The 111,016-nt window shown below is 64.7% G+C and carries 112 protein-coding genes, 1 tRNA gene and 1 riboswitch (1 of these 114 cut by a window edge); of the genes, 51 read left to right on the top strand and 62 right to left on the bottom strand.

The window, feature by feature from the left end:
• Positions 1-256 precede the first annotated feature (256 nt).
• Positions 257-781 carry a DUF6101 family protein gene (locus tag ACVW1C_RS13815; protein WP_456758891.1) on the bottom strand — a complete coding sequence of 175 codons (525 nt, stop codon included), beginning with the start codon at positions 779-781 and terminating at the stop codon, positions 257-259.
• 276 nt (positions 782-1,057) lie between these two features.
• Between ACVW1C_RS13815 and ACVW1C_RS13810 the strand changes: the two genes are divergently transcribed.
• The 6 genes from ACVW1C_RS13810 to lpxK all read left to right on the top strand — a co-directional run bounded on the left by ACVW1C_RS13810 (position 1,058) and on the right by lpxK (position 6,702).
• The gene (locus tag ACVW1C_RS13810) at positions 1,058-2,446 is read left to right on the top strand and encodes a TldD/PmbA family protein (RefSeq protein ID WP_456758890.1); all 1,389 of its coding nucleotides are present in this window, start codon (positions 1,058-1,060) and stop codon (positions 2,444-2,446) included.
• A complete protein-coding gene (locus tag ACVW1C_RS13805; RefSeq protein WP_456758889.1) occupies positions 2,433-3,242 on the top strand; it encodes an inositol monophosphatase family protein in 810 nt (269 codons plus the stop codon). The genes ACVW1C_RS13810 and ACVW1C_RS13805 overlap by 14 nt, the downstream gene beginning before the upstream one ends.
• A 189-nt stretch (positions 3,243-3,431) precedes the next feature.
• Positions 3,432-3,680, top strand: coding sequence for a DUF4170 domain-containing protein (locus ACVW1C_RS13800; protein ID WP_456758888.1), 249 nt, complete (start codon positions 3,432-3,434; stop codon positions 3,678-3,680).
• Positions 3,677-4,390, top strand: a complete 714-nt coding sequence (locus tag ACVW1C_RS13795; protein WP_456758887.1) for a lysophospholipid acyltransferase family protein — start codon at positions 3,677-3,679, stop codon at positions 4,388-4,390. The genes ACVW1C_RS13800 and ACVW1C_RS13795 overlap by 4 nt, the downstream gene beginning before the upstream one ends.
• A complete protein-coding gene (locus ACVW1C_RS13790) occupies positions 4,353-5,687 on the top strand; it encodes a 3-deoxy-D-manno-octulosonic acid transferase (RefSeq protein WP_456758886.1) in 1,335 nt (444 codons plus the stop codon). The genes ACVW1C_RS13795 and ACVW1C_RS13790 overlap by 38 nt, the downstream gene beginning before the upstream one ends.
• On the top strand, positions 5,680-6,702 hold the full coding sequence (gene lpxK, locus ACVW1C_RS13785; protein WP_456758885.1) for a tetraacyldisaccharide 4'-kinase: 1,023 nt from the start codon (positions 5,680-5,682) through the stop codon (positions 6,700-6,702). The genes ACVW1C_RS13790 and lpxK overlap by 8 nt, the downstream gene beginning before the upstream one ends.
• Before the next feature lie 14 nt (positions 6,703-6,716).
• Here lpxK and ACVW1C_RS13780 read toward each other — a convergent pair whose 3' ends face one another.
• Positions 6,717-6,944 (bottom strand): DUF2093 domain-containing protein, encoded by a 228-nt coding sequence (locus ACVW1C_RS13780; protein WP_016848019.1) that lies wholly within the window; start codon positions 6,942-6,944, stop codon positions 6,717-6,719.
• Positions 6,945-7,131: 187 nt separating this feature from the next.
• Between ACVW1C_RS13780 and ACVW1C_RS13775 the strand changes: the two genes are divergently transcribed.
• Positions 7,132-7,965 (top strand): dienelactone hydrolase family protein, encoded by an 834-nt coding sequence (locus tag ACVW1C_RS13775; protein ID WP_456758884.1) that lies wholly within the window; start codon positions 7,132-7,134, stop codon positions 7,963-7,965.
• A 208-nt stretch (positions 7,966-8,173) separates the two neighbouring features.
• Here the strand turns inward: ACVW1C_RS13775 and xseA are convergent, their stop codons facing one another.
• Positions 8,174-9,796 (bottom strand): exodeoxyribonuclease VII large subunit, encoded by a 1,623-nt coding sequence (gene xseA, locus ACVW1C_RS13770; protein WP_456758883.1) that lies wholly within the window; start codon positions 9,794-9,796, stop codon positions 8,174-8,176.
• A 164-nt stretch (positions 9,797-9,960) separates the two neighbouring features.
• On the opposite strand from xseA, the gene purD reads away from it, so the two are divergent.
• Positions 9,961-11,244, top strand: coding sequence for a phosphoribosylamine--glycine ligase (purD, locus tag ACVW1C_RS13765; RefSeq protein ID WP_456758882.1), 1,284 nt, complete (start codon positions 9,961-9,963; stop codon positions 11,242-11,244).
• A gap of 123 nt (positions 11,245-11,367) precedes the next feature.
• Here purD and ACVW1C_RS13760 read toward each other — a convergent pair whose 3' ends face one another.
• A complete protein-coding gene (locus ACVW1C_RS13760; RefSeq protein WP_038388024.1) occupies positions 11,368-12,600 on the bottom strand; it encodes an acyl-CoA dehydrogenase family protein in 1,233 nt (410 codons plus the stop codon).
• 121 nt (positions 12,601-12,721) lie between these two features.
• On the opposite strand from ACVW1C_RS13760, the gene ACVW1C_RS13755 reads away from it, so the two are divergent.
• On the top strand, positions 12,722-13,627 hold the full coding sequence (locus tag ACVW1C_RS13755; protein WP_456758881.1) for an alpha/beta fold hydrolase: 906 nt from the start codon (positions 12,722-12,724) through the stop codon (positions 13,625-13,627).
• A 135-nt stretch (positions 13,628-13,762) separates the two neighbouring features.
• Here the strand turns inward: ACVW1C_RS13755 and ACVW1C_RS13750 are convergent, their stop codons facing one another.
• On the bottom strand, positions 13,763-14,209 hold the full coding sequence (locus ACVW1C_RS13750; protein WP_224943568.1) for a nucleoside deaminase: 447 nt from the start codon (positions 14,207-14,209) through the stop codon (positions 13,763-13,765).
• Positions 14,210-14,350: 141 nt separating this feature from the next.
• Here ACVW1C_RS13750 and ACVW1C_RS13745 point away from each other — a divergent pair, with 141 nt between their 5' ends.
• From ACVW1C_RS13745 to ACVW1C_RS13735, 3 genes are all read left to right on the top strand, one after another.
• Entirely contained in the window at positions 14,351-16,498 is a 2,148-nt protein-coding gene (locus tag ACVW1C_RS13745; RefSeq protein WP_456758880.1) for a pseudouridine synthase, read from the top strand.
• 6 nt (positions 16,499-16,504) lie between these two features.
• Positions 16,505-17,062 (top strand): 16S rRNA (guanine(966)-N(2))-methyltransferase RsmD, encoded by a 558-nt coding sequence (rsmD, locus tag ACVW1C_RS13740; protein ID WP_456758879.1) that lies wholly within the window; start codon positions 16,505-16,507, stop codon positions 17,060-17,062.
• Positions 17,063-17,156: 94 nt separating this feature from the next.
• Positions 17,157-17,774 (top strand): hypothetical protein, encoded by a 618-nt coding sequence (locus ACVW1C_RS13735; protein WP_456758878.1) that lies wholly within the window; start codon positions 17,157-17,159, stop codon positions 17,772-17,774.
• 190 nt (positions 17,775-17,964) lie between these two features.
• Here the strand turns inward: ACVW1C_RS13735 and mutL are convergent, their stop codons facing one another.
• Positions 17,965-19,782 carry a DNA mismatch repair endonuclease MutL gene (gene mutL / locus ACVW1C_RS13730; protein WP_456758877.1) on the bottom strand — a complete coding sequence of 606 codons (1,818 nt, stop codon included), beginning with the start codon at positions 19,780-19,782 and terminating at the stop codon, positions 17,965-17,967.
• A gap of 232 nt (positions 19,783-20,014) precedes the next feature.
• Between mutL and ACVW1C_RS13725 the strand changes: the two genes are divergently transcribed.
• The gene (locus tag ACVW1C_RS13725) at positions 20,015-20,326 is read left to right on the top strand and encodes a ribbon-helix-helix domain-containing protein (RefSeq protein ID WP_279708148.1); all 312 of its coding nucleotides are present in this window, start codon (positions 20,015-20,017) and stop codon (positions 20,324-20,326) included.
• 122 nt (positions 20,327-20,448) lie between these two features.
• Here the strand turns inward: ACVW1C_RS13725 and ACVW1C_RS13720 are convergent, their stop codons facing one another.
• From ACVW1C_RS13720 to ACVW1C_RS13705, 4 genes are read right to left on the bottom strand one after another with little or no spacing between them, the layout of a single operon-like run.
• The gene (locus ACVW1C_RS13720; RefSeq protein ID WP_456758876.1) at positions 20,449-22,017 is read right to left on the bottom strand and encodes a GMC family oxidoreductase; all 1,569 of its coding nucleotides are present in this window, start codon (positions 22,015-22,017) and stop codon (positions 20,449-20,451) included.
• A 24-nt stretch (positions 22,018-22,041) separates the two neighbouring features.
• Complete coding sequence (locus tag ACVW1C_RS13715; RefSeq protein WP_456758875.1) at positions 22,042-22,590, bottom strand: gluconate 2-dehydrogenase subunit 3 family protein; 549 nt, start codon at positions 22,588-22,590, stop codon at positions 22,042-22,044.
• Positions 22,591-22,622: 32 nt separating this feature from the next.
• The gene (locus tag ACVW1C_RS13710) at positions 22,623-23,018 is read right to left on the bottom strand and encodes a VOC family protein (protein WP_456758874.1); all 396 of its coding nucleotides are present in this window, start codon (positions 23,016-23,018) and stop codon (positions 22,623-22,625) included.
• Positions 23,019-23,339, bottom strand: coding sequence for a c-type cytochrome (locus ACVW1C_RS13705; RefSeq protein ID WP_456763075.1), 321 nt, complete (start codon positions 23,337-23,339; stop codon positions 23,019-23,021).
• A gap of 402 nt (positions 23,340-23,741) precedes the next feature.
• Between ACVW1C_RS13705 and ACVW1C_RS13700 the strand changes: the two genes are divergently transcribed.
• Positions 23,742-24,047, top strand: a complete 306-nt coding sequence (locus tag ACVW1C_RS13700) for a hypothetical protein (RefSeq protein WP_456758873.1) — start codon at positions 23,742-23,744, stop codon at positions 24,045-24,047.
• A 158-nt stretch (positions 24,048-24,205) separates the two neighbouring features.
• Here ACVW1C_RS13700 and arfB read toward each other — a convergent pair whose 3' ends face one another.
• From arfB to ACVW1C_RS13660, 8 genes are all read right to left on the bottom strand, one after another.
• A complete protein-coding gene (gene arfB, locus ACVW1C_RS13695; protein ID WP_223967170.1) occupies positions 24,206-24,625 on the bottom strand; it encodes an alternative ribosome rescue aminoacyl-tRNA hydrolase ArfB in 420 nt (139 codons plus the stop codon).
• Positions 24,626-24,933: 308 nt separating this feature from the next.
• Entirely contained in the window at positions 24,934-26,298 is a 1,365-nt protein-coding gene (locus tag ACVW1C_RS13690) for a M16 family metallopeptidase (protein ID WP_456758872.1), read from the bottom strand.
• Positions 26,295-27,686: a M16 family metallopeptidase gene (locus tag ACVW1C_RS13685; protein WP_456758871.1), complete on the bottom strand. Its 1,392-nt coding sequence runs from the start codon at positions 27,684-27,686 to the stop codon at positions 26,295-26,297. The genes ACVW1C_RS13690 and ACVW1C_RS13685 overlap by 4 nt, the downstream gene beginning before the upstream one ends.
• Positions 27,687-27,834: 148 nt before the next feature.
• The gene (locus tag ACVW1C_RS13680) at positions 27,835-28,566 is read right to left on the bottom strand and encodes a hypothetical protein (RefSeq protein ID WP_456758870.1); all 732 of its coding nucleotides are present in this window, start codon (positions 28,564-28,566) and stop codon (positions 27,835-27,837) included.
• Between the two features lie 100 nt (positions 28,567-28,666).
• Entirely contained in the window at positions 28,667-29,188 is a 522-nt protein-coding gene (gene lspA, locus ACVW1C_RS13675; RefSeq protein WP_456758869.1) for a signal peptidase II, read from the bottom strand.
• Positions 29,161-32,205, bottom strand: coding sequence for an isoleucine--tRNA ligase (gene ileS, locus ACVW1C_RS13670; protein WP_456758868.1), 3,045 nt, complete (start codon positions 32,203-32,205; stop codon positions 29,161-29,163). The genes lspA and ileS overlap by 28 nt, the downstream gene beginning before the upstream one ends.
• A gap of 341 nt (positions 32,206-32,546) precedes the next feature.
• Positions 32,547-33,074 (bottom strand): sugar O-acetyltransferase, encoded by a 528-nt coding sequence (locus ACVW1C_RS13665; RefSeq protein ID WP_456763074.1) that lies wholly within the window; start codon positions 33,072-33,074, stop codon positions 32,547-32,549.
• A gap of 17 nt (positions 33,075-33,091) precedes the next feature.
• Positions 33,092-34,075, bottom strand: a complete 984-nt coding sequence (locus tag ACVW1C_RS13660; protein ID WP_456758867.1) for a bifunctional riboflavin kinase/FAD synthetase — start codon at positions 34,073-34,075, stop codon at positions 33,092-33,094.
• Between the two features lie 214 nt (positions 34,076-34,289).
• Between ACVW1C_RS13660 and ACVW1C_RS13655 the strand changes: the two genes are divergently transcribed.
• Positions 34,290-34,685, top strand: coding sequence for a response regulator (locus ACVW1C_RS13655; RefSeq protein ID WP_016844467.1), 396 nt, complete (start codon positions 34,290-34,292; stop codon positions 34,683-34,685).
• A gap of 236 nt (positions 34,686-34,921) precedes the next feature.
• On the opposite strand, the gene ACVW1C_RS13650 is transcribed toward ACVW1C_RS13655, so the two are convergent.
• The 7 genes from ACVW1C_RS13650 to uvrC form a co-directional block, all read right to left on the bottom strand.
• A complete protein-coding gene (locus ACVW1C_RS13650; protein WP_456758866.1) occupies positions 34,922-35,776 on the bottom strand; it encodes a TIGR01459 family HAD-type hydrolase in 855 nt (284 codons plus the stop codon).
• A 15-nt stretch (positions 35,777-35,791) separates the two neighbouring features.
• Positions 35,792-37,204 (bottom strand): EAL domain-containing protein, encoded by a 1,413-nt coding sequence (locus tag ACVW1C_RS13645; RefSeq protein ID WP_456758865.1) that lies wholly within the window; start codon positions 37,202-37,204, stop codon positions 35,792-35,794.
• A 176-nt stretch (positions 37,205-37,380) separates the two neighbouring features.
• Complete coding sequence (gene prmB / locus ACVW1C_RS13640) at positions 37,381-38,352, bottom strand: 50S ribosomal protein L3 N(5)-glutamine methyltransferase (RefSeq protein ID WP_456758864.1); 972 nt, start codon at positions 38,350-38,352, stop codon at positions 37,381-37,383.
• Entirely contained in the window at positions 38,352-38,819 is a 468-nt protein-coding gene (locus ACVW1C_RS13635) for a molybdenum cofactor biosynthesis protein MoaE (protein ID WP_456758863.1), read from the bottom strand. The genes prmB and ACVW1C_RS13635 overlap by 1 nt, the downstream gene beginning before the upstream one ends.
• Positions 38,820-38,827: 8 nt before the next feature.
• A complete protein-coding gene (gene moaD / locus ACVW1C_RS13630) occupies positions 38,828-39,079 on the bottom strand; it encodes a molybdopterin converting factor subunit 1 (RefSeq protein ID WP_173638532.1) in 252 nt (83 codons plus the stop codon).
• Complete coding sequence (pgsA, locus tag ACVW1C_RS13625) at positions 39,076-39,690, bottom strand: CDP-diacylglycerol--glycerol-3-phosphate 3-phosphatidyltransferase (protein WP_016844474.1); 615 nt, start codon at positions 39,688-39,690, stop codon at positions 39,076-39,078. The genes moaD and pgsA overlap by 4 nt, the downstream gene beginning before the upstream one ends.
• 191 nt (positions 39,691-39,881) lie before the next feature.
• Positions 39,882-42,008 (bottom strand): excinuclease ABC subunit UvrC, encoded by a 2,127-nt coding sequence (gene uvrC, locus ACVW1C_RS13620; protein WP_456758862.1) that lies wholly within the window; start codon positions 42,006-42,008, stop codon positions 39,882-39,884.
• Between the two features lie 264 nt (positions 42,009-42,272).
• Here uvrC and ACVW1C_RS13615 point away from each other — a divergent pair, with 264 nt between their 5' ends.
• Positions 42,273-42,896: an outer membrane protein gene (locus ACVW1C_RS13615; protein ID WP_456758861.1), complete on the top strand. Its 624-nt coding sequence runs from the start codon at positions 42,273-42,275 to the stop codon at positions 42,894-42,896.
• 273 nt (positions 42,897-43,169) lie between these two features.
• Here ACVW1C_RS13615 and ACVW1C_RS13610 read toward each other — a convergent pair whose 3' ends face one another.
• The 4 genes from ACVW1C_RS13610 to ACVW1C_RS13595 all read right to left on the bottom strand — a co-directional run bounded on the left by ACVW1C_RS13610 (position 43,170) and on the right by ACVW1C_RS13595 (position 45,941).
• The gene (locus ACVW1C_RS13610) at positions 43,170-43,382 is read right to left on the bottom strand and encodes a cold-shock protein (protein WP_016844477.1); all 213 of its coding nucleotides are present in this window, start codon (positions 43,380-43,382) and stop codon (positions 43,170-43,172) included.
• A gap of 259 nt (positions 43,383-43,641) precedes the next feature.
• Complete coding sequence (locus tag ACVW1C_RS13605; protein WP_456758860.1) at positions 43,642-44,502, bottom strand: 23S rRNA (adenine(2030)-N(6))-methyltransferase RlmJ; 861 nt, start codon at positions 44,500-44,502, stop codon at positions 43,642-43,644.
• Between the two features lie 160 nt (positions 44,503-44,662).
• Positions 44,663-45,286, bottom strand: coding sequence for a ribonuclease T2 (locus ACVW1C_RS13600; RefSeq protein WP_229170475.1), 624 nt, complete (start codon positions 45,284-45,286; stop codon positions 44,663-44,665).
• A gap of 178 nt (positions 45,287-45,464) precedes the next feature.
• Positions 45,465-45,941, bottom strand: coding sequence for a hypothetical protein (locus ACVW1C_RS13595; RefSeq protein WP_456758859.1), 477 nt, complete (start codon positions 45,939-45,941; stop codon positions 45,465-45,467).
• A 166-nt stretch (positions 45,942-46,107) separates the two neighbouring features.
• On the opposite strand from ACVW1C_RS13595, the gene ACVW1C_RS13590 reads away from it, so the two are divergent.
• The 3 genes from ACVW1C_RS13590 to ACVW1C_RS13580 all read left to right on the top strand — a co-directional run bounded on the left by ACVW1C_RS13590 (position 46,108) and on the right by ACVW1C_RS13580 (position 47,927).
• Positions 46,108-46,407, top strand: a complete 300-nt coding sequence (locus ACVW1C_RS13590; RefSeq protein WP_456758858.1) for a hypothetical protein — start codon at positions 46,108-46,110, stop codon at positions 46,405-46,407.
• Between the two features lie 43 nt (positions 46,408-46,450).
• Positions 46,451-46,981 (top strand): DUF3617 domain-containing protein, encoded by a 531-nt coding sequence (locus ACVW1C_RS13585; RefSeq protein WP_097671589.1) that lies wholly within the window; start codon positions 46,451-46,453, stop codon positions 46,979-46,981.
• Positions 46,982-47,063: 82 nt separating this feature from the next.
• The gene (locus tag ACVW1C_RS13580) at positions 47,064-47,927 is read left to right on the top strand and encodes a TonB-dependent receptor plug domain-containing protein (protein ID WP_456758857.1); all 864 of its coding nucleotides are present in this window, start codon (positions 47,064-47,066) and stop codon (positions 47,925-47,927) included.
• Here ACVW1C_RS13580 and ACVW1C_RS13575 read toward each other — a convergent pair.
• The 3 genes from ACVW1C_RS13575 to ACVW1C_RS13565 are packed head-to-tail and all read right to left on the bottom strand — an operon-like array spanning position 47,869 to position 50,537.
• Complete coding sequence (locus ACVW1C_RS13575; RefSeq protein WP_456758856.1) at positions 47,869-49,254, bottom strand: ATP-binding protein; 1,386 nt, start codon at positions 49,252-49,254, stop codon at positions 47,869-47,871. The two genes, ACVW1C_RS13580 and ACVW1C_RS13575, sit on opposite strands and share 59 nt — an antisense overlap.
• Before the next feature lie 9 nt (positions 49,255-49,263).
• Positions 49,264-49,965, bottom strand: coding sequence for a response regulator transcription factor (locus ACVW1C_RS13570; protein ID WP_371821805.1), 702 nt, complete (start codon positions 49,963-49,965; stop codon positions 49,264-49,266).
• Positions 49,966-49,988: 23 nt separating this feature from the next.
• Positions 49,989-50,537 carry a MarR family winged helix-turn-helix transcriptional regulator gene (locus ACVW1C_RS13565; protein WP_456758855.1) on the bottom strand — a complete coding sequence of 183 codons (549 nt, stop codon included), beginning with the start codon at positions 50,535-50,537 and terminating at the stop codon, positions 49,989-49,991.
• A 330-nt stretch (positions 50,538-50,867) separates the two neighbouring features.
• Between ACVW1C_RS13565 and ACVW1C_RS13560 the strand changes: the two genes are divergently transcribed.
• The 4 genes from ACVW1C_RS13560 (at position 50,868) to ACVW1C_RS13545 (ending at position 54,616) form a co-directional block, all read left to right on the top strand.
• A complete protein-coding gene (locus tag ACVW1C_RS13560) occupies positions 50,868-51,947 on the top strand; it encodes a branched-chain amino acid aminotransferase (protein ID WP_456758854.1) in 1,080 nt (359 codons plus the stop codon).
• A 260-nt stretch (positions 51,948-52,207) separates the two neighbouring features.
• Positions 52,208-53,722, top strand: coding sequence for a histidine--tRNA ligase (hisS, locus tag ACVW1C_RS13555; RefSeq protein ID WP_456758853.1), 1,515 nt, complete (start codon positions 52,208-52,210; stop codon positions 53,720-53,722).
• 114 nt (positions 53,723-53,836) lie between these two features.
• Positions 53,837-54,040: a tautomerase family protein gene (locus ACVW1C_RS13550; RefSeq protein ID WP_044538952.1), complete on the top strand. Its 204-nt coding sequence runs from the start codon at positions 53,837-53,839 to the stop codon at positions 54,038-54,040.
• 180 nt (positions 54,041-54,220) lie between these two features.
• Positions 54,221-54,616, top strand: a complete 396-nt coding sequence (locus tag ACVW1C_RS13545; protein WP_456758852.1) for a thioesterase family protein — start codon at positions 54,221-54,223, stop codon at positions 54,614-54,616.
• A 147-nt stretch (positions 54,617-54,763) separates the two neighbouring features.
• Here the strand turns inward: ACVW1C_RS13545 and proC are convergent, their stop codons facing one another.
• Positions 54,764-55,528 carry a pyrroline-5-carboxylate reductase gene (gene proC, locus ACVW1C_RS13540; protein WP_456763073.1) on the bottom strand — a complete coding sequence of 255 codons (765 nt, stop codon included), beginning with the start codon at positions 55,526-55,528 and terminating at the stop codon, positions 54,764-54,766.
• Positions 55,529-55,771: 243 nt separating this feature from the next.
• Positions 55,772-56,272 (bottom strand): type III secretion system chaperone family protein, encoded by a 501-nt coding sequence (locus ACVW1C_RS13535; protein WP_016844492.1) that lies wholly within the window; start codon positions 56,270-56,272, stop codon positions 55,772-55,774.
• Positions 56,273-56,716: 444 nt separating this feature from the next.
• Positions 56,717-56,871: riboswitch (FMN riboswitch) on the top strand.
• A gap of 78 nt (positions 56,872-56,949) precedes the next feature.
• Here ACVW1C_RS13535 and ACVW1C_RS13530 point away from each other — a divergent pair.
• Both ACVW1C_RS13530 and ACVW1C_RS13525 read left to right on the top strand, forming a co-directional pair.
• Positions 56,950-57,531 carry a 6,7-dimethyl-8-ribityllumazine synthase gene (locus ACVW1C_RS13530; RefSeq protein ID WP_456758851.1) on the top strand — a complete coding sequence of 194 codons (582 nt, stop codon included), beginning with the start codon at positions 56,950-56,952 and terminating at the stop codon, positions 57,529-57,531.
• A 108-nt stretch (positions 57,532-57,639) separates the two neighbouring features.
• Positions 57,640-58,446 carry an SDR family NAD(P)-dependent oxidoreductase gene (locus ACVW1C_RS13525; RefSeq protein WP_456758850.1) on the top strand — a complete coding sequence of 269 codons (807 nt, stop codon included), beginning with the start codon at positions 57,640-57,642 and terminating at the stop codon, positions 58,444-58,446.
• Between the two features lie 161 nt (positions 58,447-58,607).
• On the opposite strand, the gene ACVW1C_RS13520 is transcribed toward ACVW1C_RS13525, so the two are convergent.
• From ACVW1C_RS13520 to ACVW1C_RS13490, 7 genes are all read right to left on the bottom strand, one after another.
• Positions 58,608-59,561: a ribose-phosphate pyrophosphokinase gene (locus ACVW1C_RS13520; RefSeq protein WP_171948021.1), complete on the bottom strand. Its 954-nt coding sequence runs from the start codon at positions 59,559-59,561 to the stop codon at positions 58,608-58,610.
• Between the two features lie 177 nt (positions 59,562-59,738).
• Entirely contained in the window at positions 59,739-60,359 is a 621-nt protein-coding gene (locus ACVW1C_RS13515; protein ID WP_456758849.1) for a hypothetical protein, read from the bottom strand.
• 103 nt (positions 60,360-60,462) lie between these two features.
• Positions 60,463-61,395, bottom strand: a complete 933-nt coding sequence (locus ACVW1C_RS13510) for a MerR family transcriptional regulator (protein WP_456758848.1) — start codon at positions 61,393-61,395, stop codon at positions 60,463-60,465.
• A gap of 74 nt (positions 61,396-61,469) precedes the next feature.
• Positions 61,470-62,237, bottom strand: coding sequence for a peptidoglycan editing factor PgeF (gene pgeF, locus ACVW1C_RS13505; protein WP_456758847.1), 768 nt, complete (start codon positions 62,235-62,237; stop codon positions 61,470-61,472).
• Positions 62,234-63,292, bottom strand: a complete 1,059-nt coding sequence (locus tag ACVW1C_RS13500; protein ID WP_456763072.1) for a class I SAM-dependent methyltransferase — start codon at positions 63,290-63,292, stop codon at positions 62,234-62,236. The genes pgeF and ACVW1C_RS13500 overlap by 4 nt, the downstream gene beginning before the upstream one ends.
• A gap of 84 nt (positions 63,293-63,376) precedes the next feature.
• Complete coding sequence (gene lgt, locus ACVW1C_RS13495) at positions 63,377-64,219, bottom strand: prolipoprotein diacylglyceryl transferase (RefSeq protein WP_456758846.1); 843 nt, start codon at positions 64,217-64,219, stop codon at positions 63,377-63,379.
• A gap of 15 nt (positions 64,220-64,234) precedes the next feature.
• Complete coding sequence (locus ACVW1C_RS13490) at positions 64,235-64,969, bottom strand: dienelactone hydrolase family protein (RefSeq protein ID WP_456758845.1); 735 nt, start codon at positions 64,967-64,969, stop codon at positions 64,235-64,237.
• A 177-nt stretch (positions 64,970-65,146) separates the two neighbouring features.
• Here ACVW1C_RS13490 and ACVW1C_RS13485 point away from each other — a divergent pair, with 177 nt between their 5' ends.
• From ACVW1C_RS13485 to ACVW1C_RS13465, 5 genes are all read left to right on the top strand, one after another.
• A complete protein-coding gene (locus tag ACVW1C_RS13485) occupies positions 65,147-65,410 on the top strand; it encodes an accessory factor UbiK family protein (RefSeq protein WP_456763071.1) in 264 nt (87 codons plus the stop codon).
• Between the two features lie 341 nt (positions 65,411-65,751).
• A complete protein-coding gene (locus ACVW1C_RS13480) occupies positions 65,752-66,480 on the top strand; it encodes a 50S ribosomal protein L25/general stress protein Ctc (RefSeq protein WP_456758844.1) in 729 nt (242 codons plus the stop codon).
• A gap of 55 nt (positions 66,481-66,535) precedes the next feature.
• A complete protein-coding gene (gene pth / locus ACVW1C_RS13475) occupies positions 66,536-67,141 on the top strand; it encodes an aminoacyl-tRNA hydrolase (RefSeq protein WP_456758843.1) in 606 nt (201 codons plus the stop codon).
• Positions 67,142-67,273: 132 nt separating this feature from the next.
• Positions 67,274-68,371: a redox-regulated ATPase YchF gene (gene ychF, locus ACVW1C_RS13470; protein WP_456758842.1), complete on the top strand. Its 1,098-nt coding sequence runs from the start codon at positions 67,274-67,276 to the stop codon at positions 68,369-68,371.
• Positions 68,372-68,588: 217 nt separating this feature from the next.
• A complete protein-coding gene (locus ACVW1C_RS13465) occupies positions 68,589-69,593 on the top strand; it encodes an IS30 family transposase (protein WP_456758841.1) in 1,005 nt (334 codons plus the stop codon).
• 64 nt (positions 69,594-69,657) lie between these two features.
• On the opposite strand, the gene ACVW1C_RS13460 is transcribed toward ACVW1C_RS13465, so the two are convergent.
• Complete coding sequence (locus ACVW1C_RS13460) at positions 69,658-69,933, bottom strand: metal-sensitive transcriptional regulator (RefSeq protein ID WP_456763070.1); 276 nt, start codon at positions 69,931-69,933, stop codon at positions 69,658-69,660.
• A gap of 65 nt (positions 69,934-69,998) precedes the next feature.
• Between ACVW1C_RS13460 and ACVW1C_RS13455 the strand changes: the two genes are divergently transcribed.
• Positions 69,999-72,386, top strand: a complete 2,388-nt coding sequence (locus ACVW1C_RS13455; protein ID WP_456758840.1) for a heavy metal translocating P-type ATPase — start codon at positions 69,999-70,001, stop codon at positions 72,384-72,386.
• A 53-nt stretch (positions 72,387-72,439) separates the two neighbouring features.
• Here the strand turns inward: ACVW1C_RS13455 and ACVW1C_RS13450 are convergent, their stop codons facing one another.
• The 3 genes from ACVW1C_RS13450 to trxB form a co-directional block, all read right to left on the bottom strand.
• Positions 72,440-73,354: a 4-hydroxy-tetrahydrodipicolinate synthase family protein gene (locus tag ACVW1C_RS13450; protein WP_456758839.1), complete on the bottom strand. Its 915-nt coding sequence runs from the start codon at positions 73,352-73,354 to the stop codon at positions 72,440-72,442.
• A gap of 534 nt (positions 73,355-73,888) precedes the next feature.
• Positions 73,889-74,809, bottom strand: a complete 921-nt coding sequence (locus ACVW1C_RS13445) for a LysR family transcriptional regulator (RefSeq protein WP_029081982.1) — start codon at positions 74,807-74,809, stop codon at positions 73,889-73,891.
• Positions 74,810-74,811: 2 nt separating this feature from the next.
• Positions 74,812-75,777, bottom strand: coding sequence for a thioredoxin-disulfide reductase (trxB, locus tag ACVW1C_RS13440; protein ID WP_456758838.1), 966 nt, complete (start codon positions 75,775-75,777; stop codon positions 74,812-74,814).
• Positions 75,778-76,060: 283 nt separating this feature from the next.
• Between trxB and ACVW1C_RS13435 the strand changes: the two genes are divergently transcribed.
• Positions 76,061-76,540: an Lrp/AsnC family transcriptional regulator gene (locus ACVW1C_RS13435; protein ID WP_092124130.1), complete on the top strand. Its 480-nt coding sequence runs from the start codon at positions 76,061-76,063 to the stop codon at positions 76,538-76,540.
• A gap of 113 nt (positions 76,541-76,653) precedes the next feature.
• Here ACVW1C_RS13435 and ACVW1C_RS13430 read toward each other — a convergent pair whose 3' ends face one another.
• On the bottom strand, positions 76,654-77,859 hold the full coding sequence (locus ACVW1C_RS13430) for a hypothetical protein (RefSeq protein ID WP_456758837.1): 1,206 nt from the start codon (positions 77,857-77,859) through the stop codon (positions 76,654-76,656).
• Between the two features lie 403 nt (positions 77,860-78,262).
• Between ACVW1C_RS13430 and ACVW1C_RS13425 the strand changes: the two genes are divergently transcribed.
• The 6 genes from ACVW1C_RS13425 to ACVW1C_RS13400 all read left to right on the top strand — a co-directional run bounded on the left by ACVW1C_RS13425 (position 78,263) and on the right by ACVW1C_RS13400 (position 81,909).
• Positions 78,263-79,012: a thioesterase domain-containing protein gene (locus ACVW1C_RS13425; protein WP_456758836.1), complete on the top strand. Its 750-nt coding sequence runs from the start codon at positions 78,263-78,265 to the stop codon at positions 79,010-79,012.
• A gap of 85 nt (positions 79,013-79,097) precedes the next feature.
• Entirely contained in the window at positions 79,098-79,640 is a 543-nt protein-coding gene (locus tag ACVW1C_RS13420; RefSeq protein WP_456758835.1) for an SGNH/GDSL hydrolase family protein, read from the top strand.
• A 198-nt stretch (positions 79,641-79,838) separates the two neighbouring features.
• Entirely contained in the window at positions 79,839-80,423 is a 585-nt protein-coding gene (locus ACVW1C_RS13415) for a protein-S-isoprenylcysteine O-methyltransferase (RefSeq protein ID WP_456758834.1), read from the top strand.
• A gap of 180 nt (positions 80,424-80,603) precedes the next feature.
• Positions 80,604-80,798, top strand: a complete 195-nt coding sequence (locus ACVW1C_RS13410; protein WP_456758833.1) for a hypothetical protein — start codon at positions 80,604-80,606, stop codon at positions 80,796-80,798.
• A 91-nt stretch (positions 80,799-80,889) separates the two neighbouring features.
• Positions 80,890-81,594: a hypothetical protein gene (locus tag ACVW1C_RS13405; protein WP_456758832.1), complete on the top strand. Its 705-nt coding sequence runs from the start codon at positions 80,890-80,892 to the stop codon at positions 81,592-81,594.
• A 75-nt stretch (positions 81,595-81,669) separates the two neighbouring features.
• Entirely contained in the window at positions 81,670-81,909 is a 240-nt protein-coding gene (locus tag ACVW1C_RS13400) for a hypothetical protein (RefSeq protein WP_456758831.1), read from the top strand.
• Positions 81,910-82,137: 228 nt separating this feature from the next.
• Here the strand turns inward: ACVW1C_RS13400 and ACVW1C_RS13395 are convergent, their stop codons facing one another.
• From ACVW1C_RS13395 to ACVW1C_RS13375, 5 genes are all read right to left on the bottom strand, one after another.
• Entirely contained in the window at positions 82,138-82,533 is a 396-nt protein-coding gene (locus tag ACVW1C_RS13395) for a DoxX family protein (protein WP_456758830.1), read from the bottom strand.
• Between the two features lie 342 nt (positions 82,534-82,875).
• Positions 82,876-83,349: a transcription elongation factor GreA gene (gene greA, locus ACVW1C_RS13390; RefSeq protein ID WP_157113323.1), complete on the bottom strand. Its 474-nt coding sequence runs from the start codon at positions 83,347-83,349 to the stop codon at positions 82,876-82,878.
• 197 nt (positions 83,350-83,546) lie between these two features.
• A complete protein-coding gene (gene carB / locus ACVW1C_RS13385; protein WP_456758829.1) occupies positions 83,547-87,011 on the bottom strand; it encodes a carbamoyl-phosphate synthase large subunit in 3,465 nt (1,154 codons plus the stop codon).
• A gap of 353 nt (positions 87,012-87,364) precedes the next feature.
• Positions 87,365-87,440: transfer RNA gene (locus tag ACVW1C_RS13380), tRNA-OTHER, on the bottom strand.
• Positions 87,441-87,517: 77 nt separating this feature from the next.
• A complete protein-coding gene (locus tag ACVW1C_RS13375) occupies positions 87,518-88,207 on the bottom strand; it encodes a class I SAM-dependent methyltransferase (RefSeq protein ID WP_456758828.1) in 690 nt (229 codons plus the stop codon).
• An 86-nt stretch (positions 88,208-88,293) separates the two neighbouring features.
• Between ACVW1C_RS13375 and ACVW1C_RS13370 the strand changes: the two genes are divergently transcribed.
• Positions 88,294-88,872: a Dps family protein gene (locus ACVW1C_RS13370; RefSeq protein ID WP_456758827.1), complete on the top strand. Its 579-nt coding sequence runs from the start codon at positions 88,294-88,296 to the stop codon at positions 88,870-88,872.
• A 67-nt stretch (positions 88,873-88,939) separates the two neighbouring features.
• On the opposite strand, the gene ACVW1C_RS13365 is transcribed toward ACVW1C_RS13370, so the two are convergent.
• The 3 genes from ACVW1C_RS13365 to ACVW1C_RS13355 form a co-directional block, all read right to left on the bottom strand.
• Positions 88,940-92,164 (bottom strand): efflux RND transporter permease subunit, encoded by a 3,225-nt coding sequence (locus ACVW1C_RS13365; RefSeq protein ID WP_456758826.1) that lies wholly within the window; start codon positions 92,162-92,164, stop codon positions 88,940-88,942.
• Positions 92,161-93,150, bottom strand: a complete 990-nt coding sequence (locus tag ACVW1C_RS13360) for an efflux RND transporter periplasmic adaptor subunit (RefSeq protein ID WP_456758825.1) — start codon at positions 93,148-93,150, stop codon at positions 92,161-92,163. The genes ACVW1C_RS13365 and ACVW1C_RS13360 overlap by 4 nt, the downstream gene beginning before the upstream one ends.
• Before the next feature lie 121 nt (positions 93,151-93,271).
• Positions 93,272-93,592 (bottom strand): ArsR/SmtB family transcription factor, encoded by a 321-nt coding sequence (locus ACVW1C_RS13355; RefSeq protein ID WP_456758824.1) that lies wholly within the window; start codon positions 93,590-93,592, stop codon positions 93,272-93,274.
• A gap of 89 nt (positions 93,593-93,681) precedes the next feature.
• Between ACVW1C_RS13355 and ACVW1C_RS13350 the strand changes: the two genes are divergently transcribed.
• Genes ACVW1C_RS13350 through ACVW1C_RS13335 form a run of 4 tightly spaced genes read left to right on the top strand, consistent with a single transcriptional unit; the run spans position 93,682 to position 96,079 of the window.
• On the top strand, positions 93,682-94,968 hold the full coding sequence (locus tag ACVW1C_RS13350; protein WP_456758823.1) for an NAD(P)/FAD-dependent oxidoreductase: 1,287 nt from the start codon (positions 93,682-93,684) through the stop codon (positions 94,966-94,968).
• The gene (trxC, locus tag ACVW1C_RS13345) at positions 94,965-95,408 is read left to right on the top strand and encodes a thioredoxin TrxC (protein ID WP_456758822.1); all 444 of its coding nucleotides are present in this window, start codon (positions 94,965-94,967) and stop codon (positions 95,406-95,408) included. Before ACVW1C_RS13350 ends, trxC begins: the two co-directional genes overlap by 4 nt.
• Positions 95,409-95,436: 28 nt before the next feature.
• A complete protein-coding gene (locus tag ACVW1C_RS13340) occupies positions 95,437-95,640 on the top strand; it encodes a YgaP family membrane protein (protein WP_456758821.1) in 204 nt (67 codons plus the stop codon).
• Positions 95,641-95,689: 49 nt separating this feature from the next.
• Entirely contained in the window at positions 95,690-96,079 is a 390-nt protein-coding gene (locus ACVW1C_RS13335; RefSeq protein WP_456758820.1) for a DUF302 domain-containing protein, read from the top strand.
• Between the two features lie 191 nt (positions 96,080-96,270).
• Here ACVW1C_RS13335 and ACVW1C_RS13330 read toward each other — a convergent pair whose 3' ends face one another.
• Entirely contained in the window at positions 96,271-96,795 is a 525-nt protein-coding gene (locus ACVW1C_RS13330) for a cupin domain-containing protein (protein ID WP_456758819.1), read from the bottom strand.
• A 129-nt stretch (positions 96,796-96,924) separates the two neighbouring features.
• A complete protein-coding gene (gene carA / locus ACVW1C_RS13325) occupies positions 96,925-98,118 on the bottom strand; it encodes a glutamine-hydrolyzing carbamoyl-phosphate synthase small subunit (protein WP_456758818.1) in 1,194 nt (397 codons plus the stop codon).
• Positions 98,119-98,279: 161 nt separating this feature from the next.
• On the opposite strand from carA, the gene ACVW1C_RS13320 reads away from it, so the two are divergent.
• The 6 genes from ACVW1C_RS13320 to ACVW1C_RS13295 all read left to right on the top strand — a co-directional run bounded on the left by ACVW1C_RS13320 (position 98,280) and on the right by ACVW1C_RS13295 (position 104,121).
• Positions 98,280-98,981, top strand: coding sequence for an alpha/beta fold hydrolase (locus tag ACVW1C_RS13320; RefSeq protein WP_456758817.1), 702 nt, complete (start codon positions 98,280-98,282; stop codon positions 98,979-98,981).
• Positions 98,982-99,039: 58 nt separating this feature from the next.
• A complete protein-coding gene (locus tag ACVW1C_RS13315; protein WP_456758816.1) occupies positions 99,040-99,495 on the top strand; it encodes a GatB/YqeY domain-containing protein in 456 nt (151 codons plus the stop codon).
• A 15-nt stretch (positions 99,496-99,510) separates the two neighbouring features.
• Positions 99,511-99,978: a hypothetical protein gene (locus ACVW1C_RS13310; protein WP_456758815.1), complete on the top strand. Its 468-nt coding sequence runs from the start codon at positions 99,511-99,513 to the stop codon at positions 99,976-99,978.
• A 68-nt stretch (positions 99,979-100,046) separates the two neighbouring features.
• Positions 100,047-101,567 (top strand): FAD-dependent oxidoreductase, encoded by a 1,521-nt coding sequence (locus ACVW1C_RS13305; RefSeq protein ID WP_456758814.1) that lies wholly within the window; start codon positions 100,047-100,049, stop codon positions 101,565-101,567.
• Between the two features lie 55 nt (positions 101,568-101,622).
• Complete coding sequence (locus ACVW1C_RS13300) at positions 101,623-103,233, top strand: AMP-binding protein (RefSeq protein WP_456758813.1); 1,611 nt, start codon at positions 101,623-101,625, stop codon at positions 103,231-103,233.
• Positions 103,234-103,317: 84 nt separating this feature from the next.
• The gene (locus ACVW1C_RS13295) at positions 103,318-104,121 is read left to right on the top strand and encodes a DUF2189 domain-containing protein (protein WP_456758812.1); all 804 of its coding nucleotides are present in this window, start codon (positions 103,318-103,320) and stop codon (positions 104,119-104,121) included.
• A gap of 3 nt (positions 104,122-104,124) precedes the next feature.
• Here the strand turns inward: ACVW1C_RS13295 and ACVW1C_RS13290 are convergent, their stop codons facing one another.
• From ACVW1C_RS13290 to ACVW1C_RS13275, 4 genes are read right to left on the bottom strand one after another with little or no spacing between them, the layout of a single operon-like run.
• On the bottom strand, positions 104,125-104,640 hold the full coding sequence (locus ACVW1C_RS13290) for an SRPBCC family protein (protein WP_456758811.1): 516 nt from the start codon (positions 104,638-104,640) through the stop codon (positions 104,125-104,127).
• 36 nt (positions 104,641-104,676) lie between these two features.
• The gene (locus ACVW1C_RS13285; RefSeq protein ID WP_456758810.1) at positions 104,677-105,141 is read right to left on the bottom strand and encodes an SRPBCC family protein; all 465 of its coding nucleotides are present in this window, start codon (positions 105,139-105,141) and stop codon (positions 104,677-104,679) included.
• Complete coding sequence (locus ACVW1C_RS13280; RefSeq protein WP_456758809.1) at positions 105,134-105,598, bottom strand: SRPBCC family protein; 465 nt, start codon at positions 105,596-105,598, stop codon at positions 105,134-105,136. The genes ACVW1C_RS13285 and ACVW1C_RS13280 overlap by 8 nt, the downstream gene beginning before the upstream one ends.
• Positions 105,591-105,905 (bottom strand): ArsR/SmtB family transcription factor, encoded by a 315-nt coding sequence (locus tag ACVW1C_RS13275; protein ID WP_456758808.1) that lies wholly within the window; start codon positions 105,903-105,905, stop codon positions 105,591-105,593. The genes ACVW1C_RS13280 and ACVW1C_RS13275 overlap by 8 nt, the downstream gene beginning before the upstream one ends.
• 247 nt (positions 105,906-106,152) lie before the next feature.
• On the opposite strand from ACVW1C_RS13275, the gene ACVW1C_RS13270 reads away from it, so the two are divergent.
• Positions 106,153-106,770: a LysE family translocator gene (locus ACVW1C_RS13270; protein WP_456758807.1), complete on the top strand. Its 618-nt coding sequence runs from the start codon at positions 106,153-106,155 to the stop codon at positions 106,768-106,770.
• A 140-nt stretch (positions 106,771-106,910) separates the two neighbouring features.
• Positions 106,911-108,698, top strand: a complete 1,788-nt coding sequence (locus ACVW1C_RS13265) for an adenylate/guanylate cyclase domain-containing protein (protein WP_456758806.1) — start codon at positions 106,911-106,913, stop codon at positions 108,696-108,698.
• Between the two features lie 39 nt (positions 108,699-108,737).
• On the opposite strand, the gene ACVW1C_RS13260 is transcribed toward ACVW1C_RS13265, so the two are convergent.
• Positions 108,738-109,688, bottom strand: a complete 951-nt coding sequence (locus ACVW1C_RS13260; protein ID WP_456758805.1) for an FAD binding domain-containing protein — start codon at positions 109,686-109,688, stop codon at positions 108,738-108,740.
• Positions 109,685-111,016 carry the 3' end of a molybdopterin-dependent oxidoreductase gene (locus ACVW1C_RS13255; protein ID WP_456758804.1) on the bottom strand. It continues 1,350 nt past the right edge of the window, so 1,332 of the gene's 2,682 nt are visible here — the last part of the coding sequence; the start codon falls outside the window, past its right edge; it ends in the stop codon at positions 109,685-109,687. Before ACVW1C_RS13255 ends, ACVW1C_RS13260 begins: the two co-directional genes overlap by 4 nt.

Below are 111,016 nucleotides of genomic sequence, written 5' to 3'. Positions count from 1 at the left end.
CGCCGAAGTTTTGCTCACTGGCCGTGCAACACACTCGGTGTCGTCCCGGCGATGGCCGGGACGACGCTTGAGGATGTCGGTAAGGCCACCTACTCAGTGTCGTCCTGGCGAAAGCCAAGACCCATTACCCCACATCTCAATTGTTGTGCGACGCTGGGGCCGCGATCACGCTCGTCACCGAAAGCGGTGGTTATGGGTCCTGGCTTTCGCCAGGACGACGAAAGAGGTGGGAGGCGTGGAGCGCAGCTAAACGAACTCAATCCGGCGCGATGATCTCGCGCTCGTCGCGATGCACGCTGGTGCCGTTGAGGCTGACGCCGGCGCGGCGGCGGACCAGGAATTTCGGGCGGCGCGCGCGGATTGCGTTGCGGCGGCGGCGGCGCGGCGCAGGCTGGCGCGGCGCCGGCTCGGTCAGTTGCGGGAGATGGAAGATGTCGCTCCACATCTGCCAGGCGAAGCTGATCTCTTCGGCATCCGAACTGCTGCCGAGCGGAATGGAGAGCGCGGGATCGCGGTGAACCAGCACCAGCATCTGCGCGTCGTCGATGCCGCGCAGCGCGACGCCGAGAAAATCACTGACGCGAACATTGACCGCCATCCGCATGCCGAGAACGGCACGGCGCAGCACGACATGTTCGCGATGAAGCTCGACCTGCCGCATGCCGCCATCCGCGCGCGCATCCTGCGCGTGGAAGCTGAGGGGAAGGGAAAGTGGGTCGAGCCGCAATGCGCGGCTCGACCCGGCGGAATTGATTCCGCTTGTTGGTGTTTGACGCCTCAAAGCCTTAGTCTCCCCGCCGGGATTATGTTCCCGGTCGATGTGTGAGAGCCTAGCCGAGCGATGGCTGTTTCGGCTTAAAAAGCCTGGTTAACCGCTCCTCACCTGGCGCCATGATTGACAAGAGGTTGGCCGGCATGATTGACGAAGCCTTGCGCCGATCACTCAAATCTTTGTTGCCCGCCGGTGCAAAGTGCTTGAATTCCCTGTGAATCCGGCACATCTGGTTAGGTCTGTCGACGCCATTCCGGGCCCCCCTCAATCCGCGGGAATTCGTTCGTGAACTCTTCACCATCTGCATCGCGACACGGCGATACCTCCGATCTGTTCGACCAGTCCGGCCTGAGCGACCTTGCGCGGCGTCTGGTCGAAGCCGCAAAGCGCGCCGGCGCCGATGCGGCCGATGCCATCGCGGTGCGCGGCGTCTCGCAAGGCGTCGAAGTCCGCGACGGCCGCGTCGAGGAAACCGAGCGCTCCGAGGGCGACGATGTCGGACTTCGGGTGTTCGTCGGCCAGCGCCAGGCGGTGGTGTCGACCAACGACGTCAGCGGCGACGGGGTTGCAAAGCTCGCCGAGCGCGCGGTCGCGATGGCGCGCGTGGCGCCCGACGACAAATATGTCGGTCTGGCCGATCCCGCGCTCCATGCGCATGATTTCCCCGATCTCGATCTGCTCGACCGTAACGTCCCGACCACGGCCGAGCTCGAGCGGCGCGCCATCGAAGCGGAAGCCGCGGCACTCGCGGTCAAGGGCGTCACTAAGTCCGGCGGAGCATCGGCCTCGACCGGGATCGGCGGCATGGTGCTGGTGACGTCGACCGGTTTCCACGGCTCTTACCTGCGCTCCAGCCACGGCATCTCGACGACGGCGATTTCCGGTGAGGGCACCGGCATGGAGCGCGACTATGATTTCACCAGCGCGCCGCACGCGTCCGATCTCGATTCACCCACGGCCGTTGGCCGCAAGGCCGGCGAGCGCGCGGTGGCGCGGTCGAATCCGCGCAAGGTCGAGACCTGCAAGGTGCCTGTGGTGTTCGATCCGCGGGTTGCGGGCTCGATCGTCGGCCATCTGGTCGGCGCCATCAACGGCGCCTCGATCGCGCGCAAGACCAGCTTCCTGAAGGACAAGCTCGGCGAGCAGCTGTTCTCCAGGGATATCCGCATCATCGACGATCCCTTGCGCGTGCGCGGCCTGCGCTCGCAGACCTTCGACGCCGAAGGCGTCAAGGTGAGGAAGATCGCGCTGATCGACGAAGGCGTGCTGACCACCTGGGTGCTGGACTCCGCGACTGCGCGCGAGCTCGGCCTGGTCACGACCGGGCATGCGCATCGCGGCGTGTCGTCCTCGCCGTCGCCCGGAACATATAATCTGCATCTCGAGCCGGGTGCGGTGACGCCGAAGGAGCTGATCTCCGACATCAAGCAGGGCTTCTATGTCACCGACCTGATCGGCTCCGGCGTCAACGGCGTGACCGGTGACTACAGCCGCGGCGCGTCCGGCTTCTGGATCGAGAATGGCGAGATCACCTATCCGGTCAGCGAAGTGACCATCGCCGGCCACCTGCTGCCGATGTTCAAGTCGCTGGTTGCCGCCAACGATCTGGAATTCCGCTACGGCGTCAATTCGCCGACGCTGCGCATCGAGGGGCTGACGCTTGGCGGACGCTGATACGGACGACTGGACCAAGGCGCGCGACGCCGCCTTGCTGACCAGATCGGTGCAGGAGGCGGGCCGGCTCGCATCGTCGCTGTTCCGCACCGAATTGAAGAACTGGATCAAGGGCGCGTCCTCGCCGGTCTCCGAGGCCGACATCGCCGTCAACGACCTCCTGGAGCAGCAGCTGCGTTCGGCGACGCCGGGTTACGGCTGGCTGTCGGAGGAGAGCGTCGACAACGCGACCCGGCTCGACCGGCGCTTCACCTGGATCGTCGATCCGATCGACGGCACCCGCGCCTATCTCGCCGGCCGCGAGGACTGGTGCGTCAGTGTGGCGCTGGTTGAAAATGCATTGCCGGTGCTCGCGGCGGTGTATGCGCCGGTGACCGAGGAATTCTTCTTTGCCGCCCGCGGCCAGGGCGCCACCCTGAACGACAGCGGCGTGCACGCGACCGCGGGCACCGATTTCGATTTTCCCCGCATGGCCGGACCGAAACCGCTGGTGCAGCGGCTCAGCCCGACCTCGGACGAGATCACGCTGTTTCCGCGGATCGGATCGCTGGCCCTGCGGTTGTGCCGCGTAGCACAAGGTCGACTTGACGCCGCCTTCGCGGGCGGGCAAAGCCGCGACTGGGATCTTGCCGCCGCGAATTTGATCGTGCAGGAAGCGGGTGGTAAGATGACCGCGCTCTCGGGGGATGCGATTGAGTACAATCGCCGGGAGGTGACGCATGGGGTGCTGGTGGCAGCAGGACGCGAACGTCATGCACGCATTGTCGAGCATTTTCGCAACCGTCCATTGCCGTGAGGCCCCGCCGATCCGCGCCGCGTTTCCGATTGTGACGAACAGACTTGTTACGACAAGCCTGTGACGACCAGACTTGTAACGACCAGACTTGTAACGACCAGACTTGTAACGACCAGACTCGTGACGACCAGACCTGTGACGACAACGACTTCATTTGCTTGCCGGGCATCTCGTTAGGAAAACCATCTCATGTCAGACAATGCCCAGCCACAGCTGCTTCACCTCGTGATCGGCGGCGAGTTGACCGATCTCGAGCACAACACCTTCAAGAACCTGGACGAAGTCGAGATCGTCGGCGTCTACCCGAACTATGCGACCGCCTATGCGGCCTGGAAGGCGAAGGCGCAAGCGACCGTGGACAACGCCCAGATGCGCTATTTCGTCGTTCACCTCCACCGGTTGCTCGATCCTGGGCAGGACACAAAGCACTCCCATTGAAACGACTATTTCGCGATCTGCTGCGCAGCGGCTTCGTGCAGCGCGTGCTGGGTGTGCTTGCGGCCGAGTATCTGCGGCTGGTGTGGTACACCAACCGCTTCATCTATCAGCCGCATGACGTATACGGGATCGTCGAGCCCTTGATGCCGGCGATCTTCGTGTTCTGGCACGGCCAGCACTTCATGACGCCGTTCATCAAGACCAAGGACAGCTACCGCGCCAAGGTCTTGATCTCCCGCCACCGCGACGGCGAGTTCAACGCCCTCGCGGTCGAGCGGCTCGGCATCGGCACGATCAGAGGTTCCGGCGACCATTCCGGCGCGTTCCATCGCAAGGGCGGCGTCGGCGCCTTCCTGGAGATGGTTCGGGCGCTGGAAGACGGCTGCAACATGGCCACCACGGCCGACGTGCCGAAGCGGGCGCGGGTGGCGGGTCTCGGGGCCATCATGCTGGCGCGGGAAACCGGCCGGCCGATCATCCCCTTTGCGATGGTCACCAGCCGATTCATCCGGTTGAAAAACTGGGATTCCACGACCATCAATTTGCCATTCGGGCGCGGCGCAGTGGTAGGTATTGAGCCGGTCTATGTGCCGCCCGATGCCGATGCCGCGACGATGGAAAAGCTTCGGCAGCACGTGGAGAACCTTCTCAACGAAGCGACCCGGCGCGCCTATGCAGCCGTCGGGCGGCCGGAGGCAACGCTTGGCTAGCTCGCTACCGATGACGTTGCGTGTCTACCGCAAGCTGTCGTCCGCGATGGTGCCGCTCGCGCCTGCGCTGATCAAGCGGCGGCTCAAGCTCGGCAAGGAAGACCCCGAACGGGTCGGCGAGCGGCGCGGCATGAGCGGCGACGTCCGGCCGCAGGGCCCGCTGGTGTGGATTCACGGCGCGAGCGTCGGCGAGGTGCTGGCGGCGGTCGGGCTCATCGAGCGGCTGCGCGCGCTCAATCTCCGCATCCTGCTCACCTCGGGCACGGTGACCTCGGCCGCGATCGTGGCCAAGCGCTTTCCGCCCGACGTGATCCATCAATACGTGCCATATGACTCGCCGCGCTATGTCGCGCGCTTCCTCGATCACTGGCGTCCGTCGCTGGCGCTGTTCATCGAGTCCGACCTGTGGCCGAACCTGATCCTGTCGAGCGCCGCGCGGCGGCTGCCGATGGTCTTGATCAACGGGCGGATGTCGCAGCGCTCGTTTCCGCGCTGGCGCCGGCTCTCCAACACCATCGGGGCGCTGCTCGGACGGTTCGACATCTGTCTCGCGCAGTCGAAGACCGATGCCGAACGCTTTGCCGCGCTCGGCAGCCCAAACGTCATGGTCACCGGCAACCTCAAGCTCGACGTCGCGGCGCCGCCGGCCGATCCCGCCAAGCTGGAGCGGCTGATGTCGGTGACGCGCGGCCGCGCGATCGTGGTTGCCGCGTCCACCCATCCCGGCGAGGAAGAGCTCCTGATCGAGGCGCACAAATCGCTCGCCGGATTCTTCCCCGGGCTGCTCACGGTGATCGTGCCGCGGCATGCCGCGCGCGGCGAGGCCGTGGCGCGGCTCGTGACGGAAGCGGGCCTGCGCCCCGGGCTGCGCTCGCATGAGGACCTGCCGGTTGCGACCACCGATATCTATGTCGCCGACACGATGGGTGAGCTCGGCCTGTTCTACCGGCTGGCGCCGATCGTGTTCATGGGCGGTTCGCTGGTCGCGCATGGCGGCCAGAACCCGATCGAGGCGATCAAGCTCGGCGCTGCGATCGTGCACGGCCCGCACGTCTTCAATTTCAGCGAGGTCTATGACGCGCTCGATCGTGCCGGCGGCGCGCGGCGCACCGACGATCTGGAAGCGCTGGTCAAGCAGCTTGGCCAGTTCCTCGCCGATCCCGCGGCTCGCGATGCCTCGCTTGCGGCCTCCGAGCGCGTCGTCGAACAGCTCGGTGGCGCGCTGGAGCGCACGGTGACCGCTCTCGAGCCCTATCTGTTGCAGCTGCAGCTCGAGATGGGAGCCGCCAATGCGTGAGCCGGCCTTCTGGCACCGGCCATCGTCTTGGACATCGCAATTGTTGAGACCGCTTGCCGCGCTCTACGGCGCGGTGGCCGCGCGGCGGATGCAGGGCTCCGGCGTCGATGCCGGCATTCCCGTGATCTGCGTCGGCAATTACCATGTCGGCGGCGCCGGCAAGACGCCGACGGTGCTGGCGCTGGCAAAACTGCTGCACGAGCTCGACGAGCGGCCGGTGGTGCTCAGCCGCGGCTATGGCGGCAGGCTTGCCGGGCCGGTCAAGGTCGATCGTGACCGCCACACGGCGGCCGATGTCGGCGACGAGCCGCTGATGATGGCGGCGACCTTGCCGGTCGTGGTCTCGCGCGACCGTGCCGCGGGCCTGGCGCTGGCGCGCGCGCAGGACGCGAGCGTGATCCTGATGGATGACGGCTTCCAGAATCCGAGCGTGATCAAGGACGCCTGCCTGATCGTGATCGACGGCACGCGCGGCGTCGGCAATGGCCGCGTCATTCCGGCCGGACCGTTGCGCGCGCCGCTGTCGCCGCAGCTGGAACGGACCGACGCGCTGATCGTGGTCGGCGAGGGGCGTGCAGCGAAAAAGATTGCGGCCGATCTCGCGTCCCGCGGCAAGCCGATATTGCCGGCGCATCTGACGCCGGTCCAGGCTTCGCTGGCGGCGTTGAGCGGCAGGCGTGCGCTTGCTTTCGCCGGCATCGGCGATCCCGCGCGCTTCTTCAACTCGCTGCGCGCAAGCGGGATCGACGTCGTGCGCAACACGGCGTTCCCCGATCATCACGCCTTCACCAAGGACGAGATCGCGCAGCTCGTTGCCGATGCGAGAAGTGACGGGCTGACGCTGGTGACGACGGAAAAGGATCTGGCGCGGTTGCGTGGTCCGGCCGGGATGCCGGCCTGGGCACAGGCGATCGTGCCGTTCGCGGTGACGCTGCAATTCGAGGATGCTGCCGCGCTGCGGCGCCTGGTGACCGATCAGCTGTTCAAGGCGCGAAGCAGGAGGCTGCGCGCATGAGCGCAGTCTTGAGCTTAAGCCTGCGGCTTGAGCACGCCGGGATGGTGGCGCTGCAGCACGGCGGTCGGGGTGGCGTAGGCCTCCTGCAGGTCGACGCTCCAGTACTTCAGCTCGTCGAGTGGAATCCGGACGTCGGTGATGGCACAACGCACAAAGGTGCCGGGCGAGATCACGCGGAAATCGCCGTCGAGATATTGCACTTGCGCTTCGCCATGGCCCGAGGGACCGAACTTGTTCAGCACGTTTGAGCTCTCCGCCTTGCCCCTGATGAGGCAGCCTTAAATGTTCATGAAGCCGTCTATCACAGATAGGGGGTCATGTCCGCCCGTTAAACCACCGACTTGTGATAATTTGGCGGCGGAGGCGCATGGTAGCGTTGCGGCCATGGTCCGCTGTGTTTGCAGCGCCATAACGAGCCGGCCGGATCGGATGCGCCTCAAGTCAGTTTTCATGTGCCTCGCCATGCTTGCCGTGCCGGCCGCGGCGGCGGCGCCGCTTCCGGCCCCGCATCAGGTCGAGATTCCCGAAGGCAATGTCACGCTGCATGCGCAGCTGTACCGGCCCGACGGCGATGGCCCGTTCCCGACGGTCATCGCGCTGCATGGCTGCGGCGGTCTCGCCGGCCGTTCCGAGCAGGTCGCACCGCGCTATCGCGACTGGGCCGAGCAGCTGCTCACATCAGGCCATGCCGTGCTGCTGCCCGACAGCTACGGCTCGCGCGAGCTCGGGCCCCAGTGCCGCATTCGGGAACACCAGGTCCAGACCCGCCGCGCGCGGGTCGCCGACATCAACGCCGCGCGGCAATGGCTGGTGCAGCAGAAATGGGTGGCGAAGAGCCGCATCAGCCTGATCGGCTGGGGCAACGGCGCGGCCGCCTTGCTGTGGGCGGTGCGGCCGCAGATGTGGTCGCGCAATGTCGAGCCGGACTTCCGCTCGGCCGTCGCGTTCTATCCGGATTGCCGCACCTCGTCAGGCCTTGGCTGGAGCGCGCGGGTGCCGACGCTGGTCCTGATCGGCGCGCGCGACGATGTAACGTCATCATCGGCCTGCCACCAGATGGTCGACGGCGCGCGCGGCCGCAGCGCGCTGGCGCGGATCGTGGTCTATCCCGAGGCCTATCACGATTTCGACCGCGCCAACCTGCCGCTGCACGCGGTCGCGGCCTCGTCCGATGTCGACATCACGGAGCCCGGTCACATCGGCACCGATGCGAGCGCGCGCAAGGACGCGCAGAAGCAAGTCGCCGAGTGGCTGGCGCGCTAGGGCGGGAAAAGTTAGGTTGAATCGGTTTGGCCACGAACGCGGTTCACCTCTCCCCGGCGGGGAGAGGTCGATTTGCGTAGCAAATCGGGTGAGGGGCCGCAGTTCTAGCGAGAGACCGTGATCCCTCACCCGGCGCTACGCGCCGACCTCTCCCAAGGGAGAGCTGAACTTCCGCTGCCGATCCAGACAAACTTGATCCCATTCCGCTCTAGAACAGGCTGCCCTGATCGACCGGCTTGGTGACGCGCTTCGGCGCGGCCGGTTTCGCCTCGCGCGGCTGCGGCTTCGGCTGGCTCTCAGGCGACGCCGTCGCCGCAGGCTGATCGGCATTCGCGGTGGCAGCGACGCGGCCATCGGCGAACTCGATCGACAGGCCGGCGTTCGGGCCGACCGCCGCGGCGGCATGGATCGCGTGTCCCTGCGCGTCGCGCACCAGCGCAAAGCCGCGCGCCAGCACGCCGCGGTAGGACAGCGCCGACAGCAGCTGGCTGCGATGGGCGACGCGCGCTTCCAGCCGCTGCAGCGTGGTCAGCAGCGCGCGGCAGGCGCGCTCGGCCAGGCGCTGGGTGCGCTCCAGATCGCGCGCGATCGCGTTGCGCTGGGCCTTCGCGTTGGCGAGCTTCGAGGCCTTGAGCCGGATCTCGAGCCCGCTGAAGCGCTCGCGACGGCGATGCAGCAGCGAGCGCGCCGACAGCGTGATGCGTTCGCCCGAGACGGTCAGTCGCTGCCTTGCATGCGCGACCTGGCCGCGCAGCACGCCGATGGTGAGGCGCGAGCTCGACGCGGCAAAGCGGCGGAAATGCGCGTGCGTATTGGCCTGCAGCCCGCGCGGCAGCCCGGCTGCGAGATGATCGAGCCGCTGCCGCGGGATCGCCAGCAGTTCGTTCGCCGCCGGCAGCGCGCGCGCCGCGGCACGCAACTCGTTGCGGCGGGCCTCCTGGCCGCGCTGCCAGCACACCATGGTGCGGCGCGCGAGCGCTGTGACCTCGACGAACAGCTCGCTCCGTACAGGCACCGCCATTTCGGCGGCCGCGGTCGGCGTCGGCGCGCGCTTGTCGGCGACGAAGTCGATCAGCGTGATGTCGGTCTCGTGGCCCACCGCCGAAATCAGCGGGATATGGCTCTCGGCCGCGGCGCGGACCACGATCTCCTCGTTGAACGACCACAGGTCCTCCAGCGAGCCGCCGCCGCGCGCAACGATCAAGAGATCAGGCCGCGGGATCCGGCCGCCCTCCGGCAGCGCGTTGAAGCCGCGGATCGCGGCCGCGACCTGCTCGGCCGAGCCGTCGCCCTGCACCTTGACCGGCCAGACCAGCACCCGGCGGGGGAAGCGGTCCTCGAGGCGATGCAGGATGTCGCGGATCACGGCGCCGGTTGGCGAGGTGACGACGCCGATCACCTCGGGCAGCCAGGGCAACAGCTGCTTGCGGGCCTCGTCGAACAGGCCCTCGGCCGCCAGCTTCTTCTTGCGCTCCTCCATCAGCGCCATCAGCGCGCCGACCCCGGCCGGCTCCAGCGAATCGATGACGATCTGGTACTTCGAGGAGTTCGGATAGGTGGTCAGCTTGCCGGTGGCGATGACCTCGAGCCCTTCCTGCGGCTTGAAGCGCATCCTTGCGTGGGCAAACTTCCAGATCACCGCCTCGATCTTGGCGCTCTCGTCCTTCAGGGCGAAATAGCAGTGGCCGGAGGAGTGCGGCCCGCGAAAGCCGGAGATCTCGCCGCGGACGCGGACATGGCCGAACCGGTCCTCCACCGTCCGCTTCAGGGCGGAGGAGAGTTCCGAGACGGTGAATTCAGGTGCGTTGACGAGATTCGGAGCAGCGGTCATCTGGCCTATAGAATCGGGGTTTTCGACCCCGTGTGCAAGGTCCGGACGCCTCGTTTCAAGCGTCGAATCACATATCCACATCTGATCGAACCGCTGGTTGCTGCGGTCCGGGAGCGTGCTAAACCGAACCAAACGGCGTTACAACCCCCTGATCGGCGACACAGATGAACATCCTCCTGCTCGGTTCCGGCGGCCGCGAACATGCGCTGGCGTGGAAGATCGCCGCATCTCCGCTGGTGACCAAACTCTGGTGCGCGCCGGGCAATGCCGGGATCGCGCGCGAGGCCGAATGTGTCGCGCTCGATGTCGCCGACCATGCCGCGGTGATCGAATTCTGCCGGCGCAACGCGGTCGATCTGGTGGTGGTCGGTCCGGAGACGCCGCTGGCCGCCGGTATCGTCGATGACCTCGCCGCCGCAGGCATCAAGGCGTTCGGGCCGAGCAGGCAGGCCGCGCAGCTCGAGGGCTCCAAAGGGTTCACCAAGGACCTCTGCAGCGAGTTCAGCATTCCGACCGGCGCCTATCGCCGCTTCGACAATGCGAAGGACGCGGTGGCCTATGTCCGCGCCCAAGGCGCGCCGATCGTGGTCAAGGCCGATGGGCTCGCCGCCGGCAAGGGCGTCGTGGTGGCGCAGACCTTGCTCGAGGCGGAAGCCGCTGTCGCGATGATGTTCGAGGGCGCGTTCGGCTCGGCCGGCGCAGAGGTCGTGATCGAGGAATTCCTCTCGGGCCGCGAGATCAGCTTCTTCGCGCTGTGCGACGGCGAGACCGCGATCCCGCTGGCGTCCGCGCAGGACCACAAGCGCGTGTTCGATCACGACAAGGGGCCGAATACCGGCGGCATGGGCGCCTATTCGCCGACGCCATTCGTGACGCCTGAGGTGCACGACCAGATCATGGCGCGGATCATCCTGCCGACGGTTGCGGGGATGAAGAGCCGCGGTACGCCGTTCAAGGGCGTGCTCTATGCCGGCGTGATGCTGACCGCGCAGGGCCCAAAGCTGTTCGAATACAATGTTCGTTTCGGCGATCCCGAGTGCCAGGTGCTGATGCTGCGGATGATGTCGGACATCGTGCCGGCGTTTCTCGCCTCTATCGACGGGCAATTGAAGAACTTCGATCTGCGCTGGTACCCGGACCCGGCGCTGACGGTGGTGATGGCGGCCAAGGGCTATCCCGGCGACTACATCAAGGGCACGCGGATCGATGGCCTCGATGACGCCGCCAAGGTCGACGGCGTCGAGATCTTCCACGCCGGCACCGTGGCCAAGGACGGCGCAATCCTTGCCAACGGCGGTCGGGTGCTCAACATCTGCGCGATGGGCAAGACCGTCACCGAGGCGCGCGACCGCGCCTATCAGGCCTTCGACCGCATCAAATGGCCCGAGGGATTCTGCCGCCGCGACATCGCCTGGCAGGCGGTGGAGGCGGAGCAGGCCAAGGGCTAGCTCGCCACGTCATTGCGAGGAGCTCGCGACAAAATTGCACAGCAATTTTGCGCTGAAGCGACGAAGCAATCCACTTTTCCGCTTGCCGCGAGATGGATTGCTTCGCTTCGCGCGCAATGACGCTTACAGCAAATCCCCACCCGCCGCGCTCGCGGTGGTGCCGTGCTCGCGGAACGCCTTGATGACGTTCTTGCCGATCTTCCACTTGTGCACTTCGTCGGGACCGTCGACCAGCCGCTGCGAGCGCACCTGCGTGTACCATTTCGCCAGCGGCGTATCCTGGCTGAAGCCGAGTGCGCCGTGCAGCTGGATCGCGGTGTCGATCACCTTGTGCACCATGTGGGCGTGGAAGATCTTGGCGATCGAGTTCTCCTGGCGGATGTCGAGGCCCTTCTCGGCCTTGTAGGCGATGTGCAGCAGCATCAGCCGGCCGATATAGAGTTCGCTCGCGCAGTCGGCGAGCATGAACTGCACCGCCTGGCGGTCGGCCAGCAACTGGCCGAAGGTCGAGCGCTTGGTGACGTGGGCAGCCGCCATGTCGAGCGCGCGCTGCGCCTTGGCGACGTTGTGCATGCCGTGGCGCAGCCGGCCATAGGCGAGGCGGTGCTGGCCCATGTTGAAGCCATTGCCCTCGCCGCCGAGCAGATTGTCGGCGGGCACCTTGAGATCCTTGATCTCGATCTCGGAGTGGCCGCCATGGATCACGTCATCGTGCGGCCCCTCGATCGCCATGTTGGCGACGTTGCGCTTGATGCGGTAGCCGGGGTTGGGCAGCTCGACGATGAAGGTCGAATATTGCTTGTGGCGCGGCGCGTTCGGATCGGTCTTCGCCATGACAAGCGCGAGGTCGGCGACGCTCGCCGACGAGGAGAACCATTTCTCGCCGTTGAGGATGTAGTTCTCATTGCCGTCCTTGACGGCGGTGGTCTGCATGCCGGTGGCGTCGGCCCCGGCGGCTTTCTCGGTCATCGAGAAGCAGATCCGCTTCTCGCCGTTCAGCAGCGGTTTGAGGAATTTCTCCTTCTGGTACTCGGTGCCGTGCGCGAGGATCGTCATCATCGAGGCATCGTCCGGCCCCTGCGTGTTCATCGAGAGCGCGCCGAGCATGCTCTCGCCGAGCTCCATCTGCACCAGGGCGTTGGCGAGCGGGCCGAGGCCCATACCGCCATACTCCTTCGGCACGAAGGGGCACCACAGGCCCTGCGCCCGGGCCTTCTTGCGCAGCGGTCCCAGCACCTCGGCAAGCGGCTTGGTGTCGAGTTCCTTTTCCGCCGGGATGCACTCGTCGTGCACGAATTTGCGGACCTTCTCGCGGATCGCCTTGGCTTCGGCCGGAATTTCGAAATCGATCGACATGGCACTTCCTCGTTTCGTATTGTTGTTGGTTGGGTTCGAGGATGGCATAAACCTCGCCTGAGCCAGCGGCAACGCCGAACAAAGTTTGAAGCACGGCGCACGCGACCGGGAGGAGCCACCGATGCCTGATCTCGCTGATCTTTTTCCCGGCTATGAATCCAAATGGATCAACACCTCGCAGGGCCGCATCTTCGCCCGCGTCGGCGGCAAGGGGCCGCCGCTGCTGTTGCTGCACGGGTTTTCCTCGACGCATGTGATGTGGCACACGGTCGCGCCGAAGCTTGACGACAAGTTCACGCTGATCATCGCCGACCTGCCAGGCTACGGCTGGTCCGACATGCCGGACAGCGACAAGGACCATACGCCGTACACCAAGCGGGCCTGGGCGAAGACCATGGTCGAGGCGATGGAGCAGCTCGGGCATGTGCATTTCGCACTCGCCGGTCATGACCGCGGCGGCCGGGTCTCGTACCGGCTCGCGCTCGATCATCCCGGCCGGCTGTCGAAGCTCGCGGTGCTCGATATCGCGCCGACCTATGATTACTGGCAGAAGCTCAATCGCCTCTCCGCGCTGAAGATCTACCATTGGGCGTTCCTGGCGCAGCCCTATCCGCTGCCGGAGACGCTGATCTCCAACAATGGCGAATTCTTCCTCAAGGAGAAGATGGCGAGCCAGACCAGGACCAAGACGCTGGAGGCGATCGATCCGCGCGCGCTCGCGCATTACCTTGCGCCGTTCCGCGATCCCGCCCGCATCCACGCGATGTGCGAGGACTACCGCGCCGGCGCCTATGCCGACTACGAGATCGACAAGGCCGACGTCGACGCCGGCAACAAGATCACGATCCCGATGCTGGCATTGTGGGGCGATGCCGGCGTTGCCAGCGCGGCAACCACGCCGCTCGACACCTGGAAGAACTGGGCGACCAATGTCAGCGGCGCGCCGGTGGCGTCGGGACATTTCCTGCCCGAGGAGGCGCCGGACGCGACCGCCAAGCTGCTGCGCGAGTTTTTCCTGGCAGGGTAGTCGTAGCGCTAAAACCGTCATCCTGAGGAGCGCGGAACGCGCGTCTCGAAGGATGCACGGCCCGGCTGGTGGCCGTCGACCCTTCGAGACGCGCTACGCGCTCCTCAGGATGACGGGTCTACATTCGCAAAACGTCTACCGCCGCTCCCTGAAGAACTCGCGCAGGAGGCGCGCGGACTCGGTCTCGCCGACTGCGCCGTAGACCTCCGGCACATGGTGGCAGGTCGGCTGCGCGAAGAACCGCACGCCCGACTCGACCGCGCCGCCCTTGGGGTCGGCGGCGCCGTAATACAGCCGGCGGATGCGGGCCAGGGAGATCGCGCCGGCGCACATGGTGCAGGGCTCCAGCGTCACGTAGAGGTCGCAATCGACCAGCCGCTCGGTGCCGATGGCTTCGGCGGCCTGCCGGATCGCCAGGACTTCCGCATGGGCGGTCGGATCGCGGTCGGTGAGGGTGCGATTGCTGGCGGTGGCGATGATCTCGTAACCCCGGACAATCACGCATCCGATCGGAACTTCGCCGGCTTTTCCGGCGTTTTCGGCCGTTTTCAGCGCCAAATCCATGAAAGAAGGGGCTGACATGCCTCGTATCATCGGAAGAAACCTGCTAGTAGCTTCGCCTTCAGCAAAAGTGGATGCCGGTTTTGCGTCAAATGCGCTGCCAACAGGGCGCGTACGCCCGGCTGCCCTTGCACCCCAATTGAACGTCCAGCGAGATTATTCATGCCCCGCGACAGCGACAAAAACAACGATTCCCGCGGCCGGCGTGATCGGCCCGGCGGCGGCAAGGGCCGCTCCGGCGCCGCCCGTGGACCGGACAAGAAATTTGCCAAGCGCGGCTTTGGCGACAAGAAGTTTGCCGGCAAGGGCGATGGCGAGAAGCGGCCCTATCGCGGCGATCGCGAGGACCGTCCGCCGCGCCGCGAGTTCGGCGACAAGCCGAGGTTCAATCGCGATGACGCCCGTGGCGATCGGCCATTCCGCGATCGTCCGGCCCGCGACGGCGATGGCGAGAAGCGCACGTTCAAGCCGCGCGGCGACCGGCCGAGATTTGATCGCGGCGGGGATGGCGAAAAGCGTTCGTTCAAGCCGCGCGAAGACCGCGGGGGCGAAAAGCGGCCCTACACGCCTCGCGGCGACCGTCCGAACTTCAATCGCGACGATCGCCCGCCGCGGCGCGATCGCGATGATGCGCGCCCGGCGGGGCGGTCTTCCGATCGGAAGTTCGGCGACAGGAAGCCTTACGCGCCGCGCGAGCGTGACGGCGAGAAGCGGCCCTATACGCCGCGTGGCGAGCGATCGTTCGGCGACCGTCCTTCGCGCGACGGCGACCGGCCCGCACGGAAATTCGGCGGCGACAGCAAGTTCAAGCGCGGTGCGGCGGATCGCGGCGGCGATCGTGATCGCGGCGATCGCGGCCCGCGCAAGGACTTTGGCGACCGGCCGCCGCGCGGCGAATCCAAGCCGTGGCAGAAGCGCGAGGGCGGCTCTGATCGTCCGGAGCGTGGTTCGCGTCCGTTCCGCGACGGCCCGCGCAATTTCGACAAGCCGCGCTACGACAGGCCGCGCGACGATCGCGGCGGCGGCGAGCGGCCGCGGTTCTCGCGTTCCCGCGACGATCGCGAGCAGGGCGATCGTCCGGAGCGGCCGAAGTTCAGCCGGCCGCGCTGGGAAAGAGACGAGGCTGGTGGCGACAATCGCCGGCGCGATCGCCCCGAAGGCCGGCCCGACTGGCAGGAGCATCCGCGCAGCGAGGGCCGTTTCGGTGATCGGCCGCGCCGCGAGAACGAGGACGACAGCAAGGTCTTTGCCAAGCGGCCGGCGTTCGGCGGCCGCGGTGCCTATCGCGAGCGCTCCTACGATGACCGCCGCGAGCGGCCCGAGCCGAAGCCGAAGAAGGCGGGCGAGCGCATTGCCAAGGTGCTGGCGCGCGCCGGTCTCGCCTCGCGCCGCGATGCCGAGGAGATCGTCACCCAGGGCCGCGTCACCGTCAACGGACGCGTGATCAACTCGCCGGCGCTCGACATCACCGACAACGATGTCGTGGCGGTCGACGGCAAGCCGTTGCCGCCGCGCGAGCGGACGCGGCTGTTCATGTATCACAAGCCGCGGGGGCTGATGACGACGCATGCCGACCCCGAGGGACGGCCGACCGTGTTCGACAATCTGCCCGAGGGCCTGCCGCGGCTGATCTCGATCGGCCGGCTCGATTTCAACACCGAGGGCCTGCTGCTGCTGACCAATGACGGCGGGCTGGCGCGGACGCTGGAGCACCCCGACACCGGATGGCTGCGCCGCTACCGCGTGCGTGCGCATGGCGAGGTGACGCAGGGCCAGCTCGACCAGCTCAAGAACGGCGTCGAGGTCGACGGCGTCAAATACGGGCCGATCGAGGCGACGCTGGAGCGCGACCAGAGCTCCAACGTCTGGGTGGTGTTCGCGATCCGTGAGGGCAAGAACCGCGAGGTGCGCAACGTGATGGCGCATCTCGGGCTCGAGGTGAACCGGCTGATCCGGATCTCCTACGGCCCGTTTCAGCTCGGCGAGCTCGAGGAAGGCAAGGTCGAGGAGGTCAAGACGCGGGTGTTGCGCGAGCAGCTCGGCGAGAAGATCGCCAAGGTCGCAGGTGCGGACTTCACGCGGCCGGAGCAGCGCGAAGCCGGCGGTGGCGACGATGCGCCCGCCAGGAAGCCGAAGCCCAGCAAGCGCGAAACGATCAACGACCGCAAGGGCCGCCGCGTGCTGGTGCAGCGCACCGGCAGCGAGGAAGCCCGCGCCCGCAACGAGGACGAGGCCAACGGCTACGGCCCGCCGCGCCGTCCCAAGCGCGGCTATCACGGCAAGCGCGATCTCACGCCGAAGGACGAGTAACGGTCAATGCGCGTCGTCGGGGGCAGGCTGAAGGGCCGCAATCTCGCTTCGCCGTCGGGCCGCGACATCCGTCCGACCGCTGACCGCCTGCGCGAATCCGTGTTCAACATCCTGATCCACGCTTACGACAATCCGATTCTGGACGCGCGCGTGCTGGATCTGTTTGCCGGCACCGGCGCGCTCGGCATCGAGGCGGTGTCGCGCGGCGCGAAGTTCGCGCTGTTTGTCGACAATGGCGCCGAGGCGCGGGCGCTGCTGCGCAACAATGTCGAGTCGCTCGGCCTTGGCGGGACGACCAAGGTCTATCGCCGCGATGCCACCGATCTCGGACCTGCGCATCCGGTCGAGCCGTTCTCGCTGGTGTTTCTCGATCCGCCCTACGGCAAGGGGCTCGCCGACAAGGCGCTCGCCTCGCTGCGCGACGGCGGCTGGCTGACGCCGGGCGCGCTGCTCGTCGTCGAGGAGGCCAAGGCCGCGGCGTTCGCGGCGCCCGAAGGCTTCGAGGAGCTCGAGCGGCGCGCCTATGACGACACGGAGTTCGTGTTCCTTCGCGAAAAAGTGTAGGGGCGCATCGGTGTCAGCGTCATCCGCTGACTCTATGGTGGTTGTGCCTTCTCCACCGCCAGACTGATCCAACGCCATTTGCGGAGCGCGAACCATGACCGACACTCTTGCCGGGCTGGCCGGTCAGCTGGAGACGCACGTCAAGGCGTTGCGTCGTGCGGGTGACGACGCAGTGCTGCTTGCGGCCGCGCGCGATGCCGCCGACCAGATCGAGCGCGGTCGCGGCGCGCAGGATGGTGACGCGCGCGAAGCGCTCAAGATGGTTCAGCGGTGGACGTTCAACGCGGCGGCCGATTGCTGGCCGGGCTGGAGCGTTTCCGACAAGCCGATCAGCTCGGACAATCTGCTGGCCGCGCGCGAGCTTGCAGAACGCTCGCTCGGGCTGGTGCGGACCCTGGAGCTCGGACCTCTGCGCGAAGCAACGGGCGTCTGGATGGTGGGGGCGTTCGACCTGGCGCTTGGCCGGTACGACGAAGCCTCGCAGCTCTTCCGCGAGGCGCGGGAGCAGTATGTTGCCGAGAATGCGCCGGGTCTGGTGCTGCTGACGGAGGGCTATGTCGCGATCGTCCGGCAGGTCGGCAAGCAGGCAGCCGATGGCGATGATCTCGATCAGGTCTGCACGCGGATCGCGGCAGGCGGGTACGAGGACGGCGACGAATGGATTGCGCAGCTTCGCACAGCGTTGCAGGTCTTCGCGCGCAAGGATTCGTAGGATGCCCTGATCTGTCGTCCCTGCGAACGCAGGGACCCATAACCACGAAAGTGTGTTGTGAAAGCACGCTGGGGTCCCAGCCTTTGTCAACGGAGGCATTCGTGGTTATGGGTCCGGGTCGCGCGGAGCCTGTCATCGGGCGGCGCTTTGCGCCGACCCGTTGGCTTGCCCGGGACGACGGGGATAGAGACTACCGCCGCCCGAACAGCTTCTCGATATCGCTCAGCTTCAATTCGACATAGGTCGGGCGGCCGTGGTTGCACTGGCCGGAGTTCGGCGTGTCTTCCATCTCGCGGAGCAGCGCGTTCATCTCTTCGGGCTTGAGGCGTCTCCCGGCGCGGACCGAGCCGTGGCAGGCCATGGTGGCGGCGACATGCATCAGCCGGCGCTCCAGCGGCAGCGCCTCGTCCCACTCGGCCATATGTTCGGCGAGGTCGCGCAGCAGCCCGGCCGCATTGGCCTTGCCGAGCAGCGAGGGCGTCTCGCGCACCGCGACCGCGCCGGGGCCGAAGGACTCGATCGCGAGCCCGAACGATGCCAGCTCTTCGGCGCGATCGAGCAGTTTCTCGACGGTAGCCTCGTCGAGCTCGACGATCTCCGGGATTAGCAGGATCTGGCGCTGCACGCCGTTCTTCGCCAGCGAGGCCTTCAGTCTCTCGTAGACGATGCGCTCATGCGCCGCGTGCTGGTCCACCACGATCAGGCCGTCGCGGGTCTGCGAGACGATGTAGGTCTCGTGGATCTGGGTGCGCGCAGCGCCGAGCGGCCGGTCGAGCAGATCGGGCGCAGGCGCGGCCTCATAGCGGACATCCGCGGTCGGGGTGCCGACGTCGAAGGCGGCCTGTCCGGGCTCGGCGAAGGCGGGCGCCGCCGCGCCCTCGAACGCGCGCAGCGGATTGACCGGATATGACGGCGAGCTCCGCCAGTCCCAATTGCCCGGGCGCGGCGGCGTGAAGGCGGGGCGGAATGCCTGTAACGTCGCGCCGTCGGCGGTGTTGGCCGCGGTGCGTCTGCCCTCGCGCGCGAGGCCCTCCTTCAAGGCGTGCACGATCAGCGCGCGCACCAGGCCGGCGTTGCGGAAGCGCACTTCGGTCTTGGCCGGATGCACATTGGCGTCGACCTCCTGCGGGTCGCAGGTCACGAACAGCGCCACCACGGGATGGCGGTCGCGCGGCAGATAGTCGGAATAGGCCGCACGCACGGCGCCGAGGATCAGCTTGTCGCGCACCGGGCGGCCGTTGACGAACAGATATTGACCGAGCGCATTGGCGCGGGTCAGCGACGGCGCAGCGGCAAAGCCTTCGACCACCACGCCCTCGCGCTCGGCGCGCACCTCGATTGCGCTGGCGCGGAAGTCCGCGCCCAGGATGTCGCCGAGCCGCGTCAGCCGGCCGGCAGCGCCGGGCAACGCCGCGGCCCAGGTGACCGGCGCGCGCTCTTCGCCGGCCAGCGTGAAGGCGATATCGGGCCGCGCCATGCCGAGGCGCCGCACCACCTCGCGGATCGCCTCCGCCTCGGTGCGGTCGGTCTTGAGGAATTTCAGCCGCGCCGGCGTTGCGTAGAAGAGCTCGTTGACCTCGACGCGGGTGCCCTGGCCGAGAGCAGCCGGCATGACCTCCGACTTCTCGCCGCCCTCGACCGACAGCGACCAGGCATGCGGTTCGCTGGCATGGCGCGTGGTGATGCCGAGCTTGGCGACCGCGCCGATCGACGGCAGCGCCTCGCCGCGGAACCCGAGCGTGCGGATGCGCAAGAGGTCCTCGTCGTCGAGCTTGGAGGTGGCGTGGCGATCGACCGCAAGCGCGAGGTCGGTGCGCGTCATGCCGCCGCCATCGTCGGTGATGCCGATCCGCCGCCGCCCGCCGCCATCGGTGAATACGTCGATCCGGCTCGCGCCGGCGTCGATCGCGTTCTCGACCAGTTCCTTGACGACGCTCGCAGGGCGTTCGACCACTTCGCCGGCGGCGATGCGGTTGACGAGCTGTTCGGGAAGCTGGCGGACGGGCATGGATTGCGCGATCGGACAGGGATTCGAGGTTCGGCGGTATTGTAGTCGGCTCGCCGGCCAAATGCATGGGCCGGCCCGCGAATGGCTGCCTTTAGCTGGGGATGGAGCCGGCCTATCGCCTTGAAGACACTCACCTTCGCGTGTGCAGCGGCTACGCCCTACGTGGCGATTGTGACGTCGCACGCGCGGGTATATCGTTTAGAAAAATTATAATCTGATCGGGAGGATAGCCATGTGCCATTTGTTCTCGCACCAGCCGCAGCGCAATTATGAATCGCAGACCCGGTCGCTGCGGATCGGCGGTCATTGCACCTCGATCCGGCTGGAGATGTCGTTCTGGGACACGCTGGAGGAGATTGCCGCCAAGGAGGGGATGAGCGTCGCCAAGTTCGTCACCACGCTCTATGGCGAAGTCCTCGACCACCATGGCGAGGTCAATAATTTCGCATCGCTGTTGCGCTGCTGCTGTTTGATTTATCGCTCGCAGAGCGCAGCGGCTGTGCCCGAATTCCAGGGGCAGCCCATCCTCGACGCCGCCGAATAGGCTTTCGGATCCATCGCGCAGAAAAAACGGCCTTGTCCAGGCAGGACAAGGCCGTTGGAGTCACGAGGGAACTCAGGTTTCGGTTCCGGTCGAAATCAGAACCGAAGCTCGTCTTTCCGAGGCTAGATCTCCTTGCGCTGCATCGCGCCGGCGATCGTGTCGGCCTGCCGGATCGCCAGTGACACGATCGTCAGCGTCGGATTGCACGCCGCTCCGCTCGTGAACTGGCTGCCGTCGGAGACGAACAGGTTCTTGATGTCGTGGGTCTGGCCGAACTTGTTGACCACGCCATCGCGCGGCTTCTCGCTCATCCGGTTGGTGCCCATGTTGTGGGTCGAGGGATAGGGCGGCGTCGGGTAGGTCACGGTGGCGCCGACCGCCTCATAGACCGCGGCGCCCTGCTTGTAGGCGTGATCGCGCATCGCGACGTCGTTCGGATGATCGTCGAAATGCACGCTCGCGACCGGCATGCCGAACTTGTCCTTGATGCTCGGATCCAGCGTGACACGGTTGGTCTCCTGCGGCAGGTCCTCGCCGACCAGCCACATGCCGGCCATCCGCGGATAGCCTTCCATGGCGCTGGTGAAGCTGCGGCCCCAGGCCCCGGGATTGAGAAACGCTGCCATGAAGGGCAGGCCGAGCGACAGTGTCTCCATCTCGTAGCCGCCGACGAAGCCGCGCTTCGGATCGTTCTTCGCCTCGTCGCGAATGATGCCGGCCATCGTGGTGCCGCGATACATATGCACCGACTTCTCGAAGGTCGCATACACGCTGCCGGTCATGTGCCGCAAATAATTGCGGCCGACCTGGCCCGACGAATTGGCAAGACCATCCGGGAACATGCTGGAGGCGCTGTTGAGCAAGAGCCGCGGGCTCTCGATCGAGTTGCCGGCGACCGCAACGACGCGGGCCTTCTGGCGCTGCATCGCGCCGGTCGCATCGGCATAGACCACGCCGGTGACCTTGCCGGACTGGTCGTGCTCGATCTTGATCACCATGCTGCCGGGACGCACCTCGAGATTGCCGGTGGCTTCGCCCTTCGGGATCTCGGTGTAGAGCGTCGACCATTTGGCGCCCGACTTGCAGCCCTGGAAGCAGAAGCCGATCTGCTGGCAGGAGCCGCGGCCGTCGCGCGGCTCGCTGTTGATCGCCATCCGCCCGGTGTGCACTTCCTTGTAGCCGAGCTTCTTGGCACCGGCTTCCAGCACCTTGAAGTTATTGTTGCCGGGAAGTCCGGGAATGGCATTGGTGCGGGTGACGCCCATCTTGTTCTCGGCCTTGGCGTAATAGGGCTCCATCTCGGCGAGCGTGATCGGCCAGTCCAGCAGATTGGCGCCGGGGATGTTGCCGTATGCCGACTTGATCTTGAACTCGTGCTCGTCGAAGCGGAGCGAGGCGCCGGCCCAGTGTACGGTGGATCCGCCAACCGCCTTCACGATCCAGGCCGGAATATTCGGGAAATCCTTGTGGACGCGCCAGCTTCCCGACGTCGTGCGCATGTCCGACCAGGCGAGCTGGCCGAAGCTGTCCCATTCATCGTTGATGAAGTCCTGGTTCTCGATGCGCGGGCCGGCTTCCAGGATCACGACCTTGATGCCCTTCTGCGCCAGTTCATTGCCGAGCGTTCCGCCGCCGGCACCGGAGCCGACGATCACGACAACGCCGCTGTCATTCAGATCGAATTTTGCCATTGTGTCCTCCCGAAATTGTCCGCTTCACGCCTTCGGCAGCCAGTCGATATCGGCGAAACCGCGCTTGATGTAGCCACCATGCTCGGCGGAGGAGCCCTCGTAGCCGAACCGCGGCCAGACCTCCTTGTTGTTGTAGAGCGATGCGATGAGATCGCCGCGGATCTTCTGGAAGAACGCGCTTGCCTCGATCTGTTGCAGCAGCGCGACGCGATCGTTCTCCCAGGCGACCTGGGCGTAAGGCATCTTGTGGCGGTCGTTGGCCGCCTGATCGAGCCGGGTTACGCCCTCATTGATCAGCGATTTGATGGCCGGATCCTTCGCGGCCTTGTCATCCCACGGCTTGACCGCCGTGATGTAGTAGCTGTCGCCGAGGAAATCGTGCGGATAGATGTCGCGCGCCATCTTCAGCAACGTCTTCATGGTGGCCGGCGTCAGCGTACCCGCCTCATCGGCCCATGCATCGGTGATGCCGAGCCCGGTCGATGTCGCGATCGCGACCGCCGGTGCGGTAGCAGCCGCGCCTTTGAGGAACACACGCCGGTCATATTTGCTGCGTCGATCGATTTCTCTCATGAGTTTCCTCCGTAATTTATCTTCTAATTGGATTAGCCGAAGCGCCCGCCGCGCTGGATCACCTCGATCTTGTAGCCGTCGGGATCGGAGACGAAGAAGAAGCGCGCCAGCGTCTTGCCGTCATGCTTGAAGTCGCGCAGCGGCCCGGGCGAGAGCTTCTCCTGCTCGAAGCGCGCGTGCTCGGCATCGAGGTCATCGACGACGACGGCGAGATGGCCGTAGCCGTCGCCGAGCATGTACGGCTCCTTGCGGTCGAAATTGACCGTGAGCTCGACCTCGAATGGCGAGGACGGATGGCGCAGATAGATCAGCGCGAAGTCGGGAAATCGCAGATTGTCCGCGATCTCGAGCCCGAACGCGCGCTTGTAGAAGTCGAGCGCCTTGGCCTCGTCGAACACGCGGATCATCGAATGCACGGGTTTCGCCATTCAGTTCAGCTCCTTCAGATAGGCGATGATCATCGCGCGGGTCTCCGGCTTGGCCTGCCGGTAGGCCATCACGCTGCTTGCGATCACCTCTTGCGGATTGGTCAGCCAGGCATCGAGCCTGACGTCGTCCCAGACGAAATCAGCCTTGGCGAAGCCCGCGGAATATCTGAAGCCGTCGGCCTTGCCGGCATGGCGGCCGACGACCTTGTAGAGCGACGGTCCCTGCCGCACCGGATCCGACGCATTGGTGGTGTGGCAGGTCGCGCATTGCTGCTTGAACAGCGTCGCCCCGTCGGGCGGCTTGGCTGCGGGCAGGGGCATCTGCGCATGCGCGATTTGCACTGCAAGCATTGCGCTGCAAAATCCGAGCGCCATCGTCCAGCTTGCCGTCCGTCCTGCGCGCAGCTTTGTCATATACATCACCGCCTCTGTGCGCAGACTGTAGGAGGCTGAAATCGGCCGTTGGTAGTAGCGGGCTGTTTCACAGCAGAACAAAGCTGGGCGGCGATCTGGCGCGGAACCGATCCTTGCCGCATATGCGGACGACAAATCCGCAAAATGACCGCGAAATCCCTGCACGATCACCACACGACGCCGCTTGCATTGCGCGTGCGCCGTTTGCGGAAAATTCAGTCTCGCGCGATGGGGTTCAGGGTCGGCGTTTGCAAACGGCGCACACCTGCGCCGCTCCGTCCATCGTCAATCAAAGTCCAGGAGAAGTGGATGACGTTTGCAAGAACCAGCGTGCTCGCCCTTGCCATCTCGGCCGCGATGGCCGGCCCCGTCCTGGCCCAGGGGGCGGCTGCACCGGGCACCCAGCTTCGCGGCGGCGCACAAGGCAGTGGGACCATGCAGCAGGGTGGCGGCATGTCCGGCAGCGGCGATGAGGAAATGGCGGCGCAGCCGACTTCGCCGACGCAAAAGAGCGGCACCAGCGCCAAGTCGGGCAACAAGGGAACGGTCGGCAGCGGCCACGCCACATCGAAGTCTGGTGGTTCCGAGATGGCGCCTGCAACCAAGAAGTACTGATCCGCGATGATCGGATCCCGGATGCAGCGCCGTGCCTGCGCTGCGTCCGGTGCTCCCCAAAGCCTTCTCCGCTCCGATTGAATCGGAGCGGGGCGCCAGATTCTAGTCTTGACGCGCTTTCTTCACGCGAACCGGGATCCACTTCGCTCGAAGACGCTCTAATCGTCGAAACGTTGACTGCCGCGGCCGGCCTTGATGTCGCTGCGGCGCTTCTTGCCTTCGAGCCGGCGCTTCTTTGAGCCGAGCGTCGGCCTGGTCGGCCGCCGCGGTGTCGGCCGCACCATCGCTTCCTTCAGCATCTCGAACAGCCGCTCGATCGCGTCCGCGCGATTGCGCTCCTGGGTGCGGAAGCGGAACGCCTGGATCACGATCACGCCGTCCTTGGTCATGCGGCTGCCGGCGAGCCGCGCCAGCCGCTGCGCCGCGTCCGGCGGCAGCGCGATCTTGTTCGTGTCGAAGCGAAGCTGGGCTGCGGTCGAGACCTTGTTGACATTCTGCCCGCCCGGACCGGAGGCACGGACAAAGACGATCTCAATGTCGTTCTCGTCGATCGTAAGGTCGCGGGACAGCCGCAGCATGACATCACCCGTGGAGGGAAGAATCGGCGGCCGCAGGATAGCGGGTTTGCGCTGGGCGTGCTTGGGCGGTGTTCGTTACGTCCGCGGCCGGAGCGCGTGGCTCACCCCTCTCCCCCAACCCTCCGCCGCAAGGGGGGAGGGAGCCCGAGAGACGTGCTCACATCACATCGCATCACAGCCGACACTTTCGCAGTCAGGCAAGTAAGGGGCGCACAAGCGGATGGCTCCCTCCCCCCTTGCGGGGGAGGGTGGGGAGAGGGGTGGCCACAACGGTGGTGTATGACGAAGCAGACGCGCGCGTAACAGCGTCAGTTCGCCTTCGGCGGCGCCGATGCCGGCTGCGCTGCGGCTTGCGGGGCGCGGCCGACGATCACGGTGAGCAGGCCGTTGCCCCACAGCCTTTTGGAGACCCGCTTGACGTCGTCGAGCGTCACCGCATCGACGATGGCGCTGCGCTTCTCGATGTAGTCGATCGGCAGCTTGTCGAGCTGGTATTGCAGCATCGCCTGCGCGAGCTTGGAGGAGGTGTCGAGCGCCAGCATCTGCGAGCCCTTCAGATAGGACTTCGCCTCGTCGAGCTCCTGCTGCGTCGGGCCTTCCTCGGCGATGCGGCGGATCTCCGCCTCGATCGCATCGACGGTCTCGCCGGCGCGGTCGGCGCGGGTGCCGGTGTTGCCGATGAACAGCGCGGAGTGATCCATCCAGAGCAGCGCTTCATAGATCGAATAGGCCAGCCCGCGCTTCTCGCGCACTTCCTTGTAGAGCCGCGACGACAGCCCGCCGCCGCCGAGAATGTGGTTCACCACATAGGCGGCCATGAAGTCCGGGTCGTGCCTGTTGATGCCGGGGCCGCCGAAGGTGACGACGGTCTGCGGCACGTCGAGCGGGACGAAGGCGCGCTGCGGCGGCTTGGTCGCCACGACGTCGGGAATCGCCGTCAATTCGGCCTTGGCCGGCAGGCCGCCAAAGGTCTTGTCCAGGAGCTTGCCGAGCGTATCGGGATCGACATCGCCGACCACCGCGATCCGCAGCGTGTCCTTGGCGATGATGCGGCGGACATAGTCCTTCAGATCGGCAATCTCGATCTTCGGCACGCTCTCCAGCGTGCCGGTCGCCGTCCTGCCATAGGGATGGTCGCCGAAGGCGAGCTCGAGGAACTTGCGGCCGGACAGCGAGGACGGATTGGTCGATTCGCGGCGCAGGTTCGAGATCACCTGGGCGCGGATGCGTTCGACGTCCTTCGGCTCGAACCGCGCCGAAGTCAGCGCCATCCGCAGCAGGTCGTAGGCTTCGTCCTTGTTGTCCTTGAGCATGCGCAGCGAGCCGCGGAACTGATCGCGGTTGGACTGGAAGCTGAGCTCGATGGCGCGGCGCTCGAGCCGCTCATGATAGGTCTTGGAATCGAGATCGCCGGAGCCCTCGTCGAGCAGGTCGGCGACCAGATTGCCGACGCCGGGCTTGCCGGGCGGATCCTGGCTGGCGCCGCCGCCGAAGGCATATTCCATCGCGATCAGCGGCACGGTGGCGTCCTGCACGAACCACGCCTCGATGCCGCCGGGCGACACCAGCCGCTGGATCTTGGCCGCGGCCTGCGAGGGCGCCGAGGTCAGCGTCAGCATCGCGGCGCAGGCGCCGCCGAGCAGCGCCGCGCGGCGGGTGATGGAATAGGTCACGAGCGCTTCTCCTCGCGTTTCGGCGCAGTATCCTTGATCAGATAGCCGGTCACCGACCGCTTCTTGTCGAGCCAGGTGGCGGCAGCTGCGCGCACCTGCTCGGCGGTCACGGCGCGAATGCGATCCGGCCAGCTTCGGATGTCGTCGATGCTGAGCCCGGTGGTCAGCGCGCCGCCGTACCAGCGCGCCAGCGTCGCCTGGTTGTCCTGGGCATAGATCGCTTCCGCGATCAGCTGGGTCTTGACCCGTTCGAGATCCTCGGCGCGTGCGGGGTGCTGCGCGAGATCGGCGATCACCTTGTCGATCGCGTCCTCGATCTGCGCGAACTCGACGCCAACCTTGGGCGTCACCGAGATCGAGAATTGCGATGGATCGAGCGCGGTGCCCTGATAGCCGGCGCCGGCCGAGATCGCGAGGCCCTTGTCGATCACCAGCGAGCGATAGAGGTAGGAGTTGGCGCCGCCGCCCATCAATTGCGCGAGCACATCGAGCGCCTGGCTCTCGCCCGCCGCCGCCGTAGTCGCGGACGGCACCAGATAGTAGCGGCGCAGGTTCGGCTGTTCGACGCGGGGATCCGACAGCGTCACGGTGCGCGGCGCGGCCGGTGTCGGCTCCTGCGGCCGGACCCGCTTCTCAGGGATCGCACGTTGCGCCGGGATCGGGCCGAAGTTCTTCTCGACCAGCGGGCGGATGTCCTTGACGTCGACATCGCCGGCGATGACCAGGATCGCGTTGTTCGGCGCATAGAAGCGGCGGTAGAAGGCGAGCGCATCCTCGCGGTCGAGCTTCTCGATCTCCTGGTGCCAGCCGATCACCGGCCGGCCATAGGGATGGTTGAGATAGAGCGCGGCCATGATCTGCTCGGTGAGCCGGGCATCCGGGTTGTTGGCAACCCGCATGTTGAACTCCTCGAGCACGACGTCGCGCTCGGGCAGCACATTCTCATCCTTCAGGATCAGGCCGGTCATCCGGTCGGCCTCGAACTCCATCATGGTGGGCAGCTGCTCGCGCGGCACGCGCTGGAAATAGCCGGTGTAGTCGTTGGAGGTGAAGGCGTTCTCGTTGCCGCCGACGCGCAGCACGGTCTGCGAGAACTCGCCGGCGGGATGCTTGGCGGTGCCCTTGAACATCAGGTGCTCGAGGAAATGCGCGAGGCCCGATTTGCCCGGCGTCTCGTCGGCGGAGCCGACCTTGTACCAGATCATCTGCGTCACGACCGGCGTGCGGTGATCGGGGATCACCACGACCTGCAGGCCGTTGTCGAGCGTGAAGCTCGCGGGGCGTTCCGAGGTGACGGTGGTCTGGGCGCGGAGGCTGGTGCCCGACAGCGGGATGGTTGAAACAAAGGCGGCAGCGAACAGGGCGATCGATCGGCGTGAGGGCATCATGGTCCTTATGGAAGCCTGAACGGATGGCCGGGCATGCAGACGCCATCGTACACGGTGCAGTCCGTGCCAGTCGTCACGAAGCGGAGAGACGGACGTCCCTCCGCATTAAGCTTTGCTCATGTCAGCCTTCGCCCAAGCAGGCCAAGCGTCACTGGATCGGTTTTCCGGTCATGACGTCGTACTGGCCCTCGTTCACCTTCGGCTTCATCGGGCCTGTGCCATAGGCAAAGCCTGAAGACGGGGTCTGGTAGCCCGGAGGGGGCTCGGTCAGGGAGTCGCGCGTCGGCTCGCCGGTGAACGGCTTGGACTCGCTGCTGTTCCCCTTGAATATGCCGAGCAGACCACCGTTGTAGCCGAGCTGGCTCGGCATCAGCGACGGATTGGTGTTGGTGCCCGGCTCGAGCGGCTCCCTGCGGCCCTCGGTGGCCGTCTGCTGCTTGCGGCCCGCCTCGATCTCGGCCGGCGTCAACGCCACCGCTGATTGCCACGGCTCCTTCTTGACTTCCTTCTTGCGCGCCGCGATCGCAGCCTTGCGCGCCGCGACGTCAGGGTCCTTCGGCCAGTTCGGCGCGTTGACCTGGGCGGCCGTGGCAGGCGGCGGCAGGTCGAGCTTCGGCGGCACCACCAGCGGCGAGCGCTCGCGATAGTCGATGCCCTTGCTGGCGGCGCTCTTGGCGCCGAGCCCGGTCATCAGATTGTCGATGATCCGCTCTTCGAAGGTCAGCCCGTCATCGCCGTCATCGTCATCGTCGCCGGCACGCACCGGGCCTGCCGTCATCACCAGGCCGATCCCGGCCGCAACGAACGCCAGACGCAGGCCGCGCATCAGAGGCAGCCGTGACGTCTCGATCAGGTAACCGCGGACTTTGGTGTTGCGCATCGCGCTATTCCCATCTCAAAATTCGCCAAAGCGATCACTGGCTTAGCGCTCAGTTCCGCTGGGTGCAGGTCGGCCGCCGACCGGCTCGTATCGGCCGGGATCAGGGCGCTTTTACGGCGGGGGTCCCCATGACGGAATCATACAATAGGGCCGCCACGCCAGCAACGATCGCCACATCGGCAAGGTTGAAGATGTACCAATTATAGGTTTTTCCGGCGATCTCGACGTGAAACAGGGCGAAATCGACCACCGCACCATAGGCGAAGCGGTCGATCCCGTTCCCGATGGCGCCGCCGATGATCAGGCCGAGCGACATTGTCGCAAGCCAGGTTCGCGACCGCGCCATCCAGATCGCCAGCGCGATCACGGCAGCGGCCTTGATCACCATCAGCAGGATCTGGGCCGACGGGGTCTCGCTCTGGAACCAGCCGAAGCTGATGCCGGGATTCCAGGCCAGCACCAGATCGAAAAACGGCGTCACCGTCACAGGGGCGTGGTGCGCGATGTCGAGGACGTAAAGCAGCCAGAGCTTGGAGGCCTGGTCGGCGATCAGGATGATGACCGCCGCCAGCACACCGGCGCGAACCGGCGAGCTCAAGCCGTGCCCCCCAGCGCCTTCCATTCGCGCAGCGCTTGGGCGTCGCGCGGCGAGACGTCGGGATATTCGGGATCCTCGCCGATCGTCGGCAGGATCTTCCACGAGCGCGCGCATTTGGTGCCGACTGCCTTCTCGACCACCACGGCGACGCCGGGCACGGCATCGAGGCGGAAGGCGCCCGCAGGCGCCTCGCCCTCGCGCACCTCGTAGTTCGAGGTGATGCAGACCTCGGCGAGATCGATGTCGAACAACGTGGCCAGCATCTGTCGGTCGGCGATGTAGATCACCGGCGAGGCCTCGAGCGACGAGCCGATCCGCTTGGCGGCGCGCTCGAGCTCGAGCGCACCGGTGACGACGCGGCGGACGTTGCGGATCGTCTCCCACTTCGCGGCGAGCGCGTCGTCGCGGAACTGCTCGAGACCTTCGGGGAACAGCGTGAGGTGCACCGAGGGCTCGGCGTTCGGCCGGTACATCCGCCAGGCTTCATCCGACGTGAAGCTCAGGATCGGCGCCAGCCATTTCAGGATCGCGTCGCAGAGCAGGTCGATTGCGGTCAGCGCCGCCTTGCGCGCCACCGAGGACGGCGGGTCGCAATACAGCGTGTCCTTGCGGATGTCGAAGTAGAACGCCGACAGCTCGGAGTTCATGAAGGCCGCGAGAGTTGCGACCACGGTCTTGTAGTCGAACGCCGCATAGGCCTTGCGGATGGTCTCGGTGTGGCCGGCCAGTTCGTGCAGCATCAGCCGCTCGAGCTCGGGCATCTCGGTGAAGGCGACCTTCTCGCTCGGCTTGAAATGATGCAGCGTGCCGAGCATCCAGCGGATCGAGTTGCGCAGCTTGCGATAGGTCTCGATGGTGTTCTTCAGGATCTCCGGCCCGATGCGCTGGTCGTCGGCATAGTCGGTGGCGCAGACCCACAGGCGCAGGATATCCGCTCCGGAATCCTTGATCACCTTCTGCGGCTCGACCGTGTTGCCGAGCGACTTCGACATCTTGCGGCCGTTCTCGTCGAGCGTAAAGCCGTGGGTGAGCACGATGTCGTACGGCGCGCGCCCGCGCGTGCCGGCGCTTTCCAGCAGCGACGAGTGGAACCAGCCGCGGTGCTGGTCGCTTCCTTCGAGATACATCACGGTGTCGTTGCCGCCGTCGATCTTGCGGACGATGTTGCCGAGCTGCGGGAAGTTCTGGCGGTCTTCCAGCACGAAGGCGTGCGTGGAGCCGGAATCGAACCAGACGTCGCAGATGTCGTCGACCTTCTTCCAGTTCTCGGACGCGCGGCTCCCGAGGAAGCGTTCGCGAGCACCGTCCATGTACCAGGCGTCGGCGCCTTCCTCCATGAACGCCTCGGTGATGCGCTGGTTGACGACCTCGTCCTGCAGGATCTCGGCCGAACCGTCGCTGTTCTCGCGCACGAACACGGCGATCGGCACGCCCCAGGCGCGCTGACGCGAGATCACCCAGTCCGGGCGGTTGGCGATCATGCCGTTGATGCGGTTCTCGCCGGCCGGCGGCACCCATTGCGTGACCGAGATCGCCTGCAGCGCGCGGGCGCGCAGCGTGTCGCCCTTCTTGGCGTGGCCGTTCTCCGCCATAGCCCCGGGCTTGCCCGGGGCGTCCAGGATGGGCTTGTCCATCGCGATGAACCATTGCGGCGTGTTGCGGAAGATCACCGGCTTCTTGGAGCGCCAGGAATGCGGATACTGGTGCTTGAGGCGGCCGCGCGCGAGCAGCTTGCCGGCCTCGATCAGCGCCTTGATCACCGCCTCGTTGGCATCGCCCTTCTCGCCCTTGTCGGTGAGCACGCGCTTGCCAGTGAAGCCCGGCGCCTGCGCGGTGTAGGCGCCGTTCTCATCGACGGTGTAGGGGATCGCGGTCGGGATGCCGCGGGCATCGAGCTCGCGGGTGTTGGCCGTCCAGACGTCGAAGTCCTCGCGGCCGTGGCTAGGCGCGGTGTGCACGAAGCCGGTGCCGGTGTCGTCGGTGACGTGCTCGCCTGATAGCAGCGGAACGATGAATTCGTAGCCGCCGCCAAATCCCTTCAACGGATGGGCGCATTCCACGGCGTCCAACGTGTCGCCGGGAATGTCGCGAACCTTCTCATAGGACGTGACGCGCGCCTGCTTGAACACTTCCGCGGCGAGCGCGTCGGCCAGGATCAGGAGATCGCCGGTCTTCGCCCAATTGTCGGCGGGCGCGTCCGTGACCTTGTAGAGGCCGTAGGCGATCTTCGGCGAGAACGAGATCGCCCGGTTGCCGGGCAGCGTCCACGGCGTGGTGGTCCAGATCACCACCGAGGCATTGGCCAGCGCGCCATGCGCCGGCGAGGTGACCGGGAATTTCACCCACACCATGTCGGAGGTGTAGTCCTCGTATTCGACCTCGGCTTCGGCAAGCGCGGTCTTCTCGACCACGCTCCACATCACCGGCTTGGAGCCGCGATACAGCGTGCCGTTGGCGGCAAACTTCATCAGCTCGCGGGCGATCTGCGCCTCGGCCGGATAGCTCATCGTCTGGTAAGGATGATCCCAGTCGCCGATAATGCCGAGCCGCTTGAACTCCTCGCGCTGCACGTTGATCCAGTGCGTCGCATAGGCGCGGCATTCCCTGCGGAACGCGACCATGGCGGCGGAGTCGCGAAAGTCGGGCTTCTGCTTGCCCTTGGAGCGGTAGTTCTCCTCCTCGATCTTCCATTCGATCGGCAGGCCGTGGCAGTCCCAGCCCGGCACGTAGTTGGAGTCGAAGCCCAGCATCTGCTGGCTCTTGGTCACGACGTCCTTGAGGATCTTGTTCAGCGCGTGGCCGATATGGATGTTGCCGTTGGCGTAGGGTGGGCCGTCATGCAGCACGAATTTGGCGCGGCCCTCGGCTTCCCGGCGGAGCTTGTCGTAGAGGCCGATGTCGTTCCAGTATTTCAGGATTTCTGGCTCGCGCTGGGGCAGGCCGGCGCGCATCGGGAATTCCGTCTGCGGCAGGTAAAGGGTCTTGGAATAGTCCCTAGCGTCAGTCTTCTGGGCGTCGGTCTTTTGCGGCTTGTCGGACATAAAAGCTCTGATTTGGCAGGTGCGGGCGCGGAAACGCGATCAATCGCGGGTGAAACGACGAAGTCCCGGTCTTGCGCCGAGCCTTCAGGCTCAGGCGGAAGCCGGGCCGCTAATCCGTATGATGCGCCGCGAAAACATGGGGTTTCCATAGCAGCCAGACGGGGAAATCGCAAAGCCCCGGTTGGCCGGGAGACCGTTCCGGGGGACCTGCAGAGCCTATCCCCGTCATCCTGAGGAGCGCGTAGCGCGTCTCGAAGGATGAATCGGCCCGGCTGGTGGCCGTCGGCCCTTCGAGACGCGCTTCGCGCTCCTCAGGGCGACGGATCAAGAGCCGTATGCCTCTAGGCCGGCCGCGGCCGGGCCGGATTCCCCGCCACGGTCGCGCCGGGGGCGACGTCCCGCGTCACCACGCTGGCGGCCCCGACCAGGGCGCCGTCGCCGATGGTCACGCCGGGCAGAATGATGGCACCGCCGCCGATCCAGACGTCGCTGCCGATCCGGATCGGGCGGCCGAATTCAAGCCCGGCGCGCCGGGTCGCGGCGTCGCGCGGGTGGTCGGCGGTATAGATCTGCACCGCGGGCCCGATCTGGGTGCGATCGCCGATCACGACCTCGATGACGTCGAGGATGACGCAATTGAAGTTGAGGAATACGCCGTCGCCGAGGCTGATATTGCTGCCGTAATCGCAGAAAAACGGCGGCCGGATCACGGCGTCCTTGCCGACCTTGCGGAAGCGCGCGGAGAGCAGGGCGTGCAACTCGGCTGCTGACGATGCGCCTGACGCGTTGTAGCGCGCCATCCAATGTTCCGCCGCGGTATGGTCGGCGGCGAGTTCTGCATCCGGGCGATAGAGCTCGCCCGCCAGCATCTTCTCTTTCTCTGTCTTCAACCAATCACTCCGAGCTGCGGGAACGCGTCCGGCGCTGCGGCCAATGCCGCGCGCGCCCTGGCGCTGTCGTCATCCATCTGGCGGATCAACGCCTCGATGGTGTCGAATTTCAGCTCTTCGCGAATGAAACTGATGAAGGCGACATCGAGCACCGTGTCGTAGAGATCGCCCTTGAAGTCGAACAGGAAGACTTCGAGCAGCGGCGCGCCGTTGTCGAAGGTCGGCCGGCGTCCGAAGCTTGCGACGCCGTCGAACCGCACCTTGTCGTTTCCGTGGGCCTTGCCGACCCGCACCGCATAGATGCCGTGCTTCAGGCCGCAATGCTTGTCGAGGCGGATGTTGGCGGTGGGGTAACCGAGGTCGCGGCCGCGCTTCTCGCCATGGATCACCTTGCCGGTCACGAACCACGGGCCGCCCAGCATCGTGGTGGCATCGTCGACCTGGCCTTCGGCGAGCGCCATGCGGATGGCGCTGGAGGAGACCGGGCGCTCCTCGATGTCGACATGGGCCTGCACATCGACCTCGATGCCGAGCCGTGGCGCTTCGCTGACGAGCAGGCTCGGCGAGCCGACCCGGCCCTTGCCGAAATGGAAGTCGTAGCCGACCGCAATCCCGCTGATGCCGAGCCGGCCGATCAGGTCATGGTGAATGAAGTCCTGTGCCGTGGTCCCGGCGCGCGCCTTGTCGAAGGTCATGACGACGGCGCCGGCGAGCCCGGTGGCCGCGAGCAGCCGCAGCTTGTTGGTCTCGTCCGTGAGACGGAATTGCGGAGTGTTCGGGCTGAAGAAACTGCGCGGATGCGGTTCGAAGGTCACGGCGAGCGCGGGCACGCTGTGCGACTTGCCCATCGCGAGCGCCGCGCCGATCACGGCGCGGTGACCGAGATGGACGCCGTCGAAATTTCCCATTGCGACCACGGCACCCTTCGGAATGGCGCTTTCGGGCGTGTTGTCGCGGATAACGGTAAAGCCGGTGCTCATGTCAGGGATTCTTCAAGGATTCTTAAGCATGATTGTTGCGGGCCGGACCGTGACGCGGCGGCGGCGTGGAAGTCAAGCATAGCGAAAATCGCGTCAAATCCGTAACAATCCGGATTCAGCCGGTTAACGCGCTGTTTAACGGCTGCTGTTAGTCGTTGGCGGAAAGCTGCGTTCGTGCAGAAGCCAAGTTGCGTTAGTGGTTTTGGGGGGAAAGATGGCGGTTGATTTGTCCATGCCGGTTCTGGTGGTTGATGACTACAGCACCATGATCCGCATCATCCGGAATCTTCTCAAGCAGCTTGGATTCGAGAATATCGACGATGCCTCCGATGGCTCTGCGGCGCTCAACAAGATGCGCGGCAAGAAGTACGGCCTGGTGATTTCCGACTGGAATATGGAGCCGATGACCGGCTACGACCTGCTCAAGGAAGTTCGCGCCGATCCCAATCTCGCGACCACGCCCTTCATCATGATCACGGCGGAATCCAAGACCGAGAACGTGATCGCGGCCAAGAAGGCCGGCGTGAACAACTACATCGTCAAGCCGTTCAATGCGGCCACGCTGAAGACCAAGATCGAGGCGGTGTTCCCGGACATGGCGACCGCGTAACCGCCCGACATCGCATCAACTGAAATTCACGCTATGCCCGGGGTGTCCCGGGCATTTGCGTCTTTGGGGTTGAAAGTGAGGCGAGCAGTCGCGTGCGCGATTTCGGAATATTGGAAGAATGCCCCTGAGTTGCCCGACGTGTCAAGGCGACTGGCCGAACACTGCGCGCCGTGGGCTCCTTTGCATGGGGTTGTTTTCGATATTTTGGCGGCGGGGCGCCCCTGCGGGGTTGCCCGCTACCACTTCAGCTCGCGCATCAGCGCGCGGGGCGGATGGCCGAACAATTCTTTCACCGAGGCGGGGTCGAGCTGCTCGATGCCCTCGAACTGCTCGGAATGGATGCCGCGGGTGACGAACAGGAGATCGATGCCGAAGCCGTGGGCGCCGGTGAGGTCGGTGCGCACGGAATCGCCGATCGCGAGCACGCGGCTGAGTTCCGTCGGACGCCCGCGGCGCTCGGCGGCCAGCGCCATGGCGCGCTCGTAGATCGGCCGGTGCGGCTTGCCGTAGAACACCGCCTCGCCGCCGAGCTCGCGATAGAGTTCGGCAACCGCGCCGGCGCAATAGATCAGCCGGTCGCCGCGCTCGACCACGATGTCCGGATTGGCGCAGACCAGCGTCAGCTTGCGCTCGAGCGCCTTGAGCAGCGTGTCGCGATAATCCTCGGCGGATTCGGTCTCGTCGTCGAACAGTCCGGTGCAGATGATGTAGTCGGCCTGCTCCAGCGGCACCAAGGTGGCGTCGAGGCCGCGATGGATCGAGCTGTCGCGCTCCGGGCCGATCCAGAATATTTTCTGACCGGGATGATCGGCAACGAAGTGGCGCGTCAGGTCGCCCGAGGAGACGATCGCGTCATAGGTCTCGTCGGCGACGCCGAGCTTGCGCAGCTGGCGCTGTACTGAGTCAGCCGGACGCGGCGCGTTGGTGATCAGGATGACGGTGCCGCCCTGCTGGCGGAAGGTGTGCAGCGCCTCGCAGGCCTCGGGAAAGGATTCGAGCCCGTTGTGCACGACGCCCCAGATGTCCGACAGCACGACGTCGACGCTGTCCGTGAGGTCGCGCAGCCGCTCCACGAAACGCAGCGATGTCATGATGCGAACCGCCGGTCAGTTGGGCCCGAGCGCGCGGCGCGCCAGCGCGGCGCTGCCGGTCGTGCGCGGTGGCGCTGCGGGGCTGGAGACGGGTGCGGAAGTGCCGGCGCCATTGAGGTCCTGGGGCTTGGTCTGCGGAGCCTCGGCGGTAGCAGATGCCCCTTCCGGCCGCAACGGCCGCGGCGGCGCGAACAGGAAGCCCTGGCCGAACCGGACATCGTAGTCGAGCAGGTCGACCACCGAGCGCTCGCCCTCGATCCGTTCGGCGATCAGGTCGATGCCGTAGCGGCCGAGCAGGTCGGACAGATCGGAGGGATCGATATCGGTGGTCGCGCTCTGCGTGGCGTCGAGCAGCAGCGCGGCCGGCACCTTGATGAAGCGGACGCCGCGATCGGCGAGCTCGCGCGGCTCGAAGCGAAGGTCGCTGACGTGGTCGATCGAGAACCGGTAGCCACGCTGCGACAGCGCCGCGAGATTCTCGCTTTCGACCGGGCCGAGATTGCGGAAGGTGGCCTGCTTGAACTCGAGCACGAAGGACGGCGCCAGCGCGCGGTTGGCCTCGAGGAAGTCGAGGCACTGGGTGAAGTGCTGCGGGCTGGACAGCGTCGCGGCCGAGACGTTGCAGAACACGCCGACATCCTTGCTGCGGATCATCAGGCGGCGAAGCACCTGGACGCAGCGAAGCATCACCATGTGGTCGATGCGGCCGATCAGGCCGCCGACCTCGGCCGCCTCGATGAAATCGTCGGCGGCAAGGACCTGGTCGCGCTCGTCGCGCAGCCGCGTCACCGCCTCGTAGTAGCGCACCTTGCGCTGCGGCAGCGTCACCATCGGCTGCAGGTAGATGTCGAGGCGGTTCTCGTCGATGGCGTGCCGGATCGCGGCAATGAGCTGGGTCTGGCTGCGCGAGATCGCTGCCGGGGGCGCAGCTGGCGGCGGGGGTGCAAACACGGCGGTCGGAGCCGGCGGGACGGGTTGCAGCAGTTCGTCGCGCGGCGAGGCGACCGGCTGTGCCACGGGAGCGGCCGCCAGCAAATCCTCATGGTGGGCGACGGACGCCGCAAGCTGCCGCACCAGGCCGCCAAGTTCGTTGATCTCGCCGGCCATGCCCTGGATCCGGTCGGTGCCGGTGGAGTTCGCCGAGGCGACGCGGCCTTCGACCGCGGCCAGCCGGCGGCCGAATTCGGCGACCTGGCGGGCGAGGTCGGCGGTGCCGCGCGACAGATCCGCGATCTGGCCGCCGACATCGCTGCGGTCGCGCAACCGCATCGACACGGCGTTGTAGAGGATCAGGCAGGTGAGGGCGGTGAGCGCCACGATCGCCGATTCCGATCCGCTGATGCCCGCCACCGAATACAGCACGAAGCCCAGCGAGGCTGCGACCAGCACCATGCAGATGGCGATGAAGATCGTCGAAATGCGAATCATGTCGCGCGCCCGCGCCCTCTCTCCGAACGTCCCCGGAGCGCAAGCTTAGCACCATTGTTGATTCGACGGGCCTGCGATCTTCCGAACCGGCTGGAACTGCACACGATTTTCGCTTCGTCTTGGCCGGCCTCGATGTCGAGCTCCGTAATCGACCGGAGCCGGCCGCGGCGCGTCCGTCAGAGGTCGGCGGCAGCGATCCAGAACACCTCGCCCTCGGAGTCCTCGGTGTCGAGCCAGAGCAGCGGCAGGTTGGGATAGGCGGCCTCGAGATTGTCGCGGCCGCGGCCGATCTCGCAGAGCAGCCCGCCTTGCGGGGTCAGATGTCGCTTGGCCTCATCGAGCAGGCGGCGGACGATATCGAGCCCGTCGGCGCCGCCGTCGAATGCGATCTTCGGCTCGGCGCGGCACTCGCGCGGCAGCGCGGCCATGCCCTCGGCATCGACATAGGGCGGGTTCGAGATGATGAGATCGTAGCGCCGGTCGCCGATTGGCTTGAACAGGTCGCCGCGATGGAGGGTCACGCGGTCGTCGAGGCCATGGTCGGCGACGTTGCGCGCGGCGACTTCGAGCGCATCCTTTGAGATATCCACCGCGTCGACCGCGGCGTTGGCGAAATGCCGCGCGGCCAGGATCGCAAGGCAGCCGGAGCCGGTGCAGAGGTCGAGCACGCTTTCGACCTCGGCGGGGTCGCCGATCAGCGAGGTGCCGTCCTCGTCGCCGCCGAAATGCGAGTCCAGCAATTCGCCGATGAAGGAGCGCGGCACGATGGTGCGCTCGTCGACATAGAACGGCAGGCCGCGCATATAAACCTTGTTGACGAGATAGGCGGCCGGCTTTCGCGTCGCGATCCGCCGCTCGATCAGGTCGAGGATCTGCTTGCCTTCGACCACGGTGACGCGCGCGTTCGCGAAGGTCTCGAACTGGTCGGGATGCAAATGCAGCGTCTCGCAGATCAGGAACGCGGCTTCCGCTACCGGATCGGTGGTGCCGTGCGCGAACACGAGCTTGGCCGCATTGAAGCGGCTGACCGCATAGCGCAGGAAATCGAACAGGGTGTGAAGCTCGCCGGCGCCGACCTTGGGCGCCTTCTTGGGCGCTTTCGGCGCGGCGGGGCCGCGCCTGGCCGGCACTTTGCTGCGCTTCGCCATCAGGATTTGGTCCAGCGTGCGGCGGCCGCGTCGTCGTGGCCCTGCGCCTCGATCCAGCTCGTGCCGCGCGCGCTTTCCTCACGCTTCCAGAACGGAGCGTTGGTCTTGAGATAGTCCATCAGGAACTCGGCTGCCTCGAACGCCGCCTGCCGGTGCGCCGAGGCGGTCACGACCAGCACGATGTTCTCGCCCGGCGCGATGCGGCCGAAGCGGTGGATGATGGTGAGGCCCTGCAATGGCCAGCGCGCCAGCGCCTCGTCGGCATGGCGCGCAATCTCGGCCTCCGCCATGCCCGGGTAATGCTCGAGCGTCAGCGCGGCGATCGGCTCGCCCTGTTCGCTGCCGCGGCAGATGCCGCTGAAGCTGACGACCGCGCCGACATCGGTGCGGCCCTTGCTCAGGCCGGCGATCTCCTCTGCGACGTCGAAGTCGGCTTCCTGGATCCGGATGGTCGTTGCGATAGCCATAGGAAGATCTAGCCGCCGGTCATCGGCGGAAAGAACGCGATCTCGCGGGCGCCGGAGATCACAGCGTCCGGTTTGACATGGGCGTGGTCGATCGCGGCGCGGATCACCGTGGGCTTCTCGAAGGCATGGGCGTAGCCGTCGTCGCGCGCGGCAAGCCAGCCGATCAGTTCGCCGACGGTGCGCACCTCGGCCGGCGGCTCGACGATCTCTTCGGCCTTGCCGATGCGTTCACGCACCCAGGCGAAATATTTCAGCTTCATCCCTCATCCTCCTTGATGAGGTGATGGATGCCGGCACGGAAGTAATCCCAGCCGGTGTAGATCGTGAAGATCGCCGACATCCACAGCAGCACGATGCCGATCAGGGTGGTCGCCGGGAAGACCTGCTCGCCCGCTTCGCCCGCGATCAAAAAGCCGATCGCCACCAGCTGGATCGTGGTCTTCCATTTCGCCAGCTTGGTGACGGGAACGCTGACCCGCAGCCCCGCGAGGTATTCGCGCAGGCCCGAGACCAGGATCTCGCGGCACAGGATCACGATCGCCGCCCACAGCGTCCAGCCATGGATCGAATTGTCGGCGGCCAGCATCAGCAGGCTGGAGGCCACCAGGAGCTTGTCGGCGATCGGATCGAGCATCCGGCCGAAGGCGGACTGCTGGTCCCACATCCGGGCGTAATAGCCGTCGAGATAATCGGTGATCCCGGCCGCAATGAACACGGCCAGCGCCACCCAGCGCAGCCACAACGGGCCGTCCAGGATCGACTGCCAGTAGACGCAGCCGATCACCACCGGGATCGCGGCGATCCGGGCGTAGGTCAGGATATTCGGGAGGGACATGGTCTTGGTCTGTCCCCTTGTCGTCGCGATGTTCATCCGTTCTACCAATACCGCTGAAGCCAGAAGGTCAACCGTGCGGGCGCCAAAGCACGGCGAGATTAGGCTGAATCCTCATGGCACCTTAGCCCCTTGTTTATGCATGATCTTTTCGGAACGTTGCTTCCAGTTTTGCGCATCATGCCCCAGATGCCCTGCCGCAGGCGACGCCCTGATGACTCGCCTTTGGTTTAACCCGGCTGGGCGTGGAAAAACTCGAAAATCTTGCGGGCACTCTCGGCGCTGACACCGGGAACCTTGCCGAGGTCGGCGATCGAGGCCCGCTCGATCTCCTTGAGCGTTCCGAAGTGGTGCAGCAAGGCACGTTTGCGCGACGGGCCGATGCCCGGGATCTCCTGCAACCCGGCCTCGCGGATGTCCTTTTTGCGCAGCTTGCGGTGCGAGCCGATCACGAAGCGGTGGGCCTCGTCGCGCAGCCGCTGGATGAAATAGAGCACCGGGTCGCGCGGCTCCAGCTTGATGGCCTCGCGGTCCGGCATGAACAGGGTTTCCCGTCCCGCATCGCGCTCCGGCCCCTTCGCCACCGCCATCAGCGAGACCTGGGTCAGCCCGAGGGTCTGAAAAATCTCCCGGACCGCGTTGAGCTGGCCGCGGCCGCCGTCGATGATGACGAGATCGGGCCATTGCGGGAACGAGTCGTCGTCCGCCTTGTCTTTTGCCTTGGCGGCGTCGCCTTCCGGCGGCTTCAGCAGCCGCTTGAAGCGGCGCTCCAGCACCTCGCGCATCATCCCGTAATCGTCGCCGGGCGTCAGCCCTTCGGACTTGATGTTGAACTTGCGGTACTGGTTCTTCATGAATCCGTCGGGTCCAGCCACGATCATCGCGCCGACTGCGTTGGTGCCCTGGATGTGGCTGTTGTCGTAGACCTCGATGCGCTTCGGCGTGTGCGGCAGGCCGAGCGTCGTGACCATGCCCTCCAGCAGCCGGCTCTGCGTCGCGGTATCGGCGAGCTTGCGGCCGAGCGCCTCGCGCGCGTTGGTCAGCGCGTGGCCGATCAATTCCTTCTTCTCGCCGCGCTTGGGCACGGAGACCTCGACCTTGAATCCGGCCTTCACCGACAGCGCGTCGGCGAGCAACGCGCTTTCCTCGATCTCGTGCGACAGCAGGATCAGCTTCGGCGGCGGCTTGTCGTCGTAGAATTGCGCGAGGAATGAGGACAGCACCTCCTCGGGCGTGAAGCTCTTTTCCGCGCGCGGGAAATAGGCGCGATTGCCCCAGTTCTGACCGGTGCGGAAGAAGAACACCTCGACGCAGGAATAGCCGCCTTCCTGGTGGATCGCGAACACATCGGCCTCTTCGACGGTGCGCGGGTTGATGCCCTGCTGCGACTGGATCGCCGACAGCGCCGCGAGACGGTCGCGGTACAGCGCCGCGGTCTCGAATTCGAGCTCGGCGGAGGCCTTCTCCATCTCGGCCGCGAGCAGTTGCTTCACGGCGTGGCTGCGGCCGGAGAGGAATTCGGTCGCCTCGCGCACCAGCTCGCCATAGCCGGGGAAATCGATCTCGCGCGTGCAGGGGCCGGCGCAGCGCTTGATCTGATAGAGCAGGCAGGGCCGGCTGCGGCTCTCGAAGAAGCCGTCGGTGCAGGAGCGGATCAGAAACGCGCGCTGCAGCGCCGTGATGGTGCGGTTGACCGCGCCTGCGTTGGCGAACGGGCCGAAATAGCGTCCGGGCCGCGACTGCGCGCCGCGATGCTTGAGAATCTGCGGCGCCCAATGGTCGCCGGTGATCAGAATATAGGGAAACGACTTGTCGTCGCGCAGCTGCACATTGAAGCGCGGCCGGAGCTGCTTGATCAGATTGGCTTCGAGCAGCAGCGCCTCGGTCTCGGTCGTGGTCGAGACGATCTCGACATGCGTGGTCGCCGCGATCATGCGCAGGATGCGCGCCGGCAGCGGCGCGTTGGCGCGCGCATAGGATGACAGCCGCTTTTTGACGTTCTTCGCCTTGCCGACATAGAGCACGTCGTTGGCGGCATTGAGCATGCGGTAGACGCCGGGCGAGGTCGGGGCGAGGCGGACCGCGTTCTCGATCGCCTCATGCCCGATCGAGAGCGTCCCCTCGGCGATTGCCTCGGTTGCGTCCTCCGATACCTCGGGAAGACGCGCGTCATCGTCCTCCTCGGTGGCGGAGGTTTCCGGATCGACGTCGCTCGTGTCGAGCGTCAGGTCGTCCTGAGGCCGATCGGACTTTGCACTGCGCCGCGCCTTGGGGTCAGCCTTGGGGTCAGCCCCGGGATCAGTCTTGGGATCAGTCTTGGGGGCCGGCGTCGGACGCTCGGGAGAATCGTGAACCATGGGCCGTAAATTAAGCGCTTGGGCGACCGGTCGCCAGCGCTGGCGGCGCAGGAAAACAACCCCGATTGCAGCGCGTTACCGGCCCAGCGCGGCCGGCCGGGGCTGGTTGGTAACACATTGTTAAGACTGATGAGCGGGCCGCTAACCGGGCTTAACAACCCTTTAACTTAAAACTCTCGATAAACCTTAGCGAAAAAAGTGGAATTCCGTAACCACGCCGGCCCTGGGCCTGCGGGCTGCGGCAGTTGCGTGTGGAGAGTACCCATGACCCGGTTTGTTGCGCGTGCGCTGGCACTGATCGTCGCAGGCTGGACGACCTCGGCGGCGGCGGCCGATCTCAACTACGGCTCGCCCTATACCGTCTATCAGCCGCTCAATGCCTATAGCTGGGCCGGTCCCTATCTCGGCGGCAACGTCGGCTACGGCTGGGGTTCGGTCGAGAACAACCCGACCAAGCCGTCCGGTTTCGTCGGCGGCGTGCAGGCCGGCTACAATTTCCAGAACGGCTCTCCGTGGGTGTTCGGCATCGAGGCCGATATCCAGGGCACCACCGCCGACGATCGGTTCGCGCCCTGGAAGTTCTCCAACCCGTGGTTCGGCACGGTGCGCGGCCGCGCCGGCTATGCGGTCAACAATGTGCTGTTCTACGCGACCGGCGGTCTTGCCTTCGGCGAACTGCGCGGCGAGACTTTCGGCATATCGGAGTCGCATACCAATGCGGGCTTCACCGTCGGCGCCGGCGTCGAAATGGGCTTTGCCCCGAACTGGAGCGCCAAGATCGAATATCTCTACGTCGATCTCGCCAACAGCAACTTCACGATTACCGGCGGCGCGCCGAACGGCTACAGCTTCAGCCTGGTTCGCGCCGGCATCAACTATCACTTCTGAGAACAAGAAAACGTCTGCCATTAACTCCCGGCCGCGCCACGCGCGGCCGGGCTTTTCTCTTGTGCTGATCGCCTGGACATGACTCGTGGAGCGCGCGCGGCAGCGTCCGCGAATCCAGTCGGTGAGCCGCACGCACCGGATATGCGGGCACCGCCAATCGCGTCCGCATCATGCAGAGGATCATGCAGCGGGCGCGAGCCACGCGCCCGGCAATCAACTCAGACGCAACGCTTCATTCGCCGTTCATTACGAGCTACGCACCGCGCGCGCTCGTCATGAAACCACCAGGTTGACCGCCTTCGGGCCCTTGCCCTTCTTGTCGGGTTCAACCTCGAACGTAATGCGCTGTCCTTCAGTCAGGTCCTTCAAGCCGGCACGCTCGACAGCTGTGATGTGAACGAACACATCGCGGCCGCCATCATCAGGCTTGATGAAGCCATAGCCACGCTCTCCGTTGAAGAACTTGACTGTCCCAGTCATGGCCATCGGGAAACTCCTCCCCCGTATTGCTCCACCGCTACGCGCACGCCGCGTAGCGGTTGACCGACATTCGCTTGTCGGAAGCTTGGCCACCTGAACAGGCCGGCGTCACGCCGCCGGTCTGCCTGGATTTATTTCGGCCTTGTCACTCCGCCGCAACCATTCGCGGAAGCGGAACGTAAAGCCAGTCGTAACAAGATGAGCATAATACGGTTCCGCGCGCGTTGCCTATGCTCAAATAGAACTTTTCAGTGGGTGCTACCGATCAAGGTTTAGGCGTTTCGAGTCTGAAGCGTCCGGCGCCGCCTTGACCAAGCGGTCTCTCGAGTTCGGGCAGGATGATCTTCAGCTCGCCCGCCAGCGTCCACGGCGGATTCACTATCAAAAGCCCGGTGGAAACGAGGCCTGCGCCGGTTTCTTGTGGCGCCACACTGAATTCCAAACGCAAGCATTTGCCTGCGGGCCGACTGCTTGCTGTCGCTGCAGCCACGCTGCGCGCGAGCTCGTCGGTAGCTCTCCGGGTTTTTACGGGGTACCACAAAAGATACGTGCCGGTCGGCCACTTCGCGAACGCTTCGGTGAAGGCACTCGCCAGCCGCTCGAACTCGTCCTTCGCTTCGAATGGCGGATCGATCAGCACCAGGCCGCGCCGTTCGTTCGGCGGCACGAATGCGGGCAATGCCATCCAGCCGTCGAGATCGACGACGCGCGCCTGCACATCGCGTCGCAATGCATCGATCAATTGCTTGCGCGCCACGGGCTCGATCTCGCAGGCCGTCATACGGTCTTGCGGACGCAGCAGCGCCCGCGCGATCAACGGCGAGCCGGGATAGGCTTTCAACTCGCCTCTCGGGTTGAATGCCCTGACGATGTCGAGATAGGGTGCGATCAGCGGCAACGCCTTGTCGGACAGCCGCGCCTGCATCAGCCGCGCGATGCCGGTCAGCCATTCGCCGCCGCGCTGCGCTTCGCTCGACGTCAAATCATAGAGGCCGGCGCCGGCATGGGTGTCGATGACGCGGAACGGCGCCTGCTTCTCCTGCAGATAGGTGAGCATGCGCACCAGCACGATGTGCTTGATGACGTCGGCAAAGCTGCCGGCATGAAAGGCGTGACGATAGTTCATGCGATGACGCTGCGCTCCAGAGGGTGCGCATGTTGTACTGCGTCATGCCCGGCCTGTCCCGGGCATCTATGCCTCATCTCGTCAGTTTCGCGATGGCGTCCATGGCCGGGACACTCGGCGCGACAACGCGCGTTTGCCCGGCCCTGACGCGGACGAGACTTCAGCCGCCGCGAACCGGCGGCATCAGCACCTGATCGCGGCGGCAGGCGCGGCGATCGATTTCCTCGCAGGAACGGAATTGCAGATCCTTGCTGAGGCAGATCCGTACCTCGCTGAGCCGCTTGCTGTCGCAGGTCACCGAGATCGCGGAGTTGCTGAGCCCCGGATTGGCCTTGATGAACGCCGTCTCCAGTTCGTCGGGCGCGATCGTCTTCGGCTCCGTCAATTGCAGGAATTCCTCGGGGATCTTTACCGCGGCGCGGGCCTTGCGGATGGCTTCGAAATAGGCCCGTTCGCCGAGGCCGGAGCAGGTGCCGTGCTTGTCCCACTCGTTGTAGATCAGGCCGGGCGCCGGCATCAGGTCGAGCATCGAAGTCATGATGTTGCGGGCGAGGCGGGGTGAGGGCCGCTGGCAGTATTCCGGAAAGCCCCGCTCATATTGCGGCCACAGCCCGTGCACCACGAACGAGTAAGGCCGTCCGCCGCATTGCGCCTGGGTGCCGCGGCCGTTGTTGCCGCGCTCGCTCGCCGCCTCGCAGAACGAGGGCGACCACGACAGCGACAGCACATAGAAATCGAACTCGCCGGGCGCATTCTGCCGGCGATCCTGGGCCGAGGCCCCCATCGCGCCGCACAGAACAAAGGCAATTGAAATCAGAAATCGGGAAATTGTGACCAACCGAGGCATCAAACGCTCCCTCACGCGACCCGTTCAGAAGCTAGCAGGGTGCTAGAACATTTCAAGAACAAAAAGCCGCCGTCTGAATGGCGGCGGCTTCCGTCTTGACCGAACTGGTCGGAGATCAGGGCCGGGCGGCCCTGCAGGACGGGTTATAGGCCCAGTTGCGGTCGAGCCCGGCGACGCACCATTCGACGCCCTGGCCGATGCCGGCAAAACCGCCGTCCTCGATGATCGAATAGTGCACCTTGCGCACCTTGCCGTCGCTCAGCATCGCGTCGCCCGAGCAATAGCGGCGCGGGATGTTATCGGACTGCCACGGGCGGAACGCGGTTTCGTGGATCCGGCTGAACCCGGTGATCACGAGCGGCGAATTCCAGAAAGTGGCTTCCTTTTCGTGGAATTGATCGCTGATGACGCTCAGGGCCCGCTCGCAGGGGGCCACATTGCCGTCATAGCGCGGGCCGGACAGCCAGAAATTCAGTTCGAACGGATTGGCGGCCTGAGCCGTGCCCCCGAACGCCAGAAGGCCGACCACGAGCGCGGCGCCGAGGCCAAGCGTGTGGCTGAGTTTGTTGGGGGAGTTGAACAGGTTGCGCATGGGAATCCACCCGATGATCAGATGCGGCGGACGGTGCCGTGAAGCCCCGGCAAGGTCAAGTGCAGCGCGGCAACACCTGCGGAGAAGTCCACCTCCAACAGCCGGCTCGTTCTTTCCATGGTCGCCAGCGCGCTCTATGTTGGTCGCAAGCGAAATGGAGTCTGCGATGCGAAGGAAATTGGCCGCGTGCCTGGTTGCCGTTTGCGGGATGCTGGCCGTTGGTCCGGCGCGAGCCGACTGGATGCAGCCGGTGCCGCCGTTCAAGGGCAATGATACAGGCGGTATCATCGCCTATACGCTGGCGGCCCAGACCGACGCGCGGCAGCTCGCCGTCGATCACTGCGCCTCCTACGGCAAGGTGGTCAAGTTCCTTGGGGTGCAGCGCTACCCGGGTGGCTATATCTCGTTCGCCTGCCGCTGGGTGCCCTACGGTTCGGCCCAGAGACCGGTGCGCACGCTCTACTGAGCGCACTCCAGATCATTCGATCGTTCAGCCGGGAATTCACCGCATGACCCGACAGCTTGCCTTGCTTGGTTCTGCTGTTTGCCTCGTCCTGTCCACTGGCGCCGCGAGCGCCGTCGACCTGCCGATCCGCAAGGCCGGTCTGTGGGAGATGAAAATGGTGCGCACCGGCGGCCCGATGCCGGAAATCACCATGCAGCACTGCACCGACGAGACCACCGACAAGGAGATGAGCGCGGCGGCCTCGCCGATGGCCAAGGAAGTCTGCTCCAAGCAGGACATCCAGAAGACCGCGACCGGCTATGTCAGCGACAGCGTGTGCAGCGTCGCCGGCATGTCGATGAAGAGCCATGCCGAGATCGTCGGCGATTTCAATTCCGCCTACACGGTCAAGAGCACCTCGCACGCGGAAGGCGGCGCGGCCGGCTCCCGCGACACCACGATGACCATCGAGGCGAAATGGCTCGGCGCCTGCAAGAGCGACCAGAAGCCCGGTGACATCATCATGCCCGGCGGCATGAAGATGAACGTCAAGGATATGGAAAAGCTGAAGGGCCTCCTGCCCAAGCAGAAATAGGCGCAGCGCCTTCGATCGCCGCAGCGCGCCAGAGCACGTCCTCTCTCATGTTGAGGGGACGTGACGTTGTGCACCACCATCATTGCGGCCAGCCCGCGCCAAGATTGCCAAGTCGCAAGGCGCTGCCGGCACGGTCGGCACCAAGACCAACACCGCGCTGATCGAGACGCCGCAGTCGCTTTCGGTCGTCACGCAGAAGGAGCTCAGGGATCGTAATGTCCAGACGCTCAAGGACGCCGTCAATTACACGCCCGGCGTCACGACCACGGCGTTCGGCTATGATCCCCGGTCCGACAGCTTCTACATCCGTGGCTTCGATGCGACCCATACCGGGATCTATCGCGACGGCCTGCGCCAGGGCGGCGGCAACTTCGCCATTCCCAAGATCGAGCCCTACGATCTCGACAGCGTGTCTACTCGAATGATCCGGCCTTCAGCGCTATGGATCAGAAGCAATACCGCATCGGTTACGCGTTCGAGCACAATGTCGACGACGACGCCTGGACGGTGCGGCAGAACTTCCGCTTCTATCAGGTCGACACCGACGCGAAATACACCCAGATCGATTCCATCGACAGCAGCACCAATCTCGCGTCGCGCTCCGCCTGGCGGATCCTGGATAGCTGTGACGCTCGACGAAGGGCTCGGGCTTGGTCTCGGTGTCCGTTATATCGGGACCAACTTCGGCAACGACCAGAATACGGCGAGAACGTTGTTCGATGCCGTGATCGACTACGATCTCGGCAAGCTCGACCGGCGCTTCCTCGACGCCCATACGCTTGAACGCGACCAATCTGTTCGACACGCACTACCAGACCTGCCAGTCCGGCTACTGCTATGCCGGCGAGCGGCGTCAAGTGATCGGCACCTTGTCTTACCGCTGGTAGCTACACCGGCACGCGCACCGCCGCGCGCAGGCCGCCCATCGGGCTTTCGCCGAGCATGATGTCGCCGCCATGCGAGCGGGCGATGTCGCGGGCGATCGCAAGTCCGAGGCCGCTGCCGCCTTCGTCCTGGTTGCGGGCGTCGTCGAGCCGCAGGAAGGGCTTGAACACTTCCTCGCGCATGTCGGCGGGGATGCCGGGGCCGTCGTCGTCGACCGTGATGTTGAGGTAGCGATGGTCGCGCTGGCCGGTGATCGAGATCGTGTTGGCGTGGCGCGCCGCGTTGGAGACGAGGTTGGCGAGGCAGCGCTTGAACGAAGCCGGTTTCACCGTGACGACGGGCAGGCCGTGGAACGCGACGGTCGCGGTGTGGCCGTGGCGTTCGGCGTCGCTGCGCAATTCCTCGAGCGCCATCGCCATGTCGGTCGGCTGCGCGACCTCGCCGGAATCGCCGCGCGCGAAGGCAAGGTAGTCCTCCAGCATCATCGACATCTCGTCGACGTCCTTGCGCATCGCGTCGATCTCGGGGCCTTCGCCGATCAAGGCGAGTTCGAGCTTGAAGCGGGTCAGGATGGTACGCAAATCATGCGACACCCCGGCGAGCATCGCGGTGCGCTGCTCGATCGAGCGTTCGACGCGCGCCTTCATCTCGATGAAGGCCTGCGCCGCGCGCCGCACCTCGCGCGCGCCGCGGGGCCGGAAGTTCGGTGCCTCGCGGCCCTTGCCGAAGCTTTCGGCGGCATCGGCCAGTCTGAGGATCGGCTTGATCTGGTTGCGCAGGAACAGCACGGCGACGATCAGCAGGATCGACGAGGTGCCGACCATCCAGAAGATGAAGATCTCCGAGTTGGAGGCGTAGGCCGCGCTGCGCTGGGCGAAGATGCGCATCACGGAATCGTCGAGCTGGACGCGGATCTCGACCAGGTTGGACTTGCCGACGGTGTCGATCCAGAACGGACGGCTGATCTGGCGGCCGAGCTGCACCGACAGGGTCTGGTCGAGCAGCGAGAAGAACGGCTTCGGCCCTGGCGGCGGCATGTCGCCGGCGGGGAGGAAGTCGACCACGAGCTGCAGCTTCTGCGCGATGCCGCGCAGGTGCGCGCGGTCCTTGTCCTGCGGATAGGTCTTGTAGACGTCGATCAGCGCCGCGATGTCGGAGACCACCGCGGCCGACAGGCGCCGCGTCACCGTATTCCAGTGCCGCTCCATGAACACGAACGCGACCACGGTCTGCAGGATCACCATCGGAACGATCATGATCAGCAGCGCGCGCGCATAGAGGCCGGTCGGCATCCAGCTCTTGAACGCATTGCCCATCCAGCCGTTCGCCTTCGAGACGCGCTGCGAGGCGTTCTTGATCAGGGTCAGGCCGGTGTCGAGCGTACTCATGGCTGCATCTTACGGCGAGGCGACCAGGCGATAGCCGATGCCGCGTACCGCCTGCAGGAACAGCGGATTGGCGGGATCGTGCTCGATCTTGCGGCGCAGGCGGTTGATCTGGACGTCGACCGCGCGCTCGTTGACGGTACCGCCGCTGGTCAGTTCGCCGCGCGGCACGGTCTCGCCGGGGGCGCTTGCGAGGATGCGCAGCATCTCCCGCTCGCGGTCGGTGAGATGGATGATCTCCTCACCCTGGCGCAGCTCGCTGCGTTCGATGTGGAAGATGTAGGGGCCGAACGCGATCTGCTCGACGACAGTGACTTGCGGCGGCGCGGTGCGCTTGAGGATATTGCCGATGCGCAGCACCAGCTCGCGCGGCTCGAATGGCTTGGCGACATAGTCGTCGGCGCCGATCTGCAGGCCCTCGATGCGGGCTTCCGCCTCATGGCGGGCGGTCAGCATGATGATCGGCACCGTCGAGGAGGTGCGGATGAAGCGGGCGAGGTCGAAGCCGTTCTCGCCGGGCATCATCACGTCGAGGATGAGCAGGTCGAAATGCAGCCCGAGCAGCTTGGCGCGCGCGTCGGTGGCGCTCATGGCCGTCGTGACGCGATAGCCTTCGCCGGAGAGAAAGCGCGACAACAGGTCGCGAATGCGGCGGTCGTCGTCGACCAGCAGGAGATGCGGCGCATCGTCGGCCGGCTCGACCGGCGTGCGCATCAGGGTTGCAGCCTGCACCAGGTTCACTCCCTTGTTTTTCGGCCACCGCCGAAGATCGCTTCGAGCACCTTGTCGGGATCGTCGCGGTCGATCATCGCGCGGAGGAATTGCCGAACCGTCTCGACGCCGGCCGGATCGATGCCGGCGATCGCGCGGTTGATGCGGTCGGTCTGCAGCCCTGCGAGCCTGGCGACCAGCGCCTCGCCCTTCGGCGTTGCGTAGAGCAGGCGCTGCCGGCGGTCGTTGTTGCCGGTCTTCTGCACGATGTAGCCTTCGTCCAGCAGCTGCTTGAGCACGCGTCCGAGCGACTGCTTGGTGATGCGCAGGACGTCGAGCAGGTCGGCGACCTTCAGGCCGGGATAGCGGGTGACGAAGTGGATGACGCGGTGGTGGGCGCGGCCGAAGCCGAACGCCTCCAGTTCCTGGTCGGCGTCGCCGACAAAGTCGCGGTAGGCGAAGAACAAGAGCTCGATGATGTCCCAGCGCAGGTCGCGGCCGCCCGCCGCAGGAGCGTGATCATCTCCCTGCGAATCGGGCTTGGCAGCCATGCCTGAGAAATTTATGTCAGTCATATTGACGTATCTTGGGTTCAATGTTACAAAACTGCCTGTCACGACGAAACATTAGATCGTTCCGTCTCCGACAGCGTTTGAGGCGGCCTGAAAAAGCCTGTGAGGCGGTTTGGGCCGCAAATTGGACTACCGTGCGATTGTCGAGCGGCATTTCGGCAAACATACTGGACTTCAGCACTCCGCAAAAGCATGTCTGAACGGCATGTTGGCGATGGAAACCGGCCCGGTTACCGGCGGTGGTGAAGTTCGCACCAGCCGAGCCGGGAGGCTCCGGGGGAAACAGGCCGACGCCCGGCATGGCGCCGGTTCCGACAGCGGAAAGCAAGAAAAATGACTTTGAAATTCGACATCCAGCCTTCGCCGAATCCCACGTCCGACAAGGATCGCGCGGCGAAGCTCGTGGACCCGGGCTTCGGCCGCGTCTTTACCGACCACATGGCGATCGTCCGCTACAGCCAGGGCAAGGGCTGGCACAGCGCCCGCGTCGAGGCACGCGCGAATTTTCCGCTCGATCCGGCCGGCGCGGTGCTGCACTACGCCCAGGAGATTTTCGAAGGTCTCAAGGCCTACAGGCGCGATGATGGCGGTGTGAACCTGTTCCGTCCGGACGCCAATGCCCGGCGCTTCCACGATTCGGCCGAGCGCATGGCGATGGCGCCGCTGCCCGAGGACGTGTTCATCGAGGCGGTCGAGCAGCTGGTGCGGATCGATCGCGCCTGGATCCCGGGCGGCGAGGGCAGCCTCTATCTGCGGCCGTTCATGATCGCGAGCGAGGTCTTCCTCGGCGTGAAGCCGTCGGCGGAATACATCTTCGCCGTCATCGCATCGCCGGTCGGCTCCTACTTCAAGGGCGGTCCCGCGCCGGTGTCGATCTGGGTGTCGGAGAATTACACGCGCGCCGCGATCGGCGGCACCGGCGCCGTCAAGTGCGGCGGCAACTATGCCGCAAGCCTGCGCGCGCAGGCGGAAGCGATCGAGCGCGGCTGCGACCAGGTCGTGTTCCTCGACGCGGTCGAGCGCCGCTACATCGAGGAACTCGGCGGCATGAACATCTTCTTCGCGTTCGACGACGGCTCGCTGCTGACGCCGCCGCTCGGCACCATCTTGCCCGGCATCACCCGCGACTCGATCATCGCGCTTGCCAAGGATGCCGGCACGCGCGTGCGCGAGGAGCCCTACACGATCCAGCAGTGGCGTGCCGACGCCGCCAGCGGCAAGCTGAAGGAGGCCTTCGCCTGCGGCACCGCGGCCGTCATCTCGCCGATCGGCAAGGTGTGCTCGGCGAGCGGCGACTTCCAGATCAGCGGCGGCGTCGCCGGCCCGGTCGCGATGGGCCTGCGCAAGAAGCTGGTCGACATCCAGTACGGTCGCACCAACGACCCGCATAACTGGATCAGGAGCGTCGCGTAGGTAGGCACGCTCCATCGCTCGCTCGCCCCGCTCTTGCGGGGTCGAGACGAGCAAAGCTCGCTCTTGGAGGGTGGGGTGAGGGGCCTTATCCGCACCGGGACTACTGGAGAGTCCCCCTCACCCGGAATTCAAGCGTTGCTTGAATTCCGATCTCTCCCCGCAAGCGGGGCGAGGTAAGAAGGCGCCAGGCGCTTGCGGCACAGAGCCCTGCCTGATAACCCGGCCTTAAAGTCAATACTGACTTACAGCCGACGTATGACATGGCCGAGAAACCCAAAAAACCCCAGAAACTGAAGGCGCGCCTGCCGCGCGGGCTGGAAGATCGCGGCCCGGCCGCGATCAATGCCACGCGGGCGATGGTCGAGAAGATCCGCGCCGTCTACGAGCTCTACGGCTTCGAGCCGGTGGAGACGCCGGCGATGGAATATACCGATGCGCTCGGCAAATTCCTGCCCGATCAGGATCGGCCCAACGAGGGCGTGTTCTCGTTCCAGGACGATGACGAGCAGTGGATCTCGCTGCGCTACGACCTGACCGCGCCGCTCGCGCGCTATGTCGCGGAAAACTTCGACGCGCTGCCGAAGCCGTACCGGTCCTATCGGTTCGGCTATGTCTTCCGCAACGAGAAGCCCGGTCCCGGCCGCTTCCGTCAGTTCATGCAGTTCGACGCCGACACGGTCGGCTCGGCGACGCCGGCGGCCGACGCCGAGATCTGCATGATGGCGGCCGACACGATGGAAGCGCTCGGCATTCCGCGCGGCTCCTATGTCGTCAAGGTGAATAACCGCAAAGTGCTCGACGGCGTGCTCGAAGCGATCGGTCTCGGCGGCGACGACAATGCAGGCCGCAGGCTCACGGTGCTGCGCGCGATCGACAAGCTCGACAAGTTTCCTGCCGACGAGGTTCGCAAGCTGCTCGGTCCCGGGCGATGGGATGGCGGCGAAGAAGGCAAGGGCGACTTCACCAAGGGCGCTGAGCTGAGCCCGGCGGATGCCGATATCGTGCTGGCCGTCACGCAGAAGCGCGACGATTGGAAAGATGCCATCGCTGCGGCCGAGACCTACCTTGCGAAGAGTGAAGTCGGTCAGGCCGGTGTGAGCGAGCTCGAAGAGATCGCGAAACTGGTCGCGGCTTCCGGTTATGGTGCGGATCGCATCCGCATCGATCCCACCGTCGTTCGCGGCCTCGAATACTATACCGGCCCGGTCTACGAGGTTGAGCTGCTGCTCGACACCAAGGACGAGAAGGGCCGCCCGGTGCGGTTCGGCTCGGTCGGTGGCGGCGGCCGCTATGACGGGCTCGTCTCGCGCTTTCGCGGCGAGCCGGTGCCTGCCACCGGCTTCTCGATCGGCGTCTCGCGGCTGCAGGCCGCGCTCACGATGCTCGGCCAGCTCGATACGCAGGCCGAATTCGGCCCCGTCGTCGTCACCGTGTTCGACCGCGACCGCGTCGCCGACTACCAGAAGATGGTCGCGCAGCTGCGCCAGGCCGGCATCCGCGCCGAGCTCTATCTCGGCAACCCGAAGAACATGGGCAACCAGCTCAAATATGCCGACCGCCGCAACTCGCCCTGCGTGATCATCCAGGGCTCGGACGAGAAGGCGCGCGGTGAGGTGCAGATCAAGGACCTGATCGAAGGCGCCAAGGCGGCGGCCGCGATCGCGTCCAATCAGGAATGGCGCGAAACTCGTCCGGCGCAGTTCTCTTGCTCCGAGGCCGATCTGGTCGCCAAGGTCCGCGAGGTGCTCGCGCGGCACGACGTGAGCTGGGGATAGCTGGTTTGTCCTGTGCGGGCTTGACCCGCGCATCCATCTTCAAAAAGATGGCGCGCCAGCCAGACCGGCAGACGACGCGGTTTGCGCGTCAACAACAACCAGGGAGTTATTCAGATGCCCGAGATCACTGTCAGCATGGCCGCCGGCCGCACCGACGAGCAGAAGGCCGGCATGATGCGCGACATCACCCAGGCGCTGGTGAAGAACCTCGGCGTCGATGCCGATGCCGTCGTGATCCAGATCAACGAAGCGCCGCTGCATCACAAGATGAAGGGTGGCAAGACCTTCGTCGAGCGCGCGGCCGCCGCGAAGAAATAACTACATTCACTTCGTCGTCCCTGCCTTGTGCGCAATTGCGCACTGGAGCAGGGACCGATAACCACCGGCGCAGGCTATTATGCTCGCTGGGGCTCCAGCCTTCGTGACATCAGGCATTCTTGGTTATGGGTCCCGGGTCGCGCTTCGCTTGCCCGGGACGACATCTGTTTTGAGGCGCTAATGGACGCACGCGACTTCATCAAGATCGGCATGAGCGCTGAGCGCATGCTCGTGGTGCCGCCGGAGCGTACGGTCGGGCATTTCGTGCCCGGCATGCCGATGGTCTACGCGACGCCGATGATGATCCTCGACATGGAGATGGCGTCGGGTGATGCCATCCGCGATGCGCTGCAGCCCGGCTGGGTCACGGTCGGTACCGAGGTCGATATCCGCCATCTCGCCGCCGCGCTTGTCGGCGCTACCGTACGGACCACCGCAAAGGTGATCGCGGTCGAGCGCCGCGTGATCCGCTTCGAGGTCGAGGCCTTTGAAGGCACGCGCAAGCTCGGCGAAGGCCGTCACGCCCGCGGCCTGATCAATGTCGAGAGCTTCAACAAGCGGCTCGGCGCGGCGTAGGCCGCACATTCAGACGTCATCCTGAGGTGCGCGTAGCGCGTCTCGAAGGATGGGCCACGGGCCGTGCACCCTTCGAGGCTCGCTCCGCTCGCACCTCCAGCGACAAAGGCGAAGCCTTTGCGCGGGGATGACGGGATCAGCAGGAGACTACTTCGCCAATTCTTTCGAGCGCCGGGTCGCCGCGGCGATCGCGCGGGTCATCAGCGGCTGCATGCCGTCGCTCGCCATCAGCACCTCGAGCGCGGCCGCCGTGGTGCCGCCGGGCGAGGTGACATTCTGCCGCAGCGTCGCCGACGGCAGATCCGAGCGATGCAGCAACTCGCCGGAGCCGGCGACGGTCGCGCGGGCCAGCGTGGTTGCGAGCTGCTCGGGCAGGCCGGCTGCGACGCCGGCGCGGGCGAGCTCCTCGGCGAGCAGGAAGACATAGGCCGGACCGGAGCCGGAGACCGCGGTCACCGCGTCCATCAGGTTCTCATGGTCGACCCATTCGACCAGCCCGGTCGCTTTCAGCAGCGCATCCGTCATGGCGCGCTGCGCGACGGTAACGCGCTTTGACGGCACCGCGACCGTGATGCCGCGGCCGATCGCCGCCGGCGTATTCGGCATCGCGCGCACCACTGCGCCGCCGACCACGTCTTCCAGCACCGAGATCGTCGTGCCGGCCATGATCGAGACCACGAGTGTCGACGGACCCACCAGCGCCTTCAGCGCGGCGCCGGCTTCGCGGAACGATTGCGGCTTCACCGCGACGACCAGCGTGTCGACCGTGCCGAGATCCGTCGCCTGCGGATTGAGCCGCACGCCCTTCGCGGCAAGTGCGGAAATCTCCGGCGAAAGATGCGGATCGATCACCGCGACATGCTTGGGCGAGAGGCCCTGCGCGAGCCAGCCGGTCAGCATTGCGCCGCCCATCTTGCCCGCGCCCGCAAGCACAATGGTGCCGGTCGTATTCGTCAATGCATTGCTGGATGTGTTCACGGATGGCTCCACAATCTCTGTGTCGTCCCGGCCTTGAGCCGGGACCCATAACCACAGGCGGTTCTAGTGAAGCGAGAAGCGCGCCACAAGCAGTTTGCGCAACCACTGACGCCGCGGAGTATGGGTCCCTGCTTCCGCAGGGACGACGCTGAAGGTGTGGAAAGGCCGAGCGAAACCCTACGCCTCGCCCTCGGTATCGAACATCGCGGCAGCCATCGCCTCGGCGGTCGACTTGCCGGCCCACACCACGAACTGGAACGCCGGGTAGTAGCGCTCGCAGGCGTGGATCGCGTTGACCACCATGGCCTCGCATTGCGCGGTGGACGCGGTGAGGCCGCCGGGCAGCACCAGCGCCTGGCGATGCATCACCATGCCGGTGTGGGTCCACAGGTCGAAATGGCCGACCCACAATTGTTCGTTGATCGCGGCGACCAGCCGCTGCACCTCGGCGCGCCGCGCCTGCGGCATCTTCATGTCGAAGGCGCATGCAAGATGCAGCGCCTCGATCTCTCCCATCCAGGTGAAGGAGAGCTGATAATCGATCCAGTCTCCCTTGGAGACGATCGTCACCTCGTCTTCGCCGGAACGCTCGAACGCCCAGTTGTTGTCGGTGGCGATATCCTCGACCACCGCAAGCGGGTTGTTCCGGGAATCGATAATGCTTTCGAGGAGGGACATGCCGTCTCGGACCTTGTTCTTATGATCGCTTGATACGCACACGGAAGCCGGCACTTGCGACATACTGCGTCGTGGCCGAGTGCAGTTCCTTGACCGGGCTTCCGGATGCCCCTGGACCTGACGCCGATGAAGTGATGTGATTTGCGGAATCCGCGCAACCGCACGCCGAGTCCGTCCACAGCCAAAGCGCGCATCGTCCACAGCTGATCTCCGCCACACTTGTGATTTTGCGAACAAATCGGAATCTAGGCGTTCGCGTAACGATTTATTAACCATTTGCAGGCGCCTCGCCGCACGCGTGAATCAGCCTTTCGGGCGCTCACTTCTCTCTGCAAGGGCCGCAGCGCGCTCATGGGGACATGCCGTTTCCCCATGCCAAAGGTGCTTGCCCAGCTGTCGCGGTTTGGTCATATTTCGGCTCAGGCACGTCCATCCCGGGCGTGCCGATGTTCTCAGGGCGGGGTGAAAATCCCCACCGGCGGTAAAGGGTGATGAGCCCAAGCCCGCGAGCGCCTTCTTCCGCGAAGCCGGAGGAAGGGTCAGCAGATTCGGTGCAATTCCGAAGCCGACGGTTACAGTCCGGATGAAAGAGAACGGTTGCGGCAGCCAACGCGATTTTCGCGCGGGCTTGTGTCGTTGTCCGTGTGCCCTGATTCTGGTCCTGAAAGAGGAAAGCCATGAATCAGATGTTGCAAGACCAAGACGTTCAAGCTTCTCAAGTCCAGACCTCCCAAGCAGAAGGCCTTTCCGATACGCCGGCTCGTCCGCCGGCGCCGGAGCATCCGCACTTCGCCAAGCCGCAGCGCGTTGCCTTCGTGCAGTCGTCCTGGCATCGCGATGTGGTGGAAGAGTGCCGCATCTCCTTCCTGAAGGAGATCGAGGCGCGCCACATCACCAATGTCGACGTATTCGAGGTGCCGGGCTCGTTCGAGATCCCGCTGCACGCGCAGCTGCTGGCGAAGACCCGCCGCTATACCGCGATCGTCGCGGCCGGGCTCGTCGTCGATGGTGGTATCTACCGCCACGAATTCGTCGCCGACACCGTGATCAAGGCGCTGATGGATGTGCAGTTGCGCACCGAAGTGCCGGTGTTCTCGGCGGTGCTGACGCCGCAGCAATTCCACGAGACCGAGGTGCATTACGACTTCTTCCGCAAGCACTTCGTGATCAAGGGGATCGAGGTCGCGGAGGCCTGCGCCAACACACTGCTCAGTCTGGAACGTCTGCGCAGCCAGGTCGCGGCGGGAATACCCGGCTAGCTCAAGGCCCGGCGCAAAAGCGATTCCGGCATGCGTGCCGGGATCGCTGTCGCCGCCAGCGCGTTCGGTTATGCTTGCCGGCATAATCAGAACGCGCGGGAGGCGCCCATGACCGAACAACACTCTTCCGACTGGCTCGGCCTGTCGGGCCGCGTTGCCGTCGTCACCGGCGGAGGCGGCGGCATCGGCCGCGCCACTGCGGTCAGCTTCGCGCGCGCCGGCGCCAGGGTCGCCGCGCTCGATCGCGACGAGCGTGGGCTGGCGGAGACCAAGGCAAAGCTTCGCGAGTTCGGCGATGGTCATCTCGTCGCAAGCTGCGACACGACCAGCGAGGACAACGTCGCGGCTGCGGCCGATGCCGTCGCGCGCACGCTTGGTTCTTGCGACATACTCGTCAACACCGCGGCGGTGCTGCGCCCCGGCGGGCTCGACACGCTGCCGCTCGCCGAATGGAACGCGGTGCTGGCGGTCAATCTCACCGGCTATTTCATCTGCGCGCAGGCGTTCGGCCGCCAGATGCGCAAGGCCGGGCGCGGCAGCCTCATCCACGTCGCCTCGATCGCCGCAAGCAATGCGCAGGGGCAGAGCGGCGCCTACAGTGTCAGCAAGGCCGCTGTCGTGATGCTCTCGCAGCAACTCGCCGCCGAATGGGGGCCGCACGGCGTCCGCAGCAATGTGGTCAGCCCGGGCCTCGTCGTCACGCCGATGAGCCAGGCCTTCTACGACACGCCCGGGGTCACCGAGCGGCGCACCGCGGTGGTGCCGATGCGCCGGATCGGCGCGCCGCAGGACATGGCGGATGCGACCCTGTTCCTGGCGAGCGACCGCGCGTCATACGTCAATGGTGAGGAGATCATCGTCGACGGCGGCTATGCGCGGACGCTGATGAGCCACGTGCCGCGGCCGGGGTTTTGAGTTGGAGCGAACCACAAACTCGCTGTCGTCCCGGCCTTGAGCCGGGACCCATGACCACGAATGCGAATTGATTTACAACGCTGGAGCCACAGCCTTCGCAACAACAACGGCCTGTGGTTATGGGTCCCTGCTTTCGCAGGGACGACAGCAAATATCGAGCTTCAATCGAACAGGCTCGAGACCGACTCTTCCGCCGCGGTGCGGCCGATCGCTTCGGCAATCAGGCCGGCGATCGAGATCTGGCGAATGTTCGGCGCCTTGTTGACGGCTTCGGTCGGCAGGATCGAGTCGGTGATGACCAACTCCTTCAGCCGCGACGACGCGATCCGCGCGGCAGCGCCGCCGGACAGCACGCCGTGGGTGATGTAGGCCGAGACTTCCTTGGCGCCGTGCGCGATCAGCGCCTCGGCCGCGTTCACCAGCGTGCCGCCGGAGTCGACGATGTCGTCGACCAGGATGCAATTGTAGCCGGCGACGTCGCCGATCACGTTCATCACCTCGGACTCACCGGGGCGCTCGCGGCGCTTGTCGACGATCGCAAGCGGGGTGTTGATGCGCTTGGCGAGGCCGCGGGCACGCGCCACGCCGCCGACGTCGGGCGACACCACCATCACCTTGGCGAGGTCGAACTTCTCGCGGATATCGCGCACCATCAGCGGCGCCGCGAACAGATTGTCGGTCGGGATGTCGAAGAATCCCTGGATCTGGCCGGCGTGCAGGTCGAGCGTCATGACGCGATCGACGCCGGAGTGCGAGATCAGGTTGGCGACGAGCTTGGCCGAGATCGGCGTACGCGAGCCGGACCTGCGATCCTGCCTGGCGTAGCCGAAATAGGGCACCACCGCGGTGATGCGGCGCGCCGAGGAACGGCGCAGCGCGTCGGTGATGATCAGAAGCTCCATCAGATTGTCGTTGGCCGGATACGACGTCGACTGAATGATGAACATGTCCGACCCGCGGACGTTCTCCTGGATCTCGACGAAGATCTCCATGTCGGCGAAGCGCCGGACCACGGCCTTGGTCAGTTCGATGCCAAGTCCCTTGGCGATGTCCTGCGCCAGCGCAGGATTGGAGTTGCCGGCGACGAGCTTGATTGATCCGTTCTTTGCCGACATCGATGCTTCCCCCCGCGCCTTGCTGGATACGACGTTCAGCATCTCAAGTCCTTACAGAACCGGCGGGTTTTCGGTGCGCGAGGGAATATCAGGCAGGCGCCGCCGCTGGCAACCCATTAGGCGCTTCGGCCCACGTTTTCCTGGGCAAAAAAGCCTTTCCCCGGGAGATTCTGGGGGTTAGTTGGCGGAATAGCTGAGTGCCACGGTCTCTGGCGCGGCGGAGGCCGGGGCGCTGACCATCGCCGGCCCACGGAGCTCCGGTGCCGTGGCGGGCGCTGGGCCATCCGCCGGGCCGCCATTGATCATGCTGGACAGGCCGCTGAGGCCGGCCTGGGCGATCTTGCGCAGCACCAGATCGTCGGCGGCGGCCCAGGCGTCGCGGCCGGCCTTGCCTGCGGGCTCCTCGCCGGACAGCCGGAGCGCCCGTTGCTGGTTGCTGTCGTAGACGTCCCATACCCACGCGATCATGGTGCGGCCGCGCACCACTTGCGCCGAGAGATAGCTGCGCACGCGATAGGCCGCGGTGCCCTGGCGCGACACGATCGACAGGCTGCGCAGCTTGGATTCGCTGTCGAGCACGCCGACCATGCGGTCGAAGACCTGGGGCGGCGGGCCGTCGATCGATTCGAATGCGACGGTTGCGCCGCCGCTCGCAGGCGTGGCCATTGCGTAGGAGTCGGCCACGTTGCCGCCGGCCGCGCATCCGCCAAGCGCGCACCCAATCGCCAGCCATGTTGCTGCGATCGCGGCGCGCACGACTGTCCCAGTTTGAAACTGGTGGTTTGACGCTTCCCTCATTGCGTCCTGCGATATCGTTAAAACGGCTTAACGTCTAGGGCAGGACGGCCACAGCGCTTAACCGATCCCGGTGGCCGCGCCACGAGGTCTCGGATTTCCTTGCTCACTCAGTGAGATGGTGCCGCATGGCTTCGGTGATCCAGGCCCACTCGCGGTTTGGGCTCGCGTCCGGCGACTGCCCGCGCATGATGGCGACGAGCTCCCAGTAGCGGGCCGCACGGGCGTCGTGCAGCGCATACTTGCCGCGAATCCAGTTGCGGAATTCGAGGTCGGGTTCTCGTTTCAACAATCGCGCCGACGTCGCCAGCCAGTCGCGTGCCAGGGCCTGGCCAGCCTCGGACGTCGGCCCGAGGTCGCGCGCGATTATCTCCCTGGCCTTGGCCAGCACGGTTTCGTTGGCCTCCTGCCAGGCGGCGAGATCCAGCGCATGGTGATTCCAGACGTCCTCCGCGTTGGCGCGGAGGTTGGCGACGAGCGAAGGATCGGCCAGCATCTCCGACAGCTCGATCCAGGCGTCGCATTGCTCCGATGTCGGCTCGTCGGGCAACTCGGGCACGCTGATCTCGAACATCTGCCGGATCCACGTCCGGTCGATATTGATGCCGTCGGACACTTCCTCGAAAAAGCGTTCGACGACGTTGCGGCGCTCGGCGCGGGACAGCTGCGTCATGGTCAGGAATCTCCTCAAATCCGCTTCGGTGAGTTGCGATGAACGCAACGCAGCCCGCAGGGCCGAGGCGACGCGGCGCTGCGCCGCGATCTCCGCTTCCAGCGTTTCGAGGCGGAGCTTCAGCGCCTCGACCAGCGAGAGCTCCTTGGTCAGGACCTCACTGATCGCGTCGAGACCGAGCCCCGCATCACGCAGGCAGCGGATCAGTTCGAGGCGAACCAGTTCGTCGTCGGTGAAGACGCGATAGCCGCTCGCGGTGCGGCCGGCCGGCGGCAGCAACCCCTGGTCCGAATAGAAGCGGAGCTTGCGGACGGAAATTCCGCTGAGCCGCGCCGCCTCGCCGATGCTGTAGGTGCGTTGTGTCATGCGCCGCTTGTCCGGTCTCCAGCAGGTGGAGAGTCAAGACGCTTCTCGCACAAAACTTGCGAGGACGCCCGGCGTCAGCCTTCCAGCGCAATGGCGTGAACGAGCCGGCCGTAGTCGCCTTCCTTGCGGTGCACCGAGCGGCGGTAGCTGAAGCAGCGCTCGTCGGAATAGGTGTCGATGCCGAGGTCGTCGATCATCAGCACGCCGGCATTTTCCAGCCGCAGGCGGATGAAGCCGGCGAGATCGAACATCGCGTGGCCATCGCGTTCGGCGGGCATGAAGAACATGCCGTTCTCGGCATCGGCTTCGATGAAGCGTTCGATGAATTCGTTTCCGACTTCGTAGGATTGCTTGCGGATCAGCGGGCCGATGGCGGCGACGATGCCGCCGCGCTCGGCGCCGAGCTTCTCCATCGCATCGATGGTTGATTCCAGCACGCCGGTCAGCGCGCCCTTCCAGCCGGCATGCGCCGCGCCGATCACCCGCGCATGGGGATCGACGAACAGGATCGGGCCGCAGTCAGCCGTCGTGACCGAAATCGCAAGGCCTTCGGTGCGCGTGACCAGCGCGTCCGCCTTCGGGCGCACCGCGCCATTCCATGGTCCGGTCACGGCCACGACGTCAGGCGAGTGCACCTGATGCACGCTGATGAGGTGATCGAGCGGTACGCCAAGCTGCTCCGCCATCCGCCGCCGGTTCTCCGCGACCTTGGCCGGATCGTCGCGCGAGCCGAGCCCGCCGTTGAGGCCGGCATAGATACCCTCTGAGACGCCGCCCTCGCGCGAGAAGAAGGCATGGCGCAGGCCCGGAATGGCCGACAGCAGCGGTGATCCCAATGTCATTGTTCGGTCTCGTCAGGCTGATCGCTGAGGCCAGCGATCGAGGTGAGTCGCGGGTCGGAGATGGCCATGACCTTGAACATCGAGCCCATCCCGCCGCGTCCGGAATCGGTCAGGCGCTTCAGCGCGCCGGCAATGTCGGCGGAGACCTCGGGTGAGGCTTTCGCCATCAATCCGGCGGCCCGGGCCTCGACGCCGAGACGCTTGAGGAAGTCGCCCTGCGTCGCCGGCCCGTGGACGCGCGCGCCGACATCCTCGGCGGCCCGCGCCAGGGCCTGGAAATCGACATGCGCCGTCACGTCGGCCTGTCCCGGATTCTTCAGCGGGTCGGCGAAGCTGTGGCGCGCGATCGCCTGGAAGGTGTCGCCGGCGTCGCTGCGCAGATGGCCGTAATCGATGATCAGCGCGGCGCCGTCCTGGTCGCGCAGGCGCGTTGCGAGCTTCATGATCTCGCTGTCAGGCCGCCATTCGAACACCGCGCCGAGCGGGGCGGCCCGCACCAGCGGCGGCAACAGCACCTCGAAGTGCGGTGTCGGCTCGGCGGCGGGCGCGAAATACAGGTTGCCGTTGGCATCCATCCCGACCGTGCGCTCGTGCCAGCCGGTCTCGCGGCGGACCATCTGATGGATCGGCAGCACGTCGAAATATTCGTTGGCGAGGATCACCGCCGGTCCCTCCGGCACGTCGTCGATGCTGTCGTGCCAGGTGACGTTGCGCACGCCGGTCAGCGTGGCGTGCTGCTTTTCGCGCAGCACCGGATTGACCTCGACGAGGTGGATGCTGAGCGACTGGTACAGCGGCGGCAGCACGCGCAGCGCACGCAGCGCGTCCGACATCATGGTGCCGCGTCCGGGCCCGAGCTCGATCAGGCGGAGCGTGTCCGGCGAGCCGATCGCGCGCCAGATCGAGGCGCTCCACAGCCCGAGCAGTTCGCCGAACATCTGGCTGACCTCTGGCGCGGTGGTGAAATCGCCCTCGCGGCCGAGCGGATCGCGCGACATATAGTAGCCGTAGCGCGGATGCATCAGGCACAATTCCATGTAGCGCCAGACCGGCATCGGCCCGGACAGCTTGATCAGCTTCCTGATCTCATCCAGCAGCGGGGAGGGTTCGCTCACGGCCTTCCTTGGATTGCAGTTGCTCTACGTTGAACTCGGCGCCGGCCCGTTCGCCCTGCGACGAACGGCGGCCGTGATGATGATAGCGCCCACGATGATCATTGGCACCGACAGCAGCATGCCCATGGTCAATCCGCCCCACAGGAATCCGAGCTGCGGATCGGGCTCCCTGAAATGCTCGCCGATGATCCGGGCAATGCCGTAGATCGCAATGAAGCTGCCGAGGATCAGGCCGGGCCGCTTGAGGGCGCCCATCCGGATCATGATCGCCAGCGCCGTGAACAGCACGATGCCCTCAAGGCCGGCCTCATAGAGCTGGCTCGGATGGCGCGGCAGCGGTCCGCCATTGGGGAAGATCATGGCCCAAGGCAGGCTTGGATCGGCGTGCCGGCCCCACAATTCACTGTTGATGAAATTGGCGAGCCGGCCGAGGAACAGGCCGATCGGCGCGACCGCGGTGGTGATGTCGCCGAGCGACAGGATCGGGACGTTGTTGCGGCGGGCAAACAGCATCACTGCGGCGACGCAGCCGAGGAAGCCGCCGTGGAACGACATGCCGCCTTTCCACAATTCCAGGATCTCGGACGGGTGCGCGATGAAGAAGGGCAGGTTGTAGAACAGCACGTAGCCGGTGCGGCCGCCGACGATGATGCCGATGGTGACCCAGAGGATGAAATCGTCGAGCTGCGGCAGCGTGATCGGCGCCGGGCCGCCCCACAGCCGCTCCTTCTTGATCAGCGAGCGCGCATAGATCCAGCCCAGCACGATGCCGACGATATAGGCCAGCGCATACCAGCGGATCACGATCGGCCCGAGCGCGAGCGCGACGGGGTTGAATACCGGAAAGTCGATCAGCAGGAACGGCATCGTGTGTCTTGAGACTCAGCTCACGAGGTTGCGGCGGTAGAGCGCCAGCAGCCGCTCCCAATGGCGTTCGGCGGCGTCGCGGTCATAGACCGGACGCTTGGGGAACGCAAAGCCGTGATGGGTGCCGGGATAGATCTCGACCTCGTTGTTCGATCCCTTCATGCCGGCCTTCACCTGCTCGATGATTTCCTGTGGCGCGTAGATATCGGTCTCGGCGCAGGCGAAATAGAGTTCGGCCTTGGTCTTTTGCGCGGCAAGATGCGGGCTGTCGGGCTGATCGGTCGCCAGATGCGTGCCGTAGACCGACGCGGCGGCCTTGACGCGATCGCCGAAATGCGTCGCCGCGTTCACCGCATAGCGGCCGCTCATGCAGTAGCCGACGGTGCCGATGATCTCAGTGTTGGCGGCCTTCTGCGTTTCGGCGTAGGCGAGCAGGCCCTTGGTGTCGTCCATGACCAGTGGAATGTTGAGCGACTGCATCAGCTGAAACATCCGTTTGCGCTCGGGGGATTCCGGATCGGGATTGATCGGGCCGAGCTCCATCACGCCGGCGCGGTAATACATGTTGGGCAGCATCACGTAGTAGCCTGACGTGCCGAGCCGGCGCGCCATGTCGCGCAGCTCCTCGCGGATACCAGGCGCATCCATATAGAAGATGACGACAGGGAAGGGGCCGCCGCGCTCGGGATGGGTGATGAAGGTGGTGGTCTTGCCGTCCTTGGTCGGGATCTCGACGGTGTGCTCGATCATGGCGCTTCTGCTCGCGTTGTCTGTGCGATTTCTGTTGTGAGTTCATACGATTGCAAGGAAACCGGAGCATGACAAGGCAAGTGCCCGTAAGGTCTGCCATTCGCGGCGGACTTGAACCGGATGGCGGGGATCGCCATTGTCTTCTCGCGATTCAGTGAACGCGGAGAGTTTTGCCAGATGACCCAGACCAGCAACCGGTTTTTCGACGAGATCGGCCGTCTGATGAACGACGCCGCGGGCGCAGCCCAGGGCGTCAAGCGTGAGGTCGACACGGTCATGCGCAACCAGGCCGAACGGATCCTGCGCGACCTCGACGTGGTCAAGCGCGAGGAATTCGAGGCGGTCAAGGACATGGCCCGCCTGGCGCGCGAGGAAAACGAGGCGCTGAAGGCGAGGATCGCCGCGCTGGAAGCCAAGCTCGGCGTAGGCGGCGCGACCTGATTCTTTATCCTCCCCTGGAGGGGGAGGGTCGGCTCACAATTGAGCGCAGCGAAATTTGAGCCGGGGTGGGGTGAATGTCCCTCCACCCGAGTTCTGCTCGTATTGAGAGATCACCCCACCCCGGCCCGCATTCCGCTTGCTGCATGCGGTCCCGCCCTCCCCCTCCAGGGGAGGGTGGGAAAGGGAGGGTGAGAAAAATCCCTTCATTTCCTTGTCATTTCGGCCCTTTGGGGCTAAAAGCCCGCCACGTCCGCGGCCCCCGCACCCCTGGAGGCTTGCTGTGGACTTGAGCATGGGCCGCGCTGCGGCCTTTAACTTTTTAAATACAAGGACTTAACGCTATGGCGACCGTCAAGGAATTGAAGGCGACCGCGCGTCCGAAGAGCGGCAAGGGGGCCGCCCGGGCAGAGCGTCGCGCCGGGAGAGTTCCCGGAGTGATCTACGGAGACAACCAGCCCCCCGTCACCATCTCGGTCGACGATCGTGAACTGCGCCAGCGCATCCTGGCGGGCCGGTTCCTGACCACGATCTATGACGTCGACCTCGAGGGCAAGAAGCACCGCGTGATTCCGCGCGACTTCCACCTCGACCCGGTGAAGGACTTCCCGATCCATGTCGACTTCATGCGGCTCGGCGAAGGCGCGACCATCCGCGTCAGCGTGCCGCTGCACGTCGTGAACGCGGAAACCGCCCCCGGCGTCAAGCGCGGCGGAACCGTGAACATCGTCACCCACGCGCTCGACCTCGAGTGCGCGGTCGACAACATTCCGCAATACATCGAAGTCGACGTCGGCAGCCTCGAGATCAGCTACTCGCTGCATCTCTCCGAGGTCACGCTGCCCAAGGGCGTAAAGTCACTGACCCGCGAGGACGCGACGCTGGTCACCATCGTGCCGCCGTCCGGCTACGCCGAAGAGCAGAAGGCCGCAGCTGCGGCGGCTGCTGGTGGCGCTGCTCCGGCCGCGGGTGCTGCAGCTCCGGCTGCGGGTGCTGCGGCTCCGGCTGCGGGTGCTGCGGCTCCGGCCGCGGGTGCCAAGGCTCCCGCCGGCGGTGGCGACAAGAAGAAGTAATCGATCAGGTCGGCGCGCGATCGTCTGATGGCGCGCCGACGTGGGATGCCGCGCCATGCGCCTTTTTGTCGGTCTCGGTAATCCTGGCGCGAAATACGCCAGCAACCGGCACAATATCGGTTTTCTGGCGGTCGACGAGATTGCACGGCGTCATGGTTTCGCACCATGGCGCCGTCGCTTTCAGGCCGAGACCTCCGAAGGCGTGGTCGATCGTGAGAAGGTCGTGCTGTTGAAGCCGACCACTTACATGAACGAGTCCGGGCGCGCGGTGCAGGAAGCGGCGAACTTCTTCAAGCTCGCCCCCGCCGACATCACCGTGTTCCAGGACGAGCTCGAACTGCCGCCCGGCAAGGTGCGGGTCAAGATCGGCGGCGGGATCGCCGGCCATAACGGCCTGCGCTCGATCTCCGCGCATATCGGCAACGAATATCGGCGGGTGCGGCTCGGGATCGGTCATCCCGGCGTCAAGGAGCTCGTGCACAGCCACGTGCTGTCGGACTTCGCCAAGAGCGACCGGGCGTGGGTGGAGGCCTTGTGCCAGGCCGTCGCCGACAATGCCGGCCTGCTGGCTGCGGGGCACGACGCCTCGTTCGCCAACAAGGTGCATCTGACGATGCAGGCCAAGGGATTTTTCGACACAAAGGACGAGGGCTCGAAGTAGATCCTCGTCGTCGCCGGGCTCGACCCGGCGATCCATTTTTCCAAGTAGGATGGATACGCGGGTCAAGCCTGCGTATGACGACCTCAGTCAATTCAACCGTGCGGCGTGAGCGCGCGAGAGATCGGGACAAACATGGGATTCAAATGCGGGATCGTCGGGCTGCCTAACGTCGGCAAGTCGACGCTGTTCAATGCGCTGACCGAGACGGCGGCCGCCCAGGCGGCGAACTATCCGTTCTGCACCATCGAGCCGAATGTCGGCGAGGTGGCGGTGCCCGATCCGCGGCTGGAGAAGCTCGCAGCGGTGGCGAAATCCGCCCAGATCATCCCGACCCGGCTGACCTTCGTCGATATCGCAGGCCTGGTGCGCGGCGCGTCGCAGGGCGAAGGCCTCGGCAACCAGTTCCTCGCCAACATCCGCGAGGTCGACGCGATCGCCCATGTGGTGCGCTGCTTCGAGGACTCTGACATCACCCATGTCGAAGGCAAGATCGCGCCGCTCGCCGACATCGAGACCATCGAGACCGAGCTGATGCTGTCGGACCTCGACAGCCTCGAGAAGCGCGTCGACAATCTCTCGAAGAAGGCCAAGGGCAACGACAAGGAGGCCAAGGAGCAGCTCGAGCTCGTCAACCGCGCGCTGGTGCTGCTGCGTGACGGCAAGCCGGCGCGTGCGCTGGAGCGCAAGCCGGAAGAGGAGCGCGCCTTCCGCATGCTCGGGCTGCTGACCTCGAAGCCCGTGCTCTATGTCTGCAACGTCGAGGAAGGCTCGGCTAAGGACGGCAACGATTTCTCCAAGGCGGTGTTCGAGCAAGCCGAGAAGGAAGGCGCGGTCGCGGTGGTGATCTCGGCCAAGATCGAATCCGAGATCGCGACGCTGTCGCGCGCCGAGCGTGCCGAGTTCCTGGAAACGCTGGGCCTTGAAGAGGCCGGTCTCGACCGCTTGATCCGCGCCGGCTACCAGCTGCTCGACCTCATCACCTATTTCACCGTCGGCCCGAAGGAAGCCCGCGCCTGGACCATCGACCGCGGCACCAAGGCGCCCGCCGCCGCCGGCGTGATCCATACCGATTTCGAGAAGGGCTTCATCCGCGCCGAGACCATCGCGTATGAGGATTACATCGCCGGCAACGGCGAAGCCGGCGCGCGCGACGCCGGCAAGCTGCGGCTCGAAGGCAAGGACTACGTTGTCGCCGACGGCGACGTCATGCATTTCCGGTTCAACACCTGAGAAGCGATCGTAAGCCGGTTGCAACAGCGGCGGCGAACCGAGCCCTGCTTTCTCCCCACGTCGTCCCGGGCAAGCGAAGCGCGACCCAGGACCCATAACCACCGGCCGTGGTTATGAAGCACGCGGGGGCCCCAGCTCGCACAAACAACCGCTCCCTGTGGTCATGGGTCCCTTGGGTTCACGACACAAGTGCAACACCTGCTAGGGTGTTGTGGCGATGGGACAATGTTATGGCCAGCTCAGCCTTGAAGAGCGCGTTGAGATTTACCGCCTGCATGCAGGCGGTAAATCTCAAAACGATATTGCGTCTGCGCTTGACCGAGCGACGTCGACGATAAGTCGGGAGCTGAAGCGCAACTCGCGGCCTACCAAGGTCTGGAAGGGCGGTTACGAGCCTGTCCGGGCTCAACAATTGGCCGAACGTCGGCGACGGCAGGATGGCCGCTTCAAGCTGGCGCGCCAGCCGGCCCTGCGGGACTGCGTCGGCAAAAGCCTTGCGATGGGACATTCGCCGGAGCAGATCGCTGGTCGACTGGCGCGAGAACATGGTCGCGTCATGATCAGCCACGAGTCAATCTATCGTTTCATCTATCATCGTACGGCCCAGAAGGATTACTGGCACCGCCTGCTGCCGTGCCATAAACTCAGACGAGGGCGCCGGCGCCGCCCAGGCGGCAGCCCTGCCAGCTTCATTAAACAACGGCGCTCGATCGATGAACGACCCTCCGAGGTCGAAGGCCGCGGGACGCCGGGTCATTGGGAAGCCGACTTCATGCTGTTCGCGCGATATGGCCAAGGATTGCTGGTTCTCCACGAGCGACAAACCCGCTTCAGCATCGTGCTGCATCCACGCGATCGGAAAGCTGTCCTCACCGCTCGGACCATCGCCCGTCAACTTGGCAAGCTTCCACAGGCGATCCGTAAAACCATCAGCTTCGACAACGGAACCGAGTTCGCCGAGCATCACAGGCTTCACAACGCCCTCGGCGTCCAAACCTTCTTCTGCGATCCCCATAGTCCCTGGCAAAAAGGCGGCGTGGAAAACTCCATCGGGCGCTTACGACGCTCTCTGCCACGCAAAACTGACCTCAAGTTCATCACGGCAGCCGCCCTCAGGCGCCTCGCTCAGCGCCTCAACGATACCCCACGCAAATGCCTGGACTTCAAGACACCCGCCGAGGCATTCTCCAAACTCAAATCAATCGCTGCACTTCAAACGTGACTCCATCTCCCTGCTTTCGCAGGGACGACACTGAGTGTGCGGACGGGGCACAGCCAAACAACTCTCACCGGTCAGCGCGGCCGATCACATCCATCAGCTCGGCGATCTTGCGCCGCTGGTTGGCCTTGTCGCCGGACGAGATCGCATGCTCGACGCAATGGGCGACATGATCGCGCAGGACCTCTTCCTCGACGCGCCGCAGCGCCGCGCGCGCGGCCGCGATCTGCGTCACCACGTCGATGCAATAGCGGTCTTCCTCGACCATGGCGGCCAACCCGCGGATCTGACCCTCGATCCGTTTGAGCCGTTTTAAACAGGATGTCTTGACCTCGTCTCTCATAAGTCTCATATACCCCCCTAGGGTATACAAATCAAGAGGCCGGGATAGCGGCCGGGAAGAGTCTCGTGGCGCGCACAGAGAACGACCATTCGCATGCCGATCATCATGGCTCGGCCGCGCATTCCTGCTGCGGCGGCAGGCATGATCACGACGCGTTGCCGGCGGAAGCAGCGTTCGCTATCGATCCGGTCTGCGGCATGAAGGTCAATCCGGCGACCGCCAAGCACCGCTTCAGCTACAAGGGTGAGGAGTATCTGTTCTGCAGCGGCCGTTGCCGCGAGCGTTTCGAGGCCGAGCCGGACAAGTACCTCAAGCCGCGCGCGCCCGAGCCGCCAATGCCGGCCGGCACGATCTACACCTGCCCGATGCATCCCGAGGTGCGGCAGGTCGGTCCCGGCAGCTGCCCGATCTGCGGCATGGCGCTCGAGCCGGAGCAGATCTCGCTCGACGACGGGCCGGATCCCGAATTGATCGATATGGTCAGGCGGTTCTGGATCGCGCTGGCGCTGACGCTGCCTGTGTTCGTGCTCGAGATGGGCAGCCATCTCGGGCTGATGCATCTGGTGCCTCAGCACTGGTCGAACTGGATCTCGTTCGTGCTGGCGACGCCGGTCGTGCTGTGGGCCGGCGCGCCGTTCTTCGTGCGCGGCTGGCAGTCGGTGGTCACGCGCAATCTCAACATGTTCACGCTGATCGCCATGGGCGTCGGCGTCGCCTATCTCTACAGCGTGGTCGCCACGCTGGCGCCGCAGCTGTTCCCGCCGGCGTTCCGCGACATGCATGGTGCGGTCGCGGTGTATTTCGAGGCGGCGGCCGTGATCACGGTGCTGGTGCTGCTCGGCCAGGTGCTGGAATTGCGCGCCCGCGCGCAGACCTCGGGCGCGATCCGCGCGTTGCTCGGTCTCGCGCCCAAGACGGCGCGGCGTATCACCGATCACGGTGACGAGGACATCGACATCGACGCGATCAAGGTCGGCGACCGCCTGCGCGTGCGCCCGGGCGAGAAGGTGCCGGTCGATGGCGTCGTCATCGAGGGCAGCGCCGTCATCGATGAATCCATGGTCACGGGCGAGTCGATGCCGGTCGCGAAGGCGGAAGGCGAGAGGGTGATCGGCGGCACCGTCAACCGGAGCGGTGGCCTCGCCATGCGTGCCGAGAAGGTCGGTCGCGACACCATGCTGGCGCGGATCGTCGACATGGTGGCGAAGGCGCAGCGCTCGCGCGCGCCGATCCAGCGGCTCGCCGACCGCGTCGCCGGCTGGTTCGTGCCGGCGGTGATCGCCGCTGCGGCGCTCGCCTTCATCGCCTGGACGGTGTCCGGTCCGGAGCCGCGCCTGACCTTTGCGCTGGTCGCTGCGGTGACGGTGCTGATCATTGCCTGTCCCTGCGCGCTGGGGCTGGCAACGCCGATGTCGATCATGGTCGGCGTCGGCCGCGGCGCGCATTCCGGCATCCTGATCCGCGACGCGCAGGCGCTGGAGCGGATGGAAGCGATCGACACGCTGGTCATCGACAAGACCGGCACGCTCACAGAGGGCAAGCCGAAGGTCGTGCGCATCATCGCGGCCGAAGGGTTCGACGAGAGCGATCTGCTGCGCCTTGCCGCGAGTGTCGAGCAGGGCAGCGAGCATCCGTTGGCGCAGGCGATCATCGCGTCCGCCTCGAAGCGCAAGCTGGCCTCGGCGGCCGTCAGCAATTTTGCCTCGCCCTCCGGCAAGGGCGCGACCGGAACGGTCGAAGGCAGGCAGGTTGCGCTCGGCAATGCGGTGCTGATGGGCGAGTTGAAGATCGTCACGTCAACGCTGGATCAGGTTGCCGAGGCCGCGCGGCGCGAGGGCGCGACGGCGATCTATGTCGCGGTCGATGGCCGCGCCGCGGGCGTGATCGCGATCGCCGATCCGGTCAAGCCGTCGGCGGCCCGTGCGCTGCAGGCGCTGCGCGCCGAGGGCCTGCGTATCGTGATGCTGACCGGCGACAACGAGACCACCGCGCGCGCGGTGGCGAAGACGCTCGGCATCGACGAGGTCGAGGCCAGCGTGCTGCCGGAGCGCAAGAGCGAGGTCGTGCAGCGGCTGCGCGGCGAGGGCCGTACCGTCGCGATGGCGGGTGACGGCGTCAACGACGCGCCGGCGCTCGCCGCGGCCGATGTCGGCATCGCGATGGGCGGCGGCACCGATGTCGCGATCGAGAGCGCCGGCATCACGCTGCTCACCGGCGACCTGATGGGCCTCGTCCGGGCGCGGCGCCTGTCGGTCGCAACCATGCGCAACATCCGCCAGAACCTGGCCTTCGCCTTCGTCTACAACGCCGCCGGCGTGCCGATCGCGGCCGGCGTGCTGTATCCGCTGTTCGGCATCCTGCTGTCGCCGATGGTCGGCGCTGCCGCGATGGCGCTGTCCTCGGTCAGCGTGATCGGCAACGCGCTGCGGCTGTCGAAGGTGAAGCTGGATTGAACTGATGAGATCGGTAGCCCGGATTTCGCTGCGCCGCATCCGGGCTACAACAGTCACGCCGGCAGCAAAAGCTGCGCGCGCCGCTCCATCTCGGCATCGAGCCAGGTCGCGAGATCCTCGCTCACCTCGACCATCGGCAGCCGCACCTCGGGGCTGTCGATCAGCCCGTGCCGCCACAGCCAGTGCTTGGCCGGCGCCGGGCTCGGTTCAGCGAACAACAGCCGGGTCAGGCCGACGACGCTCTGCCAGGCCGCCAGCGCCGCGTCGCGCTCGCCCTGCCGCAGCAGCGTGCGGATGGAAGCGAAGGTGCCTGTTTCCAGATGCGCGGAGAGCAGGATCGCGCCGTCGGCGCCGTCCGCGAGCGCATCGAAGGCCTGCGCGTCCTCGCCGGTCAGCACGCGGAAGCCGGCGGGCCGGCGGTTGAGGAAGTCGATCGACTGCGCGCGGTCGGCACAGCAATCCTTCATGCCGGCGATGTTGGGATGTTCCGCGAGCGCCAGCAGCGTCTCGTTGGTCAGGTTCACCGCCGTGCGATACGGAATGTTGTAGAGCACGACCGGCCACGACGCGTGATCGGCCAGCGCGTTGAAGTGCTGCACCAGCCCGCGTTGCGAGGGCCTGATGTAATAGGGGCTCGCGATCAGGTAGCCGTTGATCGGCCAGTCGGCCGTATCATCCAGCGCATCCTTCATCCTGGCCGTCGAGGCGCCGGAGAGCCCGAGGCAGACCGGCAAATGGCGGGAGTTGGCACTGAGCTCGTCGAGCACGACGCTGGCCAGCCCCTCCAGCTCATCGGTGCTGAGCGCCATGCCTTCACCGGAGGTTGCGCCGACGATGAAGCCGTCGACGGGGCCGCCGGCATAGTGCCGCACCAGGCGGCGCAGCGAGGCGACGTCGAGTTCGCCGTCGCGGAACGGCGTGATCAAGGGCAGCCAGAGGCCCTGCAATTGCTGGTGTAGCTCAGTCATGTTCCATCTCCTCAGGGGGCAAAGCCGGAGACGGGACCAACAAAAAACCCCGTCCAGGCGGCGGGGTTTCGGGATCGGTTGAATGCGAAGGTGATCTTATCGCGCGCGATCTCGTGTCCCCAGGAGGGGAGCTTTTTTCGACGACAGAGCGGCGCACGAGGTCGTGATCATAAGATGATGATGCTGCGCTGCGAGGTTGTTGTCAATGCGCATGCTGACCGTGACGTGTGGCACTGAGCGTGACATAGACGTGAAAGGACATGGAGATGAAAAAAAGCCGGGCTCGAGTGAGCCCGGCTTAAGGTATTGGCCACGTGAGGCCGACACAATCACCTTCCAAGAGGGATTACTGAACTTCCGCGCCACTGGAGGAGGGGGACATATGCGCGACGCGACCGCTCAGCGTATGAGCACTATGATCCCCATCGACGCCCTGCAGCAACTATCCAGGTCGCATGTCAGTCATGCGGAGATTCAGGGGCCTCTTGGCGCAGCGCGGAAAGCCTATAAACCAGCCCTATAAGGGCGGCTTAATCAGGACGGCCAGCGCTGCGCCTTGCTCACTACGAAATCGCGGAACACCTGCACCCGGGCCACTGTCTTCAGCTCTTCCGGATAGACGAAGTAGGTGTCGAGCGCGATCGAGTCGGACTCGCCGAACAGCTGCACGAGGTTGTTCTGTTCGACCAGATAGTCCGGCAACGCGGCGATGCCGAGGCCCTGCTGGCAGGCGCGCACCAAGCCAAGGATGTTGTTGACCTTGAAGTAGGGTTCGCGCGGACCGGAGCCGTTGCGGCCTGCATCGATCAGCCAGCTGCGGTTCTGCAGATGCGGCGGCACCTGCGAGTCGCCGAGCATGATGATGCGGTGCGAGTCGAGATCATCAAGCGTCCGCGGCGTGCCGAAGCGCTTGATGTATTCCGGCGAGCAATAGGCATGGAAGCCGATCGAGAACAGCTTGCGCTGGATCAGGTCCGGCTGGGTCGGCTTGCGGGTGCGGATCGCGACGTCGGCCTCGCGCATCGACAGGTCGAGGTCCTCGTCGGTGACGATCAGCGAGATCCGGATGTCCGGATAGAGCGCGACGAACTCGTCGAGCCGCGGGATCAGCCAGTTGATGCCGAGCGCCGGCGGCGTCGTGATCTTGAGATCGCCGCTCGGCCGCTCGCGGCTGTCGGTGAGCTTTGCACGCGCCGCCTGCAGCTGCATGAACACGTCATGCGCGGTGCGGAACAGCAGGTCGCCCTGCTCGGTGAGGATCAGGCCGCGGGCATGGCGGTGAAACAGCGACACCGAGAGCTCCTGCTCCAGTGCGCTGACCTGGCGGGACACCGCCGATTGCGACAGGCCGAGCTGCTCGCCGGCATGCGTGAAGCTGCCCGCTTCCGCCGCAGCGTGAAAGACCTTCAGCTTGTCCCAATCCATATCCGTAAATCCGTCGCGAGATCGTGCCATGATTATTCCGCCGCTGCGCGATCGCTCGCGCGAAGAGCAATGAAGCGTTCGGCCTCGAGCGCCGCCATGCAGCCGAGGCCGGCGGCGGTGACCGCCTGCCGAAAGGTTTCATCCGCCACGTCGCCCGCGGCGAACAGGCCGGGCACCGAGGTTGCCGTGGAGTTCGGCGCCACCTCGACATAGCCCGACGGTTTCAGCTTGATCTGGCCTTTCACGAGCTCCGTCGCCGGCGCATGGCCGATGGCGATGAAGACGCCGTCGGTCTTGAGGTCGGTCAGCGCGCCGGTCCTGACGTTCTTCAGCCGCACATGGGTGACCTTGTTCGGGTTCTCCGATCCACAGATCTCGTCGATCGCGGAGTTCCACACCACCTTGATCTTGGGATGCTTGAACAGTCGCTCCTGCAGGATGCGCTCGGCGCGGAAGTGATCGCGGCGATGCACGATGGTGACCTGCGAGGCATGATTGGTCAGGTACAGCGCTTCCTCGACCGCGGTGTTGCCGCCGCCGACTACCACGACTTCCTTGCCGCGGTAGAAGAAGCCGTCGCAGGTCGCGCAGGCCGACACGCCGCCGCCCTGGAATTTCTCTTCCGAGGGCAGCCCGAGCCAGCGCGCCTGGGCGCCGGTGGCGAGGATGACCGTCTCGGCGAGATAGACGTCGCCGGAATCGCAGGTCAGACGAAACGGGCGTTGGCCGAGTTCCAGCTTGTTGACGAGATCGGTGACGATCTTGGTGCCGACATGGGCCGCCTGCTTCTCCATCTGCTCCATCAGCCAAGGGCCCTGGATCACATCGGCGAAGCCGGGGTAGTTCTCGACGTCGGTGGTGATGGTGAGCTGCCCGCCCGGCTGAATGCCCTGGATCAGGATCGGTTCGAGCATCGCGCGCGCCGCGTAGATCGCTGCGGTGTAACCGGCGGGGCCGGACCCGATGATGACGACCTTGGCATGGGTAGGCGCGGGCATTGTGAGATCCCTCTGTTTTGGGGATTTTGATCAAGGACTTGTGCGGGAAGCGCCCCGGAAACGCGTCACGGCGGCGCCAAAAGTGTCAAATCCAAGTCTAGGATATCTGGGAAGCTATGCAAGATTTGCAATCCATGGCAGCGATTTTTCCCCGGAACTGAAGTCACATTCGCGAAATCGTGCGCTGCACGCGCAATAAAATTGCGCAATGCCGGCTGCCTGCGCTATGAGAGTTGCCGGCAGACCTGCCAAGCCTTCCAAACCCTGAGGGAACCCAAGTCGCGTGTCGAAGAACCTTGACGAGATCGACCTCAAAATCCTCGCCGAGATCCAGGCCGATGGCCGAATCACCAATGTGGAACTCGCCAAACGCGTCGGGATCTCGCCGCCGCCCTGCCTGCGCAGGGTCCGGGCGCTGGAGGAGGAGGGCTACATCCAGGGCTACCGCGGCCTGCTCGATCCGCGCCGTCTCGGCTACGACGTCACGGTGTTCGCCTCGGTGCATCTGTCGAGCCAGGCCGACGCCGATCTCCGCGCCTTCGAGAATTTCGTGCGCGCCGAGCCGTTGGTGCGGGAATGCTGGATGCTGTCCGGCGAAGTCGATTTCATCCTCAAATGCGTCGCTCCCGACATGGCGACCTTCCAGGATTTCGTCACCCACCTGACGGCCGCGCCGCATGTGCGCAACGTCAGGACGTCGCTGGTGCTGCACAATTCGAAATACGAAGCCGCGGTGCCGCTGGATCTCAAGGCTGCCGGATAGCGCGCGGCGGCGCGTCATTTCGGGGCGATGCGCCGGCATCGAACCGGGGTGCGCAACTACGCGTCTGACGTCTGGTGCCAACGCGCCATGTTTGAGCATGGTTAAGGGTCTTCTCAGCAACCTCGGGCTGTCATCACCGAACCGTTTGCCTCGAATAGTCCAACAGCCCCGGACGGTGAAGTCGCGACGTTGAACGCGAGCGGGCCGCAAGTAATCACGCAATAGTCGTAAACCGAGCGCTGATCGTTTCCCATTAGAAACTGATAGTGAATTTGCATGAAGTTGAATCGATGACGTCTGAAGCGGACCGGATCGATCATTGAATGTATTTGGACGCGCCGAATCTTCGGGTGCTCTCCTGAATAGTCTCGACTGGTGCGTTTCAGCGTGACGGGATCGAAGCGATAGAAGCTGATTGCATCATCTCGTGCCTGGTACTCGACCCAGTCGATGGCAGACGTTCCGGCCACAAGTTGTGCGGCTTCCCGTATCTGGCCGCCCATCGGATGCAATGAGAATTTGGGAATCGTGGCGCCCACTGTGAGAATGCATAGCTTCGGTCCGTGCGTTGCAAGCAGAGGATCCAGCTTCAGCGCGCGCGCGACAGCCGCTATCGAGAGCGCGGCGCCAAGGGAATGGCCAACAATCAGAATTTCATCAACATCTGCGGCCCGAGCTGTTCTCAATATCAAGGCCGCAAAATCGCCGAGGCGCTTATCAAGCTCGCTCTTTTGCCCGTAAAGAAACTGGTAGGAGAAAATGGCATCATCAAGGATGTGGTTTATCCGACGCTTGGGTCCAATCCAGAGCATCGAGCTGATGAAGATGGCAAGCGATAGAAAAATACCAAGCAGCAATTGTTCAACCCAGAATGTAGCGGGTATGAGCCTGACAAGCAGATATGACAGCCCAACGCCGCAGCATGCAATCAACAGCAAACAGCAATATGGAAAGACAAAGAAGAGAGCATATTTCCAGCTTGCGACCGCATATCTGAATAGTGTTCCGGTAAGGATGAAGTTGAATAGCGCTTTCAGGGACTGAACGAGGCGAGGCACCAGCCTAACTCCCGAATCGCGCCGGATGAGATCGTCCCAGCGCAGCATCTCGAAGGTGGTGTCGGTTTTCCAGTTTGGTCCCCATGCTTCCAGGTCGCACGAAGCATTGATTGCAGATGTGTTCGAGATTTCCGACAGCCGTGAAGAGGCGCCCCAAACCTTTTCGAAGCTCGACAGCGAGCGGCGCAAGCGTTCGACCTGCTCTTCTGGGGTGATTGGATCGTAACCGCCAATGTGGAAGACGTGCCGTCGTTGAATCATCTAGCAACTCGAAATCGTTATGGACATTGGTTGCCACCGGTTCCCGAAAACTGGACCGCATAGATAAGTTACCCCGGAACTCTTGCGACGTTGATTCCGAAGCCTTGGTGTAGCCGACATGGATGGTGCCGCTTTCGGCCTTATTAAATTACCACTCCCTCCGCGAGGCGACACTCTTTGAGTTGGCCTCGATCAAAAAGTACAGAGGACCTTCCCATAGTGGAAGCCAAATGACCGCCGGAAGGTCATGAACGGTCGTGGCTCGATCGCTTTTCCATGTGGCAAATCCGCGACAGTAAACCAATTGCGCGCCTCAACACGCATTTCGAACTCGCTCTTGATTGTCACGAATCGTAGGTCTGGTTTAATGCGACTGGACTTGAGGTGGGCGAGGGATATTGAAATGAAAAGATTATGTTACAGCGCGGCGCGGGTATGCGCCGTCTTCACGGTTCTTTTTGCAAGCAGCCTGCATTTGAACAACGCTGCGCAGGCTCGCCCCGCAATAACCGTTGCACTGAGATCGACCGGTTCGCCCGCTCGGCTGCATTCCTCCGCGGCGCACGTCTACTTGTTTCGCGGATTGTTGAATGTCTTCTCTTTGGGCATGGACGACCTTGCCGTCCAGCTGCGCGCGGCCGGCATCGCCGCGGTTGTCGCCAATCACGCCCAGTGGAGAGGCGTTGCCGACGAAATTATCGCGAACTATCGAGCGGGCCAGCGTGGACCCATTATACTGGTGGGGCACTCTCTTGGTGCGGATGCCGTGATGTCGATGGCAGAGTACCTTGGCCAGATGGGCGTGCCGGTCGCTTTGGTTGTCCCATTCGACGGAACGTCGCCTCATGCGGCGACAGCTAATGTCGCAAGGGTTTTGAATCTGTACAAGCATGAAAGCGCTCGAATAAGTCGCGGCCCCGGCTTCCGCGGCGAGCTTACAAACTTCTATGTCCGCGATGTAAACGTCGACCACTTCAACATCGATAAAAGCGCGGCGTTGCATAGCCTGGTGATACGAAAGATCAGGGCAATCGGGCTCCCTGTCGCACGCCAACGACAACGCCAGAATCCTTCGAACCCGGATTTGCCTGCGGCCGGAGCTTCAACCAATTCCTCCCATGGCGCCCTGAAGGCAGCTGGAGTTGGGGTTTGACACTGCATGTAAGGCTTTAGGTCAGTCTCTGTCGGGGCCCGGTGTTCGTATTGTTCTCTTTAGCACTTCAGGCCGGAGGCAGTCGGTGACGCCGTTCAGAAAATTCTCGGTCGCTATGGCCTTGTGTATCCTGGCGACCGTTTGCGCCGCCTTCACAAAACCGGTTCATATCGTGGCGGTCGGCGCAAGCAATACGCAAGGCTGGTACGTTGGAAAGCAAGGTGCCTACCCGGCCAAGTTAGAGGTTCTGCTGAAAGGGAAGGGCGTCAATGCGAACGTCGTCAATGCCGGTGTTCCCTTCGATACCACGGCCGGCATGCTCAAGCGCATTGATAGCGATGTGCCAAGGGGAACCGACATCGTAATCCTGCAGCCTGGAGGCAACGACAGGCGTTTCCTGGTTACGAAGGAGCAGCGGGCGGCCAACATCGCCGCGATGGAGCGGCGGTTGCGTGATCGCGCCATCAAAGTGATCGTGTACGACGAAGAGATTCCTCCGCAGTATTACGCTTTTGACTTCATTCATCTCACGGCTGCCGGCCATGCTTTCATAGCGTCGCAGTTACTCCCGCGAGTGTTGGCGACGATAGACCGGAGAGCCATCGCGGCCTCGCCGCAGGCAAAATAGAGCCCAGCGACGCCTCCGCCTTGGATTCGAGCGGTCGCACGGCCAACTTATCAGTGGAAACGACGTGCAAGCCCTGTATGATTGTTTCATGTTGGTCGGTGGAATTGTTTCGGTCGAATCTCAGACGCTCGCTAAGAACGGCGGCCTTTCGATGGTCGGAAGAGATGACGCGCCAGCGAAACGAGCCCTTGGCCCACGATGACGCCTGACATTGCCAAGTTCGTGTTTATCATGATGGCGGTCGGTTGGTATCTCATCCGCTACAGATACGCGCGTCGTGCCCGCCGTGAAAAGGTCTTGCGGAGCGCCCGAGGTGCTCGCGAAAACACCCTGCTGCTGATATCGCTCACCGGTCTCGGCATTGTGCCGTTCGTCTACATCGCAACGGCCGCACCTCATTTCGCATCGTACGTCTTCCGGCCGGCTCAAGCCTGGCTGGGCGTTTTCGTGGCGGTTGCGGCGCTGGTCATGTTCCGGCTGACCCATCGCGCTCTTGGTCGGAATTGGTCAATAAGTCTCGACGTGCGGGAAAATCACCACCTGATCACCGACGGGATCTATCGAAAAATTCGGCACCCCATGTATTCCGCATTTTGGCTTTGGGCTGTCGCTCAGGCATTGCTCTTGCCGAATTTGGTGGCCGGTTTCGCTGGCCTGATCGGGTTTGGCACGTTGTTTTTCGGCCGGGTTGCCAGAGAAGAACAGATGATGCTGGAAACGTTCGGCGACGAGTATCGCGAGTATATGGCACGGACCGGACGCATTATGCCGAGGCTGCTCTGAGCCGGCGATACGGGGTCGGTCTTGCCGGGCCCTGCACACAAAGCAATCATTCCGTGTCGTTTTTACCACATCTGGCAAAGAAAGGACCGTCCGAGCGTAAGCCTTGGCACAGCGTTAATTGCGCCGTAGCCGTCAGACGGTATGATGCTCAGACTCAAGCGGTCCATCTCGGAGATCACGATGTTGAAATTTCTGGTTGTTGGAGTTGCGACTTTTGGTTTCATGGCTGTCGCCAGTGCGGCTGACCTTCCTCGTCCGCAGCCGGTCGCCGAGCAGGCTCCGATTGGCAAGATGCCAATTGGCAAGTATCCGGTCGGCAAATATCCAGTCGGCAAGACCCCGGTTGGAAAAGCTCCCATCGTAACGAAGGGCTAGATCGAGGATCGTCCGGACAACGCGCTCCTTCAGCTTTTTTGCTGAAGGCGCTGTTCGGGGGTGATGTCTTGCCCTTAGTGAGGGTCTGAAGGTGCCGAAATCGAATCGGAAACGGGGCGGCCTGCGGCTGCTTGCCGGAATTGGTATCGTCATGGCTTCCGCGACTTTGGAAGCCGGCATCAGTCATGCGCAGCAATTGGCTGCGCAAACCGATCAAGCCCCGCTGCAGCAGGATAAGCCGCGCAAACCGTTGTCCAGGTCGGTCGTGGCAACGGCCGTCGTTGGACCGAGTGCTTCCGTTTCTGGAGCAGACGTCAAGCCGGCGCGAAGGTCTGTAGCCAAAGGGCCGTATTACGTGGACTTTCGTGCCCGCACGGCAGCTTCTTACGGGCACGCGTTCGTTTGGTACGGCAAGACAAGCGAGAAGATGGTCGACGTTGCGGGGCTGCACCCGGCGGGCGACGTCCTGCCTTATGTGCTGGGACATCTGACGTGGGTGCCCTCCGAGACAGGAGCAAGCTACGGCGACCTTGACGTACAGTATTTGACGGCCAGCTATCGCGTGTATTTGAGCGAGGCCGACGCGAAGAAAGTCTTCGCGTATATCAAGCATCTTCAGGCGACCTCGCCTCTCTGGAACGCCGAAACGACCAATTGCACGGCTTTTATTGGTCGCATAGCGAGCTTCATGGGTTTGAAGACCCCATTTCATTTGCAGAAGCCCGAGGATTACGTAAACCAGTTGAGAGACATGAACGACGGGCGCCAAACGGTGCAGCTCGCTGCGGATCGCTAAAGCATGATCCGGAAAAGTGTGAAGCGGTTTTCCGAAAAGATCATGCTCAAACAAAGAGCTAAAGCGCGATGACGATTGAACCTGATCTCATCGCGCTTTAGTTTTCTCGCCAAAGACCATGCAGCTGAAATTGGGCAAAGCCGCTACCGGAACGCTGCTGAGCTTACTCAGATGAAGGGGCAGATGGTTGCATTGGCATCCAATGCGAATCGGTGCGGAATGCAAATTCGAGCCCGCCAAAACATTATTTGGATTTGGACTGCCGTTGATGTTGGCCTTTCTCGCAAGCAGCCTGACACTGCGAGCAGCAACTGACCCACAGGATGTAACGGCCTTCAGGCGCCCTTTTGGGGCCGGTAGGAGTTCTCGTCCACCGGACCGCGCTTCTTCGATCTTTGCAACGCGCTTCGGGTTGGTCCCATCGCGCTCGGAGAGCGCCCTTAGGCTCTCCTGACTATTCTTGCATTGTTCGACGGATTGCCGCTGTCGTGTGGCGCAGCCGTAGAGAGCCCGTCCCGATTGAACGGGACGGGCTCAGCGTTGTTACTTCCTGCCCATCGCAGCGTCGACGCTGATCGGGCCGGGGCCCGAGGTCGCGAGATACAGGCAGGCAAAGCAGAGCGCGATCGCCAGACTGCCGTTGTTGAGCAGCGGATAAAAGCCCTTGGGGAAGTGGCCGATGAAGTAGGCGAAAGCCATTTCGCCCGCCAAGACGAAGGCCACGATCCGCGAGAACAGGCCGATCATCAGCAGCCCGCCCAGCACCAATTCGAGTGCGCCGGCAGCTCCGATCAATGAGAACAGTTCGACTTTCTCGAACATTGTCCCGGGTGGAAATTTGAGAAGCTTGGCGACGCCGAACTGAAACAGCAGTAGTCCGGTGATGAACCGGAACAGGCTCAGCGCCGTCGGCTGCCATTTGGAAAACATCTGGTCCATTGTCATTAACCCCCTGTTTGACACGCTGGAACATTGCGCGATGCAGAAACACACGGTGTCCGCCGCCCGAGTGTGGTGTCAACACCTTGCACCTGGAATCATTCCTCGCTCCACCGAAGTTGCGAGAGAACGCACCAGTGGCACGGTGACCCGCCGCGATCCGTGTTGCGACGCAATCACCGGCTCAAGCTCCGTCCCCCGATATGATTATACTGCATAACCATGTCACGGCCTCACTAGTACGCCGCGCACGCGCTCTCCACTCACATTGCTGTCAGACGCGGGGTATAAAAAAAGCCGCGTGCAGGACGCGGCTTTTTTGCACCAGTCACATGAAGGTAACTACCGCCACTCGACCTTGGTGATCTCGTAGGCCTTGGCGCCGCCCGGCGCCATCACTTCGACGGTGGTGCCCTTCTTCTTGCCGATCAGCGCGCGTGCAAGCGGCGAGGTGATGGAGATGCGGCCCTTCTTGGCGTCGGCCTCGACCTCGCCGACGATCTGCCACACCGCCTTCTTCTCGGTGTCCTCATCGATCAGCGTCACGGTCGCGCCGAACTTGATGGTGTCGCCGGACAGTTTCGAAATGTCGATGATGTCGGCGCGCGCGAGCTTGTCCTCGAGCTCGGCGATGCGGCCCTCGTTGTGCGACTGCTCTTCCTTGGCGGCGTGATACTCGGCGTTCTCCGAGAGGTCGCCGTGCGAACGCGCTTCCGCAATGTGTTCGATGATGCGCGGACGATCCTCCGACTGTCGCTTCTTGAGCTCGTCCGTCAGCGCGGCGTATCCGCCCGCGGTCATCGGAACCTTATCCATCATCTTCGTCCTTCATCGTGCGCGTCCGGCGGCCGTGCACGAATATCCAGTTCAGCTAACGCAGGAATCAGGACGCGAATGCGCCCGGAAGCCCAGTGATTTTCGGCCCCGCTAAGGGCCGTGACAACATCCAATCGCGCGGTGAGTTCCAGCCATTCGGCTAATTGACCGCTTCGGGCCTTCAGCCCGGGCAGCGGTCAGCTTTCGGAAAAGTAACTCTGAAGCGTGCGGACCTCAAGGTCCCCGTCCCGATAGGCCCGGATCCCCCGCGCGGCTGCCACCGCGCCTGAAAGAGTGGTGTAATATGGCACTTTATGCAAGAGGGCAGCCCGCCGCAGCGAACGGCTGTCAGCCAGGGCCTGCGGACCTTCGGTGGTATTGAAGACCAGCTGGACGTCGCCATTGGTGATGGCGTCGACGATGTGCGGACGGCCCTCGAGCACCTTGTTCACCTTTTCCGTCGGCACGCCGTTATCGCTGAGATAGCGTTGCGTGCCCGAGGTGGCCATCACCTTGAAGCCGAGCGAATGCAAGAGCCGCACGGCATCCGCAATGCGCATCTTGTCGTCGCCACGCACCGAGACGAACACCGTGCCCTGCCGCGGCACGCGTGTGCCGCCGCCGAGCTGGCTCTTCGCGAACGCCACCTCGAAGGAGCGGTCGATGCCCATCACTTCGCCGGTCGAGCGCATCTCCGGTCCCAGCACGGTGTCGACGCCGGGGAAGCGCGCGAACGGGAACACCGATTCCTTCACGCCGACATGGTCGAGCTTCTTCTTCTTCAGCTTGAAGTCGGCGAGCTTTTCGCCGGCCATGATCCGCGCCGCGATCTTGGCGACCGGCATGCCGATCACCTTGGCGACGAACGGCACGGTGCGGGACGCGCGCGGGTTGACCTCGAGCACGTAGATCTCGCCGTCCTTGATGGCGTATTGCACGTTCATCAGGCCGACCACGTCGAGGCCGAGCGCGAGCTCGCGGGTCTGCCGCTCCAGCTCCTCGATGGTCTTCGCGTCGAGCGAATGCGGCGGCAGCGAGCAGGCGGAGTCGCCGGAATGGATGCCGGCTTCCTCGATGTGCTCCATGATGCCGACGATGAAGGTGTCCTTGCCGTCGCAGAGACAGTCGACGTCGACTTCGGTCGCATCGGACAGATAGCGGTCGAACAGCAGCGGGTTCTTGCCGAGCACGGTGTTGATCTGCCCGGTCTTGTCGTTCGGGTAGCGTGCCTTGATGTCGGCGGGCACCAGCTCGGGCAGGGTGCCGAGCAGGTAATCGTTGAGCTGGGTCTCCTCGCGGATGATCTGCATCGCGCGGCCGCCCAGCACGTAGGACGGGCGCACCACCAGCGGCAAATCGAGATCGGCGGCCACCAGGCGCGCCTGCTCGACCGAATAGGCGATGCCGTTCTTCGGTTGCTTGAGGCGGAGCTTGTCGAGCACGCGCTTGAAACGGTCGCGGTCCTCGGCGAGGTCGATCGCATCAGGCGAGGTGCCGAGGATCGGCACTTCGGCGGCTTCGAGGGCGCGGGCAAGCTTCAGCGGGGTCTGGCCGCCGAACTGCACGATCACGCCGTGCAGCGTGCCGTTCTTGCGTTCGGTCGCGATGATCTCCAGCACGTCTTCGGCGGTGAGCGGCTCGAAATACAGCCGGTTCGCGGTGTCGTAGTCGGTCGACACCGTCTCCGGATTGCAGTTGACCATGATGGTCTCGTAGCCGGCATCCTCGAGCGCGAAGCAGGCATGGCAGCAGCAATAGTCGAACTCGATACCCTGGCCGATGCGGTTCGGCCCGCCGCCGAGAATGATCACTTTCTTGCGGTCCGAGGGCGCGCTCTCGTCGGCCACCTCGCCCGCGAACGGCCGCTCATAGGTCGAATACATGTAGGCGGTGGGCGAAGCGAACTCGGCCGCGCAGGTGTCGATGCGCTTGAACACCGGGCGCACCCCGAGCGCGTGGCGCTTGGCGGTGACGTCGGCCTCGGTGGTGTCCGTGAGCACGGCGAGCCGCGCATCGGAGAAGCCCATCGCCTTCAGCGTTCGCATTGCGAACGCGTTCGGCGGCAGGCCGTTGCGGCGGACCTTGTCCTCCATCTCGATGATGGCGCGCATCTCCGCCAGGAACCAGGGGTCGATCTTGCAGGAGTTGAATATCTCCTCGTCGGTCCAGCCGAGCCGCATCGCCTGCGCGACCTGCAGGATGCGGTTCGGCGTCGGGGTGCCGAGCGCGGCGCGGATCGCGTTCTTGTCGTCGCCGCGCCCGAGCCCCTCGATCTCGATTTCGTCGAGACCGGTCAGGCCGGTCTCGAGCCCGCGCAGGGCCTTCTGCAGGCTCTCCTGGAAGGTGCGGCCGATTGCCATCACCTCGCCGACCGACTTCATCGACGTGGTCAGCGTGGAGGAGGCGCCGGGGAATTTCTCGAACGCAAAGCGCGGAATTTTCGTGACGACGTAATCGATCGTCGGCTCGAACGAGGCGGGGGTGGCGCCGCCGGTGATGTCGTTGGCGATCTCGTCGAGCGTGTAGCCGACCGCGAGCTTGGCTGCGACCTTCGCGATCGGGAAGCCGGTGGCTTTCGAAGCCAGCGCCGACGAGCGTGACACGCGCGGATTCATCTCGATCACGACCATCCGGCCGTCGACGGGGTTGATGCCGAACTGGACGTTGGAACCGCCGGTCTCGACCCCGATCTCGCGCAGCACCGCCAGCGAGGCGTCGCGCATGACCTGGTATTCCTTGTCGGTCAGCGTCAGGGCCGGCGCGATGGTGATGGAATCGCCGGTATGCACGCCCATCGGATCGAGATTCTCGATCGAGCAGATGATGATGCAATTGTCCTTCTTATCGCGCACCACCTCCATCTCGTACTCTTTCCAGCCGAGTACGCTTTCCTCGATCAGCACCTCGTTGGTCGGCGAGGCGTCGAGCCCGCGCTCGATGATGTCGAGGAACTCTTCCTTGTTGTAGGCAATGCCGCCGCCGGTGCCGCCCATGGTGAAGGAGGGCCGGATGATCGCGGGCAAGCCGATCTCCGACAACGCCATCAGCGCCTCGCCGAACGCGTGCTCCTGATAGCGTTTGCGGCGTTCGTTCTCGCCAAGCGTCCACTGCCGCTCGAGTTCTTCCAGTGCCTCGCCGGACAGCTTCTCCCGTTCGGCAAGATATTTGTCGCGGTAGGACTTCTTCAGCGCGGAGGCGTTGGCGAGCCGCGATTTTGGCGTCTCCAGCCCGATCTTGGTCATGGCCTCGCGGAACAGCTGGCGGTCCTCGGCCTTGTCGATGGCATCAGCGGTGGCGCCGATCATCTCGACGTCGAACTTGTCGAGCGTGCCCTGCCGGCGCAACGAGAGCGCGCAGTTCAGCGCGGTCTGGCCGCCCATGGTCGGCAACAGCGCGAAGCCGCCCGGTATGACGTTGCGTTCTTTCTCGATGATCTTGCCGACGATCTCGGGGGTGATCGGTTCGATATAGGTCGCGTCCGCCAATTCCGGATCGGTCATGATGGTGGCCGGATTGGAATTGACCAGGACGACGCGGTAACCCTCTTCCTTCAGAGCCTTCACCGCCTGCGTGCCGGAATAGTCGAATTCGCAGGCCTGGCCGATCACGATGGGACCGGCGCCGATGATCAGGATGGTGGAGATGTCGGTTCTTTTGGGCATCAGCTCTCGCGGACTGGAATTTGGGCACAAAAAAAGGGCGCGCGTCCCGCGCGTCCCTCGAGCCATGCGCTACATCTTGTAGCGCCGGAAGCGCGATCCCTCGCGCGCGGGTGGTCTTTAGACCAGTTTTCGCACCTGCGAAACCCCCAAAAACGCCCAATCAACTGCGATTCTGGGGGAAATCCCTCATTCGAGCGGGCGGATTGGGGCGCGGGGGGGGGGTGACTGCTGAGGCCCGGCTGCGCTCGCTGCCCAGTCCGTCTACGCTTTCGCTACGCTCAAGCTACGCCGGACACGCTTTGCCCCGCCGGTCCTGCGTGGCTGCGCCACGCGTAGCCCGTCAGGGCGAAGCGTGGAGGCCCGGCCTGGATTTGAACCAGGATAAACAGTGTTGCACCACTGCCGCGTCGACGCTTCCGCCACCGGGCCGAGTGGATCATTGCTGATTATTTCAGCGGCCGCTATGTTTACTTTTGATTAACCCTAATATTTGCTACAACCTCTGATCAGTGGTGGGCCACGAACGTCATCCGCCACGGATTGTGCCCGATGTTGCGCGGCGCGCGCGTGGCGTCAAAGCCCGCGGCGGCGAGCTTCGCTATGATCTCGTCCTCGCGGTAGCGCTGCAGTCCGATCCTGGTGCGCAGCTGCCGGTAATCGGATAGCGCGGTCGAGGCGAGCCCGATCAAGGCATCGCGCAGGAAGCCATGGGTCGCCGCAAAGCGCAGCAGCGCGATGACGTCCCTGGCCATGCCGACTCCCGGCCGCAGGATATCGCCGAGCACGAAACGGCCCGAGGGTTTCAGCAGGCGGTGGATCACGTCGAACGCGGAATCGAGCTCCTGCGGCGTCATGTATTGCGCCACCGAGTTCATCACCACGAGGTCGATCGAATCCGCCGCCATGTTCTTCAGCTCATCGAGCGAGCGGACGCGGATCCGGGTGTCGTATGCGAAGCGCGCGACCAGGCGGCCGCGCACGCCGGGCGCCGGCTCCGCCAGATAGAGCTGGGCGCAGGCATTGGCGACCTTCGCCGCCGACAGCGCCTCACCGCAGGCATAGTCCAGCACCACGGCGTCGGGCGAGGTGATGTAGCCAATGATATCGTTTGCGATGACCTGGAAATGCAGGTCGCGGTGCAGTCGGCTGGCATAGATCGTATGCGTGGAATCGTAATAGTCGATCCATTCATCCATCGCGCTTGGTATCCGGTAGAACGGGTTCCTGACTTCCAGGAACAGGTGGGCTGATGATGCGTTAGCGGTCCGGCGGCCAATGTTCAATGCGCCGAAATACGGGGTTCCTAACAGGAAGGTCCAACGTGAGCAAAGCCAAGAGTGACGCTAAGACTGACAAGATCTCGCCCGATCTCGACACGCCGAGTGATCTCCCGCAGGCCGCGGTGGATACGATCTCGGCCTCGCTCAACACGCTTCTGGCCGACGCCTTCGCGCTCTACCTGAAGACCAAGAATTTTCACTGGCACGTCAGCGGCCGGCACTTCCATGATTACCATTTGTTGCTGGACGAGCAGTCGGACGCAATCTTCGCGACCACCGACCAGCTCGCCGAACGGGTGCGCAAACTGGGCGGCGCGACGCTGAGGTCAATCGGCGACATCGCCAAGCATCAGACCATCAAGGACAATGACGAGGACTTTGTCCCGCCGCGCGAAATGCTGCGCGAGTTGATGGAGGACAACAAGCACATGGCGGCAGCGATGCGCAAGGCGCACAAGCTCGCCGACGACCATGAGGATTCCGGCACCGCCGGCCTGCTCGAAACCTTCATCGACGAAACCGAGCGCCGCACCTGGTTCCTGTTCGAGGCAAGCCGCCAGGAAGGCAGCAACGCGGCGTAGAACGGGCCGCGTCGCTGCGCCGGCCCCCGGATCAAAGCAGTGAACGGAGGCCGGACGCCGGTGGCTGCTAGCCCGAGTTGACCGCTTTTGCCGGCGCTACGGCCGGAGAGCGCAGCGCGATGTAGATCGCCGGGATCACCAGCACCGTGAGCAGGGTCGACGACGCCAGGCCGAACAGCAGCGAGATCGCCAGTCCCTGGAAGATCGGGTCGAGCAGGATCGTTGCGGCTCCGATCATGGCGGCAAGCGCAGTGAGCAGGATCGGCTTGAAGCGAACCGCGCCGGCCTCAAGCACCACCTCGCGCAGCGAGGCGCCATTGCGGCCGCTATGGCGGATGAAGTCGACGAGGAGGATCGAGTTTCGCACGATGATTCCCGCCAGCGCTATGAAGCCGATCATCGACGTCGCCGTGAACGGCGCACCCAATAGCCAGTGCCCGATCAGAATCCCGATCAGCGTGAGCGGGATCGGCGTCAGGATGACGAGCGGCAGGCGGAAGCTGCCGAACTGAGCGACCACCAGCACATAGATGCCGAGAATTGCTGCGCCGAACGCGGCACCCATATCGCGGAACGTCACGTAGGTGATCTCCCATTCGCCGTCCCACAGCAAGGTCGGGCGCGATTCGTCCGTCGGCTGCCCGTGCAGGCTGATCGCGGGCTTCGGCAGGTTGCCCCAATCATGGGCAGCGACGCGGCTTGCAACCTCCATCATGCCGTAGAGCGGCGCCTCGAAGCGGCCGGCGAGTTCGGCCGTGACCATGTCGGTGAAGCGGCCATCCCTGCGGAAGATCACCGGCGTTCCTTCTTCGACTGTTGCCTTCACCACCTGTCCAAGCTCGACGACCGTCCTGCTGCCGGGCAGCGTGTTGGCCGGCACGGGCGTCGATGCCAGAGCCTCGTCCCAGGCGAGGCCGCGCTTCGGCAGCCGTACCGCGATCTCGATCGGGTTGCGGCCTTCGCCGCGGTGCGAATAGCCGATCGAGGTGCCGCCGAACAGCGCCTGGATCGTGTCGTAGACGTCGCGCTGCTCCACGCCGAAAAATTCCAGCCGATCCTGGTCGATCGACAGCCGCAACCGGGGCCGCTTCTCGCCGATCGAATCGTCGATGTCGACAATGAACGGCACCTCGGCGAATATCTTCTTCAACTCGGCCGCGACGGCGCGGCGCGTCGTGGCATCTGGACCGTAGATCTCGGCGAGCAGCGTTGCCAGCACCGGTGGCCCCGGCGGAACCTCGACCACCTTGACGCTGGTGCCGTCGGCGACGTCGAGCGCCTTGAGCCGCTGGCGTAGTTCGAGCGCGATATCGTGGCTTGCGCGTTTGCGATCGCCGCGCGCGGTCAGGTTGACCTGAAGCTCACCCAGCTCGGGCTTCTCGCGCAGATAGTAATGCCGCACCAGCCCGTTGAAATTGAACGGTGCCGAGGTGCCGGCATAGGATTGCAGCGAGGTCGCTTCCGGCAACTGTTTTGCAACGTCTGCCGCAGCGAACAGCGTCCGCTCCGTGGCCTCCAGGCTTGCGCCCTCGGGCAGATCGACCACGACCGCGATCTCGGATTTGTTGTCGAAGGGCAACAGCTTGACGGTCACCGACTTGGTCGCAAACAGCGTCATCGACAGCAGTGTCGCGATTCCAACGCCGAGCAGGAAGACCCAGGCGGTGCGCTTGCTCCGCACCACCGGCGTTGCGATGCGCCGGTACAGGCGGCCGAGCCGACCTTCCCGGTGCAGGACATGCGCGCTCGCGACGTCGCCCCTGGGGGCCAGCTTCAGCATCAGCCAGGGCGCGATCACCACCGCAACGAAGAACGAGAACAACATCGCCGCCGACGCGTTGGCCGGAATCGGAGCCATATAGGGTCCCATGAGGCCGGACACGAACAGCATCGGCAGCAGGGCGGCGACCACCGTCAGGGTTGCGATGATGGTGGGATTGCCGACCTCGGCAACCGCCTCGACCGTTGCCTGCAATCGCGACCGGCCATCATGCATTGCCCAGTGGCGGGCGATGTTCTCGACGATCACGATCGCATCATCGACCAGGATGCCGATGGAGAAGATCAGTGCGAACAGGCTGACCCGATTGATCGTGTAGCCCATCAGGTTGGCGGCGAACATCGTCAGCAATATCGTCGTTGGTATGACGACGAACGTCACGACAGCTTCGCGCCAGCCGATTGCGATCGCGATGAGCACGACGATCGAGATGGTCGCGAGTCCGAGGTGAAACAGCAGCTCGTTGGCCTTTTCGTTGGCGGTCTCGCCGTAGTCCCGCGTCACCGTGATCCGAACGTCGTCGGGGACGAGGTGCGCCTTCAGCTCCTCGAGGCGGAGGGCAATATCGGCCGACACCACCACGGCATTGGCGCCGGCGCGCTTGGCAAGCGCGAGGCTGACTGCCGGCACGCGCCGCCATTGCCCGTTCGCATCGCGCGCGTCGTTCCAGACGCGGTGCTCGACCGTGTTCGGTCCGATCACCACGGACGCAACGTCCTTGACGTAGATCGGCCGGCCGTCCCGGGTCGCGATCAAAAGCAATCCGATGTCGGGAATGCCGGCGAGCGTCTGTCCGGCGGCGACATTGCGCACGAGGCCGGCGTCGCGGACTTGACCTGCTACGAACGAGCGGTTGGCTTCCTTTACCTTGGCGACCAGCTGCTGCAGCGTGACGCCGAACAGCGACAGTTTTTCCGGATCGGGTTCCACCCGGATCTGCTGCGCGGAGCCGCCGGAGACATAGGTCAGCCCGACGTTGTCGACCTTGACGAGCTCGGAGCGCAGCTTGTCGGCAAGCTCGAACAGATCCCTGTCACTCCAGCGCTCGGCCGCCTCCGGCTTCGGCGACAGCGTCAGCACCGTCACCGCAACATCGTTGATGCTGCGGCCGACGATCAGCGGCTCGGGAATGCCGACAGGGATATGGTCGAGATTGGCACGGACCTTCTCGTGCACGCGCAGGATCGCGTCCTCGAACTTGGTGCCGACCAGAAACCGCGCGGTGACCATCACGCGATCATCCTCGGTCTGGCTGTAGACATGCTCGACGCCGTCGATGCCCTTGACGATCGCCTCCAGCGGCTTGCTGACGAGTTCAACCGCATCGGGCCCGCGCAAGCCGTCCGCGTTGACGCGGATGTCGACCATCGGCACGCTGATCTGTGGTTCCTCCTCGCGTGGGATCACCATGACGGCGATCAGGCCGACCGCGAGCGATGCAAGCAGGAACAGCGAGGTGAGCGGCGACGTCAGGCTCGCTCTGGTCAGCCGCCCGGACAACCCGAGATTCATGGCTGCACCAATTGATCGCCATCGCGCAGGCCAGACAGGATTTCGAGTCCATCCGGAAGCGCAGGCGTCGGTACGTCACGGCCGCGCTGCACCGGGATTTCGACGGTCCGGTCGGCCTGGCGAAGCTGGACGTAGTCGATCCCGAACCTGGTCCTCACATAGCTTGCCGGAATCACGAAGGCCGGCCTGGTACCGGCGGAGATCCACACCCTCAGGCGGTCGCCGACAAAATATTCGCCGAGCCCCTCGACGGAGGCGTCCGCAATCACGCGGCCTTCCTCGATCTGCGGGTAGACGAGATCGATGACGCCGATCTGGGGGGCTTCCTCGCCGAGTTCTGCGGCGTCCACACGGATCCTGTCGCCGGACTTCAGGAACCGGGCGTGCCGCTCCGGCACGCGCAGCCGCAGCTTGAAATGCTGCTGCGCAACCGTGACGATGGCGTCGCCGGGCAGCACGACTGAACCCACGGTTACGAGCTTCTTCAACACTCGGCCGTCGGATGGAGCCAGCACCCGGCCTTCGCTGAGTTGCTGGCCAATCACGGCCCGTTCCGCCGTTTTTGCGCGCAAGCCATTGTCGGCCACGTTTAATGCGGTCCGCGCCTCGTCAAGCTTGACCCGCGGCAGCGTGCCGCGCTCGACAAGTCCTTCGATGCGCGTGAAATCGATCTGCGCCTGGTTGGCCTGCGCGTGCAGTGCCTCGATCTGCGCGTCGAGCGACTTCATCTGCAACACGAGCTTTTCGTCGCCGATCGTCGCGATGGTCTGGCCGGCCGCGACGCGATCGCCCTCCCGGACATTGAGCTGAGCCACGGTGCCGCTGATGCGCCCGCGGGCGGGTGCCACGCTGATGCTCTCAACCGTTGCGAATACCGCCTTCTCGTCGGCAACCGGATGCTGCGCAACCGTAAGCATCTCTGCGCGGGCAGATGCCAAGGACAGGATGAAGGCGGCGAGGACCGCCGGCAAGATCGAGAGTCGCATCGAGAGTATCCGTCTCGTCATGGAAATCTTGGACGTCGCACGCGGTTCGTCATTTATCTTCGTCGCCGGCGCGACGGTGTTGATCTCGCTCAACGGATGGCCGTCGCAAGGATCATAAGCTTCATTTTTGTCTGCGACCCGCCGGAGCGCAGTAAGCTTCATAAAGCGCTTGCAGGACCTTCCGTGCGGGATCGCTAGCGATCGAATAGAAGATCGTCTGCCCGTCGCGGCGGGCGGACACCAGGCCATCCTTGCGGAGGAGCGCAAGATGCTGAGAGACCGTGGAGTCCCGCAGGTCGAGAAATTCGGCGAGCTCGCCGACTGATCGCTCGGCATCGATCAGCTGGCAGATGATCAGCAGCCTGTGGCGGTTGGAGAGGGCCTTCAGGAGATTGCTCGCCTGGTCGGCCGCACTCTCCATGATCTCGATGTCTATATTCATAGTTGCGTATATACGAATAATAGAATATATAGTCAAGCGTGATCGACAGCCGGGACCACCGGCGGGACGTTCAACCAACGGAGGTACGCATGGCGGAAGTTGTCGTGATCGGAGCCGGCCTCAGCGGCACGCTGATGGCCTACGAATTGTTGCCGCAGCTCGGCAAAGGCGATCGCCTCAGTGTGATTTCGCGGGGCGGTGTCTATCACTTCGTCCCGTCAAACCCGTGGGTGGCGGTCGGCTGGCGCAAGCGCGAAGAGATCGAGATCGATCTCGAGGAGATCATGAGGCGGAAGAATATCCGTCTGCTGACGCAGGGCGCAAGGCGCGTGCACCCGGCGGAGAATCGCGTCGAGCTCGGTGACGGCACGTCGGTCAGCTATGACTATCTCGTGGTTGCGACCGGGCCGGAGCTTGCTTTCGACGAGATCCCGGGGCTCGGGCCACAAGGCAACACTCAATCGATCTGCCACGTCGACCACGCTTCGCATGCACGGGAGGCGTTCGAGCGGCTGGCCGCCAATCCCGGCCCCGTGGTGATCGGCGCGGTCCAGGGCGCATCGTGCTTCGGGCCGGCCTACGAATTCCTGTTCATCCTGGAGACCGAGCTGCGGCGCCGCAAGCTGCGCGATCGGGTGCCCATGACTTTCGTCACGTCAGAACCCTATATCGGCCATCTCGGCCTTGACGGCGTCGGCGATACCAAGGGCCTGCTCGAGAGCGAGATGCGCGAGAAGCACGTCAAGTGGATCACCAATGCCCGCGTCAAGGCTGTCGAGACAGGCAAAATGCTGGTCGAGGAACTGGCGGAAGACGGCTCGGTTCGCAAGACCCACGAACTGCCTTTTGCCTATTCGATGATGCTGCCGGCGTTTCGCGGCGTCGAGGCGGTCCGCGGCATTGACAAGCTGACCAATCCGCGCGGCTTCGTCATCGTCGACAAGCATCAGCGCAATCCCGCGTTTCCCAACGTTTTCGCGGTCGGCGTTTGCGTGGCGATCGCGCCGGTCGGCGCCACTGCAGTCCCGGTCGGCGTGCCGAAGACCGGCTTCATGATCGAGTCGATGGTGACGGCGACGGCGATGAACATCGGCGCGCTGCTCAAAGGCAGGGAGCCGACGGCACAACCGACCTGGAACGCGATCTGCCTTGCCGACTTCGGCGATTCCGGCGTCGCCTTCCTGGCCCAACCGCAAATCCCGCCGCGCAACGTCAACTGGTCCGCAAAGGGCGAGTGGGTCCATTACGCCAAGGTCGCGTTCGAAAAATACTTCCTCCGCAAGATGCGGCGCGGCGAGAGCGAGCCGTTCTATGAACGCTTCGTGCTGGACAGGCTGAACATCGCCAAGGTCAAGGAGGTCCGTACCGGGACATGAGCGAGGCGCATCAAATCGTATGTGGACATTGCGGCCGGACCAACCGGCTGCCAGCCGGGCGCGCCCCCGATGGCGCGCGCTGCGGTTCCTGCCATCAGCCGATGTTCACCGGCCATCCGATCGAAGTCGACGAGGAGGGGTTTGCGCGTCAGGTCGCGAACAGTGACGTTCCTCTGCTCGTTGATGTCTGGGCTCCATGGTGCGGTCCGTGCCGCGCCATGGCGCCGATGTTCGAGCGCGCCGCTCAACAGCTCGAGCCGAAGGTGCGGCTGCTCAAGCTCAACTCCGATCGCGCGGCAGCCACCTCGTCTCGCCTCAACATCACGGGAATTCCGACGTTGCTGCTGATGCGCCGCGGCCGTGAGATCGCCCGCCATTCCGGGGCGATGGACACGCGCAGCATCGTTGCCTGGGCCGAGGCTGGCCTCGTCCGCCCCTGACGTCACTGAAACTGAAGAGGAGCATGCCATGAATATCGACAAGGCCGTACTTGCCTTTGCGGGGAGTGTCGTTTTGCTCGGCCTCGCGCTCGGCACCTACATCAACGCCTACTGGTACCTGCTGACGGCCTTCGCCGGGCTGAACATGATCCAGGCATCGTTCACCGGATTTTGCCCTGCAGCGATGGTGTTCAAGAGGCTCGGATTGCGCGGCGGATGCGCGTTCAGCTAGCGGCCGCTGGCGTTGGTGCGAACGCCGCGGCGCTTCAATGGAGAGACTCATGACATACCACTTCTCGAAAACGGTCGACATGCCGTTCGACGCGGCCGTTGCGGCCACGACGGCCGCGCTGAAGAACCACGGCTTTGGTGTGCTGACGCAGATCGACGTCAAGGACACCCTGAACAAGAAGATCGGGGCCGAATTCCGCCCCTATCTGATCCTCGGCGCATGCAACCCCAAATTCGCCTACGAGGCGCTCACGCTGGAGGACAAGATCGGCACGATGCTGCCGTGTAACGTGGTGGTCCAGCAGCACGAAAGCGGCGGGGTCGAGATTTCCGCCGTCGATCCCGTTGCTTCGATGAGTGCGATCGAGAACCGCAAGCTTGGCGCGGTCGCCGGCAAGGTTCGCGATCTTCTGCGGCAGGTTATCGCCGAGATAGGCTGAGACGCGCGCGGCGGATCGCGAAGAGCCGATGTATCCCGCTGTCGGTGACAAGATATGGCGATCCGCCTGCCGCAGGGCTGTCGGCCGCCTTCCGGCGGCGTTCTCCCTCGTTATCGTGCTCGCTGACAGCATAGTCCTCCGGGCAGCGAATTCGGCGCTACACGTGAGCGAGATGCGCTGACCGGTGTGGGTCAGGCGGGCTTCCACAGCCGCACCAGCGGCCCGTCCTTGCCCATCACCGGATCGGTCGTGGGGATCGCGACCTGCGGGATCGTCTTCAGCGCCCGGGCATGGTTCTCCGGTGTCGGCCGCTGCAGATCCATCGGCGGGCCCGGTGGATAGGCGCCAACGACGCTAAAGTCATCGCTCGCCGACAGGCATTGATGCCCGGTGCCGGCCGGCAGGATCGCGACGTCGCCGGCGGCGATCTCGAGCGTCCGCCCATGCTCGCCGCCGAACTGCACCCGTGCGCTGCCGCGCGCGACGCCCAGCACCTCGTGCACGGTGGCGTGGTAATGCACGAAGTCGTAGACGCCGTTGCGCCACATCGCGCCCCAGCCATTATGGCCGAACAGTTGCTCGATCGTGGCTTCCGGATGTTTGCCGACGTCGACCGCGGCCTTGTAGACCAGCAGCGGCATCGGATTGTTCGGCACCAGCCCGTCGTCCTCGAAGACGATGGCGAGCGGCTCGGCCCCGGCCTCGACTGCGGACATGGCGATCCTCCTGCACGCGTGAGCGACACTGTCCGTGCAACAACCTGCTGTCGAGCTCCGCGTTCCTCCGCTCGCCTCGGCGATCCGCGCGCGGTTGCAACACGGCGCGCGGCCATGACAAGCGACGACTTACGCGGCCTGCTTGTTCTTCCGCATCAGATCGGCAAACCGCTGGAACAAATAGTGCGAGTCGCGCGGGCCGGGCGAGGCCTCGGGATGGTACTGCACCGAGAACACCGGCTTGCCCTCGAGCGCGATGCCGCAATTGGAGCCGTCGAACAGCGAGACATGGGTCTGGGTCGCGCCGGCGGGCAGCGTCGCCTGGTCGACCGCAAAGCCGTGGTTCATCGAGGTGATCTCGACCTTGCCGGTGGTCTCGTCCTTGACCGGATGGTTGGCGCCGTGATGGCCCTGATGCATCTTCATGGTCTTGGCGCCGACGGCGAGGCCGAGCATCTGATGGCCGAGGCAGATGCCGAAGGTCGGCGTCCCCGAGGCGATCACCTTCTGGATAACGGGCACGGCATATTTGCCGGTCGCGGCGGGGTCGCCGGGGCCGTTCGACAGGAACACGCCGTCCGGCTTCATCGCCAGGATGTCCTCGGCCGCCGTCGTCGCCGGCACCACGGTCACCTTGGCGCCGACACCGGCGAGCAGGCGCAGGATGTTGCGCTTGATGCCGTAGTCGATCGCGACCACGTTGAACTCCGGCGCGGTCTGCTGGCCAAAACCCTTGCCCCACTCCCAGGGGGTCTCATCCCAGGTGAAGCGCTGGCCGGAGGTGACCATCGGCACCAGGTCCATGCCCTCGAGGCCGGGCCATTCGCGGGCCTCTTCCTTCAGGCCGTGCAGGTCGAACTCGCCGTTCCTGGCGTGCGCGATCACGGCGTTGGGCATGCCCTTGGAGCGGATCAGCGCGGTCAGCGCCCTTGTGTCGATGCCGGACAGGCCGACGATGCCGCGCGCCTTCAACCACTGGTCGAGGTGGCGGGTGGCGCGGTAATTCGAGGGATCCGTGATCGCCGAGCGCAGAATCACGCCGCGCGCGCCGGGTGTCGCGGCCATGTTCACCGTCTCGATGTCTTCCTCGTTGGTACCGACATTGCCGATATGCGGGAAGGTGAAGGTGATGATCTGGCCGGCATAGGACGGATCGGTGAGGATCTCCTCATAGCCGGTCATTGCGGTGTTGAAGCAGACCTCGCCGACGGCGTGGCCTTCGGCGCCGAGACCGAAGCCTTCCAGCACGGTACCATCGGCGAGCACAAGGAGCGCGGTCGTTTTGTGGTCCGGCCAGGCGGGAGCGTTTTCGGGGGTTGTCATGAGCCCTTTAAATAGTCGCCGCACCCTGCGGCGTCAAAGCGAAAGGGCACGGATTCACACGGCAATACCCGCCGATTTGACAGGCCGGAACGGCCTTTTAATCTAAAGTTCCCTGAAGCGGCCGTTTGCTTGCCGAAAATGACCCGGTCCGGAGCTCCCGCATGGACAATACGATGCCGATCTTGCTCGTCCCGGGCCTCATCTGCTCACCGCGGATTTTTGCCCCGGTCATCCCGGCGCTATGGCGGTGCGGGCCGGTCACGGTCGCCAACCATGTCAGGGACGACAATATGGGCGCGATCGCCCGCCGGACACTGGCCGAGGCGCCACCGCGCTTTGCGCTCGCCGGACATTCGATGGGCGGCTACATCGCCTTCGAGATCATGCGGCAGGCCCCCGAGCGGGTTGCGAAACTGGCCCTGATGAGCACCCAGGCGAGGGCTGACACGCCGGAGGTAACCGTACGCCGCCGCGGCATGATCGAGCGCGCGAAAAACGGTCAGTACCGGAGCGTGGTCGACGAACTGTTTCCGGGCTTCGTGCATCCGTCGCGGCAGGGCGATGCAAGCCTGCGTCAAATCGTCGAGGACATGAGCGAGGACGTCGGCGCCGAGGCCTTCATCCGTCAGCAAAACGCCGTGCTCAGCCGGCCGGATTCGCGGCCGAGCATGGCCTGGATCAAGTGCCCGACCCTGGTGCTGACGTCGGATACCGACAACACCGTGCCGAACGCGCTGTCGGACGAGATGGCCAACGGCATCCCCGGGGCCAAGCTCGTGGTGCTCGCCAATTGCGGTCACCTGCCGCAACTGGAGCAGCCGCAGGCCTGCGCCGATGCGCTGGTTGAGTGGTTGCGGAACTAGGTTGTCCAGTCGCTGCAAACTGCCTACATGAAGACATTACCGGCTTAAGGACACCAGGATGCTGCGCGACGACATTAACAATGCGGTCAAGGAAGCCATGAAGGCGAAGGATGAGCGCAAGCTCTCCACCCTGCGCATGGTTAATTCGACCATCAAGAACGCCGATATCGACGCGCGCGGGCAGGGCAAGCCGCCACTCTCCGATGCCGATCTGCTGGGCCTCTTGCAGAAGATGATCAAGCAGCGCCAGGAGTCGGTCGAGCTCTACGACAAGGGCGGCCGTGCCGAGCTCGCCGCCCAGGAGCGCGAGGAGATCGCCGTGATCTCCGCCTATCTGCCGAAGCAGATGTCCGATGACGACGTGAAGGCCGCGATCGCGGCCATCATCGCCGAGACCAATGCGGCCGGCATCAAGGACATGGGCAAGGTGATCGGCGCCCTGAAGGCGAAATACGCCGGCCAGATGGATTTCGGCAAGGCCAGCGGCCTCGTCAAGGCGGCGCTCGCGGGATAGCGGCGGAGGCTTCCGATGTTTCGTGTCGCCGCGGACAGCCTGGAAGCCTATCTCGCCTTTGATCCCGGCCGGACCGCGGATCTCGAACAACTGCATGCGGTGATGCGAAAGGCCGCGCCTTCGCTCAAGCAGCACTTTCATGCGGGCAGTCCGGCCGGTGAGGCCGGCATGCGCATGAACATGATCGGCTACGGTCAGTTTCGCTACACGATCAAGTCCGGCAAGACGGCGGTCTGGCCGGTGATCGGGGTGGCGCTGCAGAAGAACTACGTCAGCGTCTATGTCGCGGTGACCCGTAATGGGAAGCCGCTGGTGTCCTGCTACGCTGGCAAGCTCGGCGAATTGCGCGCGGGCGGCAACAATTTCAGCTTCGAGGCGTTTGTTGATCTGAAGGCGCCCGCCGTTGCAGCGCTGTTCGCCGAGGCCGCCGACATCTTCAAGGCGGACAAGGAGAACCCGGTTCGCTACATGCAGGGGAGCTGACATCGGCGTGTCGAAAAGGGGCGGCGGCGCCGTCGAGGTGGAAGTTCTGGATAAACTGGAGACAGGCCATGGCCGATCAGCAAGCTCCTTCCGGTCCGGATCTGACGCAGGGCGTGGCACTCGCCGAATTCCCGGGCACGATGTTGCTCGGCCATGTCGGCGATGAGGACGTGCTGCTGGTGCGCTCCGGAGCAGATATCTTCGCCATCGACGCGCATTGCAGCCATTACCATGGCCCGCTCGCCGAAGGTGTGGTGGAGGGCGAGACCGTCCATTGCCCCTGGCATCACGCCTGTTTCGACATTCGCACCGGTGAAGCGGTAGCGGCGCCCGCCTTCAACGCGCTCGCGGTCTGGAAGGTCGAGCGCGACGGAGATCGCATCATCGTGCGCGAGAAGCGCGAGCAGCCGAAGCCCCGCGTCAAGGGCCCGCTTGATGCGCCCGGCAGGATCGTGATCGTCGGCGGAGGCGCGGCGGGCTTTGCCGCCGCCGAGATGCTGCGACGGCAGGACTATCGCGGCAGCATCGTCATGCTGAGCGGCGAGGCCACGCCGCCGCTGGACCGGCCGAACCTGTCGAAGGATTTCCTTGCCGGCAGCGCGCCGGAAGACTGGCTGCCGCTGAAGCCGGACAGTTTCTATGCTGACGCGGCGATCGATCTCAGACTCAGGACCGAGGTCAAGTCGATCGACACCGGCCGCCGCAACGTCGTGCTCGCCGGCGGCGAGGCGCTCAGCTATGAACGGCTGCTGCTGGCGACCGGCGCGGAGCCGCTACGGCTGGCGATCCCGGGCGCGGACCAGCCCCACGTTCACGTGTTGCGCACGCTCGACGATTGCCGGGCGATCATCGCCTCGGCCGGCGGAGCGCGACGCGCGGTTGTGATCGGCGCGAGCTTCATCGGGCTCGAGGTTGCGGCCTCGTTGCGTGCGAGGGAGATCGAGGTTCACGTGGTCGGGCTGGAACAGCGGCCGCTGGAGCGCGTGCTCGGGCCTGAGATGGGCGATTTCGTCCGCGCGCTGCACGAGGAGCATGGCGTCGTCTTCCATCTGGGCGACACGGTGACCGCGATCGAAGGCAAGCGCGCGCAGCTGAGGAGCGGGCCGGTGCTCGATGCCGATCTCGCCGTGGTCGGTGTCGGCGTAAAGCCGCGGCTGGCGCTGGCGGAAGCAGTCGGGCTCGCCATCGATCGCGGCGTGAAAGTGGACGCCCATCTCGAGACCAGCGTTCCCGGCATCTACGCGGCCGGCGATATCGCGCGCTGGCCCGATCCGCACAGCGGCGGGAATATCCGTGTCGAGCACTGGGTGGTGGCCGAGCGCCAGGGCCAGACCGCCGCGCGGAATATGCTCGGGCAGCGCGAGGTGTTCGATGCGGTGCCGTTCTTCTGGAGCCAGCATTACGACGTCCCGATCAACTATGTCGGCCACGCCGAGCAGTGGGACGAGATCACGGTGGACGGCAGCATCGCCGCCAGGGATTGCGTGCTCCGCTACAAGCACCGCGGGCGCGTGCTCGCGGTCGCATCGATCTATCGCGACCGCGAAAGCCTTGAGGCCGAGAGCGCAATGCAGCGGGCGGCAGCCTGACCGCCTTCCCGCAAGGAGGGTTTATGGTCTCACAGCAATGGTCTAGGCTGCGGCCATGCTTCAGGAAGCCAAGACCTACGACGAACTCTACTGCAACTTCCGCTGGGAGGTTCCCGAGCGCTTCAACATGGCGACCGCGTGCTGCGACCGCCATGCCGACGGCTCGGGCCGGCTCGCGCTGGTCTATGTCGACGAGGATGGCCGCACCACGCGCACCTCGTTCGATGAGGTCGCGGACGCCTCGCGCCGCTTCGCCAATGTGCTGACCTCTGGCGGCCTGGTGCGCGGCGACCGTGTCGCGGTGTTCCTGTCGCAATCGCTGGAATTGCCGGTTGCGCATTTCGCGGCATTCCGCGCGGCACTGATCTCGATCCCGCTGTTTGCACTGTTCGGCGAGGACGCGCTCGAATTCCGCCTGTCGAACTCCGCGGCGAAAGCCGTCATCACCGATGAGGCCGGCTGGGAGAAGATCGCCAAGATCCGCGGTCGCCTGCCTGAGCTGAAGAGCGTCTACATCGTCGGCGAAAAGACGCCGGCCGGTACGAAATCATTCTGGAGCGCGATCAAGTCGGCATCTCCGGAATTCGCGACCGTCGACACCTCGGCCGACGATCCGGCATTGATCATCTACACCTCGGGCACCACGGGCAACCCGAAGGGCGCGCTGCATGCGCATCGCGTCGTGCTCGGCCACCTGCCCAATGTCGAGATGTGCCACAACTTCCTCCCCAGGCCGGGCGACCTGATGTGGACGCCGGCCGACTGGGCCTGGATCGGCGGCCTGATCAACGGCCTGTTCGCGTTCTGGTACCACGGCATTCCGATGGTCGGTCATCGCGCGCGGAAGTTCGAGCCGCAGGCCGCGATGCAGATGATGGCCGAACTCGGCATCCGCAACGTGTTCCTGCCGCCGACCGCGCTGAAGCTGATGCGGCAGGCCAATGTGAAAAATTCCGGCGTCAAGCTGCGCAGCATCTTCACCGGCGGCGAGTCGCTCGGCGGTCAGCTTTTGGGCTGGGTGCGCGAGACCTTCGGCATCGATGCCCATGAGGTGTTCGGGCAGACCGAATGCAACCTCGTGATCGGCAGCAATTCCAATCTGTTTCCGATCCGCCCGGGGTCGATGGGCCGCGCCACGCCGGGCTTCGACGTCCGCATCGTCAACGACAGAGGCGAGGAGTTGCCGCGCGGCCAACGCGGCATCATCGGCGTGCGCCAGCCGTGCCCCTGCACCATGATCGAATACTGGCGCAATCCGGAAGCGACGCAGAAGAAATATGCCGGCGAATTCCTGCTGACCGGCGATCTCGGCGTACAGGACGAAGACGGCTATTTCTGGTACGTTAGCCGCGAGGACGACGTCATCACCACCGCCGGCTATCGCGTCGGCCCGTCCGAGATCGAGCACACGCTGATGAAGCATCCGGCGGTCGCGATGTCGGCGGTGGTCGGCATCCCGGATCCGATCCGCACCGAATCGATCAAGGCCTGGATCGTGCTGCGGCCCGGCTACGCGCCGAGCGACGCGCTGGCGCGCGAGATCCAGGAGTTCGTCAAGGTCCAGCTCGCCGCCCACGAATATCCGCGCTTCGTGCAGTTCGCCGACAGCCTGCCGATGACGGCGACGGGCAAGGTGCTGCGACGGGAGTTAAGGGCGCTCGGGTAGGCCGCGACATAGTATTGATCAACGTCAATGCGGCTCTCGCCATCGCCTGCATCGATACGGGATCAATCATTCGCGGCGGGACTGATGTCGGTTTCTGGCAAGCTCGATCCGGTGGTGCGCAAGATCCGCGTGGCTGATATCGCGGAAGCGCTGGGGCAGGGGCTGCGCGACTTCCAGGCAGTCCCGCTCTACGGATTGATGTTCGGCGCGATCTTCATGCTTGGCGGCAACGCGATCCTGCTGTGTCTGACCACGCTCGGCATGGTTTATCTGGCTTATCCGCTGGCGGCGGGTTTTGCGCTGATCGGTCCGTTCGTTGCGATCGGTCTTTACGAGATCAGCCGGCGCCGCGAAGCGGGCGAGCCGATTTCGCTCGGCGCGATCTGGTCGAAGCTGCGCTCGCGGGGTGAAATCGGCTGGATGGCGTTCGTTACGCTGTTCGTGTTCATCATCTGGATGTATCAGGTGAGGCTGCTGCTCGCGCTGCTGCTCGGGCTCAACGTTTCCTTTTCCAGTTTTCGCGAATTCCTGACGGTGGTGCTGACCACCAATGAGGGCCTGCTGTTCCTCGCCATCGGCAATGCCGACGGGGCGGCGCTGTCGCTGATCCTGTTCTCGCTGACCGTAATATCGTTCCCGCTGCTGCTGGATCGGGAGGTCGACTTCGTCACCGCGATGATCACGAGCGTGCGTGCCGTCGTGACGAGCCCGCTGCCCATGATTGGGTGGGCGGCGGTGATCGTCGTGCTATTGATTGTCTCGGCGATCCCGTATTTCCTGGGCCTGCTCGTGACGATTCCGGTGCTGGGCCACACGACCTGGCATCTCTACCGTCGCGTCGTGGTCCCGGTCGGTTCCTTTGCCGATCCGATGCTGCGAAGGGAGTGATCTTCACGACGGCATCGGGATTCCCAGTTCATTCAGCGCGGCCAGCATGCGCTGCGGCGGTTGCATCGGGATCGCCATGGCCTTGCCGGTCTCCAGCAGGCTCTTCAGGCTGGAAAGGATCGCCGGCCAGCCGGTGCGGCAGCCTGACAGGATGTCGTCGCTGATCGGGCGGTCATGCGATTGCAGTAAGGTCAGCTTCACGCCGTCGCCGGCCGGCTCGATCTCGTAGGTGACGAGCGTCGGCCCGAGCTTTTCGACGAGCTGCGGCCAGTTGACGTTGAAGGTGACGGTCAGCCGCCTCAAGGGATCGCACGCGATCACCTCGCCGGAGATGTGCAGTGCGCCGTCGGGCGTGCGCACGACGTAGGTGCCGCCGACCCGAAGATCGACCTCGACCGCGTTGCCGGAGAAATACTGCCGGCTCAATTCGGCATTCGTCAGCGCCTGCCATACCTTCTCCGGCGTGGCGGCGATGTAGATCGCATAGACGATCGCCGGTTTGAATTTCTCGATGTTCATGTCCGCACGTGTCCTTCGATAGATTTTCATGGCAGGTCAGGCGCAGTCCAGCCCCAGGCTCTCGGGCGGAATCCTGAACACCTTGCCGGTCTCGAGCAGGCTCTTCAGGCCGGACAGGATCACAGGCCAACCGTTGGAGATGCCCTCGAACAGCTTGCTGCCCACGCCGAAGCCGTCATGCGTGACGGTCAGCTTCACGACCTTGCCGAACGGCTCGAGCGTGAAGACGACTTTGGTCGCCGGCTCCTTGCGTAGCTCGGGATCGGCCTCGTGCTTGAACGTGTAGGCGAGGCGGCGCGGCCGGTCGATCTCGAGAATCTCGCCGGTGTCGGTGACCTTGCCGTTCATCACCAGCGCCACTGGCGCGCCGATCGTCCAGTTGGACCTGACCTCGGTATCGAACCAGTATTGCTGGGTGAACTCGCTTGACGTCAGCGCGTCCCACAGCTTCTCCGGCGTGGTCTCGATGTAGGTGACGTAGACGAATTCGGGCTTAGGCATTGCTTGTCTCCTTCACGCCGCACGTGGGCAGGTCAGCCGGCAGTTCGCGCCCGGTCTCAAGGAAGCTCTTCAGGCTTGCAATGACCATCGGCCAGCCGCCGGAGATGTCGCGCAGCGTCTTCGGGCCGAGGTCGTCGTGCGTCACGGTCAGCTTGACGACTCCGCCGTGTGGTTCGACCTCGAAGGTCACGAGCGAGACCTGCTCGCGCGCGGCGCCTTCCTTCACCACGTCCCAGCTATAGGCGAGCTTGTTCGGCGGCTCGGCGATCAGCACCTCGCCCTGCACGCTGCATCGGCCGTCCTTGGTGAAATGGTAGGGCGAGCCGACCTTCCAGTCGGAGGTGACACGATAGCCGAACCAGAAGCGTTCGGTGAAGTCGCTCGATGTCAGCGCATGCCACAGCTTCTCGGCCGTGGTCTCGATATAGGTGACGTAGACGTAGTCCGGCTTACTCATCACGCTTCTCCAATTGTCTTTTCAATTCGCTGAGCGCGGCGAGCCTCCCGCGCTCGAACTTCCTGATCCACCGCTCGCCGATCTGATGGATCGGAACCGGGTTGAGGTAATGCAGCTTCTCGCGGCCATGCCTGATCGTGGTGACGAGGTTGGCCTCCTCGAGAATCACAAGGTGCTTGGTGACGGCCTGACGCGTCATGTCGAGGCCGTCGCAGAGCTCGCCGAGCGTCTGCCCGTTCTGATCGTGAAGCCGGTCAAGCAGCGTCCGCCGTGAGGCATCCGCGAGGGCTTTGAAGACTTCATCCATGAGGCAGATAATAGGCAACCAAATGGTTGCATGTCAAGAGCATGTGTTTGGGCCGCTTTTGCGACGGCAGGGACCTGCCGAGGGGCGATCGCAGTGCGGGTCTACATGCTGCACACTCGGCAGCGAGGTGCATGAGATCTGGAACGTCGCCGCGATGTCGTGCGGGTGACGACAGAAATGAGCAAGAACCGGTTTCCTCTGTCAGTTTCTACGTGCATAATTCGAGCTCAACTCAGAGAATTCCCCCATGTCCCTGCAAGCCTATTTCGCCTTCGTCGCCGCCTGCATTGCGCTGGCGCTGTTGCCCGGTCCGATCGTCACGATGGTGATCGCCAACGGGCTGCGCTACGGCACGCGCGCCGCGCTCACCAATGTGCTGGGCGCGCAGGTCGGGCTCGCGATCGTGATCGGCATCGTCGCGATCGGGCTGACCTCGCTGATGGCGACGATGGGCTACTGGTTCGACTGGGTGCGCTTCGCCGGCGCCGCCTATCTGGTCTGGCTCGGCATCAAGCTGATCCGCTCGCCGGTCGAGGGGGTCGGCACCGACGATCGGCCACCGCCGCCGCGCGGCGGCTTCTTCCTGCAGGGCTTTCTGGTGCTGCTCTCGAACCCGAAGGTGCTGGTGTTCTTCGGCGCCTTCATTCCGCAGTTCATGGACATGGACAAGCCGCACATTCCGCAGGTGGCGCTACTCGGCGTCACCTTCATGGCGACCGCCGTACTGACCGACGCCGCTTACGCGCTGGCGGCCGGCCGCGCCCGCAAATTCTTCTCCAAGGAGCGGACGCGGCTGATGTCGCGCATATCAGGCGGCTTCATGATCGGCGGCGGCATCTGGCTGGCGCTGACCCGGGCGCGGTAGAGCTGCCGGGCGACAGCCTCAAGATCGTCACGCCGCCAATTCCTGGCGTGCGCAACCTGCGGCGGACGTTTTGCTCTAGCCCGGGGGCCGTCAGCCATGCTTTGATCGGCGATGAAGATTAACCCGTCTGGGGACATGCCTTGGTCACCGACAGCATGGATCGGCGTCTGGCAGCGGTTCTGGCGGCGGATGTCGCCGGCTACAGCCGGCTGATGGGAATCGACGAGGAAGGCACCCTGGCCAAGCTGAAGTTGGTCAGGAGGACGCTGCTCGATCCAACGCTGGCTGCGCATCGTGGCCGCGTCGTCAAAACGACCGGCGACGGAATACTCGTCGAGTTCGCCAGCGCCGTCGATGCGGTGCGCAGTGCCGTTGAGGTGCAGCGTCGGATGGCCGATCAGAATGCTGCCGTGCCAGCGGAGCAGCGGCTCGAATTCCGCATCGGAGTCCATATCGGCGACATCATTTTTGATGACAACGATATCTTTGGCGATGGCGTCAACATCGCAGCGCGCCTCGAGGGGCTTGCCGAACCGGGTGGCATTTGCATTTCCGACGACGCGCAACGGCAGGTTCGCGGCAAGGTCGACGCGGCCTTCGAGGACGCAGGGCCGCAACTCCTGAAGAATATTGCGGAGCCAATCCGTGTTTGGAGGCTTCGCGTTGGAGACGCCGTCGCAGCCGGCACGGTCGCAAAACCCGCCTTCGCCGCCCCGGCCACCCCACCCGCGCTTGCCGAGAAGGCCTCCATCGCGGTGCTGCCGTTCCAGAACATGAGCGGCGATCCGGAGCAGGAATACTTCGCCGACGGTGTCGTCGAGGACATCATCACGGCGCTGTCGCGCTTCAGATCGCTGTTCGTGATCGCGCGCAATTCAAGCTTCACTTACAAGGGAAAGCCGGTCGACATCAAGCAGGTCGGGCGCGAGCTTGGCGTGCGATACGTGCTCGAAGGTTCGGTGCGCAAATCGAGCGGCCGCGTTCGGATCGCCGCACAACTGATCGAGGCCGGCGGCGGTGCGCATCTCTGGGCGGACAGATTCGACGGTGAGCTGAAGGACGTGTTCGACCTGCAGGACCAGGTCACCGCAAATGTCGTCAGCGTCATAGCGCCGAAAATCCAGCAGAGCGAGATCGAACGAAGCCGAAACAAGCCGACCGATCGTCTCGACAGCTACGACCTCTTCCTGAGAGGCGTTGCGGTATACGCAGACCGCTCCAAATGGGGCGCCGCCGAACTCGGCGATTGGTTCAGGAGGGCTTGCATGCTTGATCCGAACTACGCGGCCGCCCAGATCATGCTAGCCTATTCGTCGATGCTGAAACAGACCGCGCGTGGCACGCCGCTCGGCGCGGAGGAATTGGCGGAAGCGCTGCGGATCGCCGAACTCGCCTGCACGCTGTCCAGCGACGATCCGTTTGTGCTGGCGCGTGCGGCTCACATGTACGCCTATCTCGGTCACGACTACGATCGCGCCGAGACCATGATTGAAGAGGCGATCTCGCTCAATTCGAACGATGCGTCGGCGTGGGGATATCGCGGTTGGATTTCGCTCATGTGCGTCCAGCCGGCACGCGCGATCGAAAGTTTTGAGCGTAGGCTGCAGCTCAGCCCGATCGATCCCGGCCGGGCGTCGATGTGGAACGGAATCAGCTTCGCGCATTTCATGCTCGGTCAGTATGAGCAGGGCCGTGCGGCCGCCGCCAAGGCTCTCGTGATCGGCGAGGACGCACACACGCTCAGCGCATTGATCATGAATGAAGTCGGCGCGGGCCGGCTCGACGAGGCGCGCGCCATCGCCGGCCGCCTGCTCAAGCTGCGGCCTGATCTCCGCGCTTCCTTCGCGCGGCAGAATTTTCCGACCAGAACCGCCGAGTGGGGCGACCGCATGGTCGCGGTGCTGTGCGAAGCCGGCATTCCGGCATAGGAATTCCCGGATCAACGCGCTTCCTCCGCCGACGCGGTCTCAGGAGTGCGAAGGGGGCGACTGATCGTATGCGGCAACCCGCTCGACGACGTCGCGAACCAGGCCGGTCAGCAGCTCGAGCTTGTATCCCGTCATCGGCAGCGGCTTTGCCCCCGAAGCGGCGAGCTCGGCGGCTTGAGCAACGGTCGACGCATTGGCCGGCTGTCCCTGCAGCGCGGCAGCGCATGCCGTCAGCCGCAGCGGGACCGGGGCGATGCCGCCGGCCGTGATGTGGACCTCGCGGAACACGCCGCCTGATATCATGGCCCGCACGCAGATCTCGACCAGCGGCCATTCCGCGTGCGAACGGCTGATCGCGCGCTTGTAGAGCGCGCGCTCGCCGGCCAGCGGGGCAGGGAGCTCGATCCGCTCGATCCGTTCGCCCGATGCGAGCAGATTGTCGGCGGTGCCGTTGCTGCCGTCGCCGAGCAGATCTGAAATCGACAATCCGCTGCGCTGGTCTGTCGTGACCTTCGCGTCATAGGCCAGCAGCGCCATCGCCATGGTCGATGGATGCGGCGCCACGCAAGGGCCGAGATCGAACGCGACGTGATAGAGATGATTTCCTGCTCGCGCCGGACAGTCGGAGCCGCCCTTCTTGAGACAGCCGATCTGCGGATTGCGGAAGTACCAGCATCGCGAACGCTGGGCGAGGTTTCCGCCGAGCGTCGCCATGTGCCGGATCTGCGGCGTGGCGAGGCCCTGCGCGGCCGCAGCGATGCCGGGATAGGCTTGGGCGAGCCGCGCGTCGGATGCGATCGCAGCGATCGCGGTGAGGGCGCCGATGCGCGCCGCGCCGTCCGCGCCCCACGCGATCCCGATCGTATCGGGACTGGCGGTGAGATCGATGATCGATCCGCACGACAGGCCGCTGCGGCGGCGCTCCGACAGGTCGGTGCCGGCGGCGCGGAATTCGGGGGCGGTGATGACGTCTGCGGTTGCGACGCTCATGCGGCATCCCTCCCTTTCAGCGCGGCGACGATGCGGTCGGGCCGGATCGGAATCTCGGTGAGGCGGACGCCGATCGCGTCGTGGATTGCGTTGGCGACCGCGGCCGAGGTCGGCACCGTCGAAGCCTCGCCGATGCCGACGCTGTTGCCGAGTACATGGTCGAAGCCGGCTTCGTCGAAATGGAAATCGATCTCGGGCGTGTCGGCGATACCAGGGATGCGATAATCCTCCATCCCGGCGGTCAGGACGTTACCGCTGGTCGGATCGAGCTCGCGCGCCTCGTAGAGCGCGTAGCCGAGGCCCTGGATCACCGCGCCGCAGGCCTGGCTGCGTGCCAGCGCGGGCGCTGCGATCTTGCCGACCGCGATGCCGGTGTGCACGTTGAGCACGCGGACATGGCCGAGCCAGGTGTCGACCTCCACCTCGATCACCTGCACCGAGCTCGGCACGCCGGCGCCGACCGCGATGTTCGAGAAGCGGCGCATCATCCAGCCGAACACCATGCCCATCAGGCCGACTTCGCGCAGCGGCGAGCGGATGCCGGGCGCGGTGTTCTTGCCGTCCTCGCCGCGCGTCTCCGTCACGGCGATGTCGGGCGAGCGCGCGATCAGCTCGCGCCAGGGTGCGTTCGAGCCGGGCACAGGCTTTCGTGTCGCCTGTTCGAGGATCGCGGCCTTTAGCTTCCGCACCGCCTGCAGCGTCGGCGGCATCACCGAGGCGGTGACGCGGCTGCCGCCGGAGCCGGGCCCTTCTGGCAGCGACGAATCGCCGATCCGCACCTCGATGTCACCGGGTTCGAGATCGAACTCGCGCGCGATCGTGTCGGCGAGCACGCTGCGGGTGCCGGTGCCGATGTCCTGCGTCGCGGTGCTGGCGACGATCCGTCCGCCCTTGACCGCGATCTCGACCTTCACGTTGGGCTGCCAGAGATAGAGCCAGTAGCCGGTCGCCACGCCGATGCCGCGGCGATAGCGTCCATTCTGCGCCGGTTTTCGGTTGCGCCAGATCTCGAGCCCGGATGCCCAGTCGTAGAGCCGCTGGCGGTTGGGATCGGGATCCCAGCGCTTGCGCAGGGCGATTGGGTCGACGTTGAGCCGCAGCGCGGCCTCGTCGATCGCCTGCTCCACCGCGAACGCCATCGGCGGACCGCCGGGGCCGCGGAAGGCGGCGCCGGGCGGCAAATTGCTGATGACGTCGAAATCCGAAAGGTCCTTCGCCTCGGCCGGATAGATCAGCCGCGCCAGGCCCGCGATGGTCGAATTGGTCGCGGCCCCCGTATCGGCATGCGCGGTGACGGAGAGCGCCTTCAGGCCGCCCTGGTCGGAGGG

Source organism: Bradyrhizobium sp. USDA 4011, from assembly GCF_054063415.1.
The sequence above is the reverse complement of the archived record's forward strand: the minus strand, read 5'-3'. Positions and strand labels throughout refer to the sequence as shown.

Bases quoted from the DNA above. Each gene is read 5' to 3' on its own strand.
- ACVW1C_RS13800 (WP_456758888.1), top strand. From the start codon at position 3,432: ATGTCAGACAATGCCCAGCCACAGCTGCTTCACCTCGTGATCGGCGGC.
- ACVW1C_RS13790 (WP_456758886.1), top strand. From the start codon at position 4,353: ATGCAGCCGTCGGGCGGCCGGAGGCAACGCTTGGCTAGCTCGCTACCG.
- lpxK (WP_456758885.1), top strand. From the start codon at position 5,680: ATGCGTGAGCCGGCCTTCTGGCACCGGCCATCGTCTTGGACATCGCAA.
- ACVW1C_RS13775 (WP_456758884.1), top strand. From the start codon at position 7,132: ATGCGCCTCAAGTCAGTTTTCATGTGCCTCGCCATGCTTGCCGTGCCG.
- xseA (WP_456758883.1), bottom strand. From the start codon at position 9,796: ATGACCGCTGCTCCGAATCTCGTCAACGCACCTGAATTCACCGTCTCG.
- purD (WP_456758882.1), top strand. From the start codon at position 9,961: ATGAACATCCTCCTGCTCGGTTCCGGCGGCCGCGAACATGCGCTGGCG.
- ACVW1C_RS13760 (WP_038388024.1), bottom strand. From the start codon at position 12,600: ATGTCGATCGATTTCGAAATTCCGGCCGAAGCCAAGGCGATCCGCGAG.
- ACVW1C_RS13755 (WP_456758881.1), top strand. From the start codon at position 12,722: ATGCCTGATCTCGCTGATCTTTTTCCCGGCTATGAATCCAAATGGATC.
- ACVW1C_RS13750 (WP_224943568.1), bottom strand. From the start codon at position 14,209: ATGTCAGCCCCTTCTTTCATGGATTTGGCGCTGAAAACGGCCGAAAAC.
- ACVW1C_RS13745 (WP_456758880.1), top strand. From the start codon at position 14,351: ATGCCCCGCGACAGCGACAAAAACAACGATTCCCGCGGCCGGCGTGAT.
- rsmD (WP_456758879.1), top strand. From the start codon at position 16,505: ATGCGCGTCGTCGGGGGCAGGCTGAAGGGCCGCAATCTCGCTTCGCCG.
- ACVW1C_RS13735 (WP_456758878.1), top strand. From the start codon at position 17,157: ATGACCGACACTCTTGCCGGGCTGGCCGGTCAGCTGGAGACGCACGTC.
- mutL (WP_456758877.1), bottom strand. From the start codon at position 19,782: ATGCCCGTCCGCCAGCTTCCCGAACAGCTCGTCAACCGCATCGCCGCC.
- ACVW1C_RS13725 (WP_279708148.1), top strand. From the start codon at position 20,015: ATGTGCCATTTGTTCTCGCACCAGCCGCAGCGCAATTATGAATCGCAG.
- ACVW1C_RS13720 (WP_456758876.1), bottom strand. From the start codon at position 22,017: ATGGCAAAATTCGATCTGAATGACAGCGGCGTTGTCGTGATCGTCGGC.
- ACVW1C_RS13715 (WP_456758875.1), bottom strand. From the start codon at position 22,590: ATGAGAGAAATCGATCGACGCAGCAAATATGACCGGCGTGTGTTCCTC.
- ACVW1C_RS13710 (WP_456758874.1), bottom strand. From the start codon at position 23,018: ATGGCGAAACCCGTGCATTCGATGATCCGCGTGTTCGACGAGGCCAAG.
- ACVW1C_RS13705 (WP_456763075.1), bottom strand. From the start codon at position 23,339: ATGCCCCTGCCCGCAGCCAAGCCGCCCGACGGGGCGACGCTGTTCAAG.
- ACVW1C_RS13700 (WP_456758873.1), top strand. From the start codon at position 23,742: ATGACGTTTGCAAGAACCAGCGTGCTCGCCCTTGCCATCTCGGCCGCG.
- arfB (WP_223967170.1), bottom strand. From the start codon at position 24,625: ATGCTGCGGCTGTCCCGCGACCTTACGATCGACGAGAACGACATTGAG.
- ACVW1C_RS13685 (WP_456758871.1), bottom strand. From the start codon at position 27,686: ATGATGCCCTCACGCCGATCGATCGCCCTGTTCGCTGCCGCCTTTGTT.
- ACVW1C_RS13680 (WP_456758870.1), bottom strand. From the start codon at position 28,566: ATGCGCAACACCAAAGTCCGCGGTTACCTGATCGAGACGTCACGGCTG.
- lspA (WP_456758869.1), bottom strand. From the start codon at position 29,188: ATGGAAGGCGCTGGGGGGCACGGCTTGAGCTCGCCGGTTCGCGCCGGT.
- ileS (WP_456758868.1), bottom strand. From the start codon at position 32,205: ATGTCCGACAAGCCGCAAAAGACCGACGCCCAGAAGACTGACGCTAGG.
- ACVW1C_RS13665 (WP_456763074.1), bottom strand. From the start codon at position 33,074: ATGCTGGCGGGCGAGCTCTATCGCCCGGATGCAGAACTCGCCGCCGAC.
- ACVW1C_RS13660 (WP_456758867.1), bottom strand. From the start codon at position 34,075: ATGAGCACCGGCTTTACCGTTATCCGCGACAACACGCCCGAAAGCGCC.
- ACVW1C_RS13655 (WP_016844467.1), top strand. From the start codon at position 34,290: ATGGCGGTTGATTTGTCCATGCCGGTTCTGGTGGTTGATGACTACAGC.
- ACVW1C_RS13650 (WP_456758866.1), bottom strand. From the start codon at position 35,776: ATGACATCGCTGCGTTTCGTGGAGCGGCTGCGCGACCTCACGGACAGC.
- ACVW1C_RS13645 (WP_456758865.1), bottom strand. From the start codon at position 37,204: ATGATTCGCATTTCGACGATCTTCATCGCCATCTGCATGGTGCTGGTC.
- prmB (WP_456758864.1), bottom strand. From the start codon at position 38,352: ATGGCGAAGCGCAGCAAAGTGCCGGCCAGGCGCGGCCCCGCCGCGCCG.
- ACVW1C_RS13635 (WP_456758863.1), bottom strand. From the start codon at position 38,819: ATGGCTATCGCAACGACCATCCGGATCCAGGAAGCCGACTTCGACGTC.
- moaD (WP_173638532.1), bottom strand. From the start codon at position 39,079: ATGAAGCTGAAATATTTCGCCTGGGTGCGTGAACGCATCGGCAAGGCC.
- pgsA (WP_016844474.1), bottom strand. From the start codon at position 39,690: ATGAACATCGCGACGACAAGGGGACAGACCAAGACCATGTCCCTCCCG.
- uvrC (WP_456758862.1), bottom strand. From the start codon at position 42,008: ATGGTTCACGATTCTCCCGAGCGTCCGACGCCGGCCCCCAAGACTGAT.
- ACVW1C_RS13615 (WP_456758861.1), top strand. From the start codon at position 42,273: ATGACCCGGTTTGTTGCGCGTGCGCTGGCACTGATCGTCGCAGGCTGG.
- ACVW1C_RS13610 (WP_016844477.1), bottom strand. From the start codon at position 43,382: ATGGCCATGACTGGGACAGTCAAGTTCTTCAACGGAGAGCGTGGCTAT.
- ACVW1C_RS13605 (WP_456758860.1), bottom strand. From the start codon at position 44,502: ATGAACTATCGTCACGCCTTTCATGCCGGCAGCTTTGCCGACGTCATC.
- ACVW1C_RS13600 (WP_229170475.1), bottom strand. From the start codon at position 45,286: ATGGGGGCCTCGGCCCAGGATCGCCGGCAGAATGCGCCCGGCGAGTTC.
- ACVW1C_RS13595 (WP_456758859.1), bottom strand. From the start codon at position 45,941: ATGCGCAACCTGTTCAACTCCCCCAACAAACTCAGCCACACGCTTGGC.
- ACVW1C_RS13590 (WP_456758858.1), top strand. From the start codon at position 46,108: ATGCGAAGGAAATTGGCCGCGTGCCTGGTTGCCGTTTGCGGGATGCTG.
- ACVW1C_RS13585 (WP_097671589.1), top strand. From the start codon at position 46,451: ATGACCCGACAGCTTGCCTTGCTTGGTTCTGCTGTTTGCCTCGTCCTG.
- ACVW1C_RS13575 (WP_456758856.1), bottom strand. From the start codon at position 49,254: ATGAGTACGCTCGACACCGGCCTGACCCTGATCAAGAACGCCTCGCAG.
- ACVW1C_RS13570 (WP_371821805.1), bottom strand. From the start codon at position 49,965: ATGCGCACGCCGGTCGAGCCGGCCGACGATGCGCCGCATCTCCTGCTG.
- ACVW1C_RS13565 (WP_456758855.1), bottom strand. From the start codon at position 50,537: ATGACTGACATAAATTTCTCAGGCATGGCTGCCAAGCCCGATTCGCAG.
- ACVW1C_RS13560 (WP_456758854.1), top strand. From the start codon at position 50,868: ATGACTTTGAAATTCGACATCCAGCCTTCGCCGAATCCCACGTCCGAC.
- hisS (WP_456758853.1), top strand. From the start codon at position 52,208: ATGGCCGAGAAACCCAAAAAACCCCAGAAACTGAAGGCGCGCCTGCCG.
- ACVW1C_RS13550 (WP_044538952.1), top strand. From the start codon at position 53,837: ATGCCCGAGATCACTGTCAGCATGGCCGCCGGCCGCACCGACGAGCAG.
- ACVW1C_RS13545 (WP_456758852.1), top strand. From the start codon at position 54,221: ATGGACGCACGCGACTTCATCAAGATCGGCATGAGCGCTGAGCGCATG.
- proC (WP_456763073.1), bottom strand. From the start codon at position 55,528: ATGGGCGGCGCAATGCTGACCGGCTGGCTCGCGCAGGGCCTCTCGCCC.
- ACVW1C_RS13535 (WP_016844492.1), bottom strand. From the start codon at position 56,272: ATGTCCCTCCTCGAAAGCATTATCGATTCCCGGAACAACCCGCTTGCG.
- ACVW1C_RS13530 (WP_456758851.1), top strand. From the start codon at position 56,950: ATGAATCAGATGTTGCAAGACCAAGACGTTCAAGCTTCTCAAGTCCAG.
- ACVW1C_RS13525 (WP_456758850.1), top strand. From the start codon at position 57,640: ATGACCGAACAACACTCTTCCGACTGGCTCGGCCTGTCGGGCCGCGTT.
- ACVW1C_RS13520 (WP_171948021.1), bottom strand. From the start codon at position 59,561: ATGTCGGCAAAGAACGGATCAATCAAGCTCGTCGCCGGCAACTCCAAT.
- ACVW1C_RS13515 (WP_456758849.1), bottom strand. From the start codon at position 60,359: ATGAGGGAAGCGTCAAACCACCAGTTTCAAACTGGGACAGTCGTGCGC.
- ACVW1C_RS13510 (WP_456758848.1), bottom strand. From the start codon at position 61,395: ATGACACAACGCACCTACAGCATCGGCGAGGCGGCGCGGCTCAGCGGA.
- pgeF (WP_456758847.1), bottom strand. From the start codon at position 62,237: ATGACATTGGGATCACCGCTGCTGTCGGCCATTCCGGGCCTGCGCCAT.
- ACVW1C_RS13500 (WP_456763072.1), bottom strand. From the start codon at position 63,292: ATGCCGGTCTGGCGCTACATGGAATTGTGCCTGATGCATCCGCGCTAC.
- lgt (WP_456758846.1), bottom strand. From the start codon at position 64,219: ATGCCGTTCCTGCTGATCGACTTTCCGGTATTCAACCCCGTCGCGCTC.
- ACVW1C_RS13490 (WP_456758845.1), bottom strand. From the start codon at position 64,969: ATGATCGAGCACACCGTCGAGATCCCGACCAAGGACGGCAAGACCACC.
- ACVW1C_RS13485 (WP_456763071.1), top strand. From the start codon at position 65,147: ATGACCCAGACCAGCAACCGGTTTTTCGACGAGATCGGCCGTCTGATG.
- ACVW1C_RS13480 (WP_456758844.1), top strand. From the start codon at position 65,752: ATGGCGACCGTCAAGGAATTGAAGGCGACCGCGCGTCCGAAGAGCGGC.
- pth (WP_456758843.1), top strand. From the start codon at position 66,536: ATGCGCCTTTTTGTCGGTCTCGGTAATCCTGGCGCGAAATACGCCAGC.
- ychF (WP_456758842.1), top strand. From the start codon at position 67,274: ATGGGATTCAAATGCGGGATCGTCGGGCTGCCTAACGTCGGCAAGTCG.
- ACVW1C_RS13465 (WP_456758841.1), top strand. From the start codon at position 68,589: ATGGGACAATGTTATGGCCAGCTCAGCCTTGAAGAGCGCGTTGAGATT.
- ACVW1C_RS13460 (WP_456763070.1), bottom strand. From the start codon at position 69,933: ATGAGAGACGAGGTCAAGACATCCTGTTTAAAACGGCTCAAACGGATC.
- ACVW1C_RS13450 (WP_456758839.1), bottom strand. From the start codon at position 73,354: ATGACTGAGCTACACCAGCAATTGCAGGGCCTCTGGCTGCCCTTGATC.
- ACVW1C_RS13445 (WP_029081982.1), bottom strand. From the start codon at position 74,809: ATGGCACGATCTCGCGACGGATTTACGGATATGGATTGGGACAAGCTG.
- trxB (WP_456758838.1), bottom strand. From the start codon at position 75,777: ATGCCCGCGCCTACCCATGCCAAGGTCGTCATCATCGGGTCCGGCCCC.
- ACVW1C_RS13430 (WP_456758837.1), bottom strand. From the start codon at position 77,859: ATGATTCAACGACGGCACGTCTTCCACATTGGCGGTTACGATCCAATC.
- ACVW1C_RS13425 (WP_456758836.1), top strand. From the start codon at position 78,263: ATGAAAAGATTATGTTACAGCGCGGCGCGGGTATGCGCCGTCTTCACG.
- ACVW1C_RS13415 (WP_456758834.1), top strand. From the start codon at position 79,839: ATGACGCCTGACATTGCCAAGTTCGTGTTTATCATGATGGCGGTCGGT.
- ACVW1C_RS13410 (WP_456758833.1), top strand. From the start codon at position 80,604: ATGTTGAAATTTCTGGTTGTTGGAGTTGCGACTTTTGGTTTCATGGCT.
- ACVW1C_RS13395 (WP_456758830.1), bottom strand. From the start codon at position 82,533: ATGGACCAGATGTTTTCCAAATGGCAGCCGACGGCGCTGAGCCTGTTC.
- greA (WP_157113323.1), bottom strand. From the start codon at position 83,349: ATGGATAAGGTTCCGATGACCGCGGGCGGATACGCCGCGCTGACGGAC.
- carB (WP_456758829.1), bottom strand. From the start codon at position 87,011: ATGCCCAAAAGAACCGACATCTCCACCATCCTGATCATCGGCGCCGGT.
- ACVW1C_RS13375 (WP_456758828.1), bottom strand. From the start codon at position 88,207: ATGGATGAATGGATCGACTATTACGATTCCACGCATACGATCTATGCC.
- ACVW1C_RS13370 (WP_456758827.1), top strand. From the start codon at position 88,294: ATGCGCCGAAATACGGGGTTCCTAACAGGAAGGTCCAACGTGAGCAAA.
- ACVW1C_RS13365 (WP_456758826.1), bottom strand. From the start codon at position 92,164: ATGAATCTCGGGTTGTCCGGGCGGCTGACCAGAGCGAGCCTGACGTCG.
- ACVW1C_RS13360 (WP_456758825.1), bottom strand. From the start codon at position 93,150: ATGCGACTCTCGATCTTGCCGGCGGTCCTCGCCGCCTTCATCCTGTCC.
- ACVW1C_RS13355 (WP_456758824.1), bottom strand. From the start codon at position 93,592: ATGAATATAGACATCGAGATCATGGAGAGTGCGGCCGACCAGGCGAGC.
- ACVW1C_RS13350 (WP_456758823.1), top strand. From the start codon at position 93,682: ATGGCGGAAGTTGTCGTGATCGGAGCCGGCCTCAGCGGCACGCTGATG.
- trxC (WP_456758822.1), top strand. From the start codon at position 94,965: ATGAGCGAGGCGCATCAAATCGTATGTGGACATTGCGGCCGGACCAAC.
- ACVW1C_RS13340 (WP_456758821.1), top strand. From the start codon at position 95,437: ATGAATATCGACAAGGCCGTACTTGCCTTTGCGGGGAGTGTCGTTTTG.
- ACVW1C_RS13335 (WP_456758820.1), top strand. From the start codon at position 95,690: ATGACATACCACTTCTCGAAAACGGTCGACATGCCGTTCGACGCGGCC.
- ACVW1C_RS13330 (WP_456758819.1), bottom strand. From the start codon at position 96,795: ATGTCCGCAGTCGAGGCCGGGGCCGAGCCGCTCGCCATCGTCTTCGAG.
- carA (WP_456758818.1), bottom strand. From the start codon at position 98,118: ATGACAACCCCCGAAAACGCTCCCGCCTGGCCGGACCACAAAACGACC.
- ACVW1C_RS13320 (WP_456758817.1), top strand. From the start codon at position 98,280: ATGGACAATACGATGCCGATCTTGCTCGTCCCGGGCCTCATCTGCTCA.
- ACVW1C_RS13315 (WP_456758816.1), top strand. From the start codon at position 99,040: ATGCTGCGCGACGACATTAACAATGCGGTCAAGGAAGCCATGAAGGCG.
- ACVW1C_RS13310 (WP_456758815.1), top strand. From the start codon at position 99,511: ATGTTTCGTGTCGCCGCGGACAGCCTGGAAGCCTATCTCGCCTTTGAT.
- ACVW1C_RS13305 (WP_456758814.1), top strand. From the start codon at position 100,047: ATGGCCGATCAGCAAGCTCCTTCCGGTCCGGATCTGACGCAGGGCGTG.
- ACVW1C_RS13300 (WP_456758813.1), top strand. From the start codon at position 101,623: ATGCTTCAGGAAGCCAAGACCTACGACGAACTCTACTGCAACTTCCGC.
- ACVW1C_RS13295 (WP_456758812.1), top strand. From the start codon at position 103,318: ATGTCGGTTTCTGGCAAGCTCGATCCGGTGGTGCGCAAGATCCGCGTG.
- ACVW1C_RS13290 (WP_456758811.1), bottom strand. From the start codon at position 104,640: ATGAACATCGAGAAATTCAAACCGGCGATCGTCTATGCGATCTACATC.
- ACVW1C_RS13285 (WP_456758810.1), bottom strand. From the start codon at position 105,141: ATGCCTAAGCCCGAATTCGTCTACGTCACCTACATCGAGACCACGCCG.
- ACVW1C_RS13280 (WP_456758809.1), bottom strand. From the start codon at position 105,598: ATGAGTAAGCCGGACTACGTCTACGTCACCTATATCGAGACCACGGCC.
- ACVW1C_RS13275 (WP_456758808.1), bottom strand. From the start codon at position 105,905: ATGGATGAAGTCTTCAAAGCCCTCGCGGATGCCTCACGGCGGACGCTG.
- ACVW1C_RS13270 (WP_456758807.1), top strand. From the start codon at position 106,153: ATGTCCCTGCAAGCCTATTTCGCCTTCGTCGCCGCCTGCATTGCGCTG.
- ACVW1C_RS13260 (WP_456758805.1), bottom strand. From the start codon at position 109,688: ATGAGCGTCGCAACCGCAGACGTCATCACCGCCCCCGAATTCCGCGCC.